We start from the raw sequence: 87850 nt of genomic DNA, 5'->3' as shown, positions 1-87850 counted from the left end.
CGTAGAAGTAGCGCTGCGGCTCGCCGACCGGGTTGCCGTGCACATCCAACTGCCAGGCGGCGAGGTGGTCGTCGTTCATGTCCACCCCGACCACCCCCCCGGGTCAGGGCCGCCTCCAGCGGCAGGACGGGAGCGGCGGCGCGCTGCCAGGAGGCGGTCACATACCAGCGGCCGCGCACCACATCGTGGTGGATGCGGTAGGCCACCGCCCGGTTGGCGGTGATCCGGTCACGCCACTCCTGCCCGCGACACTGGAACCGCACGGTCACGTCGAGGACGTAGCGGCCGTGGGGTGCGTTGGCCAGGCGGGCCAGCGGGGCCGGGAGCTTTACCGAGACCTGTCCGGTGTCGGTGACGCGGATCGTTTCGTTGCCGAAGCACTTGCCCGCCTCGCCGTCGGCGGCCAGGAACATACGCTCCGCCTGCCACCGCTGCCGCCACGCCGCCACGTCCAGCCCGGCCGCCTGAAGGTGGTGGCGAGTGTTCGCGAGGCGTTTGCCGCCACGCACCACGTGCACCCGGCCCGCCGCCCGGTCCGCCTCCACCACCACGAGGCGGTCCTTGAGAGTCTGCAGGCGGCGGGACTTGGCATGCCACTCGCTCCGCGAGGCATACCCCCGCGCCAGCCCCTCCCGCCGGTCGGCCTTCGCGCCCAGCGGCCGGGCCAGCCGCGCCTCGATGGACGCGACCTGCCCGCGCAGCCAGGCCAGATGGGCCACCTGTCCGCGCCGGGCCAGCGCCCACTGGTCATGACTGGCCTTGGTGATACTGCCCGCCCAGCGCGCCGACGACCTCCCGGTCAATGCCCGCTTGCGCACCGCCCACCCGGCCGCATCATGCGCCAGCCCCTGCCGGAAGCGCTCCGCGAGATCCCCCGCCGCCAGCGACCCCAGGAAGACACCGACCTCGGCGAGCACCGCCGCATCCGCCGCCGACACCCGCAGCCGGTCCCGGATCGCCACCCCCGCCGGGCCGGGCACCACGAACGAAGCCGCCACCTCCCGCAGTCCAGCCACTCCGTCCACCCCCGCCCGGCCGAAGATCCCTGTCACCGCAGTCAACGAGCAGCCCCCACAAAGGTCACCCATTCGACCCAGGAACTCCCGTTCCCCTCTCGAGGAGCGCAGGGCCACAACGCGCTCCAAGACGGAGGAGACCCGCGCACAACGGAACAACCCTTCCAGCCCTCACACTCACTCACGCTCACCAGAAGTCACTCCTGCTCAGTCCACCGGCAGCAGTTCCCAACCCCTGGGGGGTCTGCTGCGGCCCGCTCAGTCGGCGGCCAGGACCAGGCCCGACGTCGGCACCCCCGTCCCGGCAGTCACCAGGATCCGCTCCGCACCCGGTATCTGGTTCGCTGCCGTGCCCCGCAGCTGCCGTACTCCTTCCGCCAAGCCGTTCATGCCGTGCAGATACGCCTCCCCGAGCTGTCCGCCGTGGGTGTTGATCGGCAGCTCCGCCCGGTGCACGAAGTCCGCCGCCTCTCCCTTTCCGCAGAACCCGAACTCCTCCAGCTGCATCAGCACGAACGGTGTGAAGTGGTCGTACAGGATCCCCACGTCGATGTCGGCGGGGGTGCATCCGGAGGTCCGCCAGAGCTGGCGGGCCACCACGCCCATCTCCGGCAGGCCGGTCAGGTCGTCGCGGTAGAAACTCGTCATCTGCTCCTGCGCCCGGCCCGCGCCCTGGGCGGCCGCCGCGACGACGGCGGGCGGGTGGGGCAGGTCGCGGGCCCGCTCCAGCGAGGTGACGACCAGGGCCTGGCCGCCGTCGGTCTCCTGGCAGCAGTCCAGCAGCCGCAGCGGCTCGACGATCCAGCGGGAGGCGGCGTGGTCGGCGAGGGTGATGGGCCGGCCGTGGAAGTACGCCGCCGGGTTGGTCGCCGCATACCCGCGGTCCACCACGGCCACGCGCCCGAAGGCCTCTGGCGTCAGGCCGTATATGTGAAGGTAGCGCTGGGCCGCCATCGCCACCCACGACGCCGGGGTGAGCAGCCCGAAGGGGAGGGACCAGCCGAGCGCCACCCCCTCGGCCGACGGCTCCCGGTGCTGCACACCCGAGCCGAATCTCCGCCCCGACCGCTCGTTGAACGCGCGGTAGCAGACGACCACCTCGGCCACGCCCGCGGCGATGGCGAGCGCCGCCTGCTGGACGGTCGCGCAGGCCGCGCCGCCGCCGTAGTGCACGCGGGAGAAGAAGGACAGCTCGCCCATCCCGCAGGCCTGGGCCACGGTGATCTCCGGGCTGGTGTCCATCGTGAACGTGACCATCCCGTCCACGTCGGCCGGTCGCAGCCCGGCGTCGTCGAGTGCCGCCCGCACCGCCTCCGTCGCCAGCCGCAGCTCACTGCGCCCCGAGTCCTTGGAGAACTCCGTCGCCCCGATGCCGACGATCGCCGCCCGTCCGCCGAGGGTGTCGCGGGTACGTACGCTCATCCCGCCTCCCCGGCCGGCAGGGCGACCGTCACCGTGCCGGTCACATGTCTGCCGATGGCGTTGGTTCCGACCACGCGGACGGTCGCGGTGTCGTCGGCCACGTCCTCGATCGTGCCCGTCAACACCATCGTGTCGCCCGGGTAGTTGGGGGCGCCGAGTCTGATGGCCAGCTTGCGGAGTACGGCGCGCGGGCCGAAGTGGTCCGTGATGTACCTCCCCACCAGGCCGTTCGTCGTCAGGATGTTCATGAAGATGTCGGGGGAGCCCTTCTGCCGGGCCAGTTCGGCGTCGTGGTGGACGTCCTGGTAGTCGCGCGAGGCGATGGCCCCGGCGACGACAAGGGTGCGGGTGATCGGGATCTCCAGGGGCGGCAGCGCGTCACCGGCCTTCATGCGGCCTCCTCTTCGGCGCGGAAGACCGGCAGCACCAACTCGTCGTCGTACGACTGGAATTCGAGCCGCACCGGCCGGCCGATCCGCACCTTGTCGTACGGCACCCCGACCACGTTGCCGATCATCCGGACGCCTTCCGCCAGCTCGATCAGAGCGACCGCGTAAGGAGGGGAGAAGGCCGGGAAGGGCGGGTGGTGCAGGACGACGTACGAATAGACCGTCCCCTCGCCGCTCGCCTCGACCGTGTCCCAGTCGGGGCTGCCGCAGGTGTTGCAGCCCGGCAGCCAGGGGTGGCGCAGGGTGCCGCAGCCGGTGCAGCGCTGGATCAGCAGCCGGTGCTGTCGGACGCCCTCCCAGAAGCCGGCGTTGTCGCGGTTGACGACCGGTCGGGGGCGCGGGGGTTTCTCCTTTCGGGCTGCGGGGGCGTACTTGAGGATGCGGAAGCGGTGGGTGCCCGCGAGGCGCTCGCCCACCCGGACGTCCATACGGGTTGTCACGAAGTACCCCGTGCCGAGCTTGGTCGTCTTGCGCTCCGACACCGACTCGATCACCGCGTCGAAGGTGACCTCGTCGCCGGGCCGCAGGGCTCTGACGTACTCCTGCTCGCAGTCGGTGGCGACGACCGAGGTGCAACCCGCCTCGTCGAGAAGGGCAAGGAGTTCGTCGTAAGCACCTGCCCGCCCGGTGTGGCCGGAGAGGCCGCCCATGGTCCACACCTGGAGCATGGTGGGCGGGGCGACGGCGTCCGGGCCCTCATACGCCGGGTTGGTGTCGCCCATCGCCTCGCACCAGTGCCGGATCATGGGCGCGTTGACGGGGTCCTTGCCGACGCCGGCGACCGCGGAGGGCCGGCCCTCATATGCCTTCAGCCGCTTCGCCAGATCGCCCGGGTTCCCAGGGCTGCCCAGGCCATCGCTCACCCCCTGCTCGCTGTTCACCATCGCCCCCTCGTCATCCCGTGCCGCATTGCGTCGACACTTCTGGTACACCGCAGCCGCCGGTCCGGTTCCCACTGATTTCGCGAAGATTTCTGACTGTCCGTCAGATACGAGTGGGTGTCAAGACCGTTGCCCCGCAGGCGAAAACGTCTGCGCGGCGATGCCGTGGCACCGCCGCGCAGACGCTTGTCACCCCCCGACCGAACACCCCGACCGAGCACCCCATGCGCGGGAGTTCAGGGAACCGATGCGGGAGCACCGGCCCCCTCAGATCACCACCACAGGGGGGTGAAGTTGACGAACGTACTGTCGTTGCCCTGGTTGATGACCGTGAACGCGGAGCCGTTGACCTGGGCGGTATTGCTCTGCTTCGAGGCACCGGAACCGACCGCCTGCTGCTGCTTGGTGGACGAGTTGGCGTAGTTGTCGAGCCCGACCCCACCGGCACCGACGGTCGCCACACCCGCGTTCGATCCGTCGTCCGCGAAGGCGCCGTTGTCCGCCGTCGTGACGCCGGTGAAGAGCGCGGCTGCGAGCGGGAGGGCGCAAGACGGCGGCGATGACGCGAGGGGTACGGGTGCTTGCCATGTTGTTCCTCCAGAACCATGTACACGTCGGCTGCGGTGCCGGTCGTACGTGAAGTACGGCTTCCAGCAGGGCGGTTGGTCGATCGCCCCGGGTATTGGTGTACGACGTCGCGAGATCAGAGTTGCCCACGGAAACCCCGGCGAAGCACCACGGAAGCCTCTATTCGCCCTCAAGCGTGATGGCATGCCGATAAACCCCTTTCGCGACTCCCGCACCAGATCATGCCGGTTATGAATACACCCATCCCAAGTCCCGCAAGAGGTGAAGCGTTCCGGCATATTTCCAGCCATTCCGCCCGCCCCGGCGCGCCCCCACCCGCCCCCTCTTCCTTTTTTCGAACATGCGTACGAACATGGAAGCATGGCCACCACCGACCGGCAGGCCACGACGCTGGCCCTCGCACACGCCCTGTCAGCCGCCGAACGCGGACTGGCCGTCATCCCCCTGTCCCGGACGAAGCTCCCGGCCCTGCGCTCCCCCCACCGCGACGACCCCACGGCCCCGACCTGCCACGGTGAGTGCGGACGCCTCGGCCACGGGGTCTACGACGCCGCCACCGACCCGGCACGTATCCGCGAACTGTTCGCCTCCGCACCCTGGGCGACCGGCTACGGCATCGCCTGCGGCCTCCCGCCCCACCACCTCATCGGCATCGATCTCGACACCAAGTCCGGCACGGACTCCTCTGCCGCCCTGCGCGAACTGGCCCTGCGTCACCTGTTCACGATCCCCGACACAGTCGTCGTCCTGACCCCCAGCGGCGGCCGCCACCTCTGGCTGAGCGGCCCGCCCGACGTCGTCGTCCCCAACTCGGCCGGCCGTCTCGCCCCCGGCATCGACATCCGGGGCGCCGGCGGCTACCTCGTCGGCCCCGGCTCCCGCACCGACCACGGCGCGTACACCACCGCCCCCGGCACCGCCCACCTCGCCCCCGCGGCCTGCCCGCCCACGCTGCTCCGCCTGCTGCTCCCCCCGCCCCGCAGCCACCACCCCACGCCCTCGTCGACCGGCGGACACGGCCAGGGCCTGGTCCAGTTCGTCCTCGCCGCCCACGAGGGCCAGCGCAACACCCGCCTGTTCTGGGCAGCCTGCCGTGCCTACGAGGACGGCATCGGCCCCGCCCTCGTCGACCCCCTGGTCGACGCGGCCCTGAACACCGGGCTCAGCGAACGCGAGGCCCGCGCGACGATCGCGTCGGCGGCGCGGATGACGGGGCACCGGCCGTAGCGGACAGCGAGCACGAGGACCGGGGAAGCCTCAGGAGCCAGGGGAGCCTGAGGACCCAGGGGAGCCTGAGACCTCGGAGGATCCTGAGGCTCGGAGGATCATGCGACCTCGGAGGATCCTGAGGCCCTGAGGATCATGAGGACCAGGGAACTGAAATTCACGGGAGCACCATGCACCACCGCCCTAGAGTGCCGACCATGTCCCTGACCCGTGTGGTCCTCACCTCCGGCCGCTCACTCGACCTCTCCGAGCTGCGGTTCTCCTCCACGTACGGCGGGATGCTGGAGGGCTACCCGTGCAAGCCGGTCAACGAGATGAGGATCAAGGGCCTTCTGCGAGCCGCCGAACGCACCTTCCCCACCACCCCCGTGCACCTCGTCCCGCCCCCGCGCGAGTACCCCGACCAGTACGCCGGAGGCTTCGGCCCGGTAGAGGTCCTGCCGTCCGTGGCCTGCCTCGGCTCCTTCCGCTCCACGGCTCTGAACCCGGACCATGACGCGATCCTCTACCGCTCCGCCCTTACGGTCGTCTGGTTCCAGCCCACGACACAGGTGCCGTCGGGCTGCGACGCGGAGGCCGCGCTGCGCGACATCGCGTGGGAGGAACTGGCGAGGGACTACGAGTTGTAGCCCCGGAAATCCCGTTTCCGCGGCATCCACCGGTGTGCCAGTGTCACCCGGTGACCGTTTCCCAATCCGACCTGCTGCGCCGCCAGTTCGACCTGACCTGGGCGCTGTTCGAATACCACCTCGACCGGCTCGAACCCGAGGACTTCCTGTGGGAACCGGCACCCCACCACTGGACGGTACGCCGCACCGCCGACGGCACCTGGGTCCCGGACTGGGCGGACACCGAGCCCGACCCGGTCCCCGTACCGACCATCGGCTGGCTGAGCTGGCACATCGGCTGGTGGTGGGGCGTCACCCTCGACCACGTCGAGGGCCGCACGCCCCGCGCCCGAACCGACGTCGCCTGGCCCGGCCCCGGAAAGCCCACCGTCGAATGGCTCCGCGACCTTCGCACCGCCTGGCTGACCGCCCTGACCCGCCTCACCGACACCGACCTGTCCGCCACAGCCCCCTTCCCCTGGCAGAACGACCCCGAGCACACGGTCGCCGACATGCTGGCGTGGGCGAACGCCGAGCTGATGAAGAACGCGGCGGAGATCGGGCAGTTGCGGTTGTTGCGGGCCGCACAGAAGTAGGTTCGGCACGTGGACAGCTCGGGATCGAGGGATGGCAGGGTCGCCAGGAAGTCCACCCGGGCAAGCATTCCTCAATCGCCCATCGGGCCCCATTGGCCCGGCCGATCGACGATCTCTCCCCCTCGCTGGTGGCGGCCAGGGCCTGTCCGGCGGATCTTGCCCGACAGGCCCTGGTCCCGAGGAGGGCTCAGCGCTTGAGCGTGAAGGTGAAGTCGCCGGAGAGCTTGCCGCTCAGCCGGACTGCCGAAACGAGCTTCCCCTCCGTGATCAGTCTCTCGACCTCGGCCCGTGAAAGGCCGCAGCCTTCAGCGATCAGTCGCACCGGCCGGACAGGGATCCGCGCCGTAAAGCGGACCAAGACGTCGATCACCTCGCGGTCCAGGTGATCCGATCCGCCGGTGTCGAGGCGCCAGGCGTTGTCCCAGTCGAGGGCGATGCGATTACGGCGCCGCACAACCGGATCCTGGAGCAGCTCAGCTGTCAGGCCAGGGTCGTTGTCATGCAGCCGGTCCAGCAGTTCAGGTCGTACGGAGCGCACATTCATCCGCTCCAGGACCGTGAGCTTGGCAGTGTCCCCGCAAGCGGTACAGAGCACGAGAAGCCAGGCGTCGATGAGCTTGTGGTTTGCGTTGACGCGAAATTTTCCGCTTGCCCGGAAGCGCTCGGACGCACACGCGTGGCAACGGCGGAGAACGATCGGCAGGCAGGTGGGCGCGACCACCCAGTTTTCGAGCACAGAAGTACACCGGTTTCAGTGAGAAGTCCGCAGCAAAAAGCAGCACGGCGCACATGTGCGACGCGCGACAAATCAGCACTCGGGAGGTCTCACACGGTGTACAACGGCACGTCCTTGCCTAGACGACTTGGTTCGGCAGCACGGTAATGGCGCACAGCGGCTCTGCTCCACTGGTTTTCCCCGGAAGTTCCTGAGCCTGGCCCACCGCACCAGCTCGGCAATCGGGGGTCGTGACGGGCAGGTTGGTCATCCAGCAGCCGGTCGGCTCGGCAGCCGTGTGGGGCTGCTCGATCAGGAGGGTCCGCAAGGGCAGCACACCGTCCCGCCGGATCCGTCCGGCGTCAGTGGGAACGTCTGCGGCGTCGGACGACGATGACCACGCCGCCCAGCAGAGCGGCGCAGCCTGCCGCGGTGGCGATGAGTGTCGTCCGGCCCGCGCCGGTGGCGGTGGCGTCCGGGGTGTCGCCGGACGGTACCGCCGCATTCGGTGTGGCCGACGTGCCAAAGGCGAAGGTGACGCTGTCGTTGGAGGCGTCGGGGTCGTGGAGGGGGATGCCGGCCGGGCCGGGACGCACGGTCGCCGTGCCTTTGGCGCCGTCGTACGCCTTGGACGTCTTCACCCACAGTTCGAACAGCTGGCTCTTGCCGGCGGCGACACCCAACGGCACGGTGCACAGGTAATGCCGGTGGCCCGCCTCGAAAGGTGCCGTCCTGGTGCTGCCGTTCCATGGAATGCAGGGGCCGTAAATGCTGTCCTCCTCCTCCATGTGAGCGGTCCCGGTCGCGACCGCACCCTTGGGCAGGACAACATCGACCACGGTGACGGACTTGTTGTCGATCCCGTACGCGGAGGCCGGTCCGTGGTTCAGGGCGTTGATGTCCAGGATCCATTCGCCTGCCTTGCGGCCCGGCTTCGTCGTGGCCTCGGCCGCGAGATCCGCGGAGTTGTCGGCCGCGACGGTGAATCGGCCCTCGGCACCCTCCTCGAATCCGCTTCCCGCTCCGGACGCCCGCACCAGGGTGAGCGCCGGCCCGGTCCCCTGGTGGCTGCCGCCGCCGGGCTTTACGCCAGGTTCCAGCAGCTCGACCGAGTAGTCGGTCACGGCGGTCAGGGCGCGCTTGCCGACGGTGGCGGTCAGGGGGCTGCTCAGCTCCACGGTGGCCCCCGCGGGCACGGAGTCCGGGCCGACCGGGAACACGCAGGTGACGGATGCCCGGCTGCCGGGCTCGCCGGGCTCATCACCTTCGCCGTAGGCGCAGTTGGAGAACCTGCGGTCGAAGACCAGACCGCCCACCGATTCCCAGCGCAGCATGACGCGCCGGTCAGTGGCCAGATCCCCGGTGTTGCGGAGCCGGAGCGGAACATCGACCCGGGACCCGATCCTGGCGTGCGTCACATCCGGCAGCCTGCCGACGATCAGGTTCGGGATGCCGACGACCACCTTCGCGTTCGCAGTGATGCCGGTGGCATGGTCGGCGCTGAGGGTGTACGTGATCGTGCCGCCGGCGCCGGGGGCGGCACCCGCGTCCGCACGCACGGTGAAGTCGACCGAACGCCTCTGCGAGGCATCCGTGTTGACGCAGGTGATGACCTGCCCGTCGGCCTTGCACCTCGAGTCGCCGACCTCGATGCTCGCGATGCCCGCCAGATCACGCGCATCGATGACGAGCGTGTCGTTCGTGGGTATGGGGACCTGCGCTCCGCCGTCCCAGAACATCCAGCTCACATTGGCCGACTGCGCCGCCGACCCCACGTTGAGCTGTTTTTCGGCGTCGATCGTCGCGTATGCCTGCGTCGGCAGTGGGGACGGTGTCGCAGACGGATCGTCGGCCCCAGCGGCTGCACCGGGCGTCAGGGCGAGCACCACTGTGGCCAGCACTGCCCCGAACACCGTGCACTTGGACCTCATGCACATTTGATGTGCGAGAAGCCCCGAAGGTTGCGCTCCAGCATGCCCGGCGCCATTGAACCCGCCTTGCCCAAAAGTCGTCAGGTGCGCAGGTCGAGCAGCATGACGTCATAGAGGGCCGGGCCCTCCCACGGCCGCGCCTCACCGATCCTGCGGTAGCCCCACGCCTGGTAGGCGGCCGACGCTGCCTTGCTGTCCGGGTGGACGTTCAGCAGCACCCGCTCGGCCTCGATGCCGTCGAGCAGGGTCTCGTGCAGACGCCGTGCAACACCCTGCCCGCGCCACGGTCGGCGCACGGCAAGTTCCATGAGGCCGAAGGCGCGGTTCCCGTCCTCGCGCTGCCGGAAGGCGGCCGTGACGTCGTCGGCGGCCTCGTTGTACGGCGGTTCCGCGAAGACGTCGGCATAGACGAGCCTGAACGCGTCCACAGCCTGTGCTGCGGCCGAGCCGTCCATGCGCTCTACCGTGATGGTTCCCTGTGGCGTCATGTGGTGCCCCCCTCGGACGTTCTCGCGAATGCGCTCGCCACACTCCCGGGCAGCGGCACCCACGCGCCAGTCCCGGCCTTACTCAGCGGGCAGTCGGCCGGGGCGAAGACGGGAGGCCGTCCGCGCCGGTGTCCCTTTGGGGCTGGGGTGATGGAGGGTTGGGGTGGGTGACCGGCCGCTGGGCCGTGCCTTTCCCGTGCCCGATCGAGCGGGGAACAACGGGGAACAACGGGGAACAACGGGGGACAACGGGGGACAGCGGTAGCCCACGGGGGCCGGAAAGAGCGAGGCTCCCGACCGATTTCGCTGGTCAGGAGCCTTCACCACTGCGGTGGGTGTGGGATTTGAACCCACGGTGACATCGCTGCCACGACGGTTTTCAAGACCGTTCCCTTAGGCCGCTCGGGCAACCCACCCCGCGCCGCCCACGGGGCAGCGCGGGACAAGAGTAACGGTTGGCGCCGGGCGGTGTGGGCTCAGCTGTCGCCCGTGCGGGAGCCCAGGGTGAGTTCGACCGTGTGGGTCTTGCCGTCGCGTTCGTAGGTGATGGTGACCTTGTCGCCGGGCTTGTGGGTCCAGATCTCGCCGATGAGGGTGGGGCCGGAGTCGATCACCCGGTCGTCGAGCTTGGTGATGACGTCGCCGGGCTTGAGGCCGGCCTTGGCGGCGGGGCCGCCGGACTCGACCGGGTCGGAGCCGCTGGCGCCCTGTTCGGTGATCTGGGCGCCGTCGGTGCCGTCGTCCAGGGAGACGGACGCGCCGATCTTGGCGTAGACGGGCTTGCCGGTCTGGATCAGCTGCTGGGCGACGTACTTGGCCTGGTTGATCGGGATGGCGAAGCCGAGGCCGATCGAGCCGGACTGGCTGGTACCGCCCAGGCCGCCGCCGCTGCTGGACTGGATCGCGGAGTTGATGCCGATGACGTTGCCCTGCGCGTCCAGGAGCGGACCGCCGGAGTTGCCGGGGTTGATGGAGGCGTCGGTCTGCAGGGCGCTCATGTAGGACGCGTTGCTGCCGGTGCCGTCGCTGGAGGCGACCGGGCGGTTCTTCGCGCTGATGATGCCTGTCGTGACCGTGTTGGAGAGGCCGAAGGGGGCGCCGATCGCGATCGTCGAGTCGCCGACCGCCACCTTGTCCGAGTCGCCGAGAGTCAGGGGCTTCAGGTCCGACGGGGCGTTCTTGAGCTTGATGACCGCCACGTCGTAGCCCTGTGCGTGGCCGACGACCTCGGCGTCGTACTTCTTGCCGTCCGGGAAGGTCGCCGTGACCTTGCCGCCGTCGACCGCATCGGCCACCACGTGGTTGTTGGTGACGATGTGGCCCTCGGTGTCGAAGACGAAGCCGGTACCGGTGCCGCCCTCACCGCTGGTGGACTCGGCCTCGATGGTGACGGTGCTGGGCAGCGCCTTGGCGGCCACACCGGCGACCGTGCCGGGGTCGCGCTTGACGGAGCCGCCGCTGTCGGAGGCGGAGACGGTCGTTGAGGAGCTGTTGTCGTCGTTCTTGGCCAGGGTGTAGCCGAGGCCGCCGCCCAGGCCGCCCGCGACCAGCGCGGCCACCAGGATCGCCGCGACGAGGCCGCCGCGGCCGCTGCGGGGCTTCGGCGCGGGCTGCTGGTAGGCGGCGCCCCAGGCGGACCCCTCACCGCCGGAGCCGCCGTCGGCGTACGACGGGATGGCAGGGGGCGGCCAGGCGTCCTGCGGAGCCGAGCCTTCATGTCCCTGGTGCCCCTGTGGGGCGCCTGCGGAGCCCGCTGCGGCGTAGGCGGGCGCCTGGCCCGCGTGCACCAGCTGCTGCTCCTGGGCGCTCGGCGGCGTCGGCGGGAGCGGAGTCGTCGGGGCGCCTGCGCCGGGAGCGGTGGGCTCCTGGGGCGCCGAAGCAGCGGGAGCATCCACCGGCACGGGGGGTGCGGACGGGGCCGGGGGTACCGCGGTGCCCTCGTTCTCGGTGCTCACAGCTTCTCTCCTCGATCCACGGCTGTTGTTTGTCGGTCGCACTCGGTCACGCGCTTCACGCTTCGCGTTGGTCGACGGTCCGGCGCGATGCAGCTGTGCATGTGTTTTTGTATGCCGTCAGCTTTTCCCACAGGCCGTCAGAGCACCATAAGCGGTGCCTGTGGGTCCACGGCCATCCTTTATATAGGTCATGTTGGACAAATGAGGCGCAATCCCAGAGCCTCCGTTCGCACGCGTACCCCCGTGCGGTGGCACCATGACGCGGTGACCCACGTACGACAGCACCGGATTCAGGTCGTCGCCCACCGCGGAGCCTCGGAGGAGGCCCCCGAGCACACGCTGGCCGCGTACAGGAAGGCGATCGAGGACGGTGCCGATGCCCTCGAATGCGATGTACGGCTGACCGCGGACGGCCATCTCGTCTGCGTCCACGACCGTCGCGTCAACCGTACGTCCAACGGCCGCGGCGCGGTCTCCGCGCTGGAGCTCGCCGATCTCGCCGCCCTGGACTTCGGCTCGCGGAAGACCCGGGACTTCTGGCGCACCCGCGACGAGGAGCCCGACTGGGAGTTCCGCCCCGAGGACCACGAGGACACCTCCGTCCTCACCCTGGAGCGGCTGCTCGAACTCGTCGCCGACGCGGGGCGCCGGGTGGAGCTTGCGATCGAGACCAAGCACCCCACGCGGTGGGCGGGGCAGGTCGAGGAGCGGTTGCTGGTGCTGCTGAAGCGGTTCGGGCTGGACGCCCCGGCGTCCGCGGCCGAGTCGCCGGTGCGGGTCATGAGCTTCTCGGCGCGCTCGCTGCACCGGGTGCGGTCCGCCTCGCCGACGCTGCCGACGGTCTATCTGATGCAGTTCGTCTCACCCCGGCTGCGCGACGGGCGACTGCCGGCGGGCGTCCGGATCGCGGGTCCCTCGATCCGGATCGTGCGCAATCACCCGGCGTACATCGAGCGTCTGAAACAAGCCGGACACCAGGTGCACGTGTGGACGGTGAACGAGCTCGAGGACGTCGATCTCTGTGTCGACCTGGGCGTCGACGCCATCATCACCAACCGCCCGCGCGCGGTTCTGGGCCGGCTCGGCCGCTGAGGCACGCGCGCGTGCCGCACGACTCTTGACCCGGCAGCCCCACTGGCCCCATCCTCCGATCTCGGCCACACCGTCGAAATCCGGCCAGTCCACTACGGGGAGTGCTCCGGCGCGTTCGGTCCGTATTCGATCGTTGCGAATGCGTCACCGGACATGGATTGGCCGGTTTCCGGTACAGGCCAATGGGGCATCCACTCCGTGGCGTGGGGCAAAGGAGGTCTCGGGGGTGGCGTTGGTGGTGGCACAGGAGGTGCCCACGTCGTCGAGCATGGCCGTACCCCATGGCCCTGCGGGCGTGGGCAAGGCACGACACCGTATGCGCGCTCAGCTGCGCGGGGGCGGTGTGTCGGAAGCGGTCATCGACGACGCCGTACTGATTCTTTCCGAACTCTTGAGCAATGCCTGCAAGCACGGCAGGCCGTTGGGCGACGCCCTGGCCGGGGACGGCGACGTCCGGGCCGCCTGGCGGGTGGACACGGGCGGCAGGCTCACGGTCGAGGTGACGGACGGCGGCGGTCCCACCCGCCCTGCTCCGGCCACGCCCTCGGTCACCGCGCACGGCGGCCGCGGGCTGAACATCATCACCGCGCTGGCGGACGACTGGGGCGTACGGGACGACGCCCGCGGTGAGGTCACGGTGTGGGTCGTCGTCCACGACGACGTACATGATCCGGACGCCGGTCACCGACGCAACGACTTCGCCACGCGCGTCGCGGCACCGGCGGTCTCGGTGATGCCGGGGATGGCCGAGCTGAACTTCGTGGACGCCTTCGACGACCTGGACTGAACCGGCCGGTTCCCGGAGGATCCGGCGCGTTGTCCACAGGTCGGCACGTAGGCCGCGTTGTCCACAGGCTCCGGTCGTTGATGGCGCAAACGGCTAGGCTCGCGCCCGTACGAGACGAGCCGTAACCGGGAGACACCCACGATGGCCAAGAAGCGACCCCAGACGAAGGCCAAGCGGCCGCAGCTCAGCGATGCGGAGATCCCGGTGGTCGGCGCCCGTGAGCCCTGCCCCTGTGGCAGCGGCCGCCGTTACAAGGCCTGTCACGGCCGGGCCGCCCAGCATGCCGTGACCGAGCTGGTGCAGCGTCCCTTCGAGGGGCTGGCCGGCGAGTGCGACTGGGTGGCACTGCGCGAGCTGGTGCCGGCCGCCACGGTGGAGCTGACCCTCAAGGGCGGCCTCCCCGAGGGCGTCCCGTCGGTCACGTTGGCCACGGTGCTGCCGATGGCCTGGCCGGCGCTGCGCCGCGACGACGGCTCGGTCCTGCTCGGCCTGCAGAACGACACGGCCTCGGGCGACATCAGCCGCGACCTCGCCGACACCCTCCAGCGCGCGCTCACCGCGGACCCGGGCACTCCGGTCCAGGCCCGCCGCGCCCCGGCGGACGGTCCGCGACTGCAGGAACTGCTCGACACGGAAGGCACGTTCGAGCCAGTTGTGCACCCGGGCTTCGAGTTCTGGGTCCCGGACGCGGAGAACGCCACGCCGGAGGTGACCGCCTCCCTGGAGCGGGCCAACGCCGCAGCCATCCCGACCGTGCGGCTGACCGGCGTGGACGCCGCGTACTGGTGCGAGACCCCGGACAAGAACCACCTGCGCTGGGTGATGCCGCACCCGGAGGAGCAGCTTCTGGACGCCCTGGCGCGGCTCCACGCGGCGGGCAGGTCGAACCTCGGCGAAGGCACCCGTCTCGTGGGCTCCTTCCGTGCTCACGGGCTCACCGTGCCGGTCTGGGACCTGCCGAGCGAGGTCACCGCGGAGGACATCGAGAAGCCGGCGGCGGAGTTCGCCGAGCGCCTCGCCGGCGCGCTGGCCACGGACGCACCGCTGACCGCGGACGAGCGCCGCGCGCGCGGCGGGCTGACCAACCGGCAGGTCACGCTGAGTTGACGGAGACCGTGCAGCTGACCGGTCGGTCAGCTGCACGGGGCCTTTCGGAATCGGCGACTCCGCTCACAACTCCCGTTCATCGCAAGCCAGTCGGTGTCCGAATAGCCGGGCCCGAGGAGAGATCGAATTTGCGAACGGCCGATCTCTTGTTACCGTTTGAGTAGCCCGGTTGCTGGTGCATCCCCCGTCGCCAGCAACCGGGTCTTTTCATGTCCGCGGACCCTTTACGCAACGGCGTCGCGCGTCAACTGCCCGTAGCAGCCTTGGAGTTGCTCCCGGCCCGCAGCAGGAGCCCGTCCCCGGCCCGCCCCGCGAACTCCGCGACCGCCGTGTATCCGTCCGGGTTCCCCCGGGTCTGCTCCCGGGGCGTCTCGCAGGTTCCCGGCTCGTCCCCGGCGCTCACCGCGCAGTGCATCAGCACGGTGCGTCCGCCGGGCGCCATGAGGCTCAGCACCGAGTCCAGCGCTCCGCCGGTCGCATTGCGGTAGTAGGTGCGCGCCCATGTCTCCTCACCCTGCGTCAGCACACACGTCTGTGCCTCGACGCCGTCGGGGGAGGTGAGTTCGGGGCCGCAGCGGGCGGCGGTGGCAAGACCGAGGCCGAGCAGTGGCGGGGAGCCGGTGGGTTCGGCGGAGGGCGCCTTGGCGTCGGCGGGCGGCGCGGAAGGACGTACCGCGGCGTCCGCGGAAGGACCGCGTACGGGCGAGCGCCCCTTGTCGCCCACCTGTCCCGCGGATGCCATGGCAAGCGGCAGCGCGACCGCGCAGGCCACGATGCCCGCGAGGGCGAGCAGACGAACGATTCGGGGGCCGGGGGGTCGTCCCCCGGAATGTCGCGACATGTACCGGAAGATAACGAGCGGGCGCGGGCGTCCGGTTCGCCCGCGCCCGACACCCCTACAACTCGGGTGCGCTCACACCCGTACGAGTGAGGGCCTCGACCACCGCGTCCACCACGGCCTCGACGTCGGGCACCCACGGGGAGGCCGAGCCGGGCAGCGGGGCGCGTTCCCAGCGGATCTCGCCGTGGCCGGTCTCCGAGGGGGGCAGGGCCAGATAGCCGCCCTCGCCGTGGAAGCGGAGGGAGCCGGGGACGTAGTCCTTGGCGTACAGCAGCTCGCCCAGCTGCTCCATGGAGTACGGCTTCACGAGCAGCGCCCAGCGGGTGGGCGAGGCGACGACCGGGCCGAGCCGCATGCCGTTGCGGTCGAGCACGGCGAGGGCGCGGGCGGCCGCGAGGGCCGGCAGGCTGACCGCGCAGGGAGCGTTCCCGCCGGTGGCCAGGACGATCGGCGCGGCGGGGCGGTTGTTCCACCACCAGCGCACCATGCGCTCGTCGGTGGTGGCCGCGAGGAGGCCGGGGTCGAAGGGGTGGGCACCGGGCACCGTGCACTCGGGGTCGGGGCAGCCGCAGCGGGCCCGCCCTTGCGGGTCCGCCGCCACGCCCGGGAGTACGGGCCACTGCCATTCCGTCGCGAAGGTCAGGGCCGCGCTGATCAACTCAGGCCTTCCGTCGCTGCGCTGGGACAGGAGCCTGCGTCGCTTTCCGAGGATCTCGCGCATGAGCGCTCGTTCCTTTCCGTTGCACCGCTGGCAACACCGAGGACCACATCACACCATGTGTCGATCACTTCACTGTGCGTACCTGTTGGCGCATCACACCCCTGTCCGAGACAAGGGGAACCCCTATGGGCCGAACGTTGAGCTGCATCCGCGGCAGCCTCGCCCACACTGCGGTCTATCAAAAGCGTGGGCGTGGCGTGGGGGTGGCGAAGTCTGGCGTTTGCCGTCCCGCGTATTTCTCTTCGCCTCCGCCACGGGAGGATGGGGCTCGGTCGTCGGTGGCTAAGACGCCCGGGTCCGTCGCCAGGTTCCGGGTGGTTCCCAACCACCCCTGGCCTTCTCCGAGTACGTACCCATCACGACCGATGTGACGCTCTGTGGAGCAAGGCCAGTCGACCGCAATAAGCCGTTACCCGAGTCAGTTTTAGGCCAACTTTGCTTTTTGGCAAGCGGTGCACCGCCGACCCACGGACACCAGGAATCCCGGCAGGACAATGCTGGACATCCCCTCACGAGTGCGTGTACATGTGGAGACACTGCTAGCGGCGCAGAATGACATGGGGGTTTGCGATGCTTTTGAGCAATACGCACCGGTCGGAAAGCCGGACGCCATGAACGCCCCTCACCCTCCGAAAGTGGCTGGAATCGATTCAACGGTTCCCTCGCCCGCACACACTGTCGCGCCCGCGCCAGCCGCCTCGGGCACCTCTGCGGTTCTCTCGGCCAACGCGCCGGGCGCGCTGCTTCAGGACCGTCTCGCCGGCTGGGTCTCGGACCTCACGACTCTCCACGAGCTCACAGAACGCCTGGCCCGCACGGATGCACTGTCGGACGCCCTGCAGGAACTGCTGCACGCCGGAGCCGCCCTGGTGGGCGCCCGCCGCGGACTCGTCGTCCTGGAACCGGGCGACGGACTGGGCCCCGACACCACCATCGGCCTCGGCCTCGCCCGTGCCGACCTCGGGCACATCGAGACCGTGCCGCGCAGCTCCATGTCGTACGGCCGCATCCTCGACGGACTGCCCGGCGGCGACGGCGAGATCACCCAGCCCGACCTCTTCGCCGAGGACGGGCTCGACCCCCGCCACCGCGAGGTCGCCGCCCGCCTCGGGTACGCCGCGAGCTACGCCCTCCCCCTGACCGCCGAGGACACCACCGGCCGCCTCGGTGCCGCCGTGTGGCTCTACGACGAACCTGCCGAGCCGACCGAGCGCCAGCGTCACCTCGTCGGCCTGTACGCCCGTTACGCCGGCGAGCACCTGGCCCGGCTGCTCGAAGTCGAGCGCACGCGCGCGTGCATGGCGACGATCGCCGAGGAACTGCTGCCGTCCCGGCTCCCCCGTGTCGCCGGAGTACGGCTCGCGGCCCGGCACCGCACCGGTCCGCGCGGCGGCGGCGACTGGTACGACGCGCTGCCGCTGCCGGACGCCGCACTCGGCCTCGCCGTGGGCTCGGTGACGGGTTCCGGGCCCAGCGCGATCGCCGCGATGGGACGGCTGAGGGCGTCCCTGCGGGCGTACGCCGTGATGGAGGGCGAGGACCCGGTCGCCGTCCTGTCGGACCTGGAGCTGCTGCTCAGGCTCACCGAGCCGGCCCGCTCGGCCACCGCGCTGTTCGCCTACTGCGAGCCCGCGCTGCGCAAGATCACGCTGGCCGGTGCCGGGCACTGCCCGCCGCTGCTGGTCGGGGAGCAGCGCACCGAGTTCGTGGAGACCTCCGTGTCCGCGCCGCTCGGGATGCTCACCTGCTGGGAGGCGCCGAGCGTGGAGTTCGAGGCGGAGGCGGGCGAGACGGTTCTGCTCTACACCGACGGGCTGCTGCACCGCACCGGCGACCCCACGGACCGCGCCTTCGCCCGGCTGCACGCGGCGGCGGCGGGCGTGCCCAAGGCACTGCGGCGCGACCCGGAGGCGATCGCCGACCACGTGCTGCGGACCGTGCTGCCGGACGGGCTGGACGAGGCGGACAGCGAAGAGGACGTGGTCTTGCTCGCCGCACAGTTCGAGTAGCGGCCGGCGAGGCCGGCGGTAACAGGTCTTCCGGCCCTGGGCCCCCTTCCGTACGACCGTACGATGGAGGGGGTCCAGTGCCGTATCTAGGAGGATGACCGTGGCCGACGAGCTCAATCCGGAGACCCCGGAAGCTGAGTCTGAAGAGCCGATCAAGCAGCGGAAGAACGGCCTGTACCCGGGCGTGTCCGACGAGCTGGCCGAGAGCATGAAGTCCGGCTGGGCCGACACGGAGCTGCGTGGCCTGGAGCCGATCGCCCAGGCCGCCGAGACCGCCGCCCGGCGTGCCGCGCTCTCCGCGCGCTTCCCGGGCGACCGTCTGGTGATCCCCGCGGGCAACCTGAAGACCCGCTCGAACGACACCGAGTACGCCTTCCGGGCGTCGGTCGAGTACGCGTACCTCACCGGCAACCAGACAGAGGACGGCGTGCTCGTCCTGGAGCCCACCGCGGACGGTCACAGGGCGACGATCTACCTCCTGCCGCGCTCCGACCGCGAGAACGGCGAGTTCTGGCTCTCCGGCCAGGGCGAGCTGTGGGTCGGCCGCCGGCACTCCCTCACCGAGGCCGAGAAGCTGTACGGCATCCCCGCCTCCGACGTGCGCGAGCTGGCCGACCGACTGCGCGAGGCCACCGGTCCGGTGCGGGTCGTGCGCGGGTACGACGCCGGTATCGAGGCCGCGCTGACCGACAAGGTCACCGCCGAGCGCGACGAGGAGCTGCGGGTCTTCCTCTCCGAGGCGCGGCTGGTCAAGGACGAGTTCGAGATCGGCGAGCTGCAGAAGGCGGTCGACTCGACGGTCCGCGGCTTCGAGGACGTCGTACGTGTCCTGGACAAGGCCGAGGCCACCTCCGAGCGGTACATCGAGGGCACGTTCTTCCTCCGCGCGCGCGTGGAGGGCAACGACGTCGGCTACGGCACCATCGCCGCGGCCGGTCCGCACGCCTGCACGCTCCACTGGGTGCGCAACGACGGGCCCGTGCGCTCCGGTGACCTGCTGCTGCTCGACGCGGGCGTCGAGACGCACACGTACTACACCGCCGACGTCACGCGCACGCTGCCGGTCAACGGCCGGTTCAGCGAGGTCCAGAAGAGGATCTACGATGCCGTGTACGACGCCCAGGAGGCCGGTATCGCGGCGGTGCAGCCGGGCGGGAAGTACCGGGACTTCCACGACGCGGCACAGCGGGTGCTGACCGAGCGGCTCGTGGAGTGGGGGCTGGTCGAGGGGCCGGTCGAGCGGGTGCTGGAGCTGGGGTTGCAGCGCCGGTGGACGCTGCACGGCACGGGGCACATGCTCGGGATGGACGTCCATGACTGCGCTGCCGCGCGCGTGGAGTCGTATGTGGACGGCACGCTGGAGCCGGGCATGGTGCTGACGGTCGAGCCGGGACTGTACTTCCAGGCGGACGACCTGACGGTGCCGGAGGAGTACCGGGGGATCGGTGTGCGGATCGAGGACGACATCCTGGTGACTCAGGACGGCAACCGGAACCTTTCGGAGGGGCTGCCCCGGCAGTCCGACGAGGTGGAGGCGTGGATGGCGTCTCTGAAGGACAGCTGATCATTCGCCTGCGGGTAGTCCGTGGCTGATCGCGCAGTCCCCCGCGCCCCCGAGGGGGCCGGCGTGGACCTGCATGTGGAGCCCGACGTCGGTGAAGGGCGTCGTGACGCGCTTGAGCGTGCCCTGCGCGATGCCGTGCGGGACGGGCGGCTGGCGCCCGGGGCGCGGTTGCCGGCCACCCGGCGGCTCGCCGTGGAACTGGGGGTGTCCCGGGGCACCGTGAAGGCGGCCTACGACCAGCTCGTCGCCGAGGGGTATCTGACCGCGCGGCAGGGGTCGGGTACCCGGGTCGCCTCGCTGCCCTCGGTCGACGCCGCGCCGCCGGAGGCTGCCGCACGCGCGCGTGTGCCGCGTTTCGATCTGCGGCCGGGGAGTCCGGACGTGGGGACGTTTCCGGCGGCGGCCTGGCTGCGGGCGCTGCGGCGTGCCATCGCGACGGCACCCTCGCGGGCGTACGACTACGGCGATCCGCGCGGGCGGATCGAGCTGCGGACGGCGCTGTCGGGGTATCTGGGGCGGGCGCGCGGGGTGATCGCGCCGCCGGAGCGGATCGTGGTCACCTCCGGGTATGTGCAGGGGCTTTCGCTGCTCACCCGGGTGCTGGAGGGCGGCACGTTCGCCATGGAGGATCCCGGGCTGCCCTTCCACCGGGAGGTGGTGCGGCGGGGCGGCGGGCGGGTGGTGCCGGTGCGGGTGGACGAACGGGGCGCTCTCGTGGAGGACTTGGGGGACGCCTCGGCCGTCGTCGTCACGCCCGCGCACCAGTACCCGACCGGCGTGACCCTGCATCCGGAGCGCCGGCGGGCGCTGACCGACTGGGCACGCGCGCGTGGCGGGCTGATCGTCGAGGACGACTACGACGGGGAGTTCCGCTACGACCGGCAGCCCGTCGGCGCGCTCCAGGGGATGGCGCCGGGGCAGGTGGCGTACCTGGGCACCGCCTCCAAGACGCTCGGGCCCGCACTGCGGCTCGGGTGGATGGTGCTGCCGCCGGACCTGGTCGACGCGGTCGCCGACGCCAAGCTGCACAGCGACCATCACACGGAGTCCATCGGACAGTTGGCGCTGGCCGAGCTGATCGAGAGCCATGCGTACGACCGTCATGTGCGCGCCTGCCGGTTGCGGTACCGGCGACGCCGGGACCAGCTCCTGGACCGGCTGGGGGCGCGTTTGAGGGTGCGCGGGATCGCGGCGGGGCTGCACGCGCTGGTGGAGGTCGACGACGAGGCGGAGGCGCTGGCACGCGCCGAGGCCGAGGGCCTTGCGGTGGGGCATCTCGGGGAGCACTGGCACACGCCGGGCGTCGAGGGGCGGGCGCAGGGGCTGGTCGTGGGATACGGGACACCTCGGGAGCGGGTGTACCCGCAGGCGCTGGACGTGTTGGGGAAGGTGCTGGACCGGGGCTGAACCAGCCGCTCGACAGGCTGGATTGGGCCACTGAGAGGTGTGCCCATTGGGCCTCCACAGGGGTCCACCACGCTTCTAGTGTCGTTCGCATGACGAACTCGCTCGTCCCGCCCGCGGGGCCGCAACGCGTCCTGGCCCTGGCCCAGTTGAGCAACTCCGTCGGTGACGGCGCCTACTACGTGACGTCGGCGCTCTACTTCACCCACGTCGTCGGTCTCGCCCCCGCGCGCGTGGGGCTCGGACTGACCCTCGCGTGGGCGGTCGGATCGCTGGTGGGGGTGCCGCTCGGGCGGCTCGCGGACCGGCGCGGGGCGCGCGGAACGGCGGTGCTGCTGGCGCTGGCGACCGGGCTTGCGGTGGCGTCCTTCCTGACCGTCCGGGACTTCGTGCCGTTCCTGGTGGCGGCCTGCGCCTACGCCTCTGCGCAGTCGGGGCTCGCCGCCGCCCGGCAGGCGCTGCTGGCGGGCCTGGTGCCGGCCGGGGAGCGGACCGGACTGCTGGCGCATCTCCAGTCGACGCTCAACGCGGGTCTGGCGGTGGGCGCGGGGCTGGGCGGGCTCGCACTGCACGCCGGGACGCAGGCGGCGTATCTCGGGGTGTTCGCGCTGGACGCGGTGAGTTTCGTGGTGTGCGCGGTGCTGTTGGTGCGGTTGCCCTCGGTGGCGCCCGTCGTACGTGAAGGCCGTCGTGACCTCGGGGTGCTGCGCGACCGCCCCTACGCCCTCCTCACGCTCCTCAACACCGTGCTCCTGCTGCGCATGCCGTTGCTCAGCCTCGGGCTGCCGCTGTGGATCGCCGGGCGGACGGACGCGCCGGCCTGGCTGGTCTCCGCGCTGTTCGTGCTCAACACCGGGGCGGTGATGCTGTTCCAGGTGCGGATGGCGCGCGGGGTCACGGGGATCACGTCGGCCACGCGCGCGGTACGGCGGTCTGGGTGGGTGATGCTGGCGGCGTGCGCGGTGTTCGCACTGTCGGCGGGCGCCTCGCCGTGGGTGGCCGCCGGTGCGCTGGTCGCCGGTGCGGTGCTGCAGGTCGTCGCCGAGATGGGGCAGTCGGCCGGTTCCTGGCAGCTGTCGTTCGACCTGGCCCCGGCCGACCGCGTCGGCGAGTACCAGGGTTTCTTCGGGACCGGCGTGACCGTGGCCCGCACCCTGGGTCCCCTGGTGCTGACCTCGCTGCTGCTCGGGTGGGGGACGGCGGGGTGGCTGCTGCTGGGAGGGGCGACGCTCGTGGCGTCGTACGCGATGGGCCCGGCGATCCGCCGGACCCATGCCTCCCGGCCGGACGTCAGGCTGCGCGTACCGGTGAACTGACCCGCACCGGAAGCGAGTCCAGGAACAGCGCCCCCGCCAACAGCCCCGCACTCCCCCTCGGGCTCCACGCGCGCGCGTGCAGGTCGGCGTCGAGGGCGTGCAGGGCTTCGCGGCCGGTGTCCGTCGCCGTACCGCCCGCTTCCAGGACTCCGCGGGCGCCCGCCTGGACGTGCCGCAGGCCGATCGGGCCCGCGGTGTGCAGGAGTTCGGTGTCCTGGAGGGTGGACATCACGGTGAGCAGGGCGTCCAGCCGGGCCTCGCTCTCGTCGGCGCCGGCCGAGCGGGCGGTGGCGAGGGCGTCCAACGCCCGCCGCACGTGCGGGAATCCGGCCCGCGCCTCGCCACGCGCCCCGGCGGCGCCGTACTTCGCCGAGATCGACGAGCCGCGCGAGGGCCGTCGCGGGGCCTGCCGGTCGGGGTGCGCGGCGATCCGCTTGGCGGCCGCGGTCACGTCCTTCGCCCCGGCTCGGGGGTCGAGGGCGGCCGCGGCGACCAGCAGGCCGAGCGCCCACAGGGCGCCGCGGTGGCCGCCGCCGGCCAGACCCACCGAGTGCTCGGTGCACCGGCCGATCGCACCCAGTTCGGTACGGAGTTGGGGCGTGGGCTCGCCCGTGCGGCGGGCCGCGGCGGCCATCGCCGCGAGGCCGGGCGCGAGCGCCTTGGCGGACCAGCGCAGGGCGCAGTGGTCCACCCGGGTGGTACGGGCGCCCAGGTCACGCGGATCGGGCAGGCCGGGCTTGGGGGCCAGCGCCAGCTGCCCGGTCAGCGCGGTCACGGCGGCCTGTGCCAGCGCCTCGTCCTCGCGGCTAGTCATGGCCGTACCTTAGGAGGACGCCGAGGCCGACGGGGAGGCGCCGTCGCTCGGGGGCGTGCCCGTGGGGGCGTCGCCCGGGGGCGTACCGCCACCGCCGCTGCCGGCGCCGGTGTTCTCGGCGTCGGGGTCCACGCCGAGGGTCAGGGAGCCCTTGTAGCCCTTGGACGGGTCGCTCTTGTGCACGGCCTTGAGGGTGAGCAGGCCACTGGAGGCGCCGCCACCGTCGTAGACCATGTCGTCGGCGAGCTCGGTGTAGGTGCCGGAGTGCTTCGAGTACGGCTCCAGCGTGAAGATCTCCTCGGCGATCTCGTCGGCGAAGAACAGCTGGCCGGTGTAGTTGACCTTGCCGCCCTCGTAGGTGCCGTCCTCCTTCTCGCCACCCGTGTGCACCTTGAGGTGGATGTGGCAGGTGCGCGGGGTGTACCAGCCCGGGAAGATCGTCTCGAACTTGACGACCCCGTTGGCGTTGGCGATCTGGTACCCGCGCAGGTAGGTGTTGCCGTCGGCGGTCGAACCGTCCTCGCTCTCCGCGGGCGCGGAGCCGCCGGGGTTGGCGGTGGTGTAGCCGGAGTAGTAGCCCCAGGCGTCGCAGTGCCAGATCTCCACGGCCGCGCCGGGCACCGGGGTGCAGCCGTCGGTGGCGTCCACCACGGTGAGGCGCAGGGTCAGCGGAACGCCGCTCTTGCCCTCGGTGATGTCCTTCCGCACCAGGGCGCCGTCCAGGTAGTACGGCCCCTCCGTGACGCTGGACATCAGCGTCATGCACTCGCTGCCGGTGGAGGTCGTCGAGGCGGTGGCGGTGGCATCGGCGGTGGTCGTCGTCGCGTCATCGGCGAAGGCCGACTGGTACCCGGCCACGACGAGGCCGCCGGCCGCGACCGTGCCGCCGGTCACCGCGAGGGCGCGGCGCCGGGTGATGGAGGTGTCTTTGTGGTTTCCCGTCATGTCCATGAACGTAGGGACGGCGTCCGTCAAGAACCTGAGCCGTCGCTGTGCGCAAGCTGAGAGGGCATACCGCGCATCTTCGGGAATGCGGGTGGCCGGCGCGTTGGCGCTACACCGCCATCAGCGGCGCGCCCTTCTTCCACTTCAGGATCTTGTCGAAGCTCACCACGGCGCCCCGCCGCCCCGGCTTGTTGCCAATGTGGACGTGATCGGCGAGTTCCTGAATGAGACAGAGTCCGCGGCCGTTCTCGTCCTCGACGGGCGTCGGACGGACCGGCGGCCGGGGCCGTACGGCCGAGAAGCCGGGGCCGGAGTCGGCGACCTCGATACGGCACTTCTCGCCGTCGAGGTAGGCGGTGACGCGGTACGCCTGCGAACAGCCCTCGCGCCCGCCGTCCCCGCCGTGCTCCACGGCGTTCGCGCAGGCCTCGCTGAGGGCCAGGGAGAGGTCGTAGGAGATGTCGGGATCGACGCCCGCCGTCTCCATGGTGCCGAGGAACAGCCGCCGGGCGAGCGGAACGCTCGCAGCCTCGCGCCGTAGATGGAGTGACCACCAGATGCTCATGCTCCAGCCTCCAGGCCGCGGCTCGACATACCGTTACGTATTGCCGCGAGTGCACCGGCGTAAGCACACAGTTGACGTGATGCCGCCCATATGGGGGATGTGCCTGGGGCGGTCACCGGTGTATGCGGGGCGCCTTGTGGCAGAAGGTGACCTTCCGGTCGTACAGCACGTACGTCATCTTGTGGACCTGCCGTATGGCGACCATAAGGCCAGTGCGATGATGAGCCGGCCATGACTGCCCCCCACCCACGAACGGCGCGCTCCGGAGGCGATCTCCGGGTGCTGCGGGCCGCGGTGTTCGCCGCGGTCTGCGTCGTGCTGGCCGCGGCCGGTCACAGCCTCGCCTCCTGCGCCAGGGTTCCGCTGTGGACGCTGGGCGCGGGCTTCCTGGGGGCCGTCCTGGTCGTGGTGCCGTTCGCCGGACGCGAGCGGTCGCTGCCGGGCATCGCAGCGCTGCTCGCGGTCGGACAGACCGTGCTGCACGTGATGTTCGGGCTGGGGCAGCAGGGCACGACGGCCTCCACGGCCTCCACCGCAGCCGCCTCCGTCTCCGACGCCTCGTTGGTCGAGCAGGCCGCGCGGCTCGTCTGCGGGGCCACCGCGGCGGCGATCAGCCCCGCGCAGGCCCAGCGGATCCTCGTGGATGCGCGGGTCTATCGGGGCACGGGTGGGGACATGAGCTCCATGCACCACCCGGCGGACGCCCTGTCCACCACCGCGGGCTCCTCCATGTCGCTGCTGCCGTCGCTGCCGATGCTGCTCGGCCACGTCCTCGCGGCTCTGGCCGCGGGATGGCTGCTGCGCCGGGGGGACATGGCGCTGCTGCGGCTCATCGAGATGTCCGCGCTGTCGGCGCACTCGGTCGCCGAGGGGGCACTCGTACGGTCCCTGCGCGGGGCGCTCGCGCTGGTGCGCGCCCTGCGCGCCGGGCTGCCGGGCACACCCGAGGCCGGTCCGCGCATCCCGCGCTCCGCCGTCCTGTTCGCGCCGCCTGCGCCCCGTACCACCGCACTCCAGCACACGGTGATCAGGCGGGGCCCGCCCGCGGCCGCTTTCTCCCTCGCCGCCTGACGCGACGCGACCAGCACTCCACAGCCGTAGACCGGTGTGGGGAGAGGCCGCCGTCGCGCGGCACGCGCGTGTGCCCGTGCTTCCGAGTGACCACCCATCGACGGTGATCGCTGACGCACGCGCACGCGTACCCCTCTTCATCACCGGAAATCCGGAAAGCCTCACCAGGAGTGGAGTGCTCCCCATGAAGGTCTCTCGTCTCGCCGCCGCCGGTGCCGTCGCCGCCTCGGCCGTCGTCGTCCTGTCCTCTCCCGCGTTCGCGCACGTCAGCGTGCAGCCCGAGGGCACCGCGGCCAAGGGCGGTTACGCGGTCGTCGACTTCAAGGTCCCCAACGAGCGCGACGACGCCTCGACCACCAAGCTCGAGGTCAACTTCCCGACCGACCACCCGCTGGCCTCGGTGATGCCGGAGCCGATGGCCGGCTGGGACATCAAGGTCACCAAGTCCAAGCTCGACAAGCCCGTCGAACTGCACGGCGAGCAGATCACCGAGGCCGTCACCAAGGTCACATGGACCGCCACCGGCGACGGCATCAAGGCCGGCTTCTTCGAGAAGTTCCCCGTCTCCGTCGGCGCGCTGCCCGAGGACGCCGACGAGCTGGTCTTCAAGGCGATCCAGACATACGACAACAAGGAAGTCGTGCGCTGGATCGAGGAGCAGCAGGAAGGCGCGGAGGAGCCCGAGAACCCGGCGCCCGTACTGACGCTGTCCGCCGCCTCCGAGGACGAGCACGCGCACGACTCCACGGCCACCGCCGAAGCCACCGAAGAGGCCACCGACGCCGAGGCCGCCGGCGCCGAGACCGCCGCCCCCGCCGACAGCAGCGACACCACCGCCCGCGTCCTGGGCGTCGTCGGCATCGTCGTCGGCGTGGTGGGCGTGGCGTACGGCGTGCTCGCCGGGCGTCGGCGCACCGACGCCTGAGGTCCACCGTCCGGCCCGGTCACCGGGGTTCGCACGGCTGGTGTGCGACCCCGGTGCCGCCCGGCACCATCACATCTGGGACATTTTTCTATGCGCAAGAAGACGTTCGCCGCGGCCGCGCTGCTCGCCGCCGCCACTTTGACCCTCTCCGCGTGCGGCAGCGGTGACGACAGCGGCTCGCCGGTCTCCGTGGTCTCCGAGGAGGCCGGCTCGGACAAGGCCGCCACCGTCCTCGACCAGCCGTTCGAGAAGCCGGACCTGGTCCTCACCGACACCCGGGGCAAGTCGTACGACCTCCGCAAGGAGACCGCGGGCAAGCCGACCCTGATCTACTTCGGCTACACCCACTGCCCCGACATCTGCCCGCTGACGATGAACAACATCGCCGTCGCCAAGAAGTCGCTGCCCAAGTCCGAACAGGACGAGTTGCGCGTGGTGTTCGTCACCACCGACCCGGACCGGGACACCCCGTCCGAGCTCGGCAAGTGGCTCAAGGGCATCGACACCCAGTTCGTCGGCCTGACCGGCGACTTCTCCACCATCCAGGCCGGCGCCCGCACCCTCGGCATCTCCATCGAGCCGACGCACAAGGACAAGAACGGCAAGGCCGTCTCCGTGCACGGCACCCAGGTCGTCGCGTTCTCCCCTAAGACCGACGCCGGATACGTCCTCTACGGCGAGGACGCCACCGTGGACGACTACACCAAGGACCTCCCCAAGCTCCTGAAGGGTGCGAAGCCGTGAGGCCCCTGGCCGTACCCCTCGTGGTGCTCACCGGGTCCCTGGTCCTGGCCGGCTGCGGTTCGGACTCCGGCTCCGACAGCGGTTCCGGCGACGGCATCTCCGTCTCCGGCGCCTACATGCCGCAGCCGGTGTCCGACGACATGGCGGCCGGCTATCTGACGATCGCCAACGACAGCGGTACGAAGGCCGAGCTGACCTCGGTCAGCAGTGACGTCGGCGAAGTCACCATGCACAGGACGGTCGGCGGCGCGATGGAGGCGATCACCCGGTTCTCCATCCCCGCCCACGGTCAACTCGCGTTCAAAAGCGGTGACAACCATCTGATGTTCGACAAGCTGAAGCACAAGCCCGAACAGGGCCAGACGGTCTCCGTCGAACTGCACTTCGCCAAGGCGGACCCGGTCGTCGTGAAGATGCCGGTGAAGTCGGCGACATACATCCCGAAGACCGGAAACTGACGGAGGGATCACCTTGACGCCGACCATCGCCCCCCGCGTCCGGACCCTGGTGCTGCTGCTCCTGGCCGCGGCCGGCCTGCTCCTCGGCGGGGCCGCGCCGGCCTCCGCGCACGCCGCCCTGACCGGCAGCGACCCCCGGCAGGGGGCGGTGGTCGACAAGGCGCCCACCCAGGTCTCGCTGACCTTCTCCGAGCAGGTCTCGATGTCCGCCGACTCGCTGCGCGTGCTCGACCCCAAGGGCACGCCCGTCCAGCGCGGCAAGCCGTCCAACGTGAGCGGGACGACGTACGCCGTCCAGCTGCACAGCGGCCTGCCCGACGGCACCTACACCGTCACCTACCAGGTCGTGTCCGCGGACAGCCATCCCGTCTCCGGCGCCTACACCTTCTCCGTCGGCGCACCCTCGTCCACATCCGTCTCGGTGTCCGACGGCACCGCGGGCGGCGGGGTCGTCGGCTGGCTGTACGGCTTCGGGCGGTACATGTCGTACGCCGGCTTCGTCGTCCTGGTAGGCGGGGCCGCCTTCGTCCTCGCCTGCTGGCAGCGCGGCTCCGGCGTACGGGCCGTACAGCGGCTCGTCGTCTCCGGCTGGCTCACGCTCACCTCGGCCACGCTTGTGCTGCTGCTCCTGCGCGGCTCCTATACGGGCTCCGGCAAGGTCGGCGACATCTTCGACCTGGACCTGCTCGGCCAGGTCCTCCAGACCAAGACGGGCGCGGCGCTGGTGTCCCGGCTGCTGCTGCTCGCCGCGGCCGCGCTGTTCATCGCCGTGCTCTTCGGGGCGTACGACAAGCGCGAAGGCCAGGAGAAGCGGGATCTGACCTTCGGGCTCGCCATCGGCGGATTCGTCGTGGCCGCCGGGCTCGCCGCGAGCTGGGCGATGTCCGAGCACGCCTCCGTAGGGCTCCAGGCGGGCATCTCCATGCCGGTCGACGTCGTCCACCTGCTGGCCGTCGCGACCTGGCTCGGCGGCCTCACCGCCCTGCTCGTGGCCCTGTACCGGGCGCCCGCGGACACACCCGTCGACCCGGCCGCCGTACGCCGCTTCTCGTCCGTCGCCTTCGGGAGCGTCGTCGCGCTGGTGCTGACCGGGACCTACCAGTCGTGGCGCCAGCTCGGCTCCTGGTCGGCGTTCACCGACACGCGGTACGGGCAGTTGCTGCTCGTCAAGATCGGCCTCGTCGCGCTGCTCGTGGGCATCGCGTACATCTCCCGGCGCTGGACGGCACAGCTCGCGGACACGGTGGTCCAGCGGAGCAAGCAGGCGCCTCAGAAGGAGCAGGTCACCGCCGGCGGCTCCAAGGGCGCCGGCGATGCCAAGCGCGCCGCGCAGCTCGCCCGGCAACAGGCCGCGATGGACGTGGCGCGGCAGAAGCGGGAGCGGGACGCCGACCCGAACCGGTTCGGGCTGCGCCGCTCGGTGCTCGCCGAGGCCACGGTCGCCGTCGTGCTGCTCGCCGTCACCACCGTGCTGACGCAGACCGAACCGGGTCGTACGGAGCAGGACGCCAAGGCGGCCTCGTCTTCCTCGTCCTCGTCCTCTTCGTCCTCCTCGAACCCGTCGTCGGGGGCGGTCACCCTGGACATGTCGTTCGACACCGGCGGCGAGGACGGCAAGGGCGTCGTCCGCGTCGATCTCGACCCCGCGCGCGTGGGCGCCAACGAAATGCACGTCTACGTGGAGCGGCCCAACGGGCGCGCCTTCGACATCCCCGAGGTGAAGGTCGCCTTCACCCTGAAGACCAAGGACATCGGGCCGCTGCCCGTCGTCCCCGACCACATCACCACCGGCCACTGGGCGGCGAGCGGAGTGCAGATCCCCATGGCGGGCGAGTGGACGGTCGCGGTGACCGTGCGGACCTCCGACATCGACCAGACGACCGTCTCCAAGAACGCGCAGATCGGCTGAAGCACACCATGCCTGACCAGTCCATCCCGGAGGCCCGAACTCCCGCTCTTGAGGAGGGCGCTTCCGAACAGGCCCCCTCAATGGAGGGCCTTTCGCGGCGCAAGCTGCTGAGCACCGCCGGCGCCACCGGGCTCGTCCTCGGTGCGGCCGGCGGGGCCGTGGGATACGCCGCCCGCCCGGCCGAGGCCACCCCGCTCACCTCCGTGGGTACCGATGAGGTGATGTTTCACGGGAAACATCAGCCCGGCATCACCCAGGGCCTCCAGGCCCGCGGCCATCTCATCGCCTTCGACCTGGCGGCCGGCGCAGGCCGCAAGGAGGCCGCCGCGCTGCTGCGCCGCTGGTCTCAGACGGCCCGGCGGCTGATGGCGGGCGAGGCGGCGACGCAGGACGACACGGATGTCGCCCGGGACGCCGGCCCGTCCTCGCTCACGGTCACCTTCGGATTCGGCCACAGCTTCTTCGCCCGCACCGGGCTGGAGAAACAGCGCCCGGCCTCCCTGGACCCGCTGCCCGACTTCTCCTCCGACCACCTCGACAAGAAGCGCAGCGACGGCGACCTGTGGGTGCAGATCGGCGCCGACGACGCGCTGGTCGCCTTCCACGCCCTGCGCGCGATCCAGAAGGACGCGGGCGGCGCGGCCCGCATCCGCTGGCAGATGAACGGCTTCAACCGCACACCGGGCGCCACTTCCCAACCCATGACGGCCCGCAACCTCATGGGCCAGATGGACGGCACCCGCAATCCGAAGCCGAGCGAGTCCGACTTCGACCAGCGGATCTTCGTGCCCTCCTCCGGTTCGAGCGACCCGTCGTGGATGGCCGACGGCTCCTACGCCGTCGTACGCCGTATCCGCATGCTCCTCGACGACTGGGAGAAGCTCTCGGTCACGGCCCAGGAGGACGTCATCGGGCGCCGCAAGTCCGACGGGGCGGCGCTGTCCGGGGGCACCGAGACGACCGACATGGACCTGGAGAAGGCCGACGCCAAGGGCAACCTGGTCGTCCCGATCAACGCCCACGCCCGCATCACCCGGCCCGACCAGAACGGGGGCGCGGCGATGCTCCGGCGCCCCTTCTCGTACCACGACGGCTTCGACGGCGACGGAGTCCCCGACGCCGGCCTCCTCTTCGTCTGCTGGCAGGCGGACCCCCTGCGCGGCTTCGTCCCCGTCCAGCGCAAGCTCGACCGGGGCGACGCCCTGTCCCGGTTCATCCGCCACGAGTCGAGCGGCCTGTTCGCGGTGCCGGGCGGGGCGGCGGAGGGGGAGTACGTGGGGCAGGGGTTGCTGGAGGGGTGACGATTCCGGGGGTGTCGTACGACTACTGCACAGTCGTACGACAGTGAGGTCGCCCTCGGGGGTGGCTGGGCCAGGATGCGTGCTACCGGATCGGCAAGGGCCATTAGGGTGAGGTCATGCCAGCGAGCTATGCGTATCTCGGCCCTGAGGGCACCTTCACCGAAGTCGCCCTGCGCACGCTTCCCGAGGCGGCCACCCGTGAACTGATCCCGTACGTGTCCGTGCAGTCCGCGCTCGACGCGGTGCGCGTCGGTGAGGCCGAGGCCGCGTTCGTGCCGATCGAGAACTCCGTCGAGGGCGGGATCACGACGACGCTCGACGAACTGGTCGCGGGCGCACCGTTGATGATCTACCGCGAGGTGCTGCTGTCGATCACCTTCGCGCTGCTGGTCCGGCCCGGCACCAAGCTGTCGGACATCAAGACGGTCTCCGCGCATCCGGCCGCCCAGCCGCAGGTGCGCAACTGGCTCAAGAAGAACCTCCCGGACGTCCACTGGGAGTCGGCCGCCTCGAACGCGGACGCCGCCCGCCTGGTCCAGGAGGGCCAGTACGACGCCGCCTTCGCGGGCGAGTTCGCGGCCGCCCGGTACGGCCTGGAGGCCCTGGAGACCGGGATCCACGACGCGGAGAACGCCCAGACGCGGTTCGTGCTCGTCGGCCGGCCCGCCCGGCCCGCCGCACCGACCGGCGCCGACAAGACGTCCGTCGTGCTGTGGCAGCGCGACGACCACCCCGGCGGCCTGCGCGACCTGCTCGGCGAGTTCGCCACCCGGGGCATCAACCTGATGCTGCTGCAGTCCCGGCCCACCGGTGCGGGCATCGGCAACTACTGCTTCTGCATCGACGCCGAGGGCCACATCTCCGACCGCCGGGTCGCAGAAGCGCTGACGGGGCTCAAGCGGATCTGCCTCCAGGTGCGCTTCCTCGGCTCGTATCCGCGCGCGGACGTGGATGTGGCGGACGTACGCCCTCCGTTCCCGGGGACCTCGGACGAGGAGTTCGTGTCTGCGGCGGACTGGGTGGCGCGATGCCAGGATGGACGTTTCTAGAACGTTTCCGACCACTCCTACCTGCATATTTTAGTTATCCACAGGAGTTTTCCACAGGTGAGCTTCTCGACCTGGGGACAAGTCGACAACGAAGCGCGACTCAGTCGACAAATCGCCCTACAGCGCCCAAGTTCGTCCACAGTCCCGTAGGTCACTCTTCGTCCACCCGTTTCCCTCCCGCCATCCTTTGGGGCGACCCATTTCCACCCGAAAGTGGGCGGGACGCTGGTTTGGGGCGGGATTCCTTCGCCCCGCACACCCGACTCGGAATGATCGCTTCCGACATCCACAGATCTTTCGCACAGCCTGTGGATAACTTTTCGGCGCTGTGGATTTCTGTGGACGAAGGGCACCCCAAGTCCCGCTCCCCACAAGGGAATCGAGTCAACTTCGCGCCCTCTGCATGCCCCGTCCCAGGGAGTGAGACGCCTTTTATTGACACACCCGGCAATTGCCGCATAACGCAACGTAGGCCTCGATTCGGCGCAGCACGGAATAGTGAGTCGTGAGCCGTCACCCCGCACCGGTAGCCTTGGTCGCGTGATTGACCTTCGCCTGCTCCGTGAGGACCCCGACCGTGTGCGCGCCTCCCAGCGCGCCCGTGGAGAGGACGTCGCGCTCGTCGACTCTCTCCTGTCCGCCGACGAGCGGCGCAGGTCGTCCGGCGTACGCTTCGACGAGCTGCGTGCCGAGCAGAAGGCGCTCGGCAAGCTGATCCCCAAGGCCTCCGGAGACGAGAGGGCCGAGCTGCTGAAGAAGGCGAGCCAGCTCGCCGCCGACGTCAAGGCCGCCGACGCCGAGCGCGACGCGGCCGACACCGAGACCCAGGAGCTCGTCCTCCAGCTCAGCAACCTCGTGCACCCCGAGGTGCCCGTGGGCGGCGAGGAGGACTTCGTCACGCTGGAGACGCACGGCACGATCCGCGACTTCGGCGCCGAGGGCTTCGAGCCCAAGGACCACCTGGAGCTCGGCACGACCCTCGGCGCGATCGACGTCGAACGCGGCGCCAAGGTCTCCGGCTCGCGCTTCTACTTCCTCACCGGCATCGGCGCCCTGCTGGAGCTCGCCCTGGTGAACGCGGCGATCGCGCAGGCCACGGCGGCCGGCTTCACGCCGATGCTGACGCCCGCGTTGGTCCGCCCCCAGTCGATGGCCGGCACCGGCTTCCTCGGCCAGGCCGCGCAGGACGTCTACCACCTCGACAAGGACGACCTCTACCTCGTCGGCACGTCCGAGGTCGCCCTCGCGGCGTACCACATGGACGAGATCATCGACGCCGACCGCCTCCCGCTGCGCTACGCGGGCTTCTCGCCCTGCTTCCGCCGCGAGGCCGGTTCGCACGGCAAGGACACCCGCGGCATCTTCCGCGTCCACCAGTTCGACAAGGTCGAGATGTTCTCGTACGTCGACCCGGCGGACTCCCAGGCCGAGCACCAGCGCCTGCTCGAGTGGGAGAAGCAGTGGCTGACCTCGCTGGAACTGCCGTTCCGGGTCATCGACGTCGCCTCCGCCGACCTCGGCTCCTCGGCCGCCCGCAAGTTCGACTGCGAGGCGTGGATCCCGACGCAGGGCAAGTACCGCGAGCTGACCTCGACCTCCGACTGCACCGAGTACCAGTCCCGCCGCCTGTCGATCCGCGTCCGTGACGGCAAGCAGGTCAAGCCGCTGGCGACGCTCAACGGCACGCTGTGCGCCGTACCGCGCACGATCGTGGCGATCCTGGAGAACCACCAGCAGGCCGACGGCTCCGTCCGGGTTCCGGAAGTGCTCCGCCCCTTCCTGGGCGGCCGGGAGATCCTGGAGCCGGTCGCCAAGTGAGTACGTCCGCTGCACCGGGCTTTCCCTACCGCCTGATCGCGACCGACCTCGACGGAACGCTCCTGCGCTCCGACGAGTCGGTCTCGCAGCGCACCCGTGAGGCACTCGCCGCGGCCACCGCGGCGGGTGCCGCTCACATCGTCGTGACGGGCCGCGCCGCCCCGTGGACCCGCCACATCCTCGACGACCTCGGCTACAACGGCCTCGCGGTCTGCGCCCAGGGCGCCCAGGTGTACGACGCCGGCGAGCACCGCCTGCTGACCTCGGTGACGCTGGACCGCCAGCTGGCCGGCGTGGCACTGGCCAAGATCGAGGCGGAGGTCGGCCCGCTGTACCTCGCGGCGAGCCGGGACGGCCTGGACGGCGAGGTGCTGGTCGGCCCCGGTTACGCGGTCACCGGCAAGCTCCCCGCGACACCCTTCACGGACGCGTCCGACCTCTGGACCGCCCCGCTGAACAAGATCTACATACAGCACCCCACGCTGACGGACGACGAGTTGGCCGAGGCATCCCGACAGGCCGCCGGCGGCTTCGTCAACGTCGCGATGGCCGGAGAGGGCATCGTCGAGCTGCTCCCCCTCGGCCTCTCCAAGGCGACGGGACTGTCCCTGGCGGCCCGCCGCCTGGGCATGAAGGCCGCCGACACGATCGCCTTCGGCGACATGCCCAACGACATCCCGATGTTCGCCTGGTCCTCCTACGGTGTGGCCATGGCCAACGCCCACGAGGAACTCAAGTCGGTGGCGGACGAGGTGACGTCCTCCAACGAAGGGGACGGGATCGCGGTGGTGTTGGAGCGGTTGCTGGGCTGAGGGCCGGGCCCTTCCTGCCGTGCCCAGCCGAGAACTCGGCCGTGAACTCGGCCGAGTTCACGGTGCCAACGTCTTGCGGAGGATGCACGGATCGAACGTGCGCGGGGTTGCCCCCGACCATGGCTTAGCAAGCCAGTGCCTTACCACTCGGCCAATCCTCCGGGTGGGCGGCCTCACGCGAGCGCAGTGCGCCGCGTGCTCGAAGCGGCCGCCCCGGGCAGCTCCCCGTGCGGGGCGGACTCGACGGAGGGGTAACTACTCCGGAGTCCGCCGCGGGCTGCCCTGTGGGGAGCTCGACGGACTGTCGTGCATGGACATCGTCGACCTCCTCCCCAGTGTGTGGCGCCGGTTCGATCCGGCGTCCTGGACACAACCACTGTGCCCGTACGCCGTGTTCGACGCCACTGATTAACCGCCGGCCCCGGACTCCCTCACCGCCGCCGCCACCTGCGCCGACGCTTGCTGAAGAACCACCCCGCGGGCGGCTCGTCGGAGCGCCAGGGCTGCGGCTCGGGCTTCTCGGTGCGCCAGCGTGCGGCCAGCATCCGGGCTCGCGCGGACGGCTCGGAGGTCTCGGCGGACCGTATGAAGTCGTCGTCCAGGACGAGGTCGTCCCAGACCTCGTCCCCGGACTGTCCGCGACTCTCGTACTGTGACGCCTCGTCCGCCATCCCCGTCCTCCCAGCCGTGCGCCCGCGTTTGCCCAGTCTGCCCGGACCGAGGTGAAGCCCCGGTCAATAAGCAGTGCGTCTACTCCTCGCCCGCGAGCGTCAGTGACCGCAGTTTCTGCCCCGCGTACCAGGTCGCCAGGACGGTGACCGCGACCAGCAGGACCGTCGCCGTCGTCAGCCCGACGTCGGATGTCACCAGGTCCCCGCCGGCCACCTTGTGGGCCACCGCCAGCGACCACTGCTGGACGCTGAGCGTGCGTGCCCCGGCCACCAGGGAGCCGAACAGGGCCTCCCAGACGAGCGCGTAGACGAGGCCGAACACCACCGCGTGCCGGGACACCGTGCCGAGCAGCAGGAAGAGCGCCGCGTAGGCGATGGAGGCGACCAGTGAGGCCACCGTGTAGGCGACGGCGATCTGCTGGCCGTTGCCGTTGAGGATCAACCCCGCGATCAGGGTGGGCACCGCGGAGAACACCATCGTCACGGCGATCGCGACGATCAGCTTGGTGAAGATGATCGTCGGCCGTTTGATGGGCTTGGACAGCAGGTAGACCACGGAGCCGTCGTCGATCTCCGGGCCGATCGCGCCGGTGCCCGCGATGACGCCGATGATCGGCACCATGGTGGCGAGCGCGAGCCCGCCCAGCAGGTCGGACGCGGTCTGGTCGTCGGCGCCGGCCAGGCCGCGCACCACGACGGAGATCGCGATCAGCAGCAGGGGCAGCGCGCCCAGGATGAGGGCCCGACGCCGGCCGAGCAGGGCGCGGTAGGTGAGTCGGGCGACTGTGGGGTCGTACATGTTCGGCCTCCTACGCCGCGACGAGATACGAGAAGACGGACTCGAGCGACTCGTCGGACGGCGAGACCGTGAGCAGCCGGATGCCGTGGTCCCTGGCCACGCGCGGCAACAGGGCCGTGAAGCGGCCGAAGTCGACGGCCTGGATGCGCAACGCGCCCTCCGCCAGGTCGACTTCGATGCCGGACGTGGACGGGTCGGCGATCAGCGCGGCCGCGAGGGCGCGGTCGTCGCTGGAGCGCACCAGGTAGCGGTGCGGGCGGTCGGTCATCAGGCGGCGGATCTTGCGGAAGTCGCCGCTGGCCGCATGCCGTCCGGCGACCACGACCTCGATGTGCCGGGCGAGTTGTTCGACCTCTTCGAGGATGTGGGACGAGAACAGGACCGTGCGGCCCTCGTCACCCATGCGCCTGAGCAGGTCCATGAGCTGCATGCGCTGGCGCGGGTCCATGCCGTTGAAGGGCTCGTCGAGCAGGAGCAGGGACGGGTCGTGGACCAGCGCGCTCGCCATCTTCACGCGCTGCCGCATGCCCTTGGAGTACGTCGAGATCTTGCGGTCCTGCGCGTACTCCATCTCGACCGTGGCCAGCGCCTTCTGGGCCGCCTTGGCGCCCAGGCCGTGCAACTCGGCGTTGGCGACGACGAATTCGCGGCCCGTGAGGAAGTCGTACATCGCCTCGCGTTCGGGGACGATGCCGATGTGCTTGTAGATGTTCTCGTTGCGCCAGACCTGCTGGCCGTCGAGGGTGACGGTGCCGGTGGAGGGGGCCAGGAAGCCGCCCATCATGTTGATGAGGGTGGACTTTCCGGCGCCGTTGGGGCCCAGCAGGCCGGTGACGCCGGGGCCGATCGTCATGGTGATGTCGTTGACGGCGACCACGTTGCCGAACCAGCGCGAGACGTGGTCGATGTTGAGCGTGGTCACAGTCCGACCTTTCGGTAGCGGCGCATCAGGAGGCCGTAGCAGGCGGCGATCAGGCCGAGCGTGACGAGGACGTAGACCACACCCTCCCCGTTCGTCGGGCCGACCCCTCCGGGGGACGCCGAGCTCGCGCCGAGGAACGCGGACTGCACTCCGTCGATGAGTGTGATGGGCGAGAACAGGCCGATCCAGGCGATGGATCCGGTGCTGGACTGCACGTCGGCGATGGCCTGGAGCGTGGAGACCGCGCCGTAGGAGATGGTCAGGACGGCGATCACGGCGGCGATGCCGAAGCCGCGGCGCGGGGTGACCGACGCGATGACCAGGCCGAGGCCGGCGAAGAGCAGTGAGAGAAGTGCCACCGAGACGAGCCCCTGTGCGAATCCCTTGGTCTGGTCGGTGAAGTCGAGCTTGGCCAGCAGGGCGCCCACATAGAGCACCAGCAGCGGGGCGGCGGTGAGGATGAACAGCGCCGAGGCCAGGGCCGCGAACTTCGCGCGTACGTAGTCGGCGGTCTCGATGGGCCGCGAGAAGTACAGCGGGACTGTCTTGAAGCGCAGGTCGCGCGAGACGGACTGGGGTGCCTGCGAGGCGACGTACAGGCTGATGACGGCCTGCATGACGATCGCGTAGCGCGTGTAGTCGAGGGGCAGGTCCTTGGCCTTCGTGGCGACCGCGACGGCGACCATGATGGCCGCGGGCACGCACATCACCACGAACAGCAGCATCGGCAGGACCTTGGACTTGACCGAGCGGCCGAGGCCGTAGGAGCCGCGCAGGGACTGCGAGTAGAGAGAGCGGGTGGCGTAGGAGCGGCCCAGACGCGGGCCGTCGTACGTGCGATAACCGATGTTGTGAATGCGGGTCTGGTCACCCGAAGGTGCCGCCGGTGTCCGCAGGGGCTGCTCAACCGCCATGGCCGACCGCCTCCTTCCGCTGCTCGTCCTCGTTCGTGAAGACCTCGGAGATGTGGTGCCTGCGCTGCTCCATGCGCACCAGGCCGAGGCCGAGGTCGGCGACCACGTCGCGCACCAGGTCGTACGTCTCCTCGCCCTGCGCGGTGAGCAGCAGTACGTGTCCGGCGCCCGGCAGGCCGGCGCCGCTGTCGAGGACGTCCATCCCGCGCGCGTGGAGCGCGTCGCGCACCGCACGGGTGCCGTCCGGGTGCTCGTCGGTGTCGGTGACCTCGATCGCGAGGGTGGTCGTGATCTGGGTGAAGTCGGTGGTGGAGCTGGAGCGCAGGAGCTTGCCGCCGTCGACCACGACCACGTGGTCGCAGGTGCGCTCCAGCTCGCCCAGCAGGTGGGAGGTGACCAGGACGGAGATGCCGAAGTCGGTGTAGATGCGGCGGATCAGGCCGAGCATCTCGTCACGGCCGACCGGGTCGAGGCCATTGGTCGGCTCGTCCAGGAGGACCAGCTGCGGGTCGTGCACGAGGGCTTGCGCCAGCTTCACGCGCTGCTTCATGCCGGTGGAGTAGCCGCCGATGGGCCGGTAGCGCTCCTCGTACAGCCCCACGTGCCGCAGGGTGTCCGCGGTGCGCTCGCGCGCGGCGGTGGGCGGCAGGCCGGACATGCGCGCCATGTGGACCACGAACTCGGTGGCCGAGACGTCGGGCGGCAGGCAGTCGTGTTCCGGCATGTAGCCGACCCGCTCGCGGATGGCGGCGCCCTTGGTGGCGACATCGAGTCCGAGCACTTCGGCGCGGCCCTCGGTGGCGGGGGACAGACCCAGAAGGATCTTGATCAGTGTGGACTTGCCGGCTCCATTGGCTCCGACGAGTCCGGTCACACCGGGCCCGACGTCCACGGAGAGCCGGTCAAGCGCGGTCACCCGGGGGAACCGCTTGCTCAGGCTTTCGGTCGCGATCACAGTCACGTCTTCGACAGTAGTGACCTGGACCACGCCGGTCGTCACCCCGCAGAGCCGTCTTGGTATCAGACTCCAGGCGTACGGGTCCCTAAGGGTCCCCCTCAGGTCGAACAACGCATGGCCGGTTCTCCACATCCGCCAAACGTCCGCGAAGTTGTCCACACCCGCCTGGTTGTCCACAGCCCGCCGTCACGCCTGTTGACGGAGCCTCTGATGACTGTCACATTCACCAGTGTCAAGTTGCGGGCACGTACCGCGGTTGACGTGGACGAGGGTGAGGCAGGGGCGTGATCGCGCACAAGGTCGACCGGGTCAGGCAGCGCCGCTGGTCACCTCACGTCTTCGGGTTCGGCACGCGGTCACTGAAGGGCCTCGCCGCCGACGCGCCGCACGGGCACCGCGAGGGCTGGTCCCCGCCGTGGTCGCCGTACCGCTTCTGCGACCATCCGCCGCAGCCGGGCCTGTGGGCGGTCGAACCACATCCGGGCTTCCGGGGCACGGGCGCGAAGTTCGAGGAGATCCTGGTCGTCACCGACTCCGGGGACCCCGGGCAGAGCGCCTTCTGGCTGGACGACGATCTGCCGCACGTGCGGCGCTGGGCGGAGGACAAGTGACGTTGCCGACGAGTGTGCGGGAGCGCCGGGTGCGGACCGGCGGGGTCGAGCTGTGCGTCGCCGAACTGGGGAACCCCTCGGGGCCGACGGTCGTCCTGGTGCACGGCTATCCGGACAGCAAGGAGGTGTGGTCCGGGATCGCGTCCCGGTTGGCCGAGCGCTTCCATGTGGTGATGTACGACGTCCGCGGCCACGGCCGCTCCACCGCACCGCAGCCGCTGCGCGGAGGGTTCACGCTGGAGAAGCTGACGGACGACTTCCTGGCCGTCGCGGACGCGGTCAGCCCGGACCGGCCGGTGCACCTGGTGGGGCACGACTGGGGCTCGGTGCAGGCCTGGGAGTTCGCCACGGTCAAGCGCACCGAGGGCCGGATCGCGTCCTTCACCTCGATGTCCGGGCCGTCCCTCGACCACTTCGGCCACTGGATCAACAAACGCGTCAAGCGCCCCACCCCGCGCCGGGTCGGCCAGCTGCTCGGCCAGGGTGCCAAGTCCTGGTACGTCTACCTGCTGTACACGCCTGTGCTGCCCGAGCTGGCCTGGCGCGGTCCGCTCGGCAAGTACTGGCCGAGGATCCTGGAGCGCGTCGAGAAGATCCCCGGCGACGGCTACCCGACCTCGTCGCTGCCGACGGACGCGGCGCACGGGGCGTGGCTGTACCGGGACAACGTCCGGGCCCGACTGCGCCGCCCGCGGACGGACGCGTACGCGCACGCGCCCGTGCAGCTCATCACGCCCCTGGGGGACGCGTTCCTCTCGGAGAAGCTCTACGACGACTTGGAGCTGTGGGCTCCGCAGCTGACCCGGCGCACCATTCCGGCCAGGCACTGGGTCCCCCGCTCCCGGCCCGACCAACTGGCATCCTGGATCTCGGAGTTCGTGACCTCGGTGGAGGGCGGAAGGCCGGATGCCGTGACGGCGACCGGCCGTCACGCCGACCGGTTCGGCGGACAGCTCGTGCTGGTCACCGGTGCGGGCAGCGGCATCGGGCGGGCCACGGCGCTCGCGTTCGCCGAGGCCGGCGCGCGCGTGGTGGCCGTCGACCGGGACGCCGAGGCAGCGGTCCGCACCGCCGAACGTTCCCGGCTGGTCGGCGCGCCCGAGGCCTGGGCCGAGACGGTCGACGTCTCCGACGAGCAGGCCATGGAGAAGCTCGCCGAGAAGGTCGCCGCCGAGTACGGCGTGGTGGACGTCCTGGTGAACAACGCCGGCATCGGCCTGTCCGGGTCCTTCTTCGACACCACCCCGCAGGACTGGAAGAAGGTTCTCGACGTCAACCTGTGGGGCGTGATCCACGGTTGCCGGCTCTTCGGCAAGCAGATGGCCGACCGCGGCCAGGGCGGCCACATCGTCAACACCGCGTCGGCGGCGGCGTACCAGCCCTCCAAGGCGCTGCCCGCCTACAGCACCTCCAAGGCGGCCGTGCTGATGCTGAGCGAGTGCCTGCGCGCGGAGCTGGCCGGCCGGGGCATCGGCGTGACCGCGGTGTGTCCCGGGTTCGTGAACACCAACATCACCTCGACCGCGCGCTTCGCCGGGGTCGACGCAGCCGAGGAGAAGCGGCGCCAGAAGCGGACCGCCCGCCTGTACGGACTGCGGAACTACCCGCCCGAGAAGGTCGCCGACGCGATCCTGCGGGCGGTGGTGCGGAACGAGGCGGTGGTCCCGGTGACGCCCGAGGCGCGCGGCGCCCTCCTCATGTCCCGTTTCACGCCCAGGGCACTGCGGGCGATCGCCCGCCTGGAGCCACCGCTGTGAGCGCACGGATCACCCCGCGCAGGGCCTCCTTCGACTGGTCGCGCACGCCTCTGCACCGGATCCCCGGCGAGCCGACCGCAACGCATGTGATCGATGTGCTGCACCTGTTGCTGCCGGCGGGGGAGCGGTGGTTCGTGCGGGTCTTCAGGGAAGGTCTCCCGCTCGTCGGAGACCCCGAACCGCCCGCCGAGGGCAGGGGCTTCATGGGCCAGGAGGCCATCCGCCACGACCCGCAACTCGCAGGCCGCCTGCGCCACTCCCTCGCCGAGCACGAAAGGGCCGTACGCAAGGGCCTGTTGCCCCCGTGGCGGGAACTGGGCGCGGCGATACCCCGTTACTTCCGGCGGCCCTACCACCCGTCGCAGGAGGGGTCGTTGAGCCGGGCGGTGCAGTACCTGAAGAGGTCACCGGCGGCGAGGGCGGCGGCCTCGTGACGGACGGCGCCCGGGGCTCCGGCCGCCGCGCCGGGGATTCCGGGCACCGGGCCGAGGCCCCCGCCTACCGGATCGAGGATCTGGCGCACCTCAGCGGCGCCACGGTCCGGACCATCCGCGCCTACCAGGATCGCGGGCTGCTCCCCCGCCCGGAGCGCCGTGGCCGCGCCAACGTCTATGCGGACGCCCACCTCGTGCGCCTGCGCCAGATCGCCGATCTCCTCGACCGCGGCTACACGCTGGCCTCCGTCAAGGAGCTCCTGGAGGCGTGGGACGCGGGCCGGGGCCTGGGCGGGGTGCTCGGTCTGGTCGCCGAGGTGGACGGTCCGTGGACCGACGAGGAGGCGGTACGGATCTCGCGCGCCGAGTTGGACGAGCGGTTCGGCGGTGTCCCCGACGACGCGGCGATCGCCGAGGCCGTGCACCTGGGCGTGCTGGAGCCGGTCCCCGGCGACGACGACTCCTTCCTCGTGCCGAGCCCCCAAGAGCTGGCGGTGGCCGCCGAGTTGCATGCGGCGGGGGTGCCGTTGTCCGCGATCTCGTGCCATCTGCGGGAGTTGAGGAGTCGGGTCGAGCACATCGCCGCCCGTTTCCTGGAGTTCACGACCGAGCACGTCTTCGCCCGCTACCTGGACGGACCGCACCGCCCGACGGACGCGGACGCGGCAGAAGCGGCCTCACTCGTACGACGGCTGCGACCGCTGGCACAGCAGACGGTGGACGCGGAACTCGCCCGGGCCATGCGGTTGTTGGCCGTGCGGCATCTGCGGGAGCACCTCGGCGCAGGGGACGTCCCGACACCCGCCGATCGGACACGTGATGTGGCGATCCCCGCGGAGACAATGCGGGCTGTCGAGAGTCTGGTTGGGGCCGAGCAGGCTGCGGAGTTCATCGCGCTGGCCGCCGAACGGGAGGTGCGGGCACGGTCCTTGGACCGACTTGCCACAAGTTACGGCGCATCAGACGATCTTGGCGAAACGCCTTGAATCCAAGGGCAGTTGTCCACAGAACCGCCAATTCCCCTGTGGATAACTGTACTTGGCTGTGGATCAAACATCCGGAGCAAAATCATTCGCGTGATTCACATCTCGCGCGGCAGGCTGGTGGGGTGGATGAAAGACGCACCGTGAAGGTGTCCAAGTACCTGTCGAAGCACCTGCGTCATCAGCCGGAGCGGATCGGGTTGATCCTCGACGACGCCGGCTGGGTGGAGATCGACACGCTGATCGCCGCGGCCGCCGCGCACGGCTTCCGGTTCACGCGCGAGGAACTCGACCACGTGGTCGAGTCCAACGACAAGCGGCGCTTCGCGATCGACGGCACGCGGATCCGCGCCAGCCAGGGCCACAGCATCGACGTCGACCTCGGGCTGACCCCGGCGACCCCGCCGGCGTACCTCTACCACGGCACCGTGGCCCGCTCCCTGGACGCGATCCGCGCCGAGGGCCTGCGGCCCATGAACCGGCACGACGTGCACCTCTCATCCGACCGCGAGACCGCGACCCGCGTGGGCGCCCGCCGCGGCAGCCCGGTCGTGCTCTCGGTGGACGCGGGCGCCATGCACCGCGACGGCCATGTCTTCCACGTCAGCGCGAACGGGGTGTGGCTGACGAAGGCGGTCCCGCCGCGGTACCTGCGGTTCCCAGAACCCCGTTGAGGCTTGCATGATCGGTGGTATGGACCACTTGCCCACCACCGAAGCCGCCGTCACCGCCCTCCGGATCATCGCCGCGGAGTACGCCCGTGAGATCGAGGTGACCCACGACGTCGGGGCCGACCAGACCTCGCGCCGAAGCGCCGCGGGCGTCGGCGTCACCACCGACGCGGACGGATCCCTGCCGCACGAGGCGTTCGTCGAGTTCGGCGGGCTGCCGCGGGTGAGCGTGCGGCTCTATCCCGAGGACGACGCGCTGATCGAGGTCGAGGGCATCCAGTGCCCCGATGTCGCGCGCGACGACGTGCCGGCCTTCCTCCGCTCCGTCTTCGGCGACCTCGCCCATGTCAGGGGCCGCCGTTTCCCGCCGGGCTACTTCCTGATCGTGCCGCTGACCGGCGACCGTACGCACAGGGAGTACATGCCGATGATCAACCTCAGCCCATGGCTGAGCGGGCGCGCGCGATGACCGTCGGTGACCGTTTCACGTGAAACACGTGCGTCCGCATACGCTCGGATACATGAGTCTGCGTCTGAGCACCGTGATCCTCCCGTACCGCCGCTGGAACGAAGGCGGCCGTTCGGCATGGACGCGTGCCGAGCAGCTCGGCTTCCACACCGGGTACACGTACGACCACCTGTCCTGGCGGAGCTTCAGGGACGGGCCCTGGTTCGGTGCCGTGCCGACGCTGACCGCCGCCGCGGCCGTCACCGACGATCTCCGCCTGGGCACGCTGGTGACCTCGCCGAACTTCCGGCACCCGGTGACCCTCGCCAAGGAGCTGATCTCCCTCGACGACATCTCCGGCGGGCGGGTGACGCTCGGTATCGGCGCGGGCGGCACCGGCTTCGACGCCACCGCACTCGGGCAGGAGCCGTGGACCCCACGCGAGCGTGCCGACCGCTTCGCCGAGTTCGTGCAGCTGCTGGACCGGCTGCTGATCGAAGACAGCCCCAGCGGAGTGTCGTACGAGGGCGACTACTACTCGGCGCACGAGGCGCGCAACATCCCGGGCTGCGTACAGCGCCCCCGGCTGCCCTTCGCGGTGGCAGCGACCGGGCCGCGCGGGCTCAGGCTCGCCGCGCGCTACGGGCAGGCATGGGTGACCACCGGCGACCCCAAGCTGTACGAGAACGGCACTCCTGAACAGTCGGTTCAGGCCATTCGCGGACAGGCCGAGAGGCTGGCCGACGCGTGCGCCGCGATCGGCCGTGACGTGAGCTCCGTCGACAAGATCCTGCTCACCGGCTTCACCCCGGACCGCGGCCGTCCACTCCAGTCCCTGGACGCGTTCGTGGACTTCGCGGGGCGCCACCGGGAGCTGGGCTTCACCGAGATCGTGATCCACTGGCCCATCCCCGACTCGGACTTCGCAGCCGACGAGAAGGTCTTCGAGCAGATCGCCATGGAGGCGCCGGGGCAGCTGCGCTGACCTGGACGACCTGCCGTCTGTGCCTGATCTGTACCTCATCTGTGCGGACTCCCGCACGGGCGTGCAGGCATATGCGTGAGAATGGCCGGGTGACCTCAGCGACCCGAGAGCCCGAGACCCCGGCCGCCGCCCTTCCGCCGCGGCTGATCGCCACCGACCTCGACGGCACCCTGCTGCGCGACGACAAGTCGGTGTCCCCGCGCACGGTCGCGGCCCTCGCCGCCGCCGAGGAGGCCGGCATCGAGGTCTTCTTCGTCACCGGCCGCCCGGCCCGCTGGATGGACGTGGTCAGCGAGCACGTCCACGGTCACGGCCTGGCGATCTGCGGCAACGGCGCCGCGGTGGTCGACCTCCACGGCGGCCCCGGCACCCACCGGTTCGTGAAGGTCCGCGAGCTGGCACGGGAGAACGCGCTGGATGCCGTGCGGCTGCTGCGCGACGCGGCACCGGGCACGGTCTACGCGGTCGAGCAGACCTACGGCTTCTACCAGGAGCCGGACTATCCGAAGCTGCACATGGAGATCCCGGACTCCCTCGCGCCGGCCGAGGACCTGCTGACACCGGATGGGCCCGGTGCCGGCGAGCCGGTCCTGAAGATCCTCGCGTACCACCCCGAGATCGACCCGGACGCATTCCTCACCCTGGCCCGCCTCGCGATCGAGGACCGGGCCAACGTCACCCGCTCCAGCCCCAGCGCCCTGCTGGAGATCAGCGGCCCCGGCGTCTCCAAGGCCAGCACGCTCGCCCTGTGCTGCGCCGAGCGCGGCATCTCGCACGAGCAGGTCGTCGCCTTCGGGGACATGCCGAACGACGTCGAGATGCTCACCTGGGCGGGACGGTCGTACGCGATGGGCAACGCACACCCGGACGTGCTCGCGGCGGCGTCGGGGCGGACGGTCGCCAACAACGAGGACGGGGTGGCGGTCGTGATCGAACGGCTGCTGGCGGAACACGCGTAGCCCCGGCCGCGTTCGTGGCTCCTATCCCAGCGGGACCCCTCGCGCCGACAGCCACGACGCCGGGTCCACCGCCGAACCCGTCTCCGGAGTGACCCGCACCTCGAAGTGCAGGTGCGGGCCGGTGGAGTTGCCGGTCGTACCGGACTGCCCGATCCACTGTCCGGGGCTCACCCGCTCGCCCTGGTCGACGGTGACGGCGGCGAGGTGGGCGTACTGCGTGTAGTAGCCGCCCGCGTGCTGGAGCACGACCTCGATGCCGAAGGGACCCCCGCAGGACACCTTCACCACGCGCCCCTCGCCCACCGCCCGCACCGGCGTCCCGATCGGCACCGCGAAGTCCTGCCCGGTGTGCCGGTTCGCCCAGCGCTCACCACCGCTGCCGAATCCCGCGGACAGTTCGTACGTCTCCACGGGGGCGACCCAGGTGCTCGTGAGGCCGGTCTGCGGCTGGTCCAGCCGGACGGCACCGCGGCACGAACCGGCCGCGACGGAGGCGTCGGCCTCGCCCTGCAACTGCCACCGTGCCTGTTCGAGCTTCGCCTCGATGCCCTTCTTCAGGTCGGCGAGTTCAGTGTTCCGCCGGTGCAACCGCTGCCAGGTCGTGGCAGCCTTGGCCTCGTCCGCGGCGAGCCGCTCCTCGGCCCGGCGGCTCTTGTCGATCGCGTTGTTGACGGCGAGATCCGCCTTCCACACGGCCCGCTGACCACGCATCAGCTCGTCGGGGCTGTCCGCCAGGATCATCTGCGCGGTGATCGGAAGGCCGCCACCGCTGCGGTACTGGGCGCGCGCGATCCGGCCCAGGTCCTCGTGCAGTACGGCGATCCCCTGCCGTTCCCGGTCCAGCAGCGCCTCGAAGCGCTGGGCCTGCGCCCGCTGCACCTCGGCCTCCTGCCGCCCCGCCTCGTACTGCTGCGTCGCCACCGCCGCGTCCTCGTACAGCCGGACCACCTGGGTGTTGAGCCCGGCATCGGCGGCGCTGTCTGTGTCCTCGCCGTCGTCGGCGGCGTAGGAAGTGCCCATGGGGCGGGCCGCGATCACGGCGAACGCGCACAGCAGCGCCGGAACGAGCAGCGGGTGACGGCGAGGTGAGCGCATGTCAGCGATCCTGGCCCGCGCGGCGGGCCGAGGCCCTGTTCAAGTCGTCCGGCTGGGGGACGGGTTGCCGCAGATGGGCTAGTGGGGCGTCACTGCGGAGAAGCCTCGGATCCCCGTCAGTGGGGGCACCTCCCGCATCACCGTCGTACCGGCGCGGCCTGTTCCCGTACCGGGCCCGTGCAGCCGACGCCGTCGTCCGCGACCGTCAGCCGGACACCGGGCCGTCCGTCCGTCCGGCAGGCAGGCAGGCAGGCAGGCAGGCAGGCTCACGGTCGCGTCGACGGCGACGTCGATCCGGCGCTCGCGCTGCTGGGCGGCCTCGTACAGCCTTCTCCGTGTTTCCGAAGATCTCGCCCCGCACGCCGATGGGGATGCCGAGGAAGCCCCGCATCGGCGGATGGTGCTCGGGGAAGCCGCACGAGCGCCGGTCGAGGTTCAGGGCCGGGCCCCGGATCGGCTCCGGGTCGCGGATGAGGGGCGCCCAGCAATTCCTTGCGCCCGTCGGGCAGCCGCCCGGTCTTCCGGGCGGTCGCCGTGTCGGCCCCTGGCGGACGAAGTCGACGAGACCGTCCCCGTCCTCGGCGACGACGCCGATCGCCGCGTACCGGGCGCCGGTCAGGGCTGCCGCGGTCTCGCAGCTCCGGTCCGGTGTGGAGTGCGGTTCCAGGCCTCTGCCTGCGGACCGCATCGCCTCCAGCAGTTGCGGCAGCCGCACGGCACGGTCGGCCGACAGGCCGTGGGCGGACGTCGGAGGGCCGGAGAGGGGCGCGGCGCACACGCACCGAGCCCGATTGGCCCCATTCGATTCAGAGAGTCGAGCCCGTGTCGGACGCGGTGTCGTGCGGGCCGGCTGCCTACCGCACCCCCACCAACAGATCCGCCTGCTCCTCCCGCTCCACCATCCCCCGCAACGGCCCCTCCACAGCGGCCAGCTCCGCATACGGCCCCTGCTGCACCACACGTCCCGCGTCCAGGACGACCACCTCGTCCACCGCCTCCAGGCCGGCCAGCCGGTGGGTGATGAGCAGTGTCGTACGGCCCTCGGTGGCGGCCAGCAGATCGGCGGTGAGCGCGTCCGCCGTCGGCAGATCGAGATGCTCGGCGGGCTCGTCGAGCACGAGGACGGGAAAGTCGGCCAGCAGCGCCCGGGCCAGCGCGAGCCGTTGCCGCTGCCCGCCGGACAGCCTCGCCCCGTGCTCGCCGACCAGTGTGTCGAGCCCGTCGGGCAGGCCGTCGGCCCAGTCGAGCAGGCGGGCCCGCCTCAGCGCGTCGCGCAGCTCGTCCTCGGTGGCGTCCTTCCTGGCAAGGAGAAGGTTCTCGCGCACCGAGCTGTCGAAGAGGTGCGCGTCCTGCGCGCACAGCCCGACGAGCCGCCGTACGTCGTCGCCGTCCAGGGCGTACGCGTCCACGCCGCCGAGCGTGTACGAGCCCGCGTCCGCGTCCAGGAAGCGCAGCAGCACCTGCGCGAGCGTCGACTTGCCGGACCCGGACGGCCCGACCACGGCGATCCGGCGGCCCTCCTCCAGGGTCAGGTCGAGCCCGGCGAGCGCGTCCCGGTCCTGCCCGGCATGACGGGCGGCAAGCCCCTTGACCATGACCGGGAACGGCGACGCGGGCGCCTGCCGGGGCCGCTCCGGTTCCTGTACGGGCTGGGGCGCGTCCAGTACCTCGTACACGCGCTCCGCGCTCCTGCGCACCCGCTGCCGGTACTGCACTGCGAGGGGCAGCCCGAGTACGCCCTCGAAGGCGGCCAGCGGGGTGAGGACGACGACGGCCATCGCCACCCCGCCCAGCCTGCCGTCGACGACCGCCTGGGCGCCCACGAGGGCGGCTGCGGCGACGGTCAGGCCGGAGAGGAGCGCGGTGAGTCCGTCGCCGAGCGCGGTGGCGGTGGCAGCGCGTGAGGCGATCCGGGTGAGCACCTCGTCGGCCCGCCGTGCCTCGGCACTACGTCCGGGCAGAGCTCCGGCGACGGTCAACTCGGCCGTCCCGGTGAGCAGATCGGTCACGCGCGTGGCCAGCGCTCCTCGGGCCGGGGCCAGTCTGCGTTCGGCCCGGCGGGCCACGGCGCCGGTGATCAGCGGGACACCCGCCCCGGCCGTCAGCAGTCCGGCGGCGAGCACCGCGCCGGCCTCTGGCAGCAGCCAGGCCGTGAAGCCGACGGACGCGGCGGACACGACCACCGCGGCGCCGGCGGGCAGCAGCCAGCGCAGCCAGTAGTCCTGCAGCGCGTCCACATCGGCAACGAGCCGCGACAGCAGATCACCGCGGCGGGTCTGCCGAAGCCCGGCGGGCGCCAGCCGCTCCAGACGTCGGTACACGGCGACCCGGGTGTCGGCCAGCATCCGCAGCACGGCGTCGTGCGACACCAGCCGCTCCGCGTACCGGAAGACCGCCCGCCCGATCCCGAAGGCCCGCGTGGCCGTCACGGCCACCATCAGATAGAGCACGGGCGGCTGCTGCGAGGCCCGCGAGATGAGCCACCCGGAGGTGGCCATGAGGCCGACGGCACTGCCGAGCGCGAGGCTCCCGAGCAGCAGGGCGAGCGCGAGCCGCCCGCGCCGGGCTCCGGACATGGAACGAACTCGGGCGAGGACACCACGGCTGCCCGCCACCGGCACCATCGTCTCGGGTGCGTCGGGAGCCAGCGCCGGTTCAGTCTCGATCGTGCGGACCTCAGCCGCCCTGAGAGGGGCCTCCATGCGGGCGGGGGACACCGGTTCCGCCAGCCGCACCACCCGGTCCGCCACCGACAGCAGCGCCGGGCGGTGCACCACCAGCAGGACCGTCCGGCCCACCGCCAGCCGCCGCACCGCCTCCACGACCTCGGCCTCGGTGGCCCCGTCGAGCGCCGCCGTCGGCTCGTCGAGCAGCAGCACGGGCCGGTCGGCGAGGAACGCCCGGGCCAGCGCGAGCCGCTGCCGCTGGCCGGCTGACAGCCCGGCCCCGTCCTCACCGAGCACGGTGTCGGCACCCTGGGACAGCGCGTCCACGAACTCCAGCGCACCGGCGTCCCCCAACGCCCGCCGTACGGCAGCCTCGTCGGCGTCGGGCCGGGCAAGACGTACGTTCTCGGCGATCGTCCCGGCGAACACGTGAGGCCGCTGCGGCACCCAAGCGATCCGCGCCCGCCACTGCTCCAGGTCGGCCTCGGCGAGATCGACTCCCCCGGCCAGGACCCGTCCGTCGCCGGGCCGTACAAAGCCCAACAGCACGTTCAGCAGCGTCGACTTGCCCGCACCGCTCGGCCCGACGAGCGCGACCGTCTCCCCGGGCTCGACGGCGAAGGACACGTCCGCCACAGCGTCCCCGGACCTCCCCGGGTAGCGGACCGTGACTCCCTCGAAGGACAGGCCCCCCGACGGCACGGCAGCGGAACCCGGCTTCGGCACCGGCGTCTCCAGCACCGAGAAGATCTCCTCGGCAGCCGCGAGGCCCTCCGCCGCGGCGTGGTACTGCGCCCCCACCTGGCGCAGCGGCAGATACGCCTCCGGCGCCAGTACGAGGATGACCAGACCGATGTACAGGTCCATGTCGCCGTGTACGAGGCGCATGCCGATCGTCACGGCGACGAGTGCCACGGAGAGCGTGGCGAGCAGCTCCAGCGCGAAGGAGGAGATGAAGGCGATCCGCAGCGTCCGCATGGTCGCCTGCCGGTACTCGCCGGTGATGCGCCGGATGGACTCGGCCTGTGCCTTGGCCCGCCCGAACACCTTCAGGGTCGGCAGTCCGGCGACCACGTCGAGGAAGTGCCCGGAGAGCCGGGACAGCAGCCGCCACTGCCGGTCCATCCGGGACTGCGTGGCCCAGCCGATGAGCACCATGAAGACCGGGATGAGCGGCAGGGTGCCGACGATGATGGCCGCCGAGACCCAGTCCTCGGTGACGATCCGCGCCAGCACGGCCACCGGTACGACCAGCGCGAGCCCCAACTGCGGGAGGTAGCGCGAGAAATAGTCGTCGAGGGCGTCGACTCCCCTCGTGGCGAGGGCGACCAGCGAGCCGGTCCGCTGCCCGCTCAGCCACCCCGGGCCCAGCGCGACCGCACGCTCCAGCAGCCTCCTGCGCAGCTCCGACTTCACCGCGGCACTCGCGCGGTGCGCGGCCAGTTCGGTGAGCCAGGAGACGAGCGCACGGCCGAGGGCGACAGCCGTCAACAGCAGCAGGGGAGTCCTGAGTTCGCCGACTGCCATGCCGTGCTGGAAGGCGCCCACCACCACCTCGGCGATGAGCATCGCCTGCGCGATGACGAGCCCCGCACCGACGACACCCAGTCCGACGACCGCCACCAGGAAAAACCGGGTGGCGCGGGCGTAGCGGAGGAGACGCGGATCGATCGGTTTCACGTGACACATGCCCTTCGGTCCAGGAGGTGTGGTTCCTTGTGTTTCACGTGAAACATCGCGAAACCATGGTGCACCACACCCCCTGTCGGACTCAGTGAGCGGCCTCGGCGGCGATGTGCTGCGTACCGATCCGCTTGCGGAACACCCAGTAGGTCCAGCCCTGGTAGAGCATGACGATCGGCGTGGCGATCGCCGCGCACCAGGTCATGATCTTCAAGGTGTACGGGCTGGACGAGGCGTTGGTGACCGTGAGGCTCCAGTCCTCATTGAGCGAGGACGGCATGACGTTCGGGAAGAGCGTCAGGAAGAGCATCGCCACGGCGGCCACGATAGTGACCCCGGACAGCGCGAACGACCAGCCCTCTCGCCCGACCTGGTTCGCCACGAGCGCGGCGACCAGTGCGGCCACCGCCACGACGAGCGCGACCAGGCTCTTGCCGTCACCACCTTCGATCTGCGTCCACAGCAGGAAGACCAGAGCCAGCACAGCCGTGGCGAGACCGACTCCCGTCGCCAGCTTCCGCGCCCGTTCCCGGATGTCGCCGAGGGTCTTGAGCGCCGTGAACACCGCACCGTGGAAGGTGAACAGCGTCAGCGTCACCAGGCCGCCGAGCAGGGCGTACGGGTTGAGCAGGTCCCAGAAGTTGCCGACGTACTCGAAGTTCCGGTCGATCTTCACGCCGTGCACGATGTTGCCGAAGGCCACGCCCCACAGGAACGCCGGGATCAGCGAGGTCCAGAAGATCGCGTGTTCCCAGTTGCGCTGCCAGTTCTCCTCGGGCCGCTTCACCCGGTACTCGAAGGCGACGCCCCGGACGATCAGGCAGACCAGGATGATCAGCAAGGGCAGGTAGAAGCCCGAGAAGAGCGTGGCGTACCACTCGGGGAAGGCGGCGAAGGTCGCGCCGCCGGCCGTGAGGAGCCACACCTCGTTGCCGTCCCAGACGGGGCCGATGGTGTTGATCAGCACCCGCCGTTCGGGCCGGTCACGCGCCAGCAGCTTGGTGAGGATGCCCACCCCGAAGTCGAAACCCTCCAGGAAGAAGTACCCGGTCCACAGGACGGCGATGAGTACGAACCAGACGTCGTGAAGTTCCATGACTGTGCAGCTCCCTCGGCCTAGTACGAGAAGGCCATCGGCTTGTCGGCGTCACGGGAGTCGCCGCCGATCTTCGTGGGCGGGTTGAGGTCGGCCTCGGTGAGTTCGGGCGGGCCGGCCTTGACGTACTTCGCGAGCAGCCTGACCTCGATCACGGCGAGGATGGCGTACAGGCTGGTGAAGACGATCATCGAGGTGAGGACCTCGCCCTGGGAGACGCCGGGGGAGACCGCGTCCCGGGTCTGCAGGACGCCGTAGACGACCCACGGCTGACGGCCCATCTCGGTGAAGATCCAGCCCCAGGAGTTGGCGATCAGCGGGAAGGCCAGGGTCCAGATCGCGATGCGCCAGTACCACGTGGTGAGCTTCGGGCCGAGCGGCTTCTTCCTGAAGAGGACCAGATGCGGCACCTCGTCGTCGCCGACCCTGAGGTGCTGCGGCAGCAGGAACTTCTTGCGGGTCAGCCAGAGTCCGGCCAGCCCGATGGCGAAGGACGACATGCCGAAGCCGATCATCCAGCGGAAGCCCCAGTAGGCGACCGGGATGTTGGGCCGGTAGTCGCCGGGCCCGAACTTCTCCTGCTCCAACTTGTTGACGTCGTTGATGCCGGGCACGTACGAGCTGAAGTCGTCCTTGGCCAGGAAGGACAGCAGTCCCGGAATCTCTATGGCGACCTTGTTGTGGCCGGCGTCGACGTCGCCGTAGGCGAAGACGGAGAACGGGGCGGGCGCCTCGCCGTCCCACAGCGCCTCGGCGGCGGCCATCTTCATCGGCTGCTGCTCGTACATGATCTTGCCGAGGGTGTCGCCGCTGACCGCGGTGAGCAGACCGCCGACGGCGACGGTGACCAGGCCGAGCCGCAGCGAGGTCTTCATCTCGCGGATGTGCTTCTTGCGCAGCAGGTGGAAGGCGGAGATGCCGACCATGAAGGCGCCGCCGGTGAGGAAGGCCGCGGAGAGCGTGTGGAAGGCCTGGGCGAGTGCGGTGTTCTGGGTCAGCACCAGCCAGAAGTCGGTGAGCTCGGCCCGGCCCTTCGCCTCGTTGATCTTGTAGCCGACCGGGTGCTGCATCCACGAGTTGGCCGCGAGGATGAAGTACGCCGACAGGATCGTGCCGATCGAGACCATCCAGATACAGGCCAGATGGATCTTCTTGGGAAGCTTGTCCCAGCCGAAGATCCACAGGCCGATGAAGGTCGACTCGAAGAAGAAGGCGATCAGCGCCTCGAAGGCGAGCGGGGCACCGAAGATGTCACCGACGAAGCGCGAGTAGTCGGACCAGTTCATGCCGAACTGGAACTCCTGCACGATGCCGGTGACGACACCCATCGCGATGTTGATCAGGAAGAGCTTGCCCCAGAACTTGGTGGCCCTGAGGTACTTCTCCTTCTCCGTGCGCACCCACGCGGTCTGCAGTCCGGCCGTGAGAGCGGCCAGCGAGATCGTCAGGGGAACGAACAGGAAGTGGTAGACGGTGGTGATGCCGAACTGCCAGCGCGCCAATGTCTCCGGCGCTAGAGCCAGGTCCACGTCGTCAGTCTCCTTAGGTCGCCGTGGTCACAGCGGCAGTTTGTCCCTTGTATTACACACATCACGGGACCAACCGGGACACGTTTGTGAACGCGTTCACATTCACAAGCAATTATGACGCACCAATTTTCGACATACGAAGGGGGGTCCCCTTAGCGGAGGCCCCCCTGGCGGCACCCGGCTTGGAGCGGGCTCCACAGCTCCTCGGCACCGCGCTTCAGAGCTCCTTGCGGAACCCCTCCGCCACCTTCAGGAGGATGTCGTTCGCCTCGTTCTCCCCGACGGTGACCCGCACGCCCTCGCCCGGGAACGGCCGGATCACCACGCCCGCCTGCTCGCACGCCGCCGCGAACGCGACCGTGTGCTCCCCCAGCCGCAGCCACACGAAGTTGGCCTGGGTCTCCGGCACCGTCCAGCCCTGGGCGCGCAGCGCCTCGACCACGCGTGTGCGCTCGCACACCAGTGAGCCGACCCGGCCGAGCAGCTCGTCCTCGGCCTGCAGCGAGGCGATCGCCGCGTCCTGTGCGAGCTGGCTCACGCCGAACGGCACGGCCGTCTTGCGCAGCGCCGCCGCCACCGGCTCGTGGGCGATCGCGAAGCCGACGCGAAGGCCGGCGAGGCCGTACGCCTTGGAGAACGTGCGCAGCACACAGACGTTCGGCCGCTCGCGGTACAGCTCCACGCCGTCCGGCACCTCGGCATCGCGGATGAACTCGCGGTAGGCCTCGTCGAGCACGACCAGGACATCACCCGGCACCCGGTCGAGGAAACGCTCCAGCTCCGCCCGCCGCACCACCGTGCCCGTCGGGTTGTTGGGGTTGCAGACGAAGATCAGTCGGGTCCGGTCGGTGATCGCGTCCGCCATGGCGTCCAGGTCGTGCACATCGCCCGGCGTCAGCGGTACCTGCACCGACGTCGCACCGCTGACCTGCGTGATGATCGGGTACGCCTCGAACGACCGCCAGGCGTAGATCACCTCGTCGCCGGGGCCGGAGGTCGCCTGGACCAGCTGCTGGGCCACGCCGACCGAGCCGGTGCCGGTGGCCAGGTGGGAGAGGGGGACGGCGAAGCGGTCGGACAGCTCGTTCATCAGGCCCGTGCACGCCATGTCCGGATAGCGGTTGAACGACGAGGCCGCGGCCGTCACGGTCTCCATCACGCCGGGCAGCGGCGGATAGGGGTTCTCGTTGGAGGACAGCTTGTAGGCCACCGGGCCACCGGCCGCCGCCGGCTTGCCCGGCTTGTAGGTGGGGATCCCCTCCAGCTCGGCGCGCAGCTTCGGGCTCGTCTCGCTCACCGCAGTCCTCCTCGCGACCACCGACGGCCCATCACCACCGCCGGCTTCCAATACTCCTCACCTTATGAGGATTCGGCGCGGCTGCGTACAGGTCGGCGTCGACCTCATCCGCCACGCCCGCATCAGGGGCATCACCGCACGAAGGCGCACGAACCTGAGGGGCGCTGTCACATATATCTACGCGCCGGTGGCTCACGCCCTGGCGCGCATCGCTCGTAAAGGTGAGTTGAGACCTCTTCGAAACATGGGCCCCTTGGCAGGCTTGCACGGGCCGACAAGTCACGTCCTGATATTGAAGGGTTCAACTCCCTTGCATTCAAAGGGATTTGACGCCTGATGACCTTGCAGAAACGTGCCTGTCAACGCGTGCATATGCGTCCGCCCTACCCCACCGCATGAGCCCTACTATCGGCTCGCCATGACAGCAGCAGGGAAGCACCAGGTGAGCCGCGCGGAAACCTCACGTCGAGGAAGCCGGCCGGGCCGGGCGGGCATCAGAGACGTCGCCGCCGCCGCCGGAGTCTCCATCACAACCGTCTCCGACGCCCTCAACGGGAAGGGCAGGCTCCCGGACGCCACCCGCCGGCATGTCCGCGAGGTCGCCGACCGGCTGGGCTACCGCCCGTCGGCCGCCGCCCGCACACTCCGTACCGGCAAGTCGGGACTCATCGGCCTGACCGTGACGACGTACGGGGATGAACCTTTCACCTTCACCGAGTTCGCGTACTTCGCCGAGATGGCGCGCGCCGCCACCTCGGCCGCGCTCGCCCGCGGCTACGCCCTCGTCATCCTCCCCGCGACCTCCCGCCACGACGTGTGGTCGAACGTCGCTCTGGACGGCACGGTCGTCATCGACCCGTCCGACCAGGACCCAGTCGTCAGCGAACTGGTCCGGCAGGGTTTACCGGTCGTCTCCGACGGCCGCCCGGCCGGCGCGCTTCCGGTCACCGCCTGGGTCGACAACGACCACGAGGCCGCCGTACTCGGCATCCTCGACCATCTGGCCGAGGCCGGCGCCCGCCGCATCGGCCTGCTGACGGGCACCACGACGGACACGTACACCCACCTGTCGACCACCGCGTACCTGCGCTGGTGCGAGCGCGTCGGCCAGGATCCGGTGTACGAGGCCTATCCGGCGCACGATCCGTGCGCGGGCGCCGTCGCCGCCGACCGGCTGCTCGCCCGCCCCGACCGGCCCGACGCCGTGTACGGACTGTTCGACCCGAACGGCACCGACCTGCTCGCCGCCGCCCGCCGCTACGGGATGCGCGTACCGGACGACCTGCTTCTGGTCTGCTGCAGCGAGTCCACCGTGTACGCCAACACCGAGCCACCCGTCACCACGCTCTCCCTGAAGCCGCGGCGCATCGGCACCGCGGTGGTCCAGCTCCTCATCGACGCCATCGAGGGGGTGGAGTCGGACCAGCCGGTCGAGCAGGTGATACCGACCGAACTGATCGTGCGTACCTCGTCCCAGCGACGTCCTCCTCGGACGACCGTCAGCCCGCCGCGGTCGCCCGAAGGGAAGTAGCGCGCGGACGACCGGAGCGGGAAAGCGCGTTCCCCGGGGCGGGGCAAGGGCAATCGCCAGGAGGTCGAAGCCCTGCCCAATCGGGGCGAAAGCCGCGATGAACTGGAGTCTTGCTCCGATTCACCACCCCTGGGTCATCACATGGCGCGATCCGCATTCCTATGATGGGCCCACGACACCGCGGGCCGCTGCGACCAGGCAGTCCGAAGCGGTGCAGATGCGGCGTGATGGTGGAGGGGTCTGATGACTCAGGGGGCCGGTCAGGGACCCGAGGTGGAGCGGGCGGCGACGTTGCGCGACTTCCGGGTGCCCGCGTACGTCCACGAGACCGGTCCGTACCCCCCTGACGCGCCCGTCGGCGAGGCCGTGCGACCGGTCGAGGAGCCGGTGGACCACCCCGAGGGGTACACGCCGACCGAGCGCGACCTGCCGGTCATCAACCGGGGTGACACCTTGCAGGTGCGCATCGACCCCGCGGCCGTACCCGACCCGCAGCCGACGACCGGCCCCGGGCCGCTGTACGTCGTCGGAGACGTGCACGGCTACATCGACGAGCTGGTGGCAGCCCTCCAGGAGAAGGGCCTCGTCGACTCCGCGGGGAACTGGTGCGCGGGCACCGCCCGGCTGTGGTTCCTGGGCGACTTCACCGACCGCGGGCCCGACGGCATCGGCGTCATCGACCTTGTGATGCGGCTGTCCGCCGAGGCCGCCGCGGCCGGCGGCTACTGCAAGGCCCTCATGGGCAACCACGAGCTGCTGCTGCTCGGCGCCAAGCGGTTCGGCGACACCCCCGTCAACTCCGGCGCGGGCACCGCCACCTTCCAGGCGGCCTGGCTGCTCAACGGCGGCCAGAAGAGCGACATGGACCGCCTCCAGGACCACCACCTCCAGTGGATGGCCCGCCTCGATGCTGTCGAGGAGGTCGACGGCCATCTGCTCGTCCACTCCGATACCACCGCGTATCTCGACTACGGCCGCTCCATCGAAGAGGTCAACGACACCGTCCGCGAGACGATCACGCGCAACGACGCGGACGAGGTGTGGGACCTGTTCCGCAAGTTCACCAAGCGCTTCTCCTTCCGCGACGAGGGCGGCGCCGAAGCCGTGCGCTCCCTGCTCGACACGTACGGCGGCACCCGCATCGTTCACGGCCACAGCCCCATTCCGTACCTCCTGGGCGAGGTCGGCTCCGAAGAGGGCGAGGACCCGGCCACGCCCCTGGTCGAGGGACCACACGTCTACGCCGACGGACTCGCCATCGCGATGGACGGCGGAGTGACCATGGCCGGAAAGCTGCTGGTCCAGCAACTTCCTCTGGATATCTGAACGTTCACAGGGCAGGCGTCCCCCCATGACGGACTGATCGACGACGGCGCTGGCCAAAGGGCATTTTCGGTAAACCCCCTGTCACGGCGTGCCGTCATCGCTCTACCATCGGCTTATCCGTAGCAGGCTCCCCTCCGTTTCTGCCCGACGGCTCGTCAGCGTGCGAGCCCCAAGCCCTACGGAGCATCGGGGGATGCACATGAACAGCGTTCCGCAGCACCTGCTGAGCGAGGACCGCCAGGAATACGAGCGGATCCTCGACGAGGCGCTGCGCTCCGCCCCACACCGTCCTGAACTGGCCGCTGTCGGTCAGCGGCTCAACCCGGAACAGCTGCGCACCATGGCGCTCAACGCCACCGCACTCATCACGGCGGCCGCGGCGACCGAGTACCAGCACTATGTGAAGGTCCGCGAGGAACTGCGCCAACCGGCGCCGTCCACCCCGTCGTCCACGCGCGAAACCGGCTCCGCGGAACCGGGCGCGAGCACGATGGGGCTCGCCACCACCATGGGAGAGGTCGCCGAGACCGGCGCGGGTGCCGTCGCCGTCGTCGCGGTCCTGGCACCCGTCCTCGCCGGAACGGCCGCGGCGATCTTCCTGCTCGTGGGCTACATCCTGAAGATGCTCGATCCCGAACCGGCGTTCGCCCAGACCATGCTCACCACCGGATGGGTGTTCGGCGCGATGACCGCGGCCGCGATTCTCGTCGCCGCAGTCGGACTGCTGCTCACCGCGTTGCGCAACCGGCCCTCACTCGAAGCAGGGCCGTACGGCGTGATGAGCGAGGAGGTGGCTCGGGCCAAAGAAGCCTGGCGCGAGGCACTGTTGGAGCGCGGGGTCCTGCCGTTCCTTCGGGAGGCGCTCGCGGACCCCGGCAGTGCCGCGCTGCGCCGCACGGCACCGCCGGCGCCGACCAGCCGTATGCCACACCTCGGCTACGACCGTCCGGGCTTCAGCAGCCCGGACGACGGCGCCCCGGGTTCGCGCCCCAGCTTCACGAGCCCGGACTACACCAGCCCGGACTTCGGGGGGCCGGAACACCAGCCGGAGTAGCCGGAGCAGCCCCTCGGCTTGCGCCCCCGCCCTGGGGAGCGCAAGCCGAACTTCCGGCGCAGGATCGGCTGCTCGCAGGGCGAGCTGCCTAGAGACGCCTGACGACCTGCGCCTCCGCGCGTTCGACAGGCGTACGGCCGAAGGCATGCACGAGAGAGAGGTGGAACAGCGCCGGCGCCAAGGGCGCCCATCGATGGACGCGGTCCTCCCGCAGCATGTACCTGGCCACCGCTGCCGGTCGGAAGGGCACGTACTCGATGGTCTGGTGCTCCCATCGGTCCGCGACGCCCCTGCTCATACGCGCCTGGAGATCAGAACTCCGCAGTTCCGTGAGCCTGGCGTAGAAGTGGCCGCTCCAGTGGCGCTTACCGGTGTCCAGCACGAAGGCCAGCAGTTCGAGCGAGGACTCGTGCGGTTCCAAGGACAGCTCCTCGCGCATCCCCCGGCGCGCCAAGGCATACAGATCCGGTGCGTTCCTCCCTGACGAGTCGATGTGCCGTGACAGGCCCTCGTTGACGGAGGAGTTCCAGACGCCCGGTGCCATGCGCACCCGGTCGCTGCGCTGACTGACCACCAGCATGTCGTCCGCGGTGACCACCGCGATGTTGACGGCGAAGCTGCACTGCAGGAAGGCCGGGGCCTTCATCGGCTCATCCGGATCCAGGTAGCGGGCCCGGGGTGAGGTGCCGTCGGGAAGCCGACGGTCGAGCTGCTGAGCGGCCAGGAACGTGTAGTAGTCGGTCGGACGCAGCCGCAGGTGGACCTCGGGCTTCTCCTCGAAGGCGGTACGGGAGATGTCGACCGACTCGACCGCGTACCGCGGCCCGTTCCACAGCGGGGTCCGGCCTTCGGCCCGCAGCCGCTCGCTCTCTTCGGTGATCTCGTCGCGCCAGCCGACCATGTCCGACGGCAACTCCACCTCGCCGTCGAGCACATGCACGTACACCGACTCCGGGGAGATCGGCGACTCGCCGTCGCCTTCGACGATGAGGGCAGATGTCTGCAGAGGCCCCAGTGAGAACGTGCGCCAGGCGGGCCCGGACTCCTCCTTCCGTCTCAGACTGCGTACGGCGCCGGCCGACCGCCGACGCAGCCTGTACCAGGCGTCCTGCAAGGGCTGTTGGAGCAGTACCGCGAACAGCATGCCGATGAAGGCGCCCACCACTCCGTTGACAACGTCTATCCCACTCACACGAGAGACAGTAGGGATCTTGGTGAGGCCGAGCGCCGTCGTAGTCCTTCCGTTACCGGAGCAGGGGGCTGTCGCACGCCGGCTTGCCCCCTGCCCGGTCGGTCATCGGCTCAGTCGGTGATCGGCAGGTACACCCTGTTGCCCGCCGCCGCGAATTCCTTGGACTTCTGCGCCATGCCTTCCTCGACCTCCTCCTGGCTGCCGCCGTGCCGGCGGCGGATGTCCTGGGAGATCTTCATCGATGGAAGGATCAGCCCGGAGTCGACCGATACCGAACCTCGCTCCCCGATCCGTGATCGGATACCCCCTGGCTACCGCATGTCGGAATCACTAGCGTCGGCTTTCTCATCCACACCTGTCCGGGGGGACTCATGCAAGCGCGCACGACACGGCTGACGACAAGAGCCGTAGCAACTGTCATCGGGGGGTTCCTCGCGTCAGGGTGTGCCCCGACGCAGGAGCCGAAGGCCGCTGCTGAAGCCTCGTCCACGACGCCTTCGGCCAAGGCCGCGGTGACACCCCTGACGATGGCTCAACTCAAGGACCTCGCCTTCAAGGACGGAGAGGTCCCGCAAGCCCACGAGCCCATCGAGGTGAAGGAACCCCTGCCGCAAGGAAGTGGACGCTCCTTCCCGCCCATATCCGTACCTGCTTGCCAGCCACTCATCGACATCCGCAACGGCGAGGGGTCATTAGCTCACGTCTTCCAGAGATTCAACTGGAAGGAGAACATCATGGGCGGCAACTCGACACTCGCCTCCTATGAAGAGGACGAGGCCGAACAGCGCTTCGCGGAACTCAAGGAGGCCCCCGCCACCTGCCGGTCCTACGAGGGTGAGGGCTACGTCGGACCGTTCAAGGCGACGGTGGCCCCGGAGACACCGCCGCAGGTCGGCGAAGAGGCAGTGGCCTTCCGGGAGATCGTTCCCATGGGGCCGGAGCAACCCGGAGACCGCAACGAGCAGTTCATCGTGGTCCGTACGGGGAACACCATCGCCACTTTCTCCGAACTCAGCATGGGCGCAAGCCGCTCGTTCCCCACCGAGCTGATCAGTCGGCAGGTGGAACGGCTACGGAACGCGCAGCGACCCTGAGCACCGGCGAAAAGGCTGGCCGACGTCGTAGCCGCCGGCCAGCCTTCTGCCCAGGTCAGTCCACGAACGGCAGGTACACCCTGTTCCCGCTCGCCGCGAACTCCTTCGACTTCTGCAGCATCCCCTCAGCGACCTCCTCAGCCGTCGCATCCGCAGCCGCTGTACCGCCGAACTGCTTTGTGATGCTTTGGCTAATCTTCATCGAGCAGAACTTCGGCCCGCACATCGAGCAGAAGTGCGCCGTCTTGGCAGGCTCGGCCGGCAGTGTCTCGTCGTGGAACTCCCGTGCCGTGTCCGGGTCGAGGGCCAGATTGAACTGGTCCTCCCAGCGGAACTCGAAGCGGGCGTCCGACAGCGCGTCGTCCCACTCCTGCGCCCCTGGGTGCCCCTTGGCGAGGTCGGCTGCGTGGGCGGCGATCTTGTAGGTGATGACGCCGGTCTTGACGTCGTCACGGTTGGGCAGGCCCAGGTGCTCCTTGGGCGTGACATAGCAGAGCATGGCCGTGCCCCACCAGGCGATCATCGCGGCACCGATGCCGGAGGTGATGTGGTCATAGGCCGGAGCGACGTCCGTCGTCAGCGGGCCGAGCGTATAGAACGGAGCTTCATCGCAGATCTCCTGCTGAAGGTCGATGTTCTCCTTGATCTTGTGCATCGGGACATGCCCCGGGCCCTCGATCATGGTCTGAACGTTGAAACGCTTCGCGATCCGGTTGAGTTCCCCCAGCGTGCGCAACTCCGCGAACTGTGCCTCGTCGTTGGCGTCCGCGATCGAGCCCGGCCTGAGGCCGTCGCCGAGCGAGTACGTGACGTCGTAGGCGGCGAGGATCTCGCAGAGCTCCTCGAAGTTCTCGTACAGGAAGCTCTCCTTGTGGTGCGCGAGGCACCACGCGGCCATGATCGAGCCGCCGCGGGAGACGATGCCGGTCTTGCGGTTCGCGGTCAGCGGTACGTACGGCAGGCGCACGCCCGCGTGGACCGTCATGTAGTCCACGCCCTGTTCGGCCTGTTCGACGACCGTGTCCTTGTAGATCTCCCAGGTCAGTTCCTCTGCGCGCCCGTCGACCTTCTCCAGCGCCTGGTAGAGCGGAACCGTGCCGATGGGGACGGGGGAGTTGCGCAGCACCCACTCGCGGGTGGTGTGGATGTTGCGGCCGGTGGACAGGTCCATGACCGTGTCGGCGCCCCAGCGGGTCGCCCAGGTCATCTTCTCGACCTCCTCCTCGATGGAGGACGTCACCGCGGAGTTGCCGATGTTGGCGTTGACCTTCACCAGGAACCGCTTGCCGATGATCATCGGCTCGATCTCCGGATGGTTGACGTTGGCCGGCAGCACGGCTCGGCCCGCCGCGATCTCCTCCCGTACGACCTCGGGCGACACGTTCTCCCGGACGGCCACGAACTCCATCTCGGGGGTGATCTCGCCCCGGCGGGCATACGCGAGCTGTGTGACCGCGCTGCCGTCCCGGCCGCGGCGCGGCTGGCGCGGCCGGCCCGGGAAGACCGCGTCGAGGTTGCGCAGGCCGCCGCGTGGCGAGGTGTGCTTGATCCCGTCGTCCTCGGGACGGACGGGACGGCCCGCGTACTCCTCGGTGTCACCGCGGGCGGTGATCCAGTTCTCCCGCAGCGGCGGCAGGCCCCTGCGGACATCGGTCTCGGTGAGGGGATCGGTGTACGGGCCCGACGTGTCGTACAGAGTGACCGACTGCCCGTTGGTGAGGTGCACCTGACGGACCGGCACCCGCAGATCGGGGCGTGAGCCCTCGACGTACGCCTTGTGCCAGCCGACGGACTTCCCGCTCTCCTCGCTGTTCTCGTTCTGCGTGGAGGCAGGCGTGCGTGCGTCCTTGTTGGTCATGAGACCTGGCTCCCTACGCCGGCATTACCCGGTAACAGGTTCGGCGGTCGACGCAGCGGCTTCCGTCTGTCGACGTTTCGTGTGAAACATCACTCGCTTGTGGCGATGTTTCATGTGAAACATGACTGGGACGGAGGTCAGCGCCCTCTCAGCCCGGTGCTCCGAGCTCCCGCGTGTACAAAGGTGCCTCCACGCTAGCGTCAATTCGGGCGCGGTGAACAGAGGGCCCCTGTCGTTCTTGCGATGATCGGTCGGTGACCACGACACAGCAGTTCCCGTTTCCGCCCTCCGAGCCGCCCCGCAGACCGGGTGGCGGGAACGGCGACGGAGACGACGGCGGACGTGGAGACGGCCGTGGGGGCAGCCCTGGCGGCGGCCCTGGCGGCAGCCACGAAACCGGCCAGGATCTTTTCAGCGCCAGGGACCACAGACGTGCACAAGGCTCCCGGGTTGCTGACGGGCATGGTGGCGGTCATGGTCCTGGTCACGGCGAGGGGCCCGGTTACGGCTCCGGCGGCGGCCACGACCACGGCGACCACGGCCACGGCCACGGTGACCACGGCTCCGGCGGCGGGCAGGGGCCTGACGGTCCGGGTTCCGGCGGCGGGCACGGCCACTCGCACAGCCATGGCCACGGGCCGGCAGCGCCTGTCTCCAAGCATCTGCGCAAGGTCATCGCGGCGATCCTGATCCCGTTCGCCGCGGCGGTCGTGGTCGGGCTCGTGGTGCTGTGGCCCGGCGGCGCACCCGGGCACGAGCGCACGGGCGTCGGCTTCGACCGGCAGACCCAACAGGCCACGGTCACCAAGGTCGACAGCGTGAGCTGTTCGTCGGTCAACGCCTCGGGGGAGACCCCGACCGGCGACACCTCCACCGCCGAGGGCTCGTCGGCGCAGCAACAGGCGAACGGCACCTGCAAGAAGGCGACCATCCGCGTCGACACCGGCAAGGACAAGGGGCGTACGTTCACCGAGATCGTCCAGCCGGACCAGTCACGGCAGTTGCACGAGGGCGAGAAGATCGTGGTCGCCTACGAACCCTCCGCGCCGAAGGACCTTCAGTACTCGGTCACCGACGTCAACCGTCGCCTCCCGATGGCGCTGCTCGCCGGCATCTTCGCGCTCGCCGTGGTGGTCGTGGGCCGGCTGCGGGGCGTCATGGCCCTGGTCGCGCTGGCCATCAGCTTCCTGCTGCTGAACTTCTTCGTCCTGCCCGCGATCCTGCAGGGCTCGAATCCGCTGGTCGTGGCCGTGGTCGGGGCGAGCGCCATCATGCTGATCGCCCTGTACCTGTGCCACGGTCTGTCGGCCCGTACGTCCGTGGCGGTGCTCGGCACACTGATCTCACTGCTGCTGATCGGCCTCCTCGGCTCGCTGTTCATCGACTGGGCCGCGCTCACCGGCAACACGGACGACAACACCGGTCTGATCCACGGGCTGTATCCGTCGATCGACATGAGCGGTCTGCTGCTCGCCGGCGTCATCATCGGTTCCCTCGGTGTCCTCGACGACGTGACGGTCACCCAGACGTCGGCGGTCTGGGAACTGCACGAGGCCAATCCGAGCATGGGCTGGCGCGGGCTGTACCGGGCGGGCATACGGATCGGTCGCGACCACATCGCGTCCGTCGTCAACACGCTCGTCCTCGCCTACGCGGGCGCGGCGCTGCCGCTGCTGCTGCTCTTCTCGATCGCGCAGAGCAGCGTGGGGGCGGTCGCCAACAGCGAACTGGTCGCCGAGGAGATCGTGCGCACGCTGGTGGGCTCCATCGGCCTGGTCGCCTCGGTGCCGGTCACCACGGCGCTCGCGGCCCTGGTGGTATCGGCCGACCGGGCGGGGGCGGGGAGCCCTGCGACAGCAGGGGCGCCGGGGACGCCGGCAACGGAAGCGGCAATGACCGGTGGCCGACCGGCTCCCGCACGCGGCGGGAAGGGACGGCGGCGCAGGCGCTGAGACGGGAGAGCCGACCGGTCCGACCGAGTGGCCGACCGGACCGACGCGGCCGACCTCAGCATCAACCCGCCCCCGTCCCCGCTCCCGCCCCAGCCCACCAGACACCCACGCACCCACGCACCCACGCACCCACGCACCCACGCACCCACGCAGAAGCGTTACTGCACAACCCCGCGCCTGCGGCGAAGCGTTCCGCCGCTTCCCCGCCGAAACGCTTCAGCCCGCGCTCTGCTCCTCTGCCAGGATGCGGTCCAGGGCCTCGTCGAGGTGGGCGTCGAAGTCGGCGTGCGCCCCTTCCTGGCCCAGCGGCACCAGCTTGTCGGTGCGGTCGAGGAAGGCGATGAGCGGAGCCGTGGACGAGCGGAACACCGCCTGGTCGCTGCCGACCTGAAGCCGAATCAACACGTCGCCGAGTGAGTCGGGCTCGGCGGGCGAGACCCGCACGTCCCCGTCCCCGCACGGCCGCCCCACTCCGTCGATCAGCAGCTCGCGACCGAAGGCCCAGGTCACCGGGGCATCGCCCGGCAGATGGAAGGTCAGCCGGACGGCGTAGGGATCACAGGTCTCGTAGCGCAGCTCCACCGGAATTCGGAAGGAGAGCTCCTCGGAGACGAGAAAGCTCATCATGACCTCTGCCTGCACGGACTCGCGCATCGCCTACTCCGTCACTTGCAGTCGACTGGCTGGGAACCATTCCCTGACACTGATGGAATCTTGCTGAACGTGCACGATAGATCACAAGGAGTGAGTTTTCAGATACTGATAGAGATCGCGAGTGACCCCAGGAGCCGAGCCAGCGAACCTTGCAATTGTTGCGTTGCCCCCGGCAGCCGGTCGGCCTGGTGGGAGGGCAGGGAAATGGCCATCGTCGCGGCCGTGTCACCCACCGTGATGGGGATCGCCGCGCATACCGTCCCCAGCGCGTACTCCTGCCGCTCCGTCACCGGTTCGGCTCGCCTCATGCGTTCGAGCCGCCGGAGCATGGAGTGGTTGTCACGCACCGTGTAGGGGGTGATGGCCTGCACGGGGTAGCGGGCGAGGTGGTCGCGGCGGGCGTCGTCGTCCAACTGGGCCAGCAGGCACTGCCCGATGGCGTGCGCGTGCCCGGTCTCGCGGAAGTCGGCCCACTCCTCGACAGCTGGGTTGCCCGGGGTGTCGGAGACGCACATGACCTCGATCTCGCCATCGCGGTACATCGCGTAGTACACGGGTACGCCGATCGCGTCGCGCCAGTTTGCGAGCGTCTCCGCGACCGTGCTGCGACGTTTCTGCTGGGCTCCGCTGCTGCCCAGCCGCTCGGCCGCCTCGCCGAGGAAGAACAACCCCTTGTCGCGGCGTAGATAGCCCTCGTGCACGAGCGTGCGCAACAGGTGGTAGGCCGTGGGGAGCGCCAGGCCCGTCTCGCGGGCCAGTTGCTTGGCGGGGGCTCCGTATTCGTGTTCGGCGACGCATTCCAGCAGGCGCATCGCGCGCTGCACGGATCCGATGAGGGTCGAGGAGTGGGGCGGCGCGGGTGACGCGGTCGCCTGCCGCTGCGTCGGAGGGGTTGCCTGACGCGGCCGCGCCGACGGTGCGGCGGGCTGCTCGGGAGGCCGGATGCCGGCTCCCGGAGGCGGGAGGGCGGATCCCGAAGGCGGGAGGGCGGCTCTGCCGGTCGCGGCGGGTGCGTGGGGTTGAGCGGGTGCGGTGGGTACTTGGGATGGGACAAGTGCGGTGTCAACCGTGGCCATGGGTCACTCCGGAGCGCGAGGGGGCAGCCCGTGCGGAGGAACACGGGAGGGGGTGTACGCCGCTCGCGGGGTCGCCCCCGCGTCGAGTTCCGGACTCTAACCGTCTGCCACCGCCTGCAGACGGTCTGCCCGCGAAACTTCCCTCGCCCGAGGGAACCGGTGATTCCTGTTACCGATCGCCGGTTGCCCCGAGTTGATCGCTCACCAGTCGCTACGTGACGAAGAACTCGCCGTGAACTTCCGTACGACGTAAATCAGTCCGCCGACCAGTGCCACGAAGACCAGCAGCTTGAAGAGCAGGCCGATGACGAAGCCCACGACGCTGGCGATCAGCCCGCCGAACACGACCAGGGCGATGACCGGCACCGCAACCCACTTCACCCACCACGGCAGTCCCGTGAAGATCTCTCGCATCGCCCTCGCCTCTCTGGTGCCCGGCACTTCCGGTGCCGGATCTTCTGATGTCCTGCACTCGATGCTAGGGCCGGGAGGGGCCCCGGCGGGGGCCTCGCATCCCTTGTCCGCCCCTGACTGATCCCCTAGGGAACCCCGAGGTCTCAGGTCAGCTCTCGGGCGGAGAGAACACCACCATCACCCTCAGGTCCTCGCTGATGTGGTGGAACTTGTGTGCGACGCCGGCCGGTACGTAGACCACGCTGCCGCGCGCCACCTGGGTGGTCTCCATGCCGACGGTGATCGCGGCGCGGCCGCTCACGACGAAGTAGACCTCGTCCTGGTTGTGTGGTTGCTGCGGGTCGTGCTCGCCCGCGTCGAGTGCGTACAGGCCGACCGACATGTTCCGCTCCCGCAGGAACTGCAGGTAGGCGCCGTCGTTGGCGGCGCGCTCCGCCTCCAGTTCGTCCAACCGGAATGCCTTCATCGACTTCTTCCGCCCTCGCCCGTGTCGTAACCGATCTCGTCTGCCACGATCAGACACATGAAGAATTTCGTAGTCAAGACGATCGCCAACGCGGGCGCCCTGGCGGTCGCCGTATGGCTGCTGGACAAGATCACCCTGACCGGTGACAGCACGGGCAAGAAGGTCTGGACGCTGATCCTCGTCGCCCTGGTCTTCGGGTTGGTGAACTTCCTGGTCAAGCCCATCGTGAAGGTCCTCACCTTCCCTCTGTTCATCCTGACCCTCGGCCTGATAACCCTGGTGGTCAACGCCCTGATGCTGCTGCTCACCTCATGGCTGGCCGACAAGCTCGACCTGAGTTTCCACGTGGAGGGCTTCTGGACCGCCGTCCTCGGCGGCCTGATCATCTCTATCGTCTCGTGGGCGCTCCACGTTGTCCTGCCCGACGAGGACTGAGCACGCCATGACCTACCACGTCTGCTTCGTCTGCACCGGCAACATCTGCCGCTCCCCGATGGCCGAGTCCGTCTTCCGGGCCCGCATTCAGGAGGCCGGGCTCGACGGCCTGGTGGAGGTCGACAGCGCCGGCACGGGCGGCTGGCACGAGGGCGACGGCGCCGACCCGCGCACCGTCACCGTCCTCGAGAACGGCGGCTACGACAGTACCCACACGGCCCGCCGGTTCCAGCCGTCGTGGTTCGCGGACCTCGACCTCGTCATCGCCCTCGACGCCGGCCACCTCAAGGCCCTGCGCCGCCTCGCCCCCACCGCCCAGGACGCGGAGAAGGTGCGGCTGCTGCGTTCCTACGACCCCTCCGCGGGCCATGACCTCGACGTGCCGGACCCGTACTACGGAGATATGGACGGTTTCGAGGAGTGCCTTGAGATGGTGGAGACGGCGAGCGAGGGCCTGCTCGCCGCGGTACGCGAGGACATGGAGGGGCGGGCGGCATGAGCGCTACGGGCGGCGGGCACGGGTCCCCCGTGGACAGCGGTGACGGCACGCGCGCGGTGCGGGCCGGGCTGCCCGAGCCGGCCAAGAACGAGCCGACCCTGCCCGGTCCGGCGTTCGCCGCCCACTTCCATCTCCCGGGCGAGGTGACGGGTCCGTACAGCTACGGCCGCGACGACAACCCGACCTGGACCCTGCTGGAGCGTGCCATCGGCGAGCTGGAGGCACCGGGGCTGGACGACGTCGAGACACTCGTGTTCGCCTCGGGCATGGCCGCCATCTCCTCGGTGCTCTTCTCGCAACTGCGGGCCGGGGACGCCGTGGTCCTGCCCGTCGACGGCTACCAGGTGCTGCCGCTGGTGCGCGCGCAGCTGGAGGCGTACGGCATCGAGGTGCGCACCGCGCCGACCGGCGGTGATGCGCAGCTCGACGTCCTCGACGGGGCGAAGCTGCTGTGGATCGAGACACCTTCGAATCCCGGGCTCGACGTGTGCGACATCCGGCGGCTCGCCGAGGCGGCACGCGCGCGTGGCGCCCTGGTCGCCGTCGACAACACGCTCGCGACACCGCTCGGGCAGCGCCCGCTGGAACTCGGCGCCGACTTCTCCGTGGCCAGCGGCACCAAGCAGCTCACCGGGCACGGGGACATCCTGCTGGGATACGTCACCGGCCGCGACACCGAGGCCATGGCCGCCGTACGGCGCTGGCGGAAGATCGTCGGGGCGATCTCGGGGCCCATGGAGGCCTGGCTCGCCCACCGTTCGATCGCCACGCTCCAGCTACGGGTCGATCGGCAGAACGCGAGCGCCCTGGTCCTCGCGAAGGCACTGCGGGAGCACCCCGACGTGAGCGGGCTGCGCTATCCCGGGCTGCCCGACGACCCCTCACACAAGGTCGCCTCGCAACAGATGCGGCGCTACGGCTGCGTGGTCTCCTTCACGCTGCCCACGCGCGCGCGTGCCGACCGTTTTCTCGACGCACTGCGGCTTGTCGACGACGCGACCAGCTTCGGCGGGGTGCGCTCGACGGCCGAACGCCGCGGGCGCTGGGGCGGAGACGCCGTGCCGGATGGTTTCATTCGTTTCTCGGTGGGTGCCGAGGATCCCGAGGACCTGGTGGCGGATGTGCTGCGAGCGCTGGACGAATCGGCCGGGTGACACCTTCGCGGGCGGTCCCCGCTGCGTGCAACGGGCGGTCCGAGCCTCCCCCCTCGTGGCTCGGACCGCCCCGGTTCTGCGCGCGAAGAACCGCGCGAACAAGGCTAGTTGACTCTGTGTCAGTGTCCAATCACAGTAGCGACAGAGACCTATCGACATATTTATAGTTAGGCCCTGCCTCGGGGCCGGGAGAAGGGCAGGGAAGAGGAGGGCGTCGCCATGGATCTGGCCTTGCTGCGCACCTTTGTGACGGTGCACCGGGCCGGTTCCTTCACCCGCGCGGCCGCGCTGCTCGGCCTGTCACAGCCGGCCGTCACCTCACAGATCCGCACCCTGGAACGGCAGCTGGGGCGCCCCCTGTTCCTGCGCCAGGCCCGGGGAGTGACACCTACGACCATCGGCGACGAGCTCGCCCACAAGGCGGCGCCGCATCTCGACGCCCTCGTGGAGATCACCGAGGCCGGGCTCGACGACGAGTCCTCCTTACGGACCCTGCACCTCGCCGGCCCTCCCGAGTTCACCGCCGAGCGGGCGCTGCCCGCGCTCACCGAGCTGACCGGAGAGGACGGCCAGGGCTTCGCCCTGCGCGCCTCCTTCGGCAACGCCGAGGAAGTCCTGGAAGGACTGGCCGCCGGGCATCACGATCTGGCCATTTGTACGGCCCGTCCGCGCGGTTCCCTGCTCACGGCGACTGCGCTCTGCGACGAGGAGCACGTCCTGGTCGCCGCCCCGCGCTGGGCCGAACAGCTCGGCTCCGGGAAACCACGCCGCAAGGGGGCGCGGGTCCTGGAGAACGTCCCCGTGGTCGAGGTGCACGAGTCGCTGCCTTTCGTCTCCCGCTACTGGGCTTCGGTCTTCGACTCGCTTCCGGCGGCCCCGGGCACCGTGATCGTTCCCGACCTGCGCGCGGTCCTCGCCTGCGTGGTGGCAGGCGCCGGACTCGCGGTGCTGCCTCGCTATCTGTGCGCATCCGCCATGGCACACGGTGAGGTCGTCGCTCTGCACGAACCGGCGGTGCCACCCCTGCGAACGTACTTCCTGGTGGTCCGCACCGGCACGCTGGCGATGCCGCACATCGCGCGGGCTCACGACTGGCTGCTGCGGGCGGCAGGCAACTGGTGCTGAGCCTCGCATTTCAGCTGGTCACAGCCGCGCTTCAGCGCTGGCCGCCGCCTCGTTCCGAGCTGCTCACACGGTGAGCTCATGCGGTGACGTTTCGCGATGTTTCACGTGGAACCAGCGGGGCCACATTTCTCCCATGACCGTCCGACCTGTGGTCAAGCGCACCGCCCGTGCCGTTCTGCTGGACGGTGACGACCTGATTCTGATCAAACGCACCAAGCCCGGCATGGATCCCTACTGGCTCACCCCCGGCGGCGGGGTCGAGCCGGACGACACGACCGTCGTCGACGCCCTGCACCGTGAGGTGTACGAGGAGCTCGGCGCCAAGATCACCGATGTGGTGCCCTGCTTCGTCGACACCGTCGAGCACATCGGCGAGGACGCCGCCACGACCGGTGTGAAAGTGCAGCACTTCTTCGTCTGCCACCTGGAGTCCATGAACCCGTCCCTGCGGCACGGCCCCGAGGTGGACGAGCCCATCGGCGAGTACGAGATCGTGCGGGTGCCGTTCACCCGCGTCGGGATCGCCTCGGTCCACCTCGTACCGCTGTCGCTGCGGCACTACCTGGACGGCAACATCGAGGGCGTACGGGCCATGCACGCTCCGGACCTCGGCTGACATCCGACACCGGGTCACTGAGCGGCAACGACCAGCTCCTCCAACGAGTCGTGGCGTATGCGTTCCGACGGAATGCCGATGTCTCTGAGCGCGTCCACACCACTGCGGATCATTCCGGGCGGACCGGAGAGATAGGCGTCGAACTCGTTCCACGGCCCGTACTCGCGTATGGCGTCCGGGAGCTGGAGATGCGCCTGCTGGTCGATGACCGCCCGGACCGAGAGCCACGGGTGGGACTGCTGGAGCCTGAGCATCGTGTCGATGTCGTAGAGGTCGTGGTCGGTGCGGGCACCGTAGAACACCTCTACCGGGCGCCGCTGCCCGTGCTCGGCGACATCCTCGACCAGTGCCTTGATGGGCGCTATGCCGGTGCCGCCGCCCAGGCACAGCAGCCCGCTGTCGGTCGTGTGGTCGACGGTCATCGAACCGGCGGGCGGGCCGAGCCGGATGATGTCGCCGGGCCGCGCGCGGTGCACCAGGGCGTTGGAGACCCAGCCCGCGGGGACGGCCTTCACGTGGAACGACAGCAGGCCGTCGGAGCGGGGCGCCGAAGCGAAGGAGTAGTGCCGCCAGATCCTCGGCCACCAGGGCGTTTCCACGCTCGTGTACTGGCCTGCAAGGAAGGGATAAGGCTGGTCGGGGCGGACGGTGACGACCGCGACGTCCGGTGTTCTGAGGTCGTGTGCCACAACTTCCGCGTACCACCAGGCGGGGGCCCGCAGTTCGTCCGCCGCCGCCGCGTCGATCATGACCTGCGAGATCGTCGTGTACGTCCGGACCCAGGCCCCCTCCAGCTCCGGGTTCCAGATGGCGGAGGCGAACTTGCTCAGGGCGCCGATGAGGCACTCGCCGACGGCCGGGTAGTGCTCGGCCCGGGTGCCGTATTTGCGGTGGCCGCGGCCGAGGTTCTGCAGGTACTCGACGAGGACCTCGGTGTTGTCGATGTGCTCGGCCGCGGTGAGCAGCGCCTTGAGCAGCCGGTCCCGTTGGGTGTCCATCGCGGCCGGGAACAGCGACCGGAGATCGGGGTGGCGTACGAAGAGCAGCGCATAGAAGTACGAGGTGACCTTGTCGGCCACGGGGCTGACCTCGGCCATGGTCCGGCGGATGAGGACGGCGTCCGGGGAGGCGTCCTGCTGCGGGACTGAGCGCTGGACGGGAACGCGCTGTTCGGCCGGCGGGGCTTCGGCGGGCGCGGCTTGGTTGAGGAGGGGGGTCTGGACGAGCGGGGACCGGACGGGCGAAGTCGGGGCGGGGGCCGGGATGAAGGGCGACATCTCGGGGGTCTGTACCGCGCTGGGCTCGCCGGTCCCGGTGAACGCAGCGACATCGGCCGGGGTGGCGGACGGTGCGCCGGCAGTCGCCTCTGTGGGCGGCGTGTCGTCGATGGCCTCGGCGGGCGGGTACGCGTCCCCGGGCGCCTCGGCGGGCGGGTGTGCGTTCCCGGGCGCCGTTACGGGCGGTGCGATGGCCGGCGTCGGCGGGTCTGTGTCGGCGCCTGTCGCGTTCCTGCCCACCGGGCGCATCGCCGCCAGGCGGCTGCCGTCGGCGGTCTCCCTTTCGCTGCCAGGAGTCGTCGACGGCTGCTTGCGCGGCGCGAACCAGCCGCTCCCGCCGCCGGAAGTGCCGTTGTCGGCCGACGTGGTGGTCGGAGCGTCCATGGTGTGCCTCGCCTCGAACATCTTTCGGTCGGTCTGCGCACTTCCTTGGTCGGAAGGTGCCTGCTTTCCCCCGCAGACGGCTTGCTCTCTTGTCCGGCGCCGCAACCACTGCGGCCACATTCAACCCGTGTTCCTGCTCCGTACGGACAAGTAAGGCGAGAGTGTGACATTGGCCGCAGTACTCTCGCCGCAGCGTCTCACCCGGCGTGGACGCCCGGTCTCATTACCGGAAATACGGGTCTTCGATCTCTCCGTCCCGTTAGGATGCATTGCCTTGCTCTCGGCCCGATCAGGGCGTACAAGAGGGCCTCCTCACCCGGACACGAACCGGAGTCGACCATACCGGCCACCGCTCCGCACACAAGTCCCCCCTCCTCCTCCACGAATGCGACGAGGGGCGAACCATCAATTCCCTCAATTACCGGGCGTGGCGCACCAATTCATAGGCTTCCCACAGATCACGGCCCATGTAGGAGTGGGTCGAGATATCGGCCAGATGACCGTCCGCATTGACCGCGACGGAGATCGGCACCGCCCCGAACAGATCCTTGTCCGACAGCGAGTCCCCATAGGCGATGCAGTCGGCCCGCGCCACGCCGAACTCCTCACACAGCCGGTCGGCGATCCGGACCTTGGCCGCGGCGCTGAGCACCCCTGCAGGGTCGACGGGCTCGGTGAAAGGCAGCGCGGGAAAGCGGGACCCGTACGCCGCATGTGCGCCCCAGCCGATGAGCCTCTCCACGAAGAAGGAGGGTGAGAGCGACACGACGGCGCAGTAGTCGCCGTCGTTCCTGATCGCCGCCCAGACCTCGCGGATACGCGCCAGCCATGGGGCACCTTCGAAGGCCGCCACTACATGAGCCTCGGTGAGTTCCGACCAGAGTGTGCGCACCTCCGCCGCGTACTCGGGCGGCCCTATCAGCCCCGCGCCAATCGCCTGGTCGAGCGCCGCTGTCTCGGCTTCCAGTCCGAGCTGGCGGGAAATCTCCACGGGTGCGGAGCTTCCGTGCAACAACGTGCCGTCGAGGTCGAAGAGATGAAGTCTGGCCATACCGCCGAGGCTAGCGGGGTGGTTGTCCGGCTTCTGGGGCGGCCGTCGGACCGTCGCCGTTCGCTGGGTGTTTCACGTGAAACACCCAGCGTCTGTTCTCAGGCTGTCCAATTGGCTACGACATGGCCAAAAGCTCGTCCGTCTCCCGGGAAACAGGTGGACGTCGAGGGCCCCCGTCAGACAGCCTGACCTGCGTGCCGACTCCTTCTCCCACCGCTCTGCCCATCCGCCGTCTGACGCGTCGCGACCTCACCGCCTGCGCCGACTTGTCCGAGGACCGGGGGTGGCCACGCGAGGAGCACAAGTGGGGCTTCCTCCTCACGGCCGGCAAGGGTTACGGCATCGACGATCCCGACGGCGGACTTGTCAGCGCCTGTGTGGTCACCGAGTACGGACCGCAGGACCAACCCGATCTCGGAGCCATCGGCATGGTGCTGGTCGCCGAGCGGCATGCCCGGCAGGGCGTCGGACGCCGGCTGATGCGCCACGTCGTCTCAGCGATGGGCACCACACCGCTGACCTTGCACGCGACGCCGTACGGTCGCCCGCTCTACGAGGAACTCGGCTTCAAGGCCACCGGCCGGGCCGAGATGCTGCGCGGACACTTCACAGGGGACGGGCCGCCACCCGAGGTCGCCACGCGTGCGGCCACTGCCGAGGACCTCACAGGCATCCTCCGGCTCGACGAGGAGGTGTTCGGCGCCGATCGCACGCACATCGTCACCCGGCTGCCCGCCTTCGCCGACCAGTTGCGCGTCGCCGAGGAGAACGGCCGGATCGTCGGTTACGCGGCAGCCTGGCCCAACATGGACACCCACGTCGTCGGCCCGCTGATCGCCCGCGACACACGAACAGCGAAGGCCCTGATCGCCGCCCTCGCCGCTCACACCGAGCGTCCGCTGCGCACCGACATCGACGTACGGCACGAGGAGTTGCTGGCGTGGGCGAAGGCGCACGGTCTGGCGTCCCTCGCCTTGAACACCGTCATGACGTACGGCGTGGCGGAACTCCCCGGAGACTGGAGCCGGCGCTTCGCGCCGCTGACGGTGGCGGCGGCTTGAGCCACGTGGTGACACGGCGACGCCGGCTCCCGGGGGATCCAGGAACCGGCGTCGCCGTGCACAGCTCGTGATGGCGGGCAGCCGTACGGCTCACTGGTGAACGGCAGCCCGCTGATTGGCCGTCACGGCTTCAGCGACCTCCGTGCTGGGCCCGCTGCCGCGGCGCTCCATAGCGGACGACAGGACGGCGAGAAGCAGGGCGGCCGCGGCGAGGGCGGCACCGACCCAGTTGGGGGCGGTGTAGCCGAGGCCGGCTGAGATGACGAGTCCGCCGAGCCAGGCGGAGAGCGCGTTGCCGAGGTTGAAGGCGCCGATGTTCACGGCCGAGGCCAGTGTCGGGGCGCCGTGCGCCTGGTCCAGGACGCGCTTCTGCAGCGGCGGGACGGTGGCGAAGCCCAAGGCGCCGATCAGCACGATCGTGACGGCGGCCAGGGCCTTGTGGTGGGCAGTGAGCGTGAAGAGGGCAAGCACGACGGCCAGGGCGCCCAAAGAGACGTAGAGCATGGGCATCAAGGCGCGGTCGGCGTACGTGCCGCCGACGAGGTTGCCGAAGACCATGCCGACGCCGAAGAGGACGAGCAACCAGGTGACGGAGCCGTCGGCGAAGCCGGCGACCTGGGTCATCATCGGCGCGATGTAGGTGATGGCCGCGAAGACGCCGCCGAAGCCCAGGACGGTCATCGCCATCGCGAGCAGAACCTGCGCGTTCTTGAAAGCGGCCAGTTCGTGGCGCAGGCTCACGCCTTCCACCCTGGGCATCTCGGGGACGAGCTTGGCGATGCCGAGGAGGCCGATCACGCCCAGGACGGCGACGATCCCGAAGGTGACGCGCCAGCCGACGGTCTGCCCGACGAGCGTGCCCAGGGGGACGCCGACCACGTTGGCGACGGTCAGGCCGGTGAACATCATCACGATGGCTCCGGCCTTCTTGTCGGGGGCGACCAAGTCGGCCGCGACGACCGAGCCGATACCGAAGAAGGCCCCATGAGCGAGTGAGGCGATCACACGGCCGACCAGCATGACGGCGAAGGCGGGTGCGAGGGCGGACAGCAGATTGCCGACGATGAACAGCCCCATCAGCAGCATCAGCATCCGCTTGCGCGAGATCTTGGTACCGAGCACGGTCATCAGCGGGGCACCGAACATGACACCGAGCGCATAGCCGGTCACCAGGAAGCCGGCAGTGGGGATGGAGACCCCGAAGTCTCCCGCGACCTCGGGCAGCAAGCCCATGATCACGAACTCGGTCGTTCCGATTCCGAAGGCCCCGATCGCGAGGGCGAGAAGCGCGAGCGGCATGGGGATGACACCTTCCCAGACGATTGCAGGAGCGCGTTAAGCACGACCACATTAATTGCGCACGCTGGATACATGCAAACGCGCGCTATTTCGTGATCGCTACGTCTTGGTGTACAGCCGCTCCTGAAACGGAGGAGCAGACCGCATGACCGCCACGGACCCCGCGCTCATCGCCCTCCCACATCGAGCGGGCCCTGCAGGCGGCACACGATCTGAGCGTGACCGAGTCCCCACCGACCGCCGGAGTTCCCGCCGACCGTCGGGGCATCTACACCGACATCACCGAGTCGAACCTCAGGCCACCGGCAGAGGCCCGCCCCACCGAGGAGACCGCCCTGCGCGAAGCCCTCGACGCCGCCTCCCAGAACCCCGGACCGCCCCGGCCGCACGAACCGTCGAGACCCTCCGCCCGCCCGCACAGGGACGCTCCTGCATAGGGTGCAGCCATGGAGGATCTTGAGATACAGCCCGCGACGGTGGACGACATTCCCTCGATCGTCGCCATGCTCGCCGACGACCCCCTGGGCGCCCAGCGTGAGTCACCGGACGACTTGACGCCCTACCTGGCGGCACTGGAGCGCCTCACGAGCGACCCCAACCAGCATCTGGTGGTGGCCGTCCGTGAGAGCCGAGTCGTCGGTACGCTCCAGCTCACGATCATTCCCGGGCTGTCCCGGCGCGGTTCCACCAGGTCGATCGTCGAAGGCGTGCGCATCCATGCGGACGAGCGCGGCAGCGGCCTGGGGACGCGGCTCATCGAGTGGGCGATCGAGGAATCCCGTCGCCAGGGCTGCCAGTTGCTCCAGCTGACCTCGGACAACACCCGCACGGACGCCCACCGCTTCTACGAACGGCTCGGCTTCACTGCCTCTCACGTGGGATTCAAGCTGCAGCTGTGACATGCCGCTCCAAAGGCGGCACAACACTCCCGCCGAGACATGACGATGCGGCTTGTTTCACGTGAAACAAGCCGCATCACCGCGAGCGCGTCTAGCCGATACCTCGCCAGCCCTCGGGATCCACCCCGCCTGGCAGGGCAGCCCCCTCGTCGTACGGCTGACGCGTGAAGACGAACGACCCGAGGTCGAGATGGCTCACGGAACCGTCCGGGCGCCATACGGCCTTCAGGAGCTCCCCGGCGTAGTAGCCCTCCAGGCCCGTCCAGGTTCCGTCGCCATTCGCCCGGAACCGCGAACGGCGGCCGTTGCCGGAGAGGGGCTCCAGTGAGACCAGCCCGTCGGCCGTCAACCGCAGGGCGAAGGCATGTGTCCCCCAGTACCACTGGCCCGCCAACTCGAGCACGGTGGCGTCGACTTCTGTCAGGGGTCGCCACGGATCGGGGAAGTGCGGCTCGGATTCGGCGACGATCCGTACGAGATCGGCGCCCACGGCCGACAGCAGCGGGCCGGAGGTGCAGTTGGCCAGCACCACCGCCGCGACGTCGTCCGCCACGCTGATGGTGAGGTTGGCCAGGAAGCCCGGCAGTGACCCCGAATGTCCCACGAGCAGCCGCCCGTCCCGGTGCTGGATCTGCAGCCCCAGACCGTACGTGGCGGCGTCCGCAACATCCGCGGCCTCCGCCGGTGCCGCGGGCGTCCGCATCTCCCGCAGGGAGTCGACGCTCAGCACCCTGGCATCCCCCTTCGCCAGGAAGGCGGCGAATCGCGCCAAGTCCCCCGTGGTGGACCAGAGTTGTCCGGCCGGGGCCATCAGTCCGAGGTTCTCGGTCGGTTCCGGCAGCATCACGTCGGCCCACGGGTGCACCGCCCAGCCGCCGGCGTGCGGCGCCTGTGGCCGCGTGCCCGTACGGTCCAGGCCCAGAGGTTCAAGCACTTCGTTCCGCAGTACCTGCTCCCACGGGGCCCCGCGCAGTTTCTCGACGAGTGCGCCCAGGAGGGTGTAGCCGGGGTTTGAGTAGTGGAAGCGGCGGCCGGCCGGATGCCGGAAGGGCTGCTCCCCCAGCACGTCGGCGAGTTCAGGACGCAGGGACCCCGGAGTGCGCTCCCACCACGGCGAGGGTGACTCGGCCGCCAGTCCGCTCGTGTGCGCGAGCAGCTCGGCGATCGTGGCCTCCCCCGCACCGGTCCCCGGCACGTACTTCTCCAGGGGGTCCCCAAGGTCGAGCACACCCTCGTCGCGCAGCCGCAACACGAGAACGGCGGTGAAGGTCTTGGTGATCGACCCGATCCGGTACTGCACGTTCTCGTCCGGGCCGTGCCCATCCACCGAGGTCCGCGAGCCGTGCCACACTGCCTGCCCGCCCCGTACCACCGCCGCGACCAGCGACGGCGCACGCCCTTCAGCCTGGGCCACGGCAATCCGGTGCAACAGCGCCCGGCGCGTGCCGGGGAGCAACTCTTCCTGAGGTGTCGTCATGACCCCAGTCCATCCCGCGGGGTACTCGGGCGTCGAGCTCATTTGGCCCCGTGGGAGCCCCGTGGGGGGACTGATCAGGTCTGCGCCATGTCCACGAACCGCGAGTAGTGGCCCTGGAAGGCGACCGTGATCGTCGCCGTCGGGCCGTTACGGTGCTTGGCCACAATCAGGTCGGCCTCGCCCGCGCGCGGGGACTCCTTCTCGTAGGCGTCCTCGCGGTGCAACAGGATGACCATGTCGGCGTCCTGCTCGATGGAACCGGACTCACGCAGGTCGGAGACCATGGGCTTCTTGTCCGTGCGCTGCTCGGGACCACGGTTCAGCTGGGAGAGCGCGATGACCGGGACCTCCAGCTCCTTGGCCAGCAGCTTCAGATTTCGGGACATGTCCGAGACCTCCTGCTGACGGTTCTCGGCGCGCTTTGAACCGCCGGACTGCATCAGCTGGAGATAGTCGATGACGACAAGTCTGATGTCGTTGCGTTGCTTGAGCCGGCGGCACTTGGCACGGATCTCCATCATCGACAGGTTCGGGGAGTCGTCGATGAAGAGCGGCGCGGCCGATACGTCCGGCATGCGCCGGGCCAGGCGCGTCCAGTCCTCGTCGGTCATCGTGCCGGATCTCATGTGGTGCAGCGCAACGCGGGCCTCGGCGGACAGCAGACGCATCGCGATCTCGTTGCGGCCCATTTCGAGGGAGAAGATGACGCTCGGCAGGTTGTTCTTGATCGACGCGGCCCGCGCGAAGTCCAGTGCGAGCGTGGACTTACCCATGGCGGGACGGGCTGCGATGACAATCATCTGCCCCGGGTGCAGGCCGTTGGTGAGCGAGTCGAAGTCGGTGAATCCGGTGGGCACGCCGGTCATCTCGCCGCTGCGCGAGCCGATCGCCTCGATCTCGTCGAGCGCGCCTTCCATGATGTCGCCGAGCGGCAGGTAGTCCTCGCTGGTGCGCTGCTCGGTGACCGCGTAGATCTCCGCCTGGGCCCGGTTGACGATCTCGTCGACGTCGTCGTCGGCCGCGTATCCCATCTGCGTGATGCGGGTGCCGGCCTCGACCAGGCGGCGCAGGACGGCGCGCTCGTGAACGATCTCCGCGTAGTACTCGGCGTTCGCCGCCGTCGGCACGGTCTGGACGAGGGTGTGCAGATACGACGCCCCGCCGACCTTGTTGATCTCGCCGCGTTTGGTGAGCTCGGCGGCGATCGTGATGGGGTCGGCCGGCTCGCCCTTGGCGTAGACGTCGAGGATCGCCTGGTAGATCGTCTCGTGCGCGGGCTTGTAGAAGTCGTGGCCCTTGAGGACCTCGACGACATCGGCGATGGCGTCCTTGGACAGGAGCATGCCGCCGAGCACGGACTGCTCGGCGTCGAGGTCCTGCGGCGGCACACGCTCGAAGGACGAACCGCCGCCCTCCCAGGCGCCGTTCTCCCTGCCTCGGTCGTGCTGCTCGTCGCGCCCCCGGGCTCCGTCGCCGCGCCGGCGGGAGGCGGGCAGACGATCACTGGGACCGCTGTCGGCCCAGGGGTCGTCCAAGGGCTCGGAAATACTCACCCGAGCCACCTCCTCCCGTCCGCAGAGCGGACCTCGCCGTGCCCCTCATTTCTACGGCACGCCACTGACAAATGAGACGCCCAACTCCGGTTCTGGCGCGTCGGTTTTGTGATGCTTTCCAAGCCGACGGACGGAGTGGGCGCCGGTCCACGGTAGGCCCGCGGGCACCGTCAGCCAATCTGGTTATCCACAGGCCATGTGGACGACCGCCCGGATGCTGTGGAGAACTCCACAAAACCTGTGCACGACACGGTGGACAGCCCTGTGAACAAGCTTCACCTCCTTTCACGAGACATGATCTGACCTGCACTTTTCCCGTCCACCGGCTGTGCAGAAGAAAAACTTTCCCAGTCGGGCCAAGATCACATCAACCGGCGCACACGAGTGCGCACTGCGTGACAGCACGTAAGGGTCATTAAGGGATTACATCTATTACCTGTGGACGATTAGATTGGTGCTCATGACACAGGCTCCCGCGACCCCAAGGGCCGCCCGACGCCGGCACGACCGAGAGATCGTCGCGCTGGCCGTCCCGGCCTTCGGCGCACTGGTCGCCGAGCCCCTCTTCGTCATGGCCGACAGCGCGATCGTCGGCCATCTCGGTACCGCCCAACTCGCCGGCCTCGGCGTCGCCTCGGCCCTCCTCATGACCGCCGTCAGCATCTTCGTCTTCCTCGCCTACGCCACCACGGCCGCCGTCGCCCGACGCGTCGGCGCGGACGACCTCCAAGCCGCCATCCGTCAGGGCATGGACGGCATCTGGCTGGCGCTGCTGCTCGGCGCCCTCGTCATCGCCGTCGTCCTGCCCACAGCGCCGACCGTCGTAGAGCTCTTCGGCGCCTCCGACACCGCCGCCTCGTATGCGACCACTTATCTACGGATCTCGGCCCTGGGGATCCCGGCGATGCTCGTCGTGCTCGCCGCCACCGGTGTCCTGCGCGGACTGCAGGACACGAAGACCCCGCTGTACGTCGCCATCGGAGGCTTCGTCGCCAACGGCGCCCTCAACGTGGGCCTCGTCTACGGCGCCGACCTCGGCATCGCGGGATCCGCCTGGGGCACCGTCATCGCTCAATGCGGCATGGCCGCCGCCTATCTCGTGGTGGTCGTCCGCGGCGCCCGTCGACACGGTGCCTCACTGCGCCCCGACGCCGCCGGGATCCGAGCCTCCGCACAAGCCGGCGTACCTCTCCTGGTTCGCACGCTCTCCCTGCGGGCGATCCTGATGATCGCCACCGCTGTGGCGGCCCGCCTCGGCGACGCCGACATTGCGGCTCACCAGATCATCCTGTCGCTGTGGAGCCTGCTCGCCTTCGCGCTCGATGCCATCGCCATCGCCGGACAGGCCATCATCGGCCGCTATCTCGGCGCCGACGACCCGGAAGGCGCGCGTAATGTCTGCCGACGCATGGTGCAGTGGGGCATCGCGGCCGGCGTCGTGCTCGGCGTGCTGGTCGTGATCAGCCGCCCTGTTTTCCTGCCGCTGTTCACCAGCGACTCCGTGGTGAAGGATGCAGCCCTGCCCGCTCTGGTGATCGTCGCCCTTTCGCAGCCGATCTGCGGCGTCGTCTTCGTCCTGGACGGAGTCCTGATGGGTGCGGGCGACGGCCCGTACCTGGCGTGGGCGATGCTGGTCACCCTGGCCGTGTTCATCCCGGCCGCCTTCCTGGTTCCCGCACTCGGCGGCGGGCTCACGGCACTCTGGGCAGCCATGACGCTGATGATGACCGTGCGAATGCTGACGTTGTGGCTGCGATCCCGCTCCGGGCGCTGGCTGGTGACGGGTGCGACGCGCTGACCGTTTCACGTGAAACCGACGTTTCACGTGAAACATGGACTCCTCTGCCGGGTCTAGAGCACGCGGAAGGGGCCGCACCCGACTGGGTGCGGCCCCTTCCCTCAGCATCCGAGCCGAGTGCAGCGATCAGGCCGCGACGACCTCGATGTTGACCTTGGCGGCCACCTCGGGGTGCAGACGCACGGACGTCTCGTGGGCGCCCAGCGTCTTGATCGGCGTGCCCAGCTCGATGCGGCGCTTGTCGACCTCGGGGCCACCGGAAGCCTTGATCGCGGAAGCGATGTCGGCCGGGGTGACGGAGCCGAAGAGACGACCGGCGTCGCCGGAGCGGACGGCCAGGCGAACCTTGACACCTTCGAGCTGGGCCTTCACAGCGTTGGCCTGCTCGATGGTCTGGATCTCGTGGATCTTGCGAGCACGACGGATCTGCTCGACGTCCTTCTCGCCGCCCTTGGTCCAGCGGATCGCAAAGTTCCGCGGGATCAGGTAGTTGCGAGCGTAACCGTCCTTGACGTCGACGACGTCGCCCGCGGCACCGAGGCCGGAGACCTCGTGGGTGAGGATGATCTTCATGTTTCGGTCACCCTTCCCTTATCGCGCGGTGGAGGTGTAGGGCAGCAGCGCCATCTCACGGCTGTTCTTCACGGCCGTGGCGACGTCACGCTGATGCTGCGTGCAGTTGCCGGTCACGCGGCGGGCACGGATCTTGCCGCGGTCGGAAATGAACTTCCGCAGCATGTTCGTGTCCTTGTAGTCCACGTACGTGACCTTGTCCTTGCAGAAAGCGCAGACCTTCTTCTTCGGCTTGCGCACAGGCGGCTTCGCCATGGTGTATCTCCTGTGTGATCAAGAAGTTTGGGTACGACCCACCCTCGGCCCGAGGCCTAGAAGGGGGGCTCGTCCGAGTAGCCGCCGCCGGAGCCGCCGCCGGAGTTTCCACCCCAGCCGCCGCCACCGCCGCCACCGCCCTGGTTGCCAGCTGCGGGAGCGCTGGTCGCCCACGGGTCGTCGGCAGGAGCACTGCCGCCGCCCTGCTGACCGCCGCCGGAGCCACCGCCCCAGCTGCCGCCGCCCTGGGCGCCGCCACCGCCACCGCCGCCGTAACCACCCTGGCCACCGCGGCCGGCGGTCTTGGTGACCTTGGCCGTGGCACTGCGCAGGCTGGCGCCGACTTCCTCGACGTCCAGCTCGTAGACCGTGCGCTTGACGCCCTCACGGTCCTCATAGGACCGCTGCTTCAGCCGGCCCTGCACGATGACGCGCATGCCTCGCTGGAGCGACTCGGCGACGTTCTCAGCCGCCTGACGCCAGACCGAGCAGGTCAGGAACAGGCTCTCGCCGTCCTTCCACTCGTTCGTCTGGCGGTCGAAGGTGCGGGGGGTGGACGCGACACGGAACTTCGCGACCGCCGCACCGGAAGGGGTGAAGCGCAGCTCGGGGTCGTCGACAAGATTGCCGACGACCGTGATGACGGTCTCGCCTGCCATGGGGGAACCTCTCGGCGGGTTTGCTGCTGGCTGCTAGTGCTGCTACTCGGAATCCGAGATCAGCTGAGCGGGAGAGCTCAGTGGGTCTCGGGACGGAGGACCTTGGTCCGGAGGACCGACTCGTTCAGGTTCATCTGGCGGTCGAGCTCCTTGACGACCGCAGGCTCGGCCTGCAGGTCGATGACCGAGTAGATGCCCTCAGGCTTCTTCTTGATCTCGTACGAGAGACGACGACGGCCCCAGGTGTCGACCTTCTCGACCTTTCCGTTGCCCTCACGGACGACGGAGAGGAAGTTCTCGATCAGGGGGGCGACAGCGCGCTCCTCCAGATCGGGGTCGAGGATGACCATCACCTCGTAGTGACGCATGTAGAACCCACCTCCTTTGGACTCAACGGCCACGGCGGTTCCGTGGCAGGAGGGTTGTGATGCGTACGCAACGGTATCGGCCGCCACTGACAATCGGGGGTCCCGAAGGGGAGTCCTTTGTCGTGACGTGGGCAGACAACGGTGCAGACGGTACAGAGTACCCGCACGGCGGCTTCCGGTTGAAATCCGGTCGCCAGGGCCGTCAATCTGTACCCATCGGGTGTGTATGGCGCTACGATGCGCCGTCTTCCGCAGGAGGTGCCCTATGGCACAGGCATTGCGACCCAACACCGTCGGAGGCCTTTTCGCCACGGACGGCAAGCCCCACCCGCTCCAGGACACGCTGCTAGCGGTGACCCTGGTGCTGGGCCTCACGTCGTTCATCACGGCGATGTTCAACAGCCTGCATCTGCTGAGCTCCTGGACCGGCCTGGTGGGGATCCTCGTCGGCGCGTACGGGCAGTGGATCTCGGAGACGACGCGTGAGCGCTTCGGGCTGATCCTGGGCCTGGGCGCGTCCGGGGTCGGCTTCTTCCTCGGCATGGCGCACGGCGGTCTCTTCGGCGGGGTCGTCGGCTGACGCCACGGACATCGTCCGCTGAACCGCTCATAAAGTACGGCGGAACGCCTCGGCGGCCCACAGGCCGGGGCGAAGGTGCCGTATGCCCAGTCGGGGCGCTCGCAAGGCGCAGTAGGCTTCGGCGCGAGAGCCGGAGCCCCTGTACCCATGGGGACACACCAGCCCGAGGAGCGCCCCGAATGAGCCTGACCCTGAGGACGATCAGCCGCGAGCAGCATCTGGCGTACATCCAGAGCCTGCCGTCGGCGAGCCACATGCAGGTTCCGGCCTGGGCCGACGTCAAGGCGGAGTGGCGCTCCGAGAGCCTCGGCTGGTTCGACGACCGGACCGGCGAACTGGTCGGCGCGGGCCTCGTCCTCTACCGGCAGCTTCCCAAGATCAAGCGCTACCTCGCCTATTTGCCCGAGGGCCCGGTCATCAACTGGTTCGCGCCGAATCTGACCGAGTGGCTGGAACCGATGCTGGCGCACCTCAAGCATCAGGGCGCCTTCTCCGTGAAGATGGGCCCGCCGGTGATCATCAGGCGCTGGGAAGCGGCCTCCATCAAGCAGGGCATCCAGAACCCGGACGTGAAGCGTCTGCGGGACATCGAGGCCGACTTCATCGAACCTCGCGCCTTCGAAGTCTCCGACAAGCTGCGCCGCATGGGCTGGCAGCAGGGGGAGGACGGGGGCGCCGGCTTCGGTGACGTACAGCCCCGTTATGTCTTCCAGGTGCCGCTGGCGAACCGCTCGCTGGAAGAGGTCCACAAGAACTTCAACCAGCTGTGGCGCCGCAACATCAAGAAGGCCGAGAAGGCCGGCGTCGAGGTCGTGCAGGGCGGCTACCACGACCTCGAGGAGTGGCAGCGCCTGTACGAGATCACGGCTGTGCGCGACCACTTCCGGCCCCGCCCGCTGTCGTACTTCCAACGCATGTGGACGGCCCTCAACACCGAGGACCCCAACCGCATGCGGCTGTACTTCGCCCGGCACGACGGCGTGAATCTGTCGGCGGCGACGATGCTGATCGTCGGCGGCCACGTCTGGTACTCCTACGGCGCCTCCGACAACATCGGCCGTGAGGTCCGGCCCTCGAACGCGATGCAGTGGCGGATGCTGCGCGATGCCTACGCGCTCGGCGGCACGGTCTACGACCTGCGGGGCATCTCCGACTCTCTGGACGAGACCGACCACCTCTTCGGCCTGATCCAGTTCAAGGTGGGCACGGGCGGCCAAGCCGCCGAATACCTCGGCGAGTGGGACTTCCCGCTGAACAAACTGCTCCACAAGGCGCTCGACATCTACATGTCGCGCCGCTGACGTCGCGTTCTTCTCTTCAACAGCTCCCATACCTCTGATACACCGCAGCCACCAGAAAGGTTCCAGGTCCGGCCATGGCGCTCACCCTCTACGTCGACACCGCGCGCTGGCGGGCGCACCACAAGCACGTGCAGGAGCAGTTCCCGGGGCTCGTCCCGGTCTGCAAGGGCAACGGCTACGGCTTCGGACACGAGCGGCTGGCGGAGGAAGCCACGCGACTCGGCTCGGACGTCCTCGCCGTCGGTACGACGTACGAGGCCGCCCGGATCAAGGACTGGTTCGGCGGTGACCTGCTGGTGCTGACGCCGTACCGGCGCGGCGAGGAGCCCGTCCCGCTGCCCGACCGGGTCATCCGCTCGGTGTCGTCGATCGACGGGGTGTACGGCCTCGTGGGGGCCCGTGTGGTCATCGAGGTGATGTCCTCGATGAAGCGGCACGGCATCAGCGAGCAGGACCTGCCGCAGCTGCATACCGCCATAGAGAACGTCCGTCTCGAGGGCTTCGCGATCCACCTGCCGCTGGACCGTACCGACGGCTCGGACGCGGTCGAGGAGGTCATCGGCTGGATGGACCGGCTGCGCGCGGCCCGACTGCCGCTGCACACGATGTTCGTCAGCCACCTCAAGGCCGAGGACCTGGCCCGGCTGCAGCAGCAGTTCCCCCAGACCCGCTTCCGCGCCCGTATCGGCACGCGGCTGTGGCTGGGGGACCACGAGGCCACCGAGTACCGCGGGGCGGTCCTGGACGTCACACGCGTCGCCAAGGGGGACCGCTTCGGCTACCGGCAGCAGAAGGCGGCCTCGGACGGCTTCCTGGTGGTCGTGGCGGGCGGTACGTCGCACGGGGTGGGCCTGGAGGCCCCCAAGGCGCTGCACGGCGTCATGCCGCGTGCCAAGGGCGTCGCCCGCGCCGGCCTCGCCACGGTCAACCGGAACCTTTCTCCGTTCGTCTGGGGCGGCAAGCAGCGCTGGTTCGCGGAGCCGCCGCACATGCAGGTCTCCATCCTGTTCGTGCCTGCGGACGCCCCTGAGCCGAAGGTCGGCGAGGAGTTGGTGGCCCATCTGCGCCACACCACCACGCAGTTCGACCGGCTCGTCGACCGCTGAGCACCAGCTCGCCGCCCGCCGAGCGCCTCAGAAACAGCCCAAAGGCCGTACACGGAACGGCGCTTTCTAGGGGTCGTTGCAACACGTGGTCGTGTTGATCAGGCCGCGAGCAGTTTATGCAGGCGCTCGGCTGGGGTTTCCCAGCCGAGCGTTTTGC

The 87850-nt window shown here is 69.8% G+C and carries 80 protein-coding genes, 2 tRNA genes and 6 pseudogenes; 44 read left to right on the top strand and 44 right to left on the bottom strand.

Features of this window, described 5'->3' with window-relative positions; all coding sequences use genetic code 11:
• The 5 genes and pseudogenes from ADK57_RS24710 to ADK57_RS24690 form a co-directional block, all read right to left on the bottom strand.
• A pseudogene (locus tag ADK57_RS24710) lies at positions 1-1016 on the bottom strand (IS200/IS605 family accessory protein TnpB-related protein); the annotation flags it as partial.
• Between the two features lie 258 nt (positions 1017-1274).
• The gene (locus ADK57_RS24705; protein ID WP_053751735.1) at positions 1275-2438 is read right to left on the bottom strand and encodes a lipid-transfer protein; all 1164 of its coding nucleotides are present in this window, start codon (positions 2436-2438) and stop codon (positions 1275-1277) included.
• A complete protein-coding gene (locus ADK57_RS24700) occupies positions 2435-2830 on the bottom strand; it encodes a MaoC family dehydratase (protein ID WP_053751734.1) in 396 nt (131 codons plus the stop codon). The genes ADK57_RS24705 and ADK57_RS24700 overlap by 4 nt, the downstream gene beginning before the upstream one ends.
• Positions 2827-3771 (bottom strand): bifunctional MaoC family dehydratase N-terminal/OB-fold nucleic acid binding domain-containing protein, encoded by a 945-nt coding sequence (locus tag ADK57_RS24695; protein ID WP_053751733.1) that lies wholly within the window; start codon positions 3769-3771, stop codon positions 2827-2829. The genes ADK57_RS24700 and ADK57_RS24695 overlap by 4 nt, the downstream gene beginning before the upstream one ends.
• A 269-nt stretch (positions 3772-4040) precedes the next feature.
• Positions 4041-4356: pseudogene (locus ADK57_RS24690) on the bottom strand (hypothetical protein).
• A 360-nt stretch (positions 4357-4716) separates the two neighbouring features.
• On the opposite strand from ADK57_RS24690, the gene ADK57_RS24685 reads away from it, so the two are divergent.
• The 3 genes from ADK57_RS24685 to ADK57_RS24675 all read left to right on the top strand — a co-directional run bounded on the left by ADK57_RS24685 (position 4717) and on the right by ADK57_RS24675 (position 6787).
• Complete coding sequence (locus ADK57_RS24685; protein WP_053751732.1) at positions 4717-5583, top strand: bifunctional DNA primase/polymerase; 867 nt, start codon at positions 4717-4719, stop codon at positions 5581-5583.
• Between the two features lie 197 nt (positions 5584-5780).
• Positions 5781-6212 (top strand): hypothetical protein, encoded by a 432-nt coding sequence (locus ADK57_RS24680; protein ID WP_053751731.1) that lies wholly within the window; start codon positions 5781-5783, stop codon positions 6210-6212.
• Between the two features lie 50 nt (positions 6213-6262).
• Positions 6263-6787, top strand: a complete 525-nt coding sequence (locus ADK57_RS24675; protein ID WP_053751730.1) for a DinB family protein — start codon at positions 6263-6265, stop codon at positions 6785-6787.
• 187 nt (positions 6788-6974) lie between these two features.
• On the opposite strand, the gene ADK57_RS24670 is transcribed toward ADK57_RS24675, so the two are convergent.
• The 6 genes and pseudogenes from ADK57_RS24670 to ADK57_RS24650 form a co-directional block, all read right to left on the bottom strand.
• Positions 6975-7523: a DUF1062 domain-containing protein gene (locus ADK57_RS24670; RefSeq protein ID WP_053751729.1), complete on the bottom strand. Its 549-nt coding sequence runs from the start codon at positions 7521-7523 to the stop codon at positions 6975-6977.
• A gap of 189 nt (positions 7524-7712) precedes the next feature.
• Positions 7713-7860, bottom strand: a pseudogene (locus ADK57_RS52540) (IS701 family transposase); the annotation flags it as partial.
• A gap of 4 nt (positions 7861-7864) precedes the next feature.
• Complete coding sequence (locus ADK57_RS24665; protein ID WP_053751741.1) at positions 7865-9433, bottom strand: hypothetical protein; 1569 nt, start codon at positions 9431-9433, stop codon at positions 7865-7867.
• 80 nt (positions 9434-9513) lie between these two features.
• Positions 9514-9921 (bottom strand): GNAT family N-acetyltransferase, encoded by a 408-nt coding sequence (locus ADK57_RS24660; protein ID WP_053751728.1) that lies wholly within the window; start codon positions 9919-9921, stop codon positions 9514-9516.
• A 329-nt stretch (positions 9922-10250) separates the two neighbouring features.
• Positions 10251-10337 (bottom strand) — tRNA-Ser (locus tag ADK57_RS24655).
• 60 nt (positions 10338-10397) lie between these two features.
• Positions 10398-11876, bottom strand: coding sequence for a S1C family serine protease (locus ADK57_RS24650; protein ID WP_053751727.1), 1479 nt, complete (start codon positions 11874-11876; stop codon positions 10398-10400).
• A 264-nt stretch (positions 11877-12140) separates the two neighbouring features.
• Between ADK57_RS24650 and ADK57_RS24645 the strand changes: the two genes are divergently transcribed.
• The 3 genes from ADK57_RS24645 to ADK57_RS24635 all read left to right on the top strand — a co-directional run bounded on the left by ADK57_RS24645 (position 12141) and on the right by ADK57_RS24635 (position 14862).
• Positions 12141-12968: a glycerophosphodiester phosphodiesterase gene (locus ADK57_RS24645; protein WP_053751726.1), complete on the top strand. Its 828-nt coding sequence runs from the start codon at positions 12141-12143 to the stop codon at positions 12966-12968.
• Between the two features lie 139 nt (positions 12969-13107).
• Entirely contained in the window at positions 13108-13755 is a 648-nt protein-coding gene (locus ADK57_RS24640; protein ID WP_053751725.1) for an ATP-binding protein, read from the top strand.
• A gap of 141 nt (positions 13756-13896) precedes the next feature.
• On the top strand, positions 13897-14862 hold the full coding sequence (locus ADK57_RS24635; protein ID WP_053751724.1) for a DUF5926 family protein: 966 nt from the start codon (positions 13897-13899) through the stop codon (positions 14860-14862).
• Positions 14863-15106: 244 nt separating this feature from the next.
• Here ADK57_RS24635 and ADK57_RS24630 read toward each other — a convergent pair whose 3' ends face one another.
• Positions 15107-15703, bottom strand: a complete 597-nt coding sequence (locus tag ADK57_RS24630; protein ID WP_053751723.1) for a hypothetical protein — start codon at positions 15701-15703, stop codon at positions 15107-15109.
• 55 nt (positions 15704-15758) lie between these two features.
• A complete protein-coding gene (locus tag ADK57_RS24625; protein ID WP_053751722.1) occupies positions 15759-16424 on the bottom strand; it encodes a bifunctional DNA primase/polymerase in 666 nt (221 codons plus the stop codon).
• A 494-nt stretch (positions 16425-16918) separates the two neighbouring features.
• Here ADK57_RS24625 and ADK57_RS24620 point away from each other — a divergent pair, with 494 nt between their 5' ends.
• The 4 genes from ADK57_RS24620 to ADK57_RS24605 all read left to right on the top strand — a co-directional run bounded on the left by ADK57_RS24620 (position 16919) and on the right by ADK57_RS24605 (position 22717).
• On the top strand, positions 16919-18433 hold the full coding sequence (locus ADK57_RS24620; protein ID WP_199830677.1) for a PP2C family protein-serine/threonine phosphatase: 1515 nt from the start codon (positions 16919-16921) through the stop codon (positions 18431-18433).
• A 94-nt stretch (positions 18434-18527) separates the two neighbouring features.
• Positions 18528-19997: an aminopeptidase P family protein gene (locus ADK57_RS24615; protein WP_053751720.1), complete on the top strand. Its 1470-nt coding sequence runs from the start codon at positions 18528-18530 to the stop codon at positions 19995-19997.
• A 63-nt stretch (positions 19998-20060) separates the two neighbouring features.
• The gene (locus ADK57_RS24610) at positions 20061-21404 is read left to right on the top strand and encodes a PLP-dependent aminotransferase family protein (RefSeq protein ID WP_199830676.1); all 1344 of its coding nucleotides are present in this window, start codon (positions 20061-20063) and stop codon (positions 21402-21404) included.
• A gap of 89 nt (positions 21405-21493) precedes the next feature.
• Complete coding sequence (locus tag ADK57_RS24605) at positions 21494-22717, top strand: MFS transporter (protein WP_053751718.1); 1224 nt, start codon at positions 21494-21496, stop codon at positions 22715-22717.
• Here ADK57_RS24605 and ADK57_RS24600 read toward each other — a convergent pair.
• The 3 genes from ADK57_RS24600 to ADK57_RS24590 form a co-directional block, all read right to left on the bottom strand.
• Positions 22692-23531, bottom strand: coding sequence for a triphosphoribosyl-dephospho-CoA synthase (locus tag ADK57_RS24600; RefSeq protein ID WP_053751717.1), 840 nt, complete (start codon positions 23529-23531; stop codon positions 22692-22694). The genes ADK57_RS24605 and ADK57_RS24600 overlap by 26 nt on opposite strands.
• A gap of 9 nt (positions 23532-23540) precedes the next feature.
• On the bottom strand, positions 23541-24476 hold the full coding sequence (locus ADK57_RS24595) for an intradiol ring-cleavage dioxygenase (RefSeq protein WP_234390400.1): 936 nt from the start codon (positions 24474-24476) through the stop codon (positions 23541-23543).
• A gap of 109 nt (positions 24477-24585) precedes the next feature.
• Positions 24586-25041 (bottom strand): ATP-binding protein, encoded by a 456-nt coding sequence (locus ADK57_RS24590; RefSeq protein WP_053751716.1) that lies wholly within the window; start codon positions 25039-25041, stop codon positions 24586-24588.
• Between the two features lie 231 nt (positions 25042-25272).
• Here ADK57_RS24590 and ADK57_RS24585 point away from each other — a divergent pair, with 231 nt between their 5' ends.
• The 9 genes from ADK57_RS24585 (at position 25273) to ADK57_RS24545 (ending at position 35128) form a co-directional block, all read left to right on the top strand.
• Positions 25273-26112: a hypothetical protein gene (locus ADK57_RS24585; protein WP_053751715.1), complete on the top strand. Its 840-nt coding sequence runs from the start codon at positions 25273-25275 to the stop codon at positions 26110-26112.
• A 184-nt stretch (positions 26113-26296) separates the two neighbouring features.
• A complete protein-coding gene (locus ADK57_RS24580; RefSeq protein WP_053751714.1) occupies positions 26297-27037 on the top strand; it encodes a YcnI family protein in 741 nt (246 codons plus the stop codon).
• A gap of 90 nt (positions 27038-27127) precedes the next feature.
• The gene (locus tag ADK57_RS24575; protein ID WP_053751713.1) at positions 27128-27781 is read left to right on the top strand and encodes an SCO family protein; all 654 of its coding nucleotides are present in this window, start codon (positions 27128-27130) and stop codon (positions 27779-27781) included.
• Positions 27778-28239 (top strand): copper chaperone PCu(A)C, encoded by a 462-nt coding sequence (locus tag ADK57_RS24570; protein WP_053751712.1) that lies wholly within the window; start codon positions 27778-27780, stop codon positions 28237-28239. Before ADK57_RS24575 ends, ADK57_RS24570 begins: the two co-directional genes overlap by 4 nt.
• Positions 28240-28252: 13 nt before the next feature.
• Positions 28253-30148 (top strand): copper resistance CopC/CopD family protein, encoded by a 1896-nt coding sequence (locus tag ADK57_RS24565; protein WP_053751711.1) that lies wholly within the window; start codon positions 28253-28255, stop codon positions 30146-30148.
• Between the two features lie 8 nt (positions 30149-30156).
• Positions 30157-31449 (top strand): iron uptake transporter deferrochelatase/peroxidase subunit, encoded by a 1293-nt coding sequence (gene efeB, locus ADK57_RS24560; RefSeq protein ID WP_053751710.1) that lies wholly within the window; start codon positions 30157-30159, stop codon positions 31447-31449.
• A 116-nt stretch (positions 31450-31565) separates the two neighbouring features.
• Positions 31566-32498: a prephenate dehydratase gene (pheA, locus tag ADK57_RS24555; protein ID WP_053751709.1), complete on the top strand. Its 933-nt coding sequence runs from the start codon at positions 31566-31568 to the stop codon at positions 32496-32498.
• A 540-nt stretch (positions 32499-33038) separates the two neighbouring features.
• Positions 33039-34316: a serine--tRNA ligase gene (serS, locus tag ADK57_RS24550; protein WP_053751708.1), complete on the top strand. Its 1278-nt coding sequence runs from the start codon at positions 33039-33041 to the stop codon at positions 34314-34316.
• A complete protein-coding gene (locus ADK57_RS24545; RefSeq protein ID WP_053751707.1) occupies positions 34313-35128 on the top strand; it encodes an HAD family hydrolase in 816 nt (271 codons plus the stop codon). The genes serS and ADK57_RS24545 overlap by 4 nt, the downstream gene beginning before the upstream one ends.
• 76 nt (positions 35129-35204) lie before the next feature.
• Here ADK57_RS24545 and ADK57_RS24540 read toward each other — a convergent pair.
• The 6 genes from ADK57_RS24540 to ADK57_RS24515 all read right to left on the bottom strand — a co-directional run bounded on the left by ADK57_RS24540 (position 35205) and on the right by ADK57_RS24515 (position 39389).
• Positions 35205-35289, bottom strand: a tRNA-Ser gene (locus ADK57_RS24540).
• 270 nt (positions 35290-35559) lie between these two features.
• A complete protein-coding gene (locus ADK57_RS24535; RefSeq protein WP_053751706.1) occupies positions 35560-35799 on the bottom strand; it encodes a hypothetical protein in 240 nt (79 codons plus the stop codon).
• A gap of 79 nt (positions 35800-35878) precedes the next feature.
• Positions 35879-36598 carry an ABC transporter permease subunit gene (locus tag ADK57_RS24530; protein WP_053751705.1) on the bottom strand — a complete coding sequence of 240 codons (720 nt, stop codon included), beginning with the start codon at positions 36596-36598 and terminating at the stop codon, positions 35879-35881.
• A 10-nt stretch (positions 36599-36608) separates the two neighbouring features.
• Positions 36609-37520, bottom strand: coding sequence for an ABC transporter ATP-binding protein (locus tag ADK57_RS24525; RefSeq protein WP_053751704.1), 912 nt, complete (start codon positions 37518-37520; stop codon positions 36609-36611).
• Positions 37517-38434 carry a hypothetical protein gene (locus ADK57_RS24520; protein ID WP_053751703.1) on the bottom strand — a complete coding sequence of 306 codons (918 nt, stop codon included), beginning with the start codon at positions 38432-38434 and terminating at the stop codon, positions 37517-37519. The genes ADK57_RS24525 and ADK57_RS24520 overlap by 4 nt, the downstream gene beginning before the upstream one ends.
• Positions 38424-39389, bottom strand: coding sequence for an ABC transporter ATP-binding protein (locus ADK57_RS24515; RefSeq protein ID WP_053751739.1), 966 nt, complete (start codon positions 39387-39389; stop codon positions 38424-38426). Before ADK57_RS24515 ends, ADK57_RS24520 begins: the two co-directional genes overlap by 11 nt.
• Positions 39390-39673: 284 nt before the next feature.
• Here ADK57_RS24515 and ADK57_RS24510 point away from each other — a divergent pair.
• From ADK57_RS24510 to ADK57_RS24475, 8 genes and pseudogenes are all read left to right on the top strand, one after another.
• Positions 39674-40003 (top strand): annotated as a pseudogene (locus tag ADK57_RS24510) (Xaa-Pro aminopeptidase); the annotation flags it as partial.
• Positions 40000-41760 (top strand): SDR family oxidoreductase, encoded by a 1761-nt coding sequence (locus tag ADK57_RS24505; protein WP_053751702.1) that lies wholly within the window; start codon positions 40000-40002, stop codon positions 41758-41760. The pseudogene ADK57_RS24510 and the gene ADK57_RS24505, both read left to right, overlap by 4 nt.
• A complete protein-coding gene (locus tag ADK57_RS24500; protein WP_053751701.1) occupies positions 41757-42194 on the top strand; it encodes a metal-dependent hydrolase in 438 nt (145 codons plus the stop codon). The genes ADK57_RS24505 and ADK57_RS24500 overlap by 4 nt, the downstream gene beginning before the upstream one ends.
• Positions 42191-43180, top strand: a complete 990-nt coding sequence (locus tag ADK57_RS24495) for a MerR family transcriptional regulator (protein ID WP_053751700.1) — start codon at positions 42191-42193, stop codon at positions 43178-43180. The genes ADK57_RS24500 and ADK57_RS24495 overlap by 4 nt, the downstream gene beginning before the upstream one ends.
• A gap of 122 nt (positions 43181-43302) precedes the next feature.
• A complete protein-coding gene (locus ADK57_RS24490; protein WP_053751699.1) occupies positions 43303-43851 on the top strand; it encodes an RNA 2'-phosphotransferase in 549 nt (182 codons plus the stop codon).
• Positions 43852-43858: 7 nt separating this feature from the next.
• Positions 43859-44317, top strand: coding sequence for a hypothetical protein (locus ADK57_RS24485; RefSeq protein ID WP_053751698.1), 459 nt, complete (start codon positions 43859-43861; stop codon positions 44315-44317).
• Between the two features lie 52 nt (positions 44318-44369).
• Positions 44370-45281 carry an LLM class flavin-dependent oxidoreductase gene (locus ADK57_RS24480; RefSeq protein WP_053751697.1) on the top strand — a complete coding sequence of 304 codons (912 nt, stop codon included), beginning with the start codon at positions 44370-44372 and terminating at the stop codon, positions 45279-45281.
• Positions 45282-45352: 71 nt separating this feature from the next.
• Positions 45353-46240 carry an HAD hydrolase family protein gene (locus ADK57_RS24475; RefSeq protein WP_199830674.1) on the top strand — a complete coding sequence of 296 codons (888 nt, stop codon included), beginning with the start codon at positions 45353-45355 and terminating at the stop codon, positions 46238-46240.
• A 21-nt stretch (positions 46241-46261) separates the two neighbouring features.
• On the opposite strand, the gene ADK57_RS24470 is transcribed toward ADK57_RS24475, so the two are convergent.
• From ADK57_RS24470 to hisC, 6 genes are all read right to left on the bottom strand, one after another.
• Positions 46262-47335, bottom strand: coding sequence for a peptidoglycan DD-metalloendopeptidase family protein (locus tag ADK57_RS24470; protein WP_053751695.1), 1074 nt, complete (start codon positions 47333-47335; stop codon positions 46262-46264).
• Between the two features lie 205 nt (positions 47336-47540).
• Complete coding sequence (locus tag ADK57_RS24465) at positions 47541-48113, bottom strand: GAF domain-containing protein (RefSeq protein WP_053751694.1); 573 nt, start codon at positions 48111-48113, stop codon at positions 47541-47543.
• Between the two features lie 76 nt (positions 48114-48189).
• Entirely contained in the window at positions 48190-51690 is a 3501-nt protein-coding gene (gene cydD / locus ADK57_RS24460; RefSeq protein ID WP_078973308.1) for a thiol reductant ABC exporter subunit CydD, read from the bottom strand.
• A gap of 82 nt (positions 51691-51772) precedes the next feature.
• Complete coding sequence (gene cydB, locus ADK57_RS24455) at positions 51773-52780, bottom strand: cytochrome d ubiquinol oxidase subunit II (protein ID WP_053751692.1); 1008 nt, start codon at positions 52778-52780, stop codon at positions 51773-51775.
• A 20-nt stretch (positions 52781-52800) separates the two neighbouring features.
• Positions 52801-54309, bottom strand: coding sequence for a cytochrome ubiquinol oxidase subunit I (locus tag ADK57_RS24450; protein ID WP_053751691.1), 1509 nt, complete (start codon positions 54307-54309; stop codon positions 52801-52803).
• Positions 54310-54526: 217 nt separating this feature from the next.
• Positions 54527-55606 carry a histidinol-phosphate transaminase gene (gene hisC, locus ADK57_RS24445; protein WP_053751690.1) on the bottom strand — a complete coding sequence of 360 codons (1080 nt, stop codon included), beginning with the start codon at positions 55604-55606 and terminating at the stop codon, positions 54527-54529.
• 418 nt (positions 55607-56024) lie between these two features.
• Between hisC and ADK57_RS24440 the strand changes: the two genes are divergently transcribed.
• From ADK57_RS24440 to ADK57_RS24430, 3 genes are all read left to right on the top strand, one after another.
• Positions 56025-57137 carry a LacI family DNA-binding transcriptional regulator gene (locus tag ADK57_RS24440; RefSeq protein WP_053751689.1) on the top strand — a complete coding sequence of 371 codons (1113 nt, stop codon included), beginning with the start codon at positions 56025-56027 and terminating at the stop codon, positions 57135-57137.
• Between the two features lie 243 nt (positions 57138-57380).
• Complete coding sequence (locus ADK57_RS24435) at positions 57381-58463, top strand: metallophosphoesterase (protein WP_053751688.1); 1083 nt, start codon at positions 57381-57383, stop codon at positions 58461-58463.
• 193 nt (positions 58464-58656) lie between these two features.
• Positions 58657-59517 (top strand): hypothetical protein, encoded by an 861-nt coding sequence (locus ADK57_RS24430; RefSeq protein WP_053751687.1) that lies wholly within the window; start codon positions 58657-58659, stop codon positions 59515-59517.
• A gap of 88 nt (positions 59518-59605) precedes the next feature.
• Here the strand turns inward: ADK57_RS24430 and ADK57_RS24425 are convergent, their stop codons facing one another.
• Positions 59606-60709 (bottom strand): hypothetical protein, encoded by a 1104-nt coding sequence (locus tag ADK57_RS24425; protein ID WP_053751686.1) that lies wholly within the window; start codon positions 60707-60709, stop codon positions 59606-59608.
• A 110-nt stretch (positions 60710-60819) separates the two neighbouring features.
• A pseudogene (locus tag ADK57_RS24420) lies at positions 60820-60951 on the bottom strand (thiamine biosynthesis protein ThiC); the annotation flags it as partial.
• Between the two features lie 285 nt (positions 60952-61236).
• Between ADK57_RS24420 and ADK57_RS47800 the strand changes: the two are divergent.
• Positions 61237-61803: a hypothetical protein gene (locus tag ADK57_RS47800; protein WP_234390399.1), complete on the top strand. Its 567-nt coding sequence runs from the start codon at positions 61237-61239 to the stop codon at positions 61801-61803.
• Between the two features lie 55 nt (positions 61804-61858).
• On the opposite strand, the gene thiC is transcribed toward ADK57_RS47800, so the two are convergent.
• Positions 61859-63661, bottom strand: coding sequence for a phosphomethylpyrimidine synthase ThiC (gene thiC / locus ADK57_RS24410; RefSeq protein ID WP_053751683.1), 1803 nt, complete (start codon positions 63659-63661; stop codon positions 61859-61861).
• A gap of 254 nt (positions 63662-63915) precedes the next feature.
• Between thiC and ADK57_RS24400 the strand changes: the two genes are divergently transcribed.
• Positions 63916-65613, top strand: a complete 1698-nt coding sequence (locus ADK57_RS24400) for a YibE/F family protein (RefSeq protein WP_078973307.1) — start codon at positions 63916-63918, stop codon at positions 65611-65613.
• A gap of 216 nt (positions 65614-65829) precedes the next feature.
• On the opposite strand, the gene ADK57_RS24395 is transcribed toward ADK57_RS24400, so the two are convergent.
• The 4 genes from ADK57_RS24395 to ADK57_RS24380 all read right to left on the bottom strand — a co-directional run bounded on the left by ADK57_RS24395 (position 65830) and on the right by ADK57_RS24380 (position 68223).
• Positions 65830-66267: an SsgA family sporulation/cell division regulator gene (locus tag ADK57_RS24395; protein WP_053751681.1), complete on the bottom strand. Its 438-nt coding sequence runs from the start codon at positions 66265-66267 to the stop codon at positions 65830-65832.
• Between the two features lie 98 nt (positions 66268-66365).
• Positions 66366-67211 (bottom strand): IclR family transcriptional regulator, encoded by an 846-nt coding sequence (locus ADK57_RS24390; protein WP_420711890.1) that lies wholly within the window; start codon positions 67209-67211, stop codon positions 66366-66368.
• 333 nt (positions 67212-67544) lie between these two features.
• On the bottom strand, positions 67545-67757 hold the full coding sequence (locus tag ADK57_RS24385) for a DUF5326 family protein (protein ID WP_053751679.1): 213 nt from the start codon (positions 67755-67757) through the stop codon (positions 67545-67547).
• Between the two features lie 148 nt (positions 67758-67905).
• Entirely contained in the window at positions 67906-68223 is a 318-nt protein-coding gene (locus ADK57_RS24380) for a cupin domain-containing protein (RefSeq protein WP_053751678.1), read from the bottom strand.
• Positions 68224-68280: 57 nt separating this feature from the next.
• Here ADK57_RS24380 and ADK57_RS24375 point away from each other — a divergent pair, with 57 nt between their 5' ends.
• The 5 genes from ADK57_RS24375 to ADK57_RS24355 all read left to right on the top strand — a co-directional run bounded on the left by ADK57_RS24375 (position 68281) and on the right by ADK57_RS24355 (position 72052).
• A complete protein-coding gene (locus ADK57_RS24375; protein ID WP_030665982.1) occupies positions 68281-68658 on the top strand; it encodes a phage holin family protein in 378 nt (125 codons plus the stop codon).
• A gap of 7 nt (positions 68659-68665) precedes the next feature.
• Positions 68666-69157 (top strand): low molecular weight protein-tyrosine-phosphatase, encoded by a 492-nt coding sequence (locus ADK57_RS24370; RefSeq protein WP_053751677.1) that lies wholly within the window; start codon positions 68666-68668, stop codon positions 69155-69157.
• Complete coding sequence (locus tag ADK57_RS24365) at positions 69154-70311, top strand: cystathionine gamma-lyase (protein WP_053751676.1); 1158 nt, start codon at positions 69154-69156, stop codon at positions 70309-70311. The genes ADK57_RS24370 and ADK57_RS24365 overlap by 4 nt, the downstream gene beginning before the upstream one ends.
• 219 nt (positions 70312-70530) lie before the next feature.
• Entirely contained in the window at positions 70531-71436 is a 906-nt protein-coding gene (locus ADK57_RS24360) for a LysR family transcriptional regulator (protein WP_053751675.1), read from the top strand.
• Positions 71437-71569: 133 nt separating this feature from the next.
• On the top strand, positions 71570-72052 hold the full coding sequence (locus ADK57_RS24355; RefSeq protein WP_053751674.1) for an NUDIX domain-containing protein: 483 nt from the start codon (positions 71570-71572) through the stop codon (positions 72050-72052).
• Positions 72053-72066: 14 nt separating this feature from the next.
• On the opposite strand, the gene ADK57_RS24350 is transcribed toward ADK57_RS24355, so the two are convergent.
• On the bottom strand, positions 72067-73713 hold the full coding sequence (locus tag ADK57_RS24350) for a globin domain-containing protein (protein ID WP_199830673.1): 1647 nt from the start codon (positions 73711-73713) through the stop codon (positions 72067-72069).
• Positions 73714-74131: 418 nt separating this feature from the next.
• Complete coding sequence (locus ADK57_RS24345; protein WP_053751673.1) at positions 74132-74764, bottom strand: HAD family hydrolase; 633 nt, start codon at positions 74762-74764, stop codon at positions 74132-74134.
• A 194-nt stretch (positions 74765-74958) separates the two neighbouring features.
• Between ADK57_RS24345 and ADK57_RS24340 the strand changes: the two genes are divergently transcribed.
• Entirely contained in the window at positions 74959-75825 is an 867-nt protein-coding gene (locus ADK57_RS24340; RefSeq protein WP_053751672.1) for a GNAT family N-acetyltransferase, read from the top strand.
• 90 nt (positions 75826-75915) lie between these two features.
• On the opposite strand, the gene ADK57_RS24335 is transcribed toward ADK57_RS24340, so the two are convergent.
• Positions 75916-77124: an MFS transporter gene (locus ADK57_RS24335; protein ID WP_053751671.1), complete on the bottom strand. Its 1209-nt coding sequence runs from the start codon at positions 77122-77124 to the stop codon at positions 75916-75918.
• Between the two features lie 176 nt (positions 77125-77300).
• Here ADK57_RS24335 and ADK57_RS50580 point away from each other — a divergent pair.
• Both ADK57_RS50580 and ADK57_RS24330 read left to right on the top strand, forming a co-directional pair.
• Positions 77301-77584 (top strand): annotated as a pseudogene (locus ADK57_RS50580) (hypothetical protein); the annotation flags it as partial.
• Complete coding sequence (locus ADK57_RS24330; protein ID WP_053751670.1) at positions 77571-78023, top strand: GNAT family N-acetyltransferase; 453 nt, start codon at positions 77571-77573, stop codon at positions 78021-78023. The pseudogene ADK57_RS50580 and the gene ADK57_RS24330, both read left to right, overlap by 14 nt.
• 91 nt (positions 78024-78114) lie before the next feature.
• Here ADK57_RS24330 and ADK57_RS24325 read toward each other — a convergent pair whose 3' ends face one another.
• Positions 78115-79500, bottom strand: a complete 1386-nt coding sequence (locus ADK57_RS24325) for a serine hydrolase domain-containing protein (protein ID WP_053751669.1) — start codon at positions 79498-79500, stop codon at positions 78115-78117.
• A 74-nt stretch (positions 79501-79574) separates the two neighbouring features.
• On the bottom strand, positions 79575-81053 hold the full coding sequence (gene dnaB / locus ADK57_RS24320; protein ID WP_053751668.1) for a replicative DNA helicase: 1479 nt from the start codon (positions 81051-81053) through the stop codon (positions 79575-79577).
• A 460-nt stretch (positions 81054-81513) separates the two neighbouring features.
• Here dnaB and ADK57_RS24315 point away from each other — a divergent pair, with 460 nt between their 5' ends.
• Positions 81514-82851: an MATE family efflux transporter gene (locus tag ADK57_RS24315; RefSeq protein ID WP_053751736.1), complete on the top strand. Its 1338-nt coding sequence runs from the start codon at positions 81514-81516 to the stop codon at positions 82849-82851.
• 126 nt (positions 82852-82977) lie between these two features.
• Here ADK57_RS24315 and rplI read toward each other — a convergent pair whose 3' ends face one another.
• From rplI to rpsF, 4 genes are all read right to left on the bottom strand, one after another.
• A complete protein-coding gene (gene rplI, locus ADK57_RS24310; protein WP_053751667.1) occupies positions 82978-83424 on the bottom strand; it encodes a 50S ribosomal protein L9 in 447 nt (148 codons plus the stop codon).
• Between the two features lie 18 nt (positions 83425-83442).
• A complete protein-coding gene (gene rpsR, locus ADK57_RS24305) occupies positions 83443-83679 on the bottom strand; it encodes a 30S ribosomal protein S18 (RefSeq protein ID WP_003949403.1) in 237 nt (78 codons plus the stop codon).
• A gap of 56 nt (positions 83680-83735) precedes the next feature.
• Positions 83736-84338 carry a single-stranded DNA-binding protein gene (locus ADK57_RS24300; RefSeq protein ID WP_053751666.1) on the bottom strand — a complete coding sequence of 201 codons (603 nt, stop codon included), beginning with the start codon at positions 84336-84338 and terminating at the stop codon, positions 83736-83738.
• A gap of 77 nt (positions 84339-84415) precedes the next feature.
• Entirely contained in the window at positions 84416-84706 is a 291-nt protein-coding gene (gene rpsF / locus ADK57_RS24295) for a 30S ribosomal protein S6 (protein ID WP_005482942.1), read from the bottom strand.
• A 265-nt stretch (positions 84707-84971) separates the two neighbouring features.
• On the opposite strand from rpsF, the gene ADK57_RS24290 reads away from it, so the two are divergent.
• The 3 genes from ADK57_RS24290 to ADK57_RS24280 all read left to right on the top strand — a co-directional run bounded on the left by ADK57_RS24290 (position 84972) and on the right by ADK57_RS24280 (position 87693).
• On the top strand, positions 84972-85286 hold the full coding sequence (locus ADK57_RS24290) for a hypothetical protein (protein WP_053751665.1): 315 nt from the start codon (positions 84972-84974) through the stop codon (positions 85284-85286).
• A gap of 179 nt (positions 85287-85465) precedes the next feature.
• A complete protein-coding gene (gene femX, locus ADK57_RS24285) occupies positions 85466-86587 on the top strand; it encodes a peptidoglycan bridge formation glycyltransferase FemX (RefSeq protein ID WP_053751664.1) in 1122 nt (373 codons plus the stop codon).
• A gap of 74 nt (positions 86588-86661) precedes the next feature.
• Complete coding sequence (locus tag ADK57_RS24280; RefSeq protein WP_053751663.1) at positions 86662-87693, top strand: alanine racemase; 1032 nt, start codon at positions 86662-86664, stop codon at positions 87691-87693.
• The last annotated feature ends 157 nt before the right edge of the window (positions 87694-87850 follow it).

The sequence above is a fragment of the Streptomyces sp. MMG1533 genome (assembly GCF_001279775.1).
GTDB lineage: Bacteria > Actinomycetota > Actinomycetes > Streptomycetales > Streptomycetaceae > Streptomyces.
Note: the sequence above shows the minus strand (reverse complement) of the source record. Positions and strands in the feature narration are given on the sequence as shown.

Excerpts from the sequence above, each read along its gene's own strand:
- ADK57_RS24705 (WP_053751735.1), bottom strand. The coding sequence starts at position 2,438 with ATGAGCGTACGTACCCGCGACACCCTCGGCGGACGGGCGGCGATCGTC.
- ADK57_RS24700 (WP_053751734.1), bottom strand. The coding sequence starts at position 2,830 with ATGAAGGCCGGTGACGCGCTGCCGCCCCTGGAGATCCCGATCACCCGC.
- ADK57_RS24695 (WP_053751733.1), bottom strand. The coding sequence starts at position 3,771 with ATGGTGAACAGCGAGCAGGGGGTGAGCGATGGCCTGGGCAGCCCTGGG.
- ADK57_RS24685 (WP_053751732.1), top strand. The coding sequence starts at position 4,717 with ATGGCCACCACCGACCGGCAGGCCACGACGCTGGCCCTCGCACACGCC.
- ADK57_RS24680 (WP_053751731.1), top strand. The coding sequence starts at position 5,781 with ATGTCCCTGACCCGTGTGGTCCTCACCTCCGGCCGCTCACTCGACCTC.
- ADK57_RS24665 (WP_053751741.1), bottom strand. The coding sequence starts at position 9,433 with ATGAGGTCCAAGTGCACGGTGTTCGGGGCAGTGCTGGCCACAGTGGTG.
- ADK57_RS24660 (WP_053751728.1), bottom strand. The coding sequence starts at position 9,921 with ATGACGCCACAGGGAACCATCACGGTAGAGCGCATGGACGGCTCGGCC.
- ADK57_RS24640 (WP_053751725.1), top strand. The coding sequence starts at position 13,108 with ATGCGTCACCGGACATGGATTGGCCGGTTTCCGGTACAGGCCAATGGG.
- ADK57_RS24635 (WP_053751724.1), top strand. The coding sequence starts at position 13,897 with ATGGCCAAGAAGCGACCCCAGACGAAGGCCAAGCGGCCGCAGCTCAGC.
- ADK57_RS24630 (WP_053751723.1), bottom strand. The coding sequence starts at position 15,703 with ATGTCGCGACATTCCGGGGGACGACCCCCCGGCCCCCGAATCGTTCGT.
- ADK57_RS24625 (WP_053751722.1), bottom strand. The coding sequence starts at position 16,424 with ATGCGCGAGATCCTCGGAAAGCGACGCAGGCTCCTGTCCCAGCGCAGC.
- ADK57_RS24620 (WP_199830677.1), top strand. The coding sequence starts at position 16,919 with ATGCTGGACATCCCCTCACGAGTGCGTGTACATGTGGAGACACTGCTA.
- ADK57_RS24615 (WP_053751720.1), top strand. The coding sequence starts at position 18,528 with ATGACCGTGGCCGACGAGCTCAATCCGGAGACCCCGGAAGCTGAGTCT.
- ADK57_RS24605 (WP_053751718.1), top strand. The coding sequence starts at position 21,494 with ATGACGAACTCGCTCGTCCCGCCCGCGGGGCCGCAACGCGTCCTGGCC.
- ADK57_RS24600 (WP_053751717.1), bottom strand. The coding sequence starts at position 23,531 with ATGACTAGCCGCGAGGACGAGGCGCTGGCACAGGCCGCCGTGACCGCG.
- ADK57_RS24595 (WP_234390400.1), bottom strand. The coding sequence starts at position 24,476 with ATGACGGGAAACCACAAAGACACCTCCATCACCCGGCGCCGCGCCCTC.
- ADK57_RS24590 (WP_053751716.1), bottom strand. The coding sequence starts at position 25,041 with ATGAGCATCTGGTGGTCACTCCATCTACGGCGCGAGGCTGCGAGCGTT.
- ADK57_RS24585 (WP_053751715.1), top strand. The coding sequence starts at position 25,273 with ATGACTGCCCCCCACCCACGAACGGCGCGCTCCGGAGGCGATCTCCGG.
- ADK57_RS24580 (WP_053751714.1), top strand. The coding sequence starts at position 26,297 with ATGAAGGTCTCTCGTCTCGCCGCCGCCGGTGCCGTCGCCGCCTCGGCC.
- ADK57_RS24575 (WP_053751713.1), top strand. The coding sequence starts at position 27,128 with ATGCGCAAGAAGACGTTCGCCGCGGCCGCGCTGCTCGCCGCCGCCACT.
- efeB (WP_053751710.1), top strand. The coding sequence starts at position 30,157 with ATGCCTGACCAGTCCATCCCGGAGGCCCGAACTCCCGCTCTTGAGGAG.
- pheA (WP_053751709.1), top strand. The coding sequence starts at position 31,566 with ATGCCAGCGAGCTATGCGTATCTCGGCCCTGAGGGCACCTTCACCGAA.
- ADK57_RS24535 (WP_053751706.1), bottom strand. The coding sequence starts at position 35,799 with ATGGCGGACGAGGCGTCACAGTACGAGAGTCGCGGACAGTCCGGGGAC.
- ADK57_RS24530 (WP_053751705.1), bottom strand. The coding sequence starts at position 36,598 with ATGTACGACCCCACAGTCGCCCGACTCACCTACCGCGCCCTGCTCGGC.
- ADK57_RS24520 (WP_053751703.1), bottom strand. The coding sequence starts at position 38,434 with ATGGCGGTTGAGCAGCCCCTGCGGACACCGGCGGCACCTTCGGGTGAC.
- ADK57_RS24485 (WP_053751698.1), top strand. The coding sequence starts at position 43,859 with ATGATCGGTGGTATGGACCACTTGCCCACCACCGAAGCCGCCGTCACC.
- ADK57_RS24480 (WP_053751697.1), top strand. The coding sequence starts at position 44,370 with ATGAGTCTGCGTCTGAGCACCGTGATCCTCCCGTACCGCCGCTGGAAC.
- ADK57_RS24475 (WP_199830674.1), top strand. The coding sequence starts at position 45,353 with ATGCGTGAGAATGGCCGGGTGACCTCAGCGACCCGAGAGCCCGAGACC.
- ADK57_RS24470 (WP_053751695.1), bottom strand. The coding sequence starts at position 47,335 with ATGCGCTCACCTCGCCGTCACCCGCTGCTCGTTCCGGCGCTGCTGTGC.
- cydD (WP_078973308.1), bottom strand. The coding sequence starts at position 51,690 with ATGTGTCACGTGAAACCGATCGATCCGCGTCTCCTCCGCTACGCCCGC.
- cydB (WP_053751692.1), bottom strand. The coding sequence starts at position 52,780 with ATGGAACTTCACGACGTCTGGTTCGTACTCATCGCCGTCCTGTGGACC.
- ADK57_RS24440 (WP_053751689.1), top strand. The coding sequence starts at position 56,025 with ATGACAGCAGCAGGGAAGCACCAGGTGAGCCGCGCGGAAACCTCACGT.
- ADK57_RS24435 (WP_053751688.1), top strand. The coding sequence starts at position 57,381 with ATGACTCAGGGGGCCGGTCAGGGACCCGAGGTGGAGCGGGCGGCGACG.
- ADK57_RS24430 (WP_053751687.1), top strand. The coding sequence starts at position 58,657 with ATGCACATGAACAGCGTTCCGCAGCACCTGCTGAGCGAGGACCGCCAG.
- ADK57_RS47800 (WP_234390399.1), top strand. The coding sequence starts at position 61,237 with ATGGCTCAACTCAAGGACCTCGCCTTCAAGGACGGAGAGGTCCCGCAA.
- thiC (WP_053751683.1), bottom strand. The coding sequence starts at position 63,661 with ATGACCAACAAGGACGCACGCACGCCTGCCTCCACGCAGAACGAGAAC.
- ADK57_RS24395 (WP_053751681.1), bottom strand. The coding sequence starts at position 66,267 with ATGCGCGAGTCCGTGCAGGCAGAGGTCATGATGAGCTTTCTCGTCTCC.
- ADK57_RS24385 (WP_053751679.1), bottom strand. The coding sequence starts at position 67,757 with ATGCGAGAGATCTTCACGGGACTGCCGTGGTGGGTGAAGTGGGTTGCG.
- ADK57_RS24380 (WP_053751678.1), bottom strand. The coding sequence starts at position 68,223 with ATGAAGGCATTCCGGTTGGACGAACTGGAGGCGGAGCGCGCCGCCAAC.
- ADK57_RS24375 (WP_030665982.1), top strand. The coding sequence starts at position 68,281 with ATGAAGAATTTCGTAGTCAAGACGATCGCCAACGCGGGCGCCCTGGCG.
- ADK57_RS24370 (WP_053751677.1), top strand. The coding sequence starts at position 68,666 with ATGACCTACCACGTCTGCTTCGTCTGCACCGGCAACATCTGCCGCTCC.
- ADK57_RS24365 (WP_053751676.1), top strand. The coding sequence starts at position 69,154 with ATGAGCGCTACGGGCGGCGGGCACGGGTCCCCCGTGGACAGCGGTGAC.
- ADK57_RS24360 (WP_053751675.1), top strand. The coding sequence starts at position 70,531 with ATGGATCTGGCCTTGCTGCGCACCTTTGTGACGGTGCACCGGGCCGGT.
- ADK57_RS24355 (WP_053751674.1), top strand. The coding sequence starts at position 71,570 with ATGACCGTCCGACCTGTGGTCAAGCGCACCGCCCGTGCCGTTCTGCTG.
- ADK57_RS24350 (WP_199830673.1), bottom strand. The coding sequence starts at position 73,713 with ATGGACGCTCCGACCACCACGTCGGCCGACAACGGCACTTCCGGCGGC.
- ADK57_RS24345 (WP_053751673.1), bottom strand. The coding sequence starts at position 74,764 with ATGGCCAGACTTCATCTCTTCGACCTCGACGGCACGTTGTTGCACGGA.
- ADK57_RS24335 (WP_053751671.1), bottom strand. The coding sequence starts at position 77,124 with ATGCCGCTCGCGCTTCTCGCCCTCGCGATCGGGGCCTTCGGAATCGGA.
- ADK57_RS24330 (WP_053751670.1), top strand. The coding sequence starts at position 77,571 with ATGGAGGATCTTGAGATACAGCCCGCGACGGTGGACGACATTCCCTCG.
- ADK57_RS24325 (WP_053751669.1), bottom strand. The coding sequence starts at position 79,500 with ATGACGACACCTCAGGAAGAGTTGCTCCCCGGCACGCGCCGGGCGCTG.
- ADK57_RS24315 (WP_053751736.1), top strand. The coding sequence starts at position 81,514 with ATGACACAGGCTCCCGCGACCCCAAGGGCCGCCCGACGCCGGCACGAC.
- rplI (WP_053751667.1), bottom strand. The coding sequence starts at position 83,424 with ATGAAGATCATCCTCACCCACGAGGTCTCCGGCCTCGGTGCCGCGGGC.
- rpsR (WP_003949403.1), bottom strand. The coding sequence starts at position 83,679 with ATGGCGAAGCCGCCTGTGCGCAAGCCGAAGAAGAAGGTCTGCGCTTTC.
- ADK57_RS24300 (WP_053751666.1), bottom strand. The coding sequence starts at position 84,338 with ATGGCAGGCGAGACCGTCATCACGGTCGTCGGCAATCTTGTCGACGAC.
- rpsF (WP_005482942.1), bottom strand. The coding sequence starts at position 84,706 with ATGCGTCACTACGAGGTGATGGTCATCCTCGACCCCGATCTGGAGGAG.
- ADK57_RS24290 (WP_053751665.1), top strand. The coding sequence starts at position 84,972 with ATGGCACAGGCATTGCGACCCAACACCGTCGGAGGCCTTTTCGCCACG.
- femX (WP_053751664.1), top strand. The coding sequence starts at position 85,466 with ATGAGCCTGACCCTGAGGACGATCAGCCGCGAGCAGCATCTGGCGTAC.
- ADK57_RS24280 (WP_053751663.1), top strand. The coding sequence starts at position 86,662 with ATGGCGCTCACCCTCTACGTCGACACCGCGCGCTGGCGGGCGCACCAC.